Consider the following 114,741-nt stretch of genomic DNA (forward strand, 5'->3'; position numbering starts at 1 on the left):
CCGGGATGGGTAGGCGCCGAATCGCCGTCCGTGTAATGCGATCCGCCAGGCGCGGCCCGGCGCTACCATCGTGGCCCGGTAGCGCCGGGCCATGCCCGGCGGCCACTCGCGATCCCCACAGGACGGTTCAATGAGTTACGACATGATGGTGTTCGAGGCCAGCGCGGCCCCGCGCGAGGCGGCGGCCTTCATCGCCTGGTTCGAGAAGCAGTCGCAGTGGAACGAGCGCCACGAGTACGACGACCCGGCGGTCAGCAGCCCGGCGCTGCAGGCGTGGTTCACGGAGATGGCGCAGGACTTCCCGCCGTTGAACGGCCCATTGAGCAACGACGACGACGATCGTGCCGAAGTGACCGAGTACAGCATCGGCCGCGAAGTGATCTATGGCGCATTCACCTATTCGGTGGCCGAGCGCGCGCATGGTCGCGTGCAGGACCTGGCCGAGAAGCACGGCGTGGGGTTCTTCGACGTGAGTGCCGATGAAGCGGCGATCGTGTTCCCGGATGGGTTGGTGTTGATCGCGGAATGACGGGGGCGGCAGGGCTGCGCCCTGCACCTGCCGAGGCAACGTCAACGTCAAAAGCGGGTATTCCTTGGGATGGCGGGGTGGGTCCGGTTGAGGGGGACGCTGCAAGTACGTCCCTGTAAGCTCGGTCGCCGCATCATGCGGCTCACGCCCCCGCAACCGGACCCACCCCGCCTTCGACAGTTTCCCGCGATCTGTCGGAATGGCATGGCTTGCTTCTGGTGGGTGTCGACCTTAGTCGACACGGTAGATCCACGCCATGCGTGGATGAAGGTGCGCGTTGTGATTGGAGGAATTGGAAGGACTGAGGTCAGAACAGCTGGCCCTGCACCGTCGGTTCTTCGATCAGTGTCGATGGTGCTTCGATCACGTCTTCCGCACCCAAGCGCCAGGCCAGGCCACCCAATCGACTGGCGTGGCGTTTCAATGCGGCCTGCAGCACCTCTGCGCTGCCTGCTACGTGCAGGCGCTGGCGGGCACGGGTCAGGCCGGTGTAGACCAGTTCGCGCGACAGCACGCGGCTATCCTGGCGTGGCAGCTGCAACCACACTTCGTCGAACTCCGAGCCCTGTGCCTTGTGTACGGTCATCGCGAACGCGCTTTCGTGCGCGGGCAGTGCGGCCGGGTGGAAGGCGCGTGGCTGCTCGACGGTATCGCCCGGGAACCAGGCCACCATCGCGCCGCTGTCGTCGCGCAGGCAGATACCGATGTCGCCGTTGAACAGGCGATGCCGGTAGCTGTTCTCGGTAACCAGCAGCAGGCGGCCCTGGAAGTAGCCCGGGGTGTTGCCAGCCAGCAGCTGTTCGATGCGGCTGTTGAGCCCGCGCGCACCCTGCGGGCCTTCGCGCAACGCGGTCAGCACGCGCAGGCGCCCGGCCTGCTGCAGGGCAAGCGCTGGATCGGCCGCGTCTGCCAGTGCACGCCAGTGGCCCAGCAGGTGCTCGCGCTGGCCGCGCAATGGATCGGCCTCGCCTTCGTGGAAATGCACGCCTGCCAGCGACCCACCGCGCAGCAGCTGCAATGCGGTGCTGCTGTCGCCTTCGCGCACGGCATGCGCCAGCGGTGCCAGATCCAGCGCATCGCTTTGCCGGTAACCGCGTTGCAGCTGCACGCGGCGGCCGGCGAAGGCGCGCGGCGCGGCCTGCGGCTGCAACGTGGCCGGTGCCAACAGACCCTGCAGTGCCTGCGCATCATCGGCGCGGGTGCCGATGCCATCACCGCTGGCGCGCAGGATCGCGCTGAGCACGTCGCCCGCTTCCACCGACGGCAGCTGGTCGGGATCGCCGAGCAGGATCAGCCGGGTGCCGCTGGCGATCGCATCGACCAGCTTGGCCATCATCGGTAGGTCGATCATCGAGGCTTCGTCGACCACCACGACGTCCACCGGCAGCGGGTTGTCGGCGTGGTGGCGGAAGCGCGGAGAATCGGGAATCACGCCGAGCAGTCGATGCAGGGTGGTGCCGGTACCGGGCAGCGCCGCGCACAGTGCCGGGTCCAGCCCCTGTTCCTGCACGCGTTGCATGGCCAGGCGCAGGCTCTCGGCCATGCGCTCGGCGGCGCGCCCGGTGGGGGCAGCCAACGCCACTTCGGGGAGTGGCTGGCCGGCCTGCTGGGCCTGCGCCGCCAGCAGCAGCAGCAGGCGCGCGATGGTGGTGGTCTTGCCGGTGCCGGGGCCACCGGTGATCAACGCCAGCGGGTGGCGCAGGGCCACACCGGCCGCGCGTGCCTGGTGGTCCTCGCTGTCCAGCGCCTGCGGGAACAGGCGCGCGAACAACGGTGCCAGCGCCGCCACGTCGGGCGCTGGCACGGGATGCCGGCCGATACGCTGCAGGCCGGCCGCCAGCTGCCGCTCGTATTCGCGATAACGGCGCAGGTAGAGCAGTCCGTTTTCCAGCACCAGTGGCGCGTCATCGGCGACGGCGTCGGCCCGCTCCGGTGTCGCCACCCACGGCGATGCGCGCAGTTGTGCCAGCCAGTCCTGTGCGGCAGGCCACTGGGGTATGCCTTCCAGCAGCCGCTGCGGTTGCGCCGGGTCGAACGCGGCGTGACCGTGAGACACCGCCAGCGAGGCCAGCGCAGCGGCCACCGCCACGGTGTCCGGGGTGTCGTCGCGCAGCCGCTGCAGGCTGGTCGCCAGTGCATGGTCGAGGGTGCGCAGCTGGCCATTGCGGTAGAGCTCCTGCAACAGGCTCATGCGCTGGCTCCGCGGGCACGCGTGGCCAGTTCGGCCTGGGCCTGTTCGCCACCGGCGAACAGCGCGTCCAAGGCATCCACCAGCGCGAACGGGAAGCGGTCCGCATGCACGCCGTTGCCGGTGCCGTCCAGCCCACGGCAGAACAGGTAGCGGATGCCGCCCATGTCGCGCTCGTAGTCGTACGCCGCGCCCAGGCGGAAGCGCAACCAGCGATGCAGGGCCACGGTGTAGATCAGCGCCTGCAGGTCGTACTCGCTGTGCCGCATGGCAATGGCCAGCAGGTCCGGGCTGTAGCCGGGCAGGCGGTTGGACTTGTAGTCGAGCACGTACCAGCGCCCGTCGCGCACGTAGGTCAGGTCGATCATGCCGGTCATCAGCCCTTCCAGGCGGCGACGCTGGCCGAAGCCTCGACGACCACTGGAAACGCCGTGCGCATGAAGGACCTGCAGCAGCGCCGGCACCGTGGTCGGTTCGATGGCGAAATGGAAGTCGATTTCTGCGCGGCGCTCGCCTTCACCCAGGCTGTGCAGCGCACCGCCTTCGGGTAGCGGCACGGTCAGCGTGTGGCCAACCAGCGGCACCAGCACGGCCACGCCGTCGTCCAGATCGACATCGGCATAGCCTTCGTCGTGCAGCGCCTTGCGCAGCACCTCGGCCTGCCCCTCAGGGGCTTCCAGGCCCGGCTGCCAATCCGCCCATGCAGCAAAGTCGACGTTCTCCATCGCCTCATGCAGCACGTTGCCGAAGCGACTGCCCATGAAGCGCGGATCGAGCGGGGCGTTGTCCTCGGCGGCCGCGGTGGGTTCAGGCAGCGCCGGTTCCAATGGCAGTTCCGGGCCGGCCGGTTCGTCGGCGGCCGGTGCCGGCAGCTCGGTGGCGGCTGCTTCGATATCGCTGCCAACGCCTGCATCTGCGTGGGCCAGCTGGGTAAAGCTGTACACCCACCAGTCGTGCGGCACGCGCCGGGTCAGTGCACGCACGGCTGGAAGCTCACCTTCCACTTCGGCCGCCAGCTGCGGCAGCGTGGCCGGCGCCTCGCTGTCATCGATGTGCACATCGGCGAGCGCGCGCAGCGCCTGCAGGTCACCCAGCAGCGGCGCCAGCCGCGTCTTGCCCAGCCCGGCCAGATCACCCACGGCGATCCACAGCGCATGCTCGGCGCGGGTCAGTCCCACATACAGCAGGCGCGCATCCTCGGCGCGCTGCTCGCGTTCGCGCTGCGCGGTGGCCGCTTCCCAGGCCTCGTCCTTGTCCAGCTTCCAGTGCAGCTGGCGCTGGCCGCCGACGTGCACGGTGCAGTGCGAGGCCGTGTTCGGTGCGCCGCCGTCGATGCCGACGAAGGGCAGGAACACCAGCGGATACTCCAGGCCCTTGCTCTTGTGCAGGGTGATGATCTGCACGCGGCGCGCATCCGATTCCAGGCGCAGCTGCTGCTGCTCGTCATCCTGGTCGGCGCTGGCCATCTGCCCCTGCAACCAGTCCAGCAGCCCGTGCATGCCCAGCGCCTGCGCGGAGGCTTCCTGCAGCAGTTCACCCAGCTGCAGGTAATTGGTGAGGCGGCGCTCGCCATCGATCAGCGCCAGCAGACGCTCGCCCTGCGCGGCACAGACATCGGCGATCACCGCGAACGGCCCGCCGCGCTGCCAGCGCTCTCGCCAGTGCAGCAGCTGCGCCTGGAACCCACGTTGCAGGTCGCCCTCGCGTTCCATCGCCGCAATCGCACTTGCGCGCTGGCCGAGCAGTACCGTGGCCAGCGCTGCGCGCAGGCGGCCCTCGTCGGCCGGTTGCAGCAGTGCCAGCAGCAGCGCACGCAGATCACGCGCTTCAGGCGTGGAAAACAGGCTCTGTTTGCCGGCTGCCACTGCCGGAATGCCGACCGCGGCCAGTGCGCGCTGCACCAGGGTGGCCTCGCGATGCGAGCGCACCAGCACCGCGATGTCACCGGGCTGCACCGGGCGCCCACGCAACACGGCATTGCCCGCACGCGCCTCGACCAGGATCTGGTGAATCGCGGCCACGCAGGCCTGGGTCGCCGCATCGCGCGAGGCATCGGCGCTCATCGCCTTGTCACCGCCACTGCGCAGCACGCGCAGGGTGAGCGCCGCGGCGGCATGGCCGTCGCGCTGGTAGTCCGCATCGCTGCGCACGCCACCGGGCCGCACCGGCTCGAACTGGATGTCGCGTTCGAGGAAGGCGTCTTCGCCAGCGTTGTCGTACAGCGCCTGCAGCGCGCGCAGCACAGCGGGTCGCGAGCGGAAGTTCTGGTCCAGTACCGGCGCCTGCTGCGCCACCTGCTTGGCCTTCAGGTAAGTGTGGATATCACCGCCGCGGAAACCGTAGATCGCCTGCTTGGGGTCGCCGATCAGGAACAACGCCGGTGCCAGGCCCAGCTCGCGCACCTCCGGCGAATCGCCGAACACGGTGTGGAAGATGCCCCACTGGCGATCGTCGGTATCCTGGAACTCATCAACCAGCGCGATGCGGTACTGCGCGCGCAGCTGCTTGACCAGCGTCAGTCGCTGCGGGCCTTCCAGGGCGAGCGCTACGCCATCGATCAGATCGTCGTAGGTCTGCACCCGGCGGACGCGCTTCAGTGCCTGCAGCCGCTGCGTGGCATCGGCGCGAAGCGCGTGCAGGAAATTCAATGCGGTGGCACGCAACCAGGCATCGCGTTCGGCCAGCAGCACGACATAGCGCGCCAACGGTGCCTGCAATGGCGACGACGGCGTGCGCTCGGCGAATTTCTTGTTGGTCTTGGCGGCCAACACCTCCGGCAGCAGTGCCGGCAGGCGATCGCCGGCCAGCAGCTCGCGCGGGTCGGCGCGGCCAGCCCAGGCCAGCAGCTGCCGGCCCAGCGGGTGCAGCCAACCCAGCTTGTAAGACACGCCGTTGATCCACTTGTTGTCGACGGCATCGCACAGGTCGATGAAGAACTGCTCGCCATGCTCGCGCAGCGCCTGCTGCAGTTCGGCGGCGGTGGCCTGCAATGCTGGGTGTGGATCGGCCAGCGCCACCGGCCGTGGCAACGGGTGCAGAGGCGGCGTAGCCAGCAACGCGCGCAGATCGGCCGCCAGCGCATCCGGGTTGGACCACAGCCAGGTCAGCGGCTCCAGCGTGGCCGGGTCGTTGGCATGCACGCGCCACAGATCGGCCGCGAGCTCCTCCAGCAGCTCACGGTCGCTGGCCAGCAGTTCCGGCGGATCAAAGGTGTGGCCGCTTTCCAGCGCATGCTCGCGCAGCACGCGGGTGCAGAAGCCGTGGATGGTGAAGATGGACGCCAGGTCGATCTCGTCTGCGGCCACCTGCAGGCGGCGTTTCAGTGCGGCGGCGCTCTCGGTGCCGCCCTGCAGATGGCGCTGCAGCACGTCGCGGGTCAATCGCACCTCCGGTGCTTCACCGTCGGCCGCTTCCAGGTCGACCAGGCGCGCGGCCAGCGCCAGGCGCTCGCGGATGCGCTTGCGCAGTTCCTGGGTGGCGGCATCGGTGAAGGTCACCGCCAGGATCTGGCCGATGCGCAGGCCCTGCTCCACCACCAGGCGGGTGAACAACGTGGCCAGGGTGAAGGTCTTGCCGGTGCCGGCGCTGGCTTCGATCAGCCGGATGCCCTCCAGCGGCAGCGCCAGATAGGGATCGCGGCTGAGGGATTCGATGCCGTCTTCGGCGATGGCGGTGTTCATGCGTTGCCCTCCTGGCGTGCTTCGGCGCCGAGAGCGCGGCCTTCGCGCACCGCGCTGAAGACCAGCTGGCTGTTGCGCAGCAGGTCAGCGTAGCCGGCATCGGTGGCGAACGGGTCGGCACCGCGCAGCAGCAGCTGCCACGCGTCACTTCTGGATTCCCCCCAGGTGCGGTCGCTGCCGTGCCACTGCTTCCAGCCTTCGCTGCGCTGCTTTTCTGCCGGCGCGTTGTACAGCGCCCAGCCGGTGTACGGGGCAAAGCGCAGCGGCTCGCGCAGGCCACGCTGGCGCAGCTGCAGCAGCGCACGCAGCGCCGCACGTGCAGCGGGAACGCTCAATGCCGGCAGCACGTGCGGACCGGGACCGGCATCGCCGCCGTCATGGAACTGCACAAGCGGCAGCGCATCGCCCGCCGCGTTCGCCAGCAGCCAGTCCAGGCCGTGGCGGATCACTGCATTGCCATTGAGTGTACCGGCACGCAGGCGCACCAGCCCTTCGGGATGCCGATCGGCCACGCGGCCATGCAGGCGCACGCCATCGATGTCCACTTCGTAGCGACGGCTTTCCAGTGGTTCGCCCTGCATCCAGCCCAGCAGCGCACTGGCATACGGGCGTGTCTTCAACTGCTCCACCTCGAACTGGCGCTCGCCCAATGGACCCGACGGCAGCAAGCCACGCGCGCGCAACCGCGGGTACAACGGCTCGGCATCGCCGCTGAGCGTGGCGCGTACCACCGCCGCCTGCACACTGCGCTTTTCCGGTCCGCGCGCGGACAGCACCAGCGGTTCCAGGTCATCCACCTCCTCCACCTCGTCGGCCAGGCGAAGCCCCAGCGACTGTGCGAGGAACTGCCCGGCCGGGTCGCACAGGAAACGACGCAGGGTATCGAGTGCGACCTCGTCTTCCACCGCATCGTCGAGCGGCGGCGGCAACGGTGCATCGAACCACGGCTGCAGGCCACCGCGCTGGCCGGTCAGGCGACCGGCGGCCGGATGCCACTGGCGGCGATAGCTGAAGCGGCGTGGATCGCCATCACCGAACGCGGCTGGCGAGAACGGCTGCAAGGCGTGACGCACGGTGAAGTCGCGGACCGCAGCAGTCGGATCGAGGTGATATGCGGCGGCGGCATCGATCAGTTCGCTGACCAGTACCGACGGCTCACGCACGCTGCCATCGCGCGGATCGGCGCCGAGATAGCTGAGATAGAACACCTCCTGCGCGGCCGCGAACAGCTGCAGGAACAGGAAGCGGTCATCCTCGCGGGTGGAGCGGTCGCCCGGACGGCGGCGCGGCGTATCCAGCTCGGCGGTGAGCTGGTTGAGCCCCGCGGCCGGGTCCCGGCGCGGGAAATCGCCATCGTTGAGGCCGAGCACGCAGATCACCCGGAACGGCAGCAGCCGCATCGGCACCATGCGGCCGAAGCTGATGCCACCGGTCAGCAGCGGTGCGCGCGTGTCGGCCTCGCCCAATGCGCCGGCGAAATGTGCGCGGACCACTTCAGGCGGCACGCCGTCCTCGAAGCCGGCCTTGGCGGCATCGTCGGCAAACTGGTTGAGCAGCTTGCGCAGGCGCTCCAGCGCGCGCTGGCTGTTGGGCGAGCTGGGCGCGGTGGGCAGCAGTGCGTCCAGCAGCGACAGCAGGCGCTGCCGCCACTGCGCCGGGGTCAGCAGCTCGCGGAGGCGACGCTGATAGACCGCCAGCACGCGCAGCAGGCGCAGCAACCGGTCCAGCGCGTCCAGCGCGCCGCCTTCCAGTTCGATCCACGGCGCCACGCCGGCCACGTCGGCCTCGCTGCCGGTGGCATGGCCGAGTACCAGGCGATCCAGCGCGAACTGCCAGGTGTAGGCGTCGTCGGCCGGTGCCTGGTGCTGGTTGCGGTGTCTTGCGTCCAGGCCCCAGCGTGCGCCGGCCTGCTGCAGCCAGCCATGCAGGCGGTCGAAGTCCACCGCTTCCAGCCCGGCCGCTTCGGCCAGCGGGGCGCTGGCCAACAGGTCCAGCACTTCGTTCAGGCCAAAGCGCGAGACCGGCAGGCCCAGCAGATGCACGAACACATCGGCCAGCGGCTCGCCCGCCAGCGGACTGCTGTCGGCCAGCGCATACGGAATGTGCTCCTCCTCGCCGCCGCGACCGCCGAACACTGCTTCCAGGTACGGCACATAGGGATCGATGTCCGGCGCCAGCACCGCGATCTCGCGCGCCTGCAGCGGCGGGTCAAAGCGCGGGTCCTGCAGCAGGCTGCGCAGCTGGTCGTGCAGTACCTGCAACTCACGCAGGCGGGTGTGGCAGGCGTGTACCTGCAGGCTGGGGTCGTCGCTGCGCAGGCCGTCGCGCAGTTCACCCGAGGGCAGCGCGCGACGGTGGAACAGGTCACGCTGCAGGCGATGCAGCAGGCTGTCGGACAGGCCACCTTCGTCCAGGCTTGGCCCGGTGTCCTCCTCCGGATCGGAATAGGCGGCGATTTCGCCGGCCGGATGCACCACCTCGTAACTGCCCAGCACCGCCATGAAGTCGCGCCCGGCCGCACCCCACGCTTCCAGCAGCCGGTTCTCGCCGGCCGCTTCACCGAAGGGATCCGGTGCGCCACTGCGCAGGCGCTCGGCCAGCGTCTGCAGGTCGCCCCAGTACGACTGCACCGGGGTGGGCATGTAGAAGTGCAGCTCGCCCACCCGGGCCTGGGTGGCCATCACCCGCAGCACGTCAGGCGAGATGTTGAGCGTTGCGAACGCAGACATGCGCGGCGGCAGGCCTTGCGGCAGCGGCTGGCCGGCGCCTTCGAAGCGGTCCAGGTACTCCTGGATGCGGCGGGCGCGGTAGTCGCGGCCGCGGGTGATGGTGCGCCACAGGATCGCCTGCGGGTCGGCCGGATCGGCACCGGCTGCCCAGCGCAGCAGCCAGTCGCGGCGCCAGGCCTGGTACTTCTCGAACACCGAGGCCAGCTCGCCGGCCAGCGCCCAGGGTTTCAATGCGTCATCGCCGGCAAGATAGGACTGCAGCGCGCGCATCGGCGGCTGCGCCAGCAGCGCCGGGTCGCGCAGTGCCTGATACAGCTTCCAGTGCAGGCCGGCCGCGTCCAGATCGTCCTGCTCGCCGCTGACGTTGGCCTTCAGCGCCCGCGCCACGAACTCGCCGGGGGTCAGGAACTCGAGGTTGGCGGCGACGCCGAATTCCGCGGCCAGTGTCGCCTGCAGCCAGCGCCGCATCGCCACCTGCGGGATCAGCACCACTTCCGGCGCCAGCAGCGGCTGGCCCTGCACCGGCACACGCACGTTGCGCGCCAGCAGCGCGGCCAGCACGTCCAGGGAATTGGAATGGTAGAGGCGGAAATCGCTGCCCGGGTCACTCATCATGCACAGTGTGCAGCACGGCAGGCAGTATTCAATGGTCAGCCCATCGCCGGTACGGATTGTTCCGGGCTGCCGGGCGATTGTCCCGGCCTGCGCGAGGCCTTGCCGTGCAACAATACTGGACCGTCCAGTCTGCTTATGTTCAGCCGACGGGCCCGATCCTTCGATGTCTAAAAAACGTTAATGGTGCCCATGTCGGCTTCCACCTCCAGTCTGGTGCAGTTATCCAACGTCCGCATCGACCGGAGCGGGCGCACGATCCTGCGCGACGTGTCGCTGCAGGTGCCCAAGGGCAGCATCACTGCCGTGCTCGGTCCGTCCGGCAGCGGCAAGTCGACCCTGCTGGCGGCACTGACCGGCGAACTGCGCCCGGTGGCTGGCGAGGTCACCCTGTTCGGCAAGCCGATCCCGCATGACAGCGGCGCACTGCTGGAAATGCGCAAGAGCGTGGGCGTGCTGCTGCAGGGCAATGGCCTGCTGACCGACCTCACTGTGGCCGAAAACGTCGCCCTGCCGCTGCGTACGCACACCCGCCTGCCGACCGCCGTGCTGCGCCGCCTGGTGGAAATGAAGCTGCATGCGGTGGGCCTGCTGGCCGCCGCCGATGCCTGGCCGCGCGAGCTGTCCGGCGGCATGGCGCGCCGTGTGGCGCTGGCCCGTGCGCTGGCGCTGGACCCGCCGCTGATGATCTACGACGAGCCGCTGACCGGGCTGGATCCGATCGCCTCCGGGGTGATCATGAGCCTGATCCAGCGTCTCAACCACAGCCTGGGCCTGACCAGCATCATCGTCAGCCACCACGTGCACGAGACCCTGCCGATCTGCGACCAGGTGATCGCGATTGCCAATGGCGGCATCGTGTTCCAGGGCACGCCCGAGGCGCTGCAGTCCAGCCAGGACCCGCTGCTGCGGCAGTTCCTGCATGGCCAGCCCGATGGCCCCATCCCGTTCGATGCCGCGCCGCGCGCGAGGGTCGCCTGATGCCGTTCGTCCAAGCCACCCGCTCGCTGGGCCGCGCCGGCCTGTTCTCGCTGACCGTTTTGCGCGGTTCGCTGCCCACGCGTGATTTCCTTGCCGAGCTGACCCGCGAGATCTACAAGATCGGCGCGCGCTCGCTGCCGATCATCGCCGTCGGTGGTGCCTTCGTCGGCCTGGTGCTGACCCTGCAGGGCTACCGCACGCTGACCACCTTCGGTGCGGCCGACGCGCTGTCGACCCTGCTCGGCCTGTCGCTGTACCGGGAACTGGCGCCGGTGCTGACCGCGCTGTTGTTCATCGGCCGCGCCGGCAGCTCGATCGCCGCCGAACTGGGCCTGATGCGCGCCACCGACCAGATCAAGGCACTGGAGCTGATGGCGATCGACCCGGTGGCCAAGGCCGTCGCGCCGCGCTTCTGGGCGGCGGTGCTGACCGTGCCGCTGCTGACCGGCATCTTCTGCTCGCTGGCGATCAGCGCCAGCTACTTCGAAGCGGTGCATGTGCTGGGCCTGGACAATGGCGTGTTCTGGTCGGCACTGCGCAACAGCGTCGATTTCTGGGACGACTTCGGCGTGGCGATGCTGAAGTCGGCGATCTTCGGCGGCACTGCCGCGCTGGTGGCCGCCTATGTTGGTTTCCACGCCGAGCCGACCATTGAAGGCACTTCGGTGGCGACCACCCGTGCGGTGGTCAACGCCTCGCTGCTGGTGCTGATGTTCAACTTCGTGCTGTCGGCAATGTTGTTCACCTAACCCCTCCACCGGCGGTGCGCAGGCGCGCGCGGCCACCACGACTCGATCAGGTAATCCACATGGCCATCCGCGGTCCCAGACTTGAATTCTCTGTCGGCGCCTTCCTGCTGCTGGCTCTGGCCTCGTTGCTGGTGCTGGCCGTGGCCTCGACCAACCAGCGCTGGAGCTGGGGCAGTGAGGGCTATGACCTGAAGGCGCGCTTCTCCCAGGTCGGCCAGCTGCGCAAGCAGGCGCCGGTGAAGATCGGCGGCGTGACCGTCGGCCAGGTCGCTTCGATCGACCTGGACCCGGTGAAGTTCGAATCCATCGTAACGCTGCGCATGGACAGCAAGGTCAAGGACCTGCCGGCGGACACCTCGGCCGGCATCTTCACCAGTGGTTTGCTCGGCGAGAGCTATATCGGTCTGCAGCCGGGCGGTGACCCGGACGTGCTGAAGGCCGGCGACGAGATCGTCTTCACCCAGCCGGCCGTGGACCTGATCCAGCTGGTCGGCAAGTACATGTTCAGTGGCGGCGCCGGTGGCGGCACTGCTCAGAAGCCCAACGATGGCGCGCAGGCGCCTGCAACGGAACCGCAACCATGAAAATGAAACTGATCCCGGCCCTGCTCGCCTCGGCGCTGCTGGCAGCCACCCCGTTCCTGGCCCAGGCCCAGGCCGCCGCACCTGCCGCTGCCGCAACGCAGAGCCAGGCCGGCAAGGTGGTGATCGATGCCAGCAGCCGCATCCTGTCCACGCTGCAGCAGCGCAAGAGCGAGTTCACCAGCAACCCGGCCAGCCTGCGCAGCTACATCGACAGCGAACTGACCCGCACCTTCGACCGCGACTACGCCGCGCGTCTGGTGCTGGGCCCGCACGCCCGCGGCGCTTCCGACGCCGACATCAAGCTGTTCGCCGATGCGATGGCCGACAGCCTGATGCAGCGCTACGGCTCGACCCTGCTCAACATCCAGGGCAAGCCAAGCTTCCGCCTGAAGGGTGAAAGCCCGCTGCCGGGCAATCGTGGCGTGCGTGTCAGCACCGAACTGGTGCGCGCCGGCAACGAGCCGACTCCGGTCGAGTACTGGATGCGCAACGTGAACGGCCAGTGGAAGATCTTCGACGTCAACATTGAAGGCATTTCCTACGTGCAGACCTTCCGCAACCAATTCGATACCCCGCTGCGCCAGAAGGGCATCAAGCAGGTGGCCAGCGAACTGCACAGCGGCAGCATGCAGGCCGGGCCCGCGGGCAATGGCAAGTAACGCACTGGCACTGCTGGAAGGCGACACCCTGCGCCTGCGCGGGGTGCTCGACCGTGCCGCGGTGATCTCGCTGTGGCCGCAGCTGCAGGCCCTGCCGGCAAAGCTGTCACGGCTGGAGCTGGGCGAGGTGGACCGCGTGGACAGCGCCGGCCTGGCGCTGCTGGCCGAGCTGGCGGCACGCGCGCGCAGGAGCGGTCACCCACTGGTCGTCTCCGGCGCGCCGGCCGGCTACAACGAGCTGAGCGCAGCCTACCGGCTGTCGCCCGATCTGGATTTCAACGCTACTTCTGCTGCGAGCTGACATGAACGTCGTACGCACTCTCCCCTTGATCGTCCTGGCCGCCGCGCTGACCGCCTGCGCCGGCAAGCCCGCACGCAGCGATGCACCGGCAGCCAGTACCGTGGTCCCGGCCAGCACCGTCGCCGAGGCCTCCGCCCCCACCGCCGATACCGCTACGATTGATGCCGCGCCGGCCGCAGCCGTGGTTGCCGCCCCTGCACCGGCCACGCCACCCTCCGTACCGGCCCGCGGCGCCGACACCGATGCGGCCAGGGCCGCAGCGGCGACCGCCCCCGGTGGTGATGACGACTTCGATGCCCTCTATGGCGGCAGCGGCAACACCGGCAGTGCGGCAGCCTACGACCCATGGGAACCGTTCAACCGCAAGGTGCACAAGTTCAACAACGCGGTCGACCGCGGCATTGCCCGTCCGCTGGCCACGGCCTACACCCACGTAGTGCCGCGCTTCGCCCGCACCGGCGTCAGCAACTTCTTCAGCAACCTGCGGGCACCGGTGACCATCACCAACCAGCTGCTGCAGGGCCGCGGTGCCGATGCCTGGGACAGCCTCGGCCGCTTTCTGATGAACAGCACGCTGGGCATCGGTGGCCTGTTCGATCCGGCCAGCAAGGCGATGGTGCCGCGCCGCAATGAAGACTTCGGCCAGACCCTGGGTGCGTGGGGCTGGCGGCGTTCGCGCTACGTGGAACTGCCGTTCTTCGGCCCGCGCACCGTACGCGATGTATTCGGCCTGGCCGGTGACATTCCGCTGTCGCCGATCCGCCGCATCGAGGAGGACAAGGTCCGCATCGGCCTGCAGGGCCTGCAGCTGGTGGATACCCGCGCGCAGCTGCTGGCGGTCGACGACCTGCGTGACACCGCCGTGGACGAGTACTCGCTGGTCCGCGATGCGTGGATGCAGCGCCGCAACTACCAGATCGAGAACGATCTGCGCAGCAAGCGCGACCGTGGCCACGACGATGCCAATTCGCCGATCCCGGTCGATGCGATGCCGATGCCGAACTGGAGCAACTGATCGCTGCAGCCCGTGCATGAAAAAACCCCGCCTCGGCGGGGTTTTTCTTTTCCGGTAGGTGCCAACCCTGGTTGGCACGCTTTCCTCAGGCCGCCAGCGCGGCCTCGATGGCTTCGCGCAGGCGCGCGTCATCGGCAGCCACGTCCGGGGCGAAGCGGGCGATGACCTCGCCGTCGCGGCCAACCAGGAACTTCTCGAAGTTCCACAGCACTGCCGGCGCTGCGTGGATCGGAATCTCCTTGCTCGCCAGGCGCTCACGCAGCGGGCCTTCGCCGATCGACTGCGGCTGGGCGGCGGTCAGCTGCTGGTACAGCGGGTGGGTGTCATCACCGGCCACGCTGATCTTGGAGAACATCGGGAAACTGACGTCGTAAGTGAGCTGGCAGAACTGCTGGATCTCCGCCTCGCTGCCCGGCTCCTGGCCGAGGAAGTTGTTGGCGGGGAAGCCCAGCACTTCCAGGCCCTGCGCGTGCTTTTCCGCATACAGCGCCTGCAGGCCTTCGTACTGCGGGGTCAGGCCGCACTTGGAGGCGACGTTGACCAGCAGCAGCACCTTGCCCTGGTAGTCGGCAAGCGAGGACGGCTGGCCGTCGATGGTGGTGAGGGAAATGTCCTGGATCGGGGTGCTCACGTGGGGCTCCGGCAACAGCGGGAAATGGCCCACCAGCATAGCGCTGTGCGCGCGGTTGTAGAGCCGAGCCTACGCTCGGCTGCTGTGGCATCAGCCGAGCGTGGGCTCGGCTCTACAGGCAGGATTCAATCCACGCAGATCGTGCCCTGCGCCTTGCCGTCATCAATGCGCTGGCGGCAACCGAAGTTCTGGCGCACGTCGCGCTGGCAGGTACCGGTGACGGCACTGCCGGCGGCCACGTCGCCCGTGGCCAGGCACTGGCCGCTGCAGTCGCTCTTGCGGCTGCAGGCCTTGCCGGCGTCGGCATAGGGAATCACGCACTGCTCGCGCTGCAGCCGGCCGAGCCGCTGCAGGGTGCCACCGGCGGCCTGGCAGTCCACGTCGCGCGCTTCGCGGTACGCCTCGTCCGCTTCGGGGGTGCTGGAGGCGGCCTGCGTGGTCGTGTCCACGGTCGTTGGCGTGCTGCTGCAGGCGGCGAGCAGCGCGGTCAGGACAAGGCTGGTGAAGCGGGGCAGGCGCATGGCGGTACCTGGTCGAAGCGGACAGGCCGCCAGCATACCCATCGGCGATGCAGGCGGCGTGTCAGTGTGGCTCAGGCCTCGTCGCCCTCGCCGTCACTGCCTTCCTCCTCGGCCACCGCATCACCCTCGGCCAGGTCGCCGAGCAGCGACTGCGCCTGTTCGGACGCCAGCGACTCCACGCCACGCAGGCGGCGTTCGATGGTACGGGTCTTGCGGCTGGCCTCCCCGATGCTGCGGCCAACGGTAGTGATCTGCTTCTCGGCCTTTTCCAGGATGCCGGCGAACTTCCCGAACTCGCTCTTGACCGCACCCAGCAGGCCCCACACTTCGCTGGATCGCTTTTCAATGGCCAGGGTGCGGAAGCCCATCTGCAGGCTGTTGAGCAACGCGGTGACCGTGGTCGGTCCGGCCACCACCACACGGTGCTCGCGCTGCAGCAGGTCGACCAGGCCCGGGCGCCGGATCACCTCGGCATACAGGCCTTCGGTGGGCAGGAACATCACCGCGAAGTCCGTGGTGTGCGGTGGCACGATGTACTTGTCGCAGATCGACTTGGCCTGCACGCGCACCGCGCGCTCCAGCTGGATGCCCTGCAGGCGCACGCCCTCGGCATCGCCCTGTTCCTGTGCGTCCAGCAGGCGCTCGTAATCCTCGCGCGGGAACTTGGAGTCGATCGGCAGCCACACCGGCGTGTCGTCGCTGCTGCGGCCCGGCAGGCGCACGGCGATATCGACCATCTCGCCACTATCCGGGCGCACCCTCACCGCACGCGCGTACTGCTCCTGGGTGAGTGTCTGCTCGAGGATGTTCTCCAGCTGCACTTCGCCCCAGCTGCCGCGGTTCTTGACGTTGGTCAGCACGCGCTTGAGGTCGCCCACGCCGGTGGCCAGCTGCTGCATCTCGCCGAGGCCACGCTGCACCTGTTCCAGGCGCTCGGAGACCAGCTTGAAGGAGTTGCCCAGCCGCGTTTCCAGCGTCGACTGCAGCTTCTCGTCCACGGTGTGGCGCATCTGCTCCAGCTTCTGGGCGTTGTCGTTCTGCAGCGCGCGCAGCTGTTCCTCCAGCGTGGCACGCATCTCGGCGATGCGCTGCTCGTTGCGCTGGGTCAGTTCCTGCAGGCGCAGGCCCAGACTGTCGGTCAGGCGCTGCTGCGACTGCGCGCCCTCCTCGCGGCCCTTGCGTGCATCGTCCACCAGGGTCTGGCGCAGCGCCCCGAGCTGGGTATCGGTACGCGCAGTGAGCTCCTGCAGCTGCTGGCCAAACGCATGGATGCGTGCCTCCTGCTGCTGGCCGAAGGTCTCCAGCTGGCCGCGCAGTTCCTGCAGCCGCTGCCCCATCAACGCTGCGCCGCGCTGCTGGCTGTCGGCCACTTCAGCGCGGGCTTTGCGGGCATCTTCGCCCAGCGCTTCGCGCAGCAGGTCCAGGCGCTGGTCGGTGCGGGTGGACAGATCGGTCAGCGCGCGGGCGAAGCCATCGAGCTGTTCGCGCAGTTCGCTGCGCCCGGCGCGGGCCTCCTCGCGCACGGCCTGTTCCAGGCGGTCATGCGGCGGACGGCGCAGCAGGGCGACCAGTTGCAGGATGAGCACGGCCAATAGAAGGCCGGCAATGAGCAGGTATTCGGTTTGCATGGGGCAAGTGTAGGCTGGCCGAGTCTCAGCTGCTGCGTCAGGACCATGCTCGCTCTGTACGGAAAGCCCACCTCCATCAATGTGCGCAAGGTGCTATGGCTGTGCGCCGGTCTGGACTTGCCCCTGCACCACGAACCGGCCCCCCCGCCGGACCTGCTGGCCACGCTGAACCCCAACCGGCAGGTGCCGGTGCTGCGCGATGGCGACTTCGTACTGTGGGAATCCAACAGCATCTGCCGCTACCTTGCCGCGCGCGCCGGACGCGAGGATCTGCTGCCACGTGCGGCGCAGGCCCGTGCGCGGGTAGAGCAGTGGATGGACTGGCAGGCCAGCGATCTCAACAGTGCCTGGCGCCACGTGTTCATGGCGCGCGTGCGCCAGCATCCGGACTATCCGGACGATGCCCGCGCCGAGGCCAGCCTGGCGCAGTGGAACCGGCTGATGGGTGTGCTTGAAGCCCAGCTGGCCGCCACCGATGCCTATGTGGCGGGCAGCACCTTCACCCTTGCAGATATCGTGCTGGGGCTGTCGACCCAACGCTGGCGCAGCACGCCGGGCAGCAAGCCCGCGCTGCCCCACCTCGTCGCATGGTTCGAGCGCCTGCGAGAGCAGCCCGGTTTCGCCGAACACGTCGACAACGGCGTGGCGTGAGCGGTGGCTCCCGCAGCTGTTGGTAGGTGTCGACCCTGGTCGACACGGCTGATCCACGCCATGTGTGGATGAAGCTCCGTAGAGCCGAGCCTATGCTCGGCTGACGCCCACGCGCGAACGGCAGCCGGGCGTGGGCTCGGCTCTACAGGAGCCTTACCAGCCTTCCAGCACGATCTTGCCCTTGGCGCGATGGCTCTCCAGCAGCGCATGGGCACGGCGCAGGTTGGTCGCGTCGATGCGCCCGAAGTGCTCGCCCAGCGTGGTCTGCAGCACGCCGGCATCGATCAGCTCGGCCACCCGGTTCAACAGGTCGTGCTGGCGCTGCATGTCCGCCGTCCGGTACAGCGGGCGGGTGAACATCGATTCCCAGTGCAGTGACAACGCCTTGCGCTTGAGCGCCATCACATCCACCTGGCCCGGGTCATCGATCAGGCCGAACTGCCCTTGCGGCGCCAGCAGCTCCACGATCTGCGCGTAGTGCTGGTCGGAATGGGTCAGGCTGGCCACGTGCTGCACCTCGCTGATGCCCAGCCGCGCCAGGCCCTCGGCCAGTGGCAGGCGGTGGTCGATCACATGGTGGGCGCCCATCGCATACACCCAGTCCTGGGTCTCCGGGCGCGAGGCGGTGCCGATCACGGTCAGCCTGGTGAGCTTCCGCGCCAACTGCACCAGGATCGAGCCGACACCACCGGCAGCGCCGATCACCAGCAGGGTCTGGCCTTCGCCCCCGTCCTCGGGAATGCGCAGGCGGTCGAACAGCAGCTCCCAGGCGGTGATCGCGGTCAGCGGCAGTGCGGCGGCAGCGGCGTCATCGAGGCTGGCCGGCTTGCGGCCGACGCTGCGTTCGTCCACCAACTGGTACTGGGCATTGCTGCCCGGGCGATCGATGACACCAGCGTAGTAGACCGCATCGCCGGGCTGGAACAGGGTCACCTCGCTGCCCACCGCATCGACGATGCCGACCGCATCCCAACCCAGCACGCGCGGGCCGTCGGTGGCCACGCCGCGGCGGACCTTGGTGTCGACCGGGTTCACCGCCACTGCGCGCACCGCCACGCGCAGGTCGCGCGGGCCGGGCTGCGGCAACTCCAGTTCGAGGTCGATCAGGGCCTGGGGATCATCGATCGGCAGGCCGGCTTGGGTGTAGGCAATGGCGCGCATGGCAGCGGTCCAGTGGGGGAGGAGGCGACAGGTTGCGCCGCACGCGGTCTCGCAGAAAGGCGCAGAATCGGGCAGCACTTTCACTCTGGCGATGAAGATGATCCGCTTCGACGATCTGCAGCTGTTCGTCCGCACTGCTGCGCTGGGCAGCTTTTCGCAAGCGGCCCGCGAGGCCGACCTGCTGCCGGGGCAGGTCGCCGCGGCAGTGGCGCGGCTGGAACGCGAGCTGGACCTGCGCCTGTTCGTGCGCACCACCCGCAGCCTGCGCCTGACCGGCGAGGGCGCGCTGTACCTGCCCTACGCACAGGACGTGCTGGCCACCCTGCGCGAGGGCCAGGCGCGCGTGCAGGCCGAGGACGCCGAACTGCACGGCACCCTGCAGCTGTCGGCGCCGTCGGACCTGGGCCGCAACCTGCTGCTGCCCTGGCTGAGCGCGTTCCGCGCGGCCCATCCCCGGCTGCGCCTGCACCTGCGCCTGTCCGATGAAGTGGCCGATGTGTTCCGCGACCCGGTCGACGTGGCCATCCGCATCGGCCACTTCGACGACGCCAACTACGTCGCCCTGCCCCTGCTGGAAGGCAATCGGCGCGTACTGGCGGCCTCGCCCGATTACCTGCAGCGACGGGGCACGCCGGTGCGCCTGGACGAACTGCGTGAGCACGATTGCCTGGTCTACCAGCTCAGCGGTCGTGCCTACGATCGCTGGTCTTTCGACGTCGATGGGCGTCGTACCGTGGTTGCCGTGCGCGGCCCCCTGGTCTGCGACGACGCCGATGTTGTAAGGCGCTGGGCCGTGGCCGGCGAAGGCATCACCTACAAGTCCTGGCTGGACCTGCGCGAGGACGTGCTGGCCGGGCGCCTGCAGCTGCTGCTGGGCGGTGTCGGCAGCGACATCCCGTTGCAGCTGGTGTGCCCGCACCGCAAGCAGTTCTCACCCGCGGTGCGGCAGCTGCACGCGCAGCTGCGCCAGCACCTGCAACCGCTGCTGTCTGGCATGCCGGTTGGCCCCACCGGCCCCCTGTCCTCCGCCGTGGTGCTGGCCGACAATGGCGGCCCCGCGTAAGAGAGAACACCGCCATGCCGTGGATGGGCATCCAGGACCTGTGGACGTTTCTGGTCGCCGTGCTGGTGTTTCTCGCCCTGCCCGGCCCCGGCACCTTCACCCTGCTGACCGCCACCGGCCGTGGCGGCGTGCGTGGCGGCTACACCGCATTGGCCGGCCTGCTGGTCGGCGACCAGATCCTGATGTGGCTGGCGCTGGCCGGCGTGGCCGCACTGCTCAAGGCCAACCCGCTGGTGTTCCACGCCGTGCAGTACCTGGGTGCGGCCTACCTGGTGTGGGTGGGCATCAGCCTGCTGCGCACGCCCAAGCACGAGGGCGGTGATGCTGGTCCGATCCGCATGCAGCCGGGCCGCTACTTCCAGCAGGCGATCCTGGTCAGCCTGCTCAACCCGAAGGCGATCCTGTTCTACATGGCCTTCCTGCCGCTGTTCATCGATCCGAAGGCGCACCAGGGCATCGCGACCTTCGCGGCCCTGGCCGGCATCATCCTGGTGGTCAGCATCGCCTACTGCTCGATGCTGATCGGCGTGGGCAACCTGGCCCGCCGCCGGTTGATCCAGCACCCGCGGATCAGCGATGCGCTGCGCCGCGTGGCCGGCCTGTTCCTGGTGGGGTTCGGCATCCGGCTGGGGTTGAACGGATGAACGGGCGGCTGCCGCTGCTCGGCCTGGCCCTGCTGTTCGCCGGCACCGCCTCTGGCGCCCCGGCCTGCTTTATGCCGATTCCGGCAGTCTGGTCGCGGTGCAGCGCGCGCGCCGGCAATCATGACCCCCGTCAGTGGTAATGCTGCGCTGCGTTCGGTCACACTCGGGAACTTGTCGTTCTAAGTCACCCCTTCCGAGGCCTGCATGTCCCTGTTCCGGCGCAAGTCCCTAGATTCCGTCACCGTCCACGAAGCCGGCAGGCGCCTGATCCCGACGCTCAGCTGGCCGCACCTGATCGCGCTGGGCATCGGCGCCATCGTCGGTACCGGCATCTACACGCTGATCGGCGTCGGTGCCAACCTGGCTGGCCCGGCCGTGCTGATCTCCTTCGCCATCGCCGGTGCGGTCTGTGCCTGCGCGGCGCTGTCCTACGCCGAGCTGTCGACGATGATGCCCGCCGCCGGCAGTGCCTACACCTACAGCTACGGTGCGCTGGGCGAGGTGTTCGCCTGGGTGGTGGGCTGGAGCCTGATCCTGGAGTACTCGCTGGTGGTGAGTACGGTGGCGGTGGGCTGGTCCGGCTACTTCGTCGGCTTCCTCGAATGGGTCCACACCCAGTTCGGCTGGAACGTGCACCTGCCGGCCTGGCTGGCGGCCGGCCCGCACGTGGAAGGCGGCATGATCAACCTGCCGGCGATCATCATCACCTGGCTGGTGGCCGGCATGCTGATGGCCGGCACCAAGGAAAGCGCCACACTCAACGCCATCCTGGTGGTGTTCAAGCTGATCGCGCTGGCCATCTTCGTGGCCGTGGCCCTGCCCGCGTTCGACAGCGCCAACCTGCAGCCGTTCATGCCGTACGGCTTCGCCAAGTCGATGGGCCCCGACGGCGTCGAGCACGGCGTGATGGCGGCAGCGGCGATCATCTTCTTCGCCTTCTACGGCTTCGATGCGATCTCCACCGCCGCCGAGGAAACCAAGAACCCGGGCCGCGACCTGTCGATCGGCATCATCGGTTCGATGATCGGCTGCACCATCGTCTACGTGCTGGTGGCGCTGGCCGCCGTGGGTGCGATGAGCTACGCGGTGTTCGGCCACAGCGCCGAGCCGCTGGCGCTGATCATGCGCCAGCTGGGCCATCCGACCGCGGCGATGGTGATCGGCGTGATCGCGATCATCGCCCTGCCGACCGTGCTGCTGGCCTTCCTGTACGGCCAGAGCCGCATCTTCTTCGTGATGAGCCGCGACGGCCTGCTGCCGCGTCGCCTGTCCAAGGTGAACGCACGTACCGGCACGCCGGTGGCAACCACGCTGTTCACTGCGGTCGTGGTTTCCGCGCTGGCCGGCGTGGCGCGCCTGGACGAGATTGCCGCACTGGCCAACGCCGGTACCCTGGCCGCGTTCACTGCGGTAGGCATCTGCCTGGTGGTGCTGCGGCTGCGCGAGCCGGACCGCGCGCGCACGTTCCGCACGCCGCTGGCCTTCGTGGTTGGCCCGCTGGCCGCGCTGGGTTGCATCTACCTGTTCATCAGCCTGCCGCACACCACCCAGCTGTACTTCCTGTTGTGGAACGTGGCCGGCCTGGTGCTGTACCTGCTGTACAGCCGACGCCATGCGCTGATCGCGAAATAGACCGATCACCGGTAGTGCCGGCCGCTGGCCGGCACCACCGCAGGGCGTTTCAACCGCCCTGCTTTGCGGCGTAGTCCTGCGCCTGGCGCATCACCCGCAGCAGGTTGCCGCCCCAGATGCCGGCGATCTGCTTCTCGGTATAGCCCTTGCGCAGCAGCCACGCGGTGATCTTCGGCAGCTGGCTGACATCGGGCAGGTCACTCAGTCCGCCACCACCATCCCAGTCCAGGCCGATGCCCGCGTGCTCAGGGCCGACCACCGTGAGGATGTGGTCGAAGTGGGCGAAGAAGTCGTCCAGGCTGGCGTGCCGCACCGGGTGCTCGTGGTCCAGTGCCTGTTCGGCCTTCAGCAGGGCAACGCCTTGTTCGATGCCCATGCCTTCCCAGCCGCCCAGCTGCTTGCTCAGCGCTTCCTCGGCCTGTTTGCGCTCGGGCGTCTTCGCGGTGTCGATCAGGTAGCCGCCATAGGCGTTCACCTGGATCACGCCGCCGGCTTTGGCCAGCTTGCGCAGGCGCGCGTCGTCGAGATTGCGCGGGTGGTCGTAGACCGCCTTGGCCGAGCTGTGCGACAGCACGAATGGTACCGGCATCATTGCCAGCAGATCGTCGAACACCGCGTCCGATGCATGTGACTGGTCGATCACGATGCCCAGCTTCACCGCCTGCCGCACCAGCTCCTTGCCGGCCGGGCTAAGTCCTTTCCATTCCGCACCCTTGGGATCGGTGGCCGAATCGGCGAACTCGTTGTTGGCAAAGTGCACGGTGCTGAGCAGGCGCAGGCCGGCGCGGTGGTAGAACGAGAGCAGGCTGGGATCGGCCACCAACGGGCTGGCGTTTTCCATGCTGATGTAGACCACGCGCTTGCCGGCGGCCTTGATCCGCGCCGCGTCATCGGCGGTCAGCGCCAGCGCGAACCGCTCGGGGTTGGCGGCCAGCATCTCGCGTATTTCCAGCAACCGCTGCAACCCGTGGTCACGTTCGGCCAGGTGAGCGGCGGGGCTGCGGTCGCCCTGGTCGGTGTAGATCGCCCAGAACCCGCCGTCCAGCGCGCCTTCGACCATGCGCGGGTAGTCCACCTGCGAGAGTGCGTTGCGGTCGTGGCGCTGTTCGATGTCGAAGCCGGTGCGGCCGAAATTGGCCGGCGTATCCAGATGGCTGTCGAGCGTGACCAGGCGCTGCTGCAGGGCCTTGGCGCGGGCCAGCTCCTGCGTGCTGAACTCGATGGCGTGGGCGGACAGTGGCGCGCACAGCGCCACGGCAAGCACGAAGGACAGGTGGCGCAACGATGGCATGGGCTCTCACCGGTGTTGGGAAGAGCCCGACCATAGCGCTGTGGCCCGCCGTTTTGTAGCGCCGGGCCCATGCTCGGCTGCCAGACAGATCAGCCGAGCGTGGGCTCGGCTCTACAGAGATCGGCAGTCACGCGGTCAATCCACCACGCGGCAGAACACGGCCTTGAGGTAACGCGATTCCTGCACGTGGGCCATGAACGGATGGTCCGGGCCGGCGCCGGCGACCTTCAGGATCTGGATCGTGCGGCCGGAGAAATAGGCCGCGCGGCGCAGCATGTCGAGGAACTGGTCCTCGGCCACCAGGCCGGTGCAGGAAAACGTGGCGAACAGGCCGCCCGGCTTCACCACGCCAAGCGCCAGCTTGTTCATGTCCAGGTACTTCTTCAGTGCGGTGATGACCTGGTCGCGGTCGCGGGTCATCTTCGCCGGGTCCAGGATCACCACGTCGTACTGCTCACCGCGGTTGGCGGCGTCGCGCAGCCACGGGAAGATATCGGACTGGATGAACTTCGGGCGCACGTTGTTCAGGCGCGAATTGCCCTTGGCGATCTGGATGACGTCCTCATCAATGTCGATGCCGACCACTTCCGAGGCGCCACGCGCTGCTGCGTACACGGCGAAGCCACCGGTGTTGCAGCACAGGTCCAGAACGCTCTTGCCTTCCACCTGCTGGCTCAGCCACTCGCGGTTCTCGCGCTGGTCGGCGAAGAAGCCGGTCTTGTGTGCACCGGCCGGGTCGGCGCGGAACTTGATGCCGTACTCGGTGATCACCGCCGCTTCGGTGGTGGTGTTGCCGTGGAAGTCGAAGCTCTCCTGCTTCTGCACGTGTTCGTCGGCGAAGCTGTGGAAACGGCAGCCCGGGAACTGCTCGCGCAGGGCGTCGTAGATCCATTCGCGGTGGCGGAACATGCCGGCGGCGAAGAACTCGACCACCACCAGGTCGCCGTAGCGATCCACCACCAGGCCGGACAGGCCGTCGCCTTCGCTGTGCACCACGCGCCAGGCGTCGGAGACCGCGTCGAGCTTCAGCACCTCACGGCGCAGCGACACCGCCTGGGCGATCTTGCGCGAGAACCAGCCGGCATCGACCGGCACGTTCTGGTCGGTCTCAAGGATGCGCACGGCAATGCGCGAGTGCCCGTTGTAGAACCCGCGGCCAATGAACTCGCCATCGATGCCGACCACGTCGACGATGGAACCGGGCTTGGGCCGGACGGTCGGCTTCTCGACCAGTTTCTGGAAGATCCACGGGTGGCTGGAACGCCACGCATTCTTGAGGCGGACAATCGGAAGGGGGGTATTCATCCGGTCATTGTAGCCGGGGGGCACCGGGGGCCGGAAATCCAGGGCCCGGCGCGGCATTTGACGGCGGCCCGGCCAGGCCGCAGAATCGGCAGCAGAAGGGGAGTAGCTCCCAGACGTTGTCGCCGTCATTTCGAGCCCGCAGGCTCCGGTGCAACGGCAGTTCCAGCCGACTGGAACTGCGAGCGAGACCTTCGCCGTACTGGCGAAGCTCTGTCCCTGGATCCCCCTCCCGATCCTCCGTTGCAGATCCTCGCCGTCCGGCCTGGCATTCATCTTTCCAACGGACATTCCCAATGCAGACGATCGGTAACGTGTGGTTGTGGGGCGGCTTCGCAGCGGTGGTGGTCATCGCCCTGCTGGTCGACCTCGTGTTGATGCGCCATGGTGGACCGCACAAGGTCACCTTCAAGGAGGCCCTGTGGTGGTCCATCGGCTGGGTCGCGCTGGCCCTGCTGTTCAATGCCGGCCTCTGGTACTACCTGAATGAGACCGCCGGCCAGGTGGTAGCGAACAAAGTCGGCCTCGAATTCCTGACCGGCTACCTGGTCGAGAAGGCGCTGGCGGTCGACAACATCTTCGTGTTCCTGATGATCATGAGCTACTTCGCGGTGCCGGATGAGCAGCGCCAGAAGGTGCTGATCATCGGCATCCTGGGTGCGATCGTGCTGCGTACGATCATGATCTTCGCCGGCAGCGTGCTGATCAGCCAGTTCCATTGGCTGCTCTACGTATTCGGTGCTTTCCTGCTCTTCACCGGTTGGAAGATGTGGTTTGCCGCCGGCCAGGAGCCGGACCTGGAGACCAACCCGGCCCTGCGCTGGATGCGCAAGCACCTGCGCCTGCTGCCCGACTACGCCGGCAACGCGCTGAGCGTGAAGCGCGACGGCGTGCGCTGGTTCACCCCGCTGTTCGCGGTGCTGATCCTGATCGCGGTCACCGACGTGATCTTCGCGGTGGACAGCATCCCGGCGATCTTCGCGATCACCACCGACCCGTTCATCGTGCTCACCTCCAACGTGTTCGCGGTGCTGGGCCTGCGCGCGATGTTCTTCCTGCTGGCCGGCATGGCCGACCGCTTCCACCTGCTGCCGTATGGCCTGGCGCTGGTGCTGGGCTTCATCGGCATCAAGATGATGATCATCGACCTGTTCAAGATCCCGACCCCGGTGTCGCTGGGCGTGGTCGCGGTCATCATCGCCGCCACCGTGGTACTGAGCCTGAAGTACCCGCCGAAGGAAGGCTCCGGCCACGCCTGATCATGGCCGGCCGGCGGGATTGTCCCGCCGGCCGCACCCACTCTCCCGCAGCGGTGGCCTTGGTTTCGCGCCAGTCACCGCCATTGCTGAGGTATGGACAACAACGCGCCCCTGCCCGCCGGCGACGTGCCGGCCCCTCGCGATGACCGCTCGCGCATCCTGCGGGCGTTCAATCTCAGCCTTGCCGCTGTGCTGGTGCTGGTGGCCGTGTTCGCCCTGCAGGGCACCTTCGACTGGCGGCCGTGGGCGGTCGCACCGCTGGAAGCCAAGGGCCTGCTTGGCCTGATCGGTGGGCCGATGCTGCATGCCTCGGTCGAGCATATCGCCGCCAACAGCATCGCGATCCTGATCCTGGGCACGCTGGCTGGAAGTGTCTACCCGAAAGCAACCGTACGCGCCCTGCCCCTGCTGTGGCTGGGCTCGGGCATCGGCGCGTGGATGCTGGGCAATCCGGGCAGCGTGCACCTGGGCGCCAGCGGCGTGACCCACGGCCTGATGTTCCTGCTGGCCAGCCTGGGCCTGCTGCGCCGCGACCGCACCGCCATCGCCACCGGCCTGATCGGCATGCTGTTCTACGGCGGCATGCTGATGACCATCCTGCCACACGCCGATGGCGTGTCCTGGCAGTCGCACATGGGCGGCGCCTTCGCCGGCATCATCGCCGCGCTGCTGTTCCGCAACGCCGACCCGCTGCCGCCGCGCCCGCGCTACAGCTGGGAAGACGAAGAAGACGAGGCAGAACCGCTGGCCGACGACGAGCTGGAACCGCCGTCGCCACAGCGCGTGCCGGTGCTGTGGCAGCCGCGCGAGGGCCAGGACTACGTGGTGATTCCGTTCCGCCGGCCGGACGAACCGCGCAGCTAGGTGACGGTAGTGCCGGCCGCTGGCCGGCAACCTCATGACCCAGTAGTGTGGCCGACCTTGGTCGGCACTCCTGCCGTGTGCCAACCAAGGTTGGCATCTACCAGAGCCCGTCAGTTCGCCGCATTCCCGGCCGCACCCATCCCATCCACCGCCTGCCGGCCCAGTGCCGGGTCATCGGTGAAGAAGGCATCGATGCCGGTGGCCAGGTAGGCACGCATTTCGGCGATCGATCCCTCTGCATTGCGCGCGGTGTCGGCGCCCTTGCGCAGGTTGCTGGCCTGGAAGTGGTTCTCCGGACGGAAGGTGTACGGAATCACCATCAGCCCCACTGCATGTGCGTCCTGTACCAGCGTGGTCGGCGTGCTCAGCGCGCCCTCGGCATCCAGCGGAATGATCGAGCGCAGTTCCGGGCCGATGCCGTCGGCGTAGCTGGCGATGTCCTTCAGTCCGGCCGGGGTCATCATCTGCGCGTAGGTCAGCGTGCCACCGGCCTTGGCGATGTCGGCCGGCTGGGTGCCGCCCTTCCACAGCAGTTGCAGCAGGCGGATGTTGCTGCCGCGCGGGATCTTGCCGCGCAGGTAGCGCAGGTTGGCGGTCTCGAACGACTGGATGGTGACCGGGCCGACGTTGGTATAGGCATTGCCACGCAGCGCGGTCAGGAGCTTGTCTTCCATCGGCAGGCCGATCGACTGGAAGTAGGTCGGGTGCTTGATCTCCGGCACCAGGCCGATGCCGCGGTTGGCGCGCCCGGCCTGCTGGACCAGGAAGGCCAGGATCTCGTCCAGGCTGGCGATGCGGAACTGGCCGTCGTAGGCGGTGCTGCGCAGCTCCGGCAGGCGCTCGCGCGCGTACAGGGTCTTCAGCTCGGCCAGGGTGAAGTCTTCGGTGAACCAGCCGTCGACCTTCTGCCCGTCGATGACCTTGCTGGTGCGGCGGCTGGCGAACTCCGGATGCGAGGCCACATCAGTGGTGCCACCGATCTCGTTCTCGTGGCGGGCCACCATCACCCCGTCCTTGGTCATCACCAGGTCCGGTTCGATGTAGTCGGCGCCATCGGCGATCGCCTGGGCGTAGGCCGCCAGGGTGTGCTCCGGCAACAGCGCGCTTGCGCCGCGATGGCCGTAGACCGACACCTTGTGCGCGGCCGGGGTGGAGGATTCAGCACTCATGGCCACCGATGGTGCCACGGCCAGCGACAACAGCAACGCACAACCCCACGACTTCACTGCGACTTCCCCAAGCGGTATGTGATGGGCGTCAGTATGCGGCGGCAATGTGACAGGTGGGGGAAGCCCGCACCTGTAGAGCCGAGCCCATGCTCGGCTGACGGGTAGAGCAGCCGAGCATGGGCTCGGCTCTACAGTTACTTGCCGATGCAGAAACTGGAGAAGATCCTTCCCAGCAGATCATCCGCACTCATCTGCCCGGTGATCTCGCCCAGCGCGTCATGCGCCAGCCGCAGCTCTTCGGCGGCCAGTTCCAGGTGCTCCTGCGCCAGCTCGCCATCGGCGCGCTGCGCGTGTTCCTGCGCACGCTCGATTGCATCCACATGCCGCGTGCGCGCGGAGAACTCGCCATCCGCCTGCTCCCCTGCCCCGGCCGAAGCGATCAAACGCAGGCGCGCGTGCAGATCCTCCAGGCCGGCACCGGTCGCAGCCGAGACGAACACATGGTCCGGGTCGTCCAGCATCGGCAGCGCATCCAGCAGGTCCGACTTGTTGTGGATGTAGACCTTGTGTGGCACCGCTGCCACGGCCTCGCCCAGCGCCGCTTCGCCCGCCGCCGGATCGCGCGCGTCCAAGACGATCAGGGCCAGGTCGGTTCGCTCGATCTCCACATGGGCGCGGCGCATGCCTTCGCGTTCGATGGCGTCGCCGCCGTCGCGCAGGCCAGCGGTATCGACCAGGGTCAGTTCCAGCCCGTCCAGGCGGATGGTCTCGCGAAGCGTGTCGCGGGTGGTGCCGGCGATGTCGGTGACGATGGCGCGTTCACTGCCGGCCAGCGCATTGAGCAATGAGCTCTTTCCGGCATTGGGCGGACCGATCAGCACCGCGTGCAGGCCATCGCGCAGGCGGCGACCGCGTTCGGCATCGCGGCGCAGCAGGGCCAGGTCGCTGCGCGCCTGTTCCAGGCCACGCCGCACCTGTGCGCCACCGAGCGTATCCAGCGGTTCGTCGGCGAAGTCGATGGCCGCTTCCACGTGGATGCGCAGCATGACCAGCTGCTCGACCACGGCCTCGATGCGGCGCGAGAACACGCCATCCAGTGAACGACGCGCCGCGCGTGCGGCACGGTTGTCGCCGGCGGCGATCAGGTCAGCGATGGCCTCGGCCTGGGCCAGGTCGAGCTTGCCGTTGAGGAACGCGCGTTCGCTGAACTCGCCCGGTCGCGCCTGGCGCGCGCCGAGCGCGATGCAGCGCGCGACCAGTTGCTGCAGCAGCACCGGACTGCCGTGGCCCTGCAGTTCCACCACCTCTTCGCCGGTGAAGCTATTCGGTGCCGGGAACCACAGCACGATGCCATCGTCGATGACCTCGCCATCGGCGTCGCGCAGGCGCGCATAGTGCGCATGGCGCGGGCGCAGTGCAGGCGCACCCAACGCGTTGGCGATGGCCGCTGCGCGCGGACCGGACAGGCGCACCAGGCCGACACCGCCCGCGCCGGGGGCACTGGCGATGGCCACAATGGTGTCGGTGCGGATCGCGTCGTTCATGGCTCAGAGCTTCTCCAGCTGCGTGCGTGCCTGCGCGGCACCGCTGCCCTGCGGCTGCAGCGCCAGGTAGGTGGTGTAGGCCTGCTTCGCCTTGGCCTTGTCGCCGGCGTTGAAGTAGGCATCACCCAGGTTGAGATAGGCCACGGCGCGCGATGGGTCGATCTTCAGCGTGTTCTCCAGCCAGCGCGCCGCTTCGGCATAGCGCTGCTGGCGGTAGTAGACGAAACCGAGGTTGTTGGCGGCCTGGGCAAAGTCCGGACGCAGCTTCAGTGCTTCGGTGAACTGCGCGACTGCCTCGTCGTACTGCTTCTCGCGGTACAGCTGCAGGCCACGGTCGTTGGCCTGCTGCGCGCGCTGGCGGTCGGACGCCGGGCCGGCGGAGGGCACTACCAGCTTGGCCTTGCCGCCCTGCAGGTCAGCCACCGTCACCGGCGCCTGGCTGCCCTTGGCCTCGCTGGCGGCATCCACCTTGTTGTTCAGTGCGATTGCATCGGCGGTCAGCTGGCGCGTATCGGCATTGAGGAATTCCTGGCTGTCCGGCACCTGGAACACGAACTCGCCGCCCTGCGAACCGGGCAGGCTGCCGAACGCCGGCGTCTGGTGCGAAACGGCCGAGACGGCCGGCGCCACGTAGGCGGCCAGCTCGGTACCGGTGATCAGGCCGTCGCCGTTGAGGTCACCCTTGCCGGCCAGCGCCTGCAGCAGCACCCAGGTAAACACCGAGTGACCGTTCGGGCCGGCGTCGGCCACCTGCTGGTCGGCGCCGCCGGCGGTCAGCATCTGCCGCGCGCTGCGGCGGGCATTCTCGCGCAGGAACGACGACGACGACGGGCCACCACGGGTCAGGCCCAGGCCGCTGTAGCAGGCATCCATCACGAACATCACGTGCTTGGCCTGCATGCTCTCGGCGATGTTCTGGATATCGGTCATCGCGATGGCATCGGTAGCGAATTCCTTCGGGTCCGAATCAACCGGGATGATGTAGCCGAGGTCGCGCCCTGAGGCGAGCTGGCGGGTCGCGCCGTGGCCGGCGAAGAACACGAACACGCGGTCGTTCCTGCCAGTGCGGTCATCGGCCAGGCGGTCGTGGAAGGCGGCCAGGATGTTGTTGCGGGTGGCCTGCTCGTTCTTCAGCACGATCACCTGCGAGGACGGGAAGCCGAACTGCCCGGTCAGGGTATCGGCCACCGCCTGCGCGTCGTGGCTGGCGTATTCCAGCTTCGGCCACTTGGCGTAGTTGTCGATACCGACCACGATCGCCCACGACTTCTCGTAGCCGGTGGTGACGGTCGCGGCACCGGTATCGCCCTTGCGCGCACGGGCGACGGTGAAGTCGCGGCCGTTCCAGCCGGCGAACTGGTAGCCATCGGCGATCAGCCGGTCGAGGATCTGCGGCAGTGCCTTCACTGCACGATCGTGGATGTCGTGGAACAGGATGATGCCGCGCTGTTCCTTGTTCACCTGGTCCAGCACGCGCTGCACGATCGATTCCGGCACCGGGTCGGCCCAGTCCATCGAATCGATGTTCCACATGATCGACTTCAGTCCGGCCTCGTTGAGCAGCTGCAGGCCTTCGGCGTTGCGCGCGCCATAGGGGAAGCGGAACAGCGGCGCGCGCTTGCTGTCGACATCCTTCAGCAGCGTGTCGGTGTCGAGCACCTGCTGGCGCAGCGCGTCACCGGTGGTGCGCGACAGTTGGGCGTGGGTCAGGCTGTGGTTGCCGACCGCATAGCCTTCTTCCATCAGGTTGCGGCTGATCTTCGCCATCGGGCCGAGGCTGACCTTGCCGTCGGCCTCGACCTTGCCCAGGTTGCGGCCCACTTCGAAGAAGACACCCGGCACGTCATAGCGCTTGAGGATGGCCACCACTTCATCGGTATAGGCCTTGTGCGGACCGTCGTCGAAAGTCAGCACCACGGTCTTGGCCGGCAGGTCGCGGCCGAAGATCTCGCGGTCGCTGTCCTTCATCGACATCGGGTACGGCTCGATCACGCCGTAGTCGCGCAGGATCGCTTCGCGGCTGTAGTCCTTGTGCAGGTGGGCGATGTAGTCCTCCCACTTCTCGCGCTTCAGCGCGATGGCGCGGGTGCGCTCGAAGCGGCTGAAGATGCGGGTCAGTTCCTGGTTGTAGTTGCGCTCGATCTCATCGAGCGCCTCCAGGTCCTCGCCGATGCGCTGGTGCAGCTTCACCGCCGGCAGCGAGGAATCGGTGCTGACCCGCTCATGCAGATCACGCAGTACTTCGCGAAAGGCCAGGCGGTCGGCGTCGAACAGTTCCGGCGCCGACTCGATGTAGTCCAGCACGGTGCCGAGGGTGGCGAAGCGCTGCGGGCTGGAGCCGCGCAGCAGGGTGTCGAACTGCGCGGCGATCGCCGTGCGCTGTTCCAGGCCATCGTGGAACAGCTGCTGGCCCACACGCGTGGAGGTGCCGCGGTCGGCGGCCGACTGCTGTTGCTCGTCTGCCAGCAGCACGATGATCCGGCGGTAACCGTCGAGCTGTTTCTGCAGGGCCACCAGCATCGGTGCGGCCGCGGGATCGGCGGCGGCCGCGGCCTGCGCGCTCGCCTGGGTGACGGTGGTCGCCGGCGCCTTCGCATCCTTGTCGCCACAACCGGCAACGACCAGGGTCAACAACAGCGAGGGCAGGAACAGGCGGAACGACGACGCACGCGACATGGCGGACTCGAGGGCGGGAGGGACGATGTGCCGGCGATTCTACCGCCGCATGCGAAAAGCCCGCCTTGCGGCGGGCTTTTGCTGGGTCAGCCGGCCAGCGGCCGGCTCTACCGATTACTTCTTCTTGACCGGGGCCGGAGCGGTGGTGGCCGGGACCGGCTCGCCGCCATGGCGCTTGGTCATCCACCACTGCTGCAGCAGGCCCAGGCCGCCGTTGACCACCCAGTACAGGACCAGGCCGGACGGCATGAAGGCCATCATGACGCCGAACACCAGCGGCATGAACTGCATCATCTTCTGCTGCATCGGGTCCATGCCCGGTGCCGGGGTCAGCTTCTGGGTGAACCACATCACTGCCACGTTGATGACCGGCAGGATGAAGTACGGGTCGCGTGCGGTCAGGTCCTGGATCCAGCCGAACCAGGGCGCCTGGCGCAGTTCGACCGATTCCACCAGCACCCAGTACAGGGCGAAGAAGATCGGCATCTGGATGAGGATCGGCAGGCAGCCGCCCATCGGATTGATCTTTTCCTTCTTGTACAGCTCCATCATCGCGGTCTGGAACTTCTGGCGGTCATCGCCATAGCGTTCCTTCAGCTGCGCGATGCGCGGCTGGAAACGACGCATCTTGGCGCCGCTCTTGTACTGGGTTGCCGACAGCGGGTACAGCACCAGCTTCAGCAGCACCACCAGCCCGACGATCGCCCAGCCCCAGTTGCCGACCAGCTTGTGCACCTGGTTGAGCACCCAGAACAGGCCCTGGCCGATCACCGCCATCATCGAGAAGCGGCTGTAGTCGACCACGCGGTCCAGGCCCGGCACATCTTCCTTGGCGATCAGGTTGACCAGCTTCGGGCCGACCCACAGGCGGGCTTCGGTGCTGGTCGACTGGCCCGGCGCCACGGTGAAGGCCGGGCCACGCGCTTCGATCAGGTCACGACCGGCCACCTGCGAGAGCACGTAGTGTGCGGTCTGGTCCTTCTGCGGGATCCAGGCGGTGAAGAAGTGGTGCTGCAGCATCGCCAGCCAGCCGCCGGTGATGTTCTGGTTCAGCGTGCCGTCTTCCAGGTAGTCCTTGAACGCACGACGCTGGTACTTCTTGTCATTGTCGTACCAGGTGGCACCGTTGAAGCTGAAGGAATCCGGGTTGGTCATGCTCCGCGACAGGATGGTCGGGGTGCGGTCCAGGGTGCGGTAGACGTAGCCGTTCCACGGCGCGGTGCCGGCGTTGCTGACTTCGTCCTTGAAGCGCACGGCGTACTCGTTGCGCGAGACGGTCAGGGTGCGCTTGATGGTCACGCCGTTGTCGGCGGTCCACACGAACGGGATCTGCAGTTCGTTCTGGCCCTTGGCCAGCACGAAGTCGGTGGTGTCACCCACCAGCTTGAAGCCGTCGGCGCCGGGAACCGGGGTGTTCTTGTCTTCGCTGGCCCAGCCACTGATCGCGCTGTACGGGTGGGCGGGGTCTTCGGTCAGCAGGCGGACCGGCGGACTGCCTTCGTCCTTGGTCTGCGGGAACTGCAGCAGCTCGGCGTCGAGCACGCGGCCGCCGTCGAGCACCAGGCGCAGCACGTCGGTGGTGACCGTCACTCGCTGGCTGGCCGGGGTAGCGCTGGCCTGGGCCTGTGCGGCGGCCTGGCCGGGGGCGCCCGGCACCTGGGCGCTGGGGATGGCGCCGGGGTTCGCGCCCGGAACACTCTGTGCGGCGGCCGGGGCCGACGTGGTGGTTGGTGCCGGGGTCGGAGCAGCCTTTTCACGGCTCCACTCCATCCACAGCAGCACGGCCACCATCAGCCAGGCAAAAATGAGGAATACGCGGGTCTGGTTCATCAGCGGACAGGCTCGGCGGGGCCGGGACGCGATGCCGGCTCGGTCAAAGAAGGAGTTGCGATGCCATCAGGCGGCGGCATTGTGCCGTCCACGCCCGGCGTGGGCAATGCACGCAGGCGACGCAGCAGGCGCAGGAAGGCCTGGCGGATCTCGTCGTTGCTGGCGGAACGCGCAGCACTACGAGCCACGACGACAAAGTCGCCTGGCTGGATGTCGGTACGTGTCTGACGCAGGATGTCGCGCAGGACGCGCTTGATCCGGTTACGCCCGACGGCGTTCGGATCGACCTTGCGGGAAACCGCCAGACCCAGCCTGGCCGGCCGGTCAGCCGGCAGCCAGTGCAGGGTCATCAGCGGATCGGACACACGGCGGGCGCCGTTGAAGACCGTTGAGTATTCGGCACGCGTGCGAACCCGCGCAGAGCGAGGGAATCGCTTGCGCGGGTCTGCAGTATTCACTGTCGAAGGGATTGCGTCTGCCGCGATGTGCGGCATGGCAATCAGGCGCTCAGGACTTTGCGGCCCTTGGCGCGGCGACGCGACAGGATCTTGCGGCCGTCAGCGGTCTTCATACGGGCACGGAAGCCGTGGTCGCGCTTACGCTTGAGGTTGCTGGGCTGGTAGGTGCGCTTCGTGGCCATTGGGGGCCTCTCGTATGAATGGGACGGAAAGAACCGGAAATTCTAGAGAGGTCTCCCCCCTCACGTCAACCCCTGGGGACTACGCGAATTCACCGGGCTGTGCAATAGCTGTGGATGTTTTTGTGAATAAGTAGGGGACAAGCATTCCGAAGGCGGGCGCTCGGTGGTAGTCTGAGCCATCCATTTCCCCCCTTTCCGGCCTGTGTCTGGGCGCCTTGTCGCGTCCATGCACCGGCCACCGGACGATTATTGCTGATGGATGCCTGGTCCCGTAGTCTCGAGCGCCTCGAAGCGGAGTTCCCGCCGGAAGACGTTCATACCTGGTTGAAGCCGCTGCAGGCCGATCTGCGCGTGGACAGCCTGGTGCTGTATGCACCCAATGCCTTCATCGTCGACCAGGTCCGCGAGCTGTACCTGGCCCGGATCCGCGAACTGCTGGCTCACTTCGCCGGTTTCAGCGACGTTTTTCTTGAAATCGGCTCGCGCCCGCGCCCTGTGGAGACGCAGAACGCGCCGGTTTCCACGTCGTCGGCGCCTGTGTCCAGCGAACCGCAGGTGCCGTTTGCCGGCAATCTGGACAATCACTACACCTTCGCCAACTTCGTCGAAGGCCGCAGCAACCAGCTGGGCCTGGCCGCCGCCTTCCAGGCAGCGCAGAAGCCGGGCGACCGCGCGCACAACCCGCTGCTGCTGTACGGAGGCACCGGCCTGGGCAAGACCCACCTGATGTTCGCCGCCGGCAACGCCATGCGCCAGGCCAATCCGGGCGCGAAGGTGCTGTACCTGCGTTCGGAACAGTTCTTCAGCGCGATGATCCGGGCCCTGCAGGAAAAGACCATGGATCAGTTCAAGCGCCAGTTCCAGCAGGTCGACGCGCTGCTGATCGATGACATCCAGTTCTTCGCCGGCAAGGACCGCACCCAGGAAGAGTTCTTCCACACCTTCAACGCGTTGTTCGATGGCAAGCAGCAGATCATCCTGACCTGCGACCGCTATCCGCGCGAGGTCGAAGGCCTGGAAGCGCGCCTGAAGTCGCGGCTTGCCTGGGGCCTGTCGGTCGCGATCGAACCGCCGGACTTCGAGACCCGCGCCGCGATCGTGCTGGCCAAGGCGCGCGAACGTGGCGCCGAGATTCCCGATGATGTTGCGTTCCTGATCGCCAAGAAGATGCGCTCCAACGTGCGCGACCTCGAAGGTGCGCTCAATACCCTGACCGCCCGCGCCAACTTCACCGGCCGCGCGATCACCACCGAATTCGCCCAGGAAACCCTGCGCGACCTGCTGCGCGCCCAGCAGCAGGCGATCAGCATTCCCAACATCCAGAAAACCGTTGCCGACTACTACGGCCTGCAGATCAAGGATCTGCTGTCGAAGCGTCGGACCCGCTCGCTGGCCCGCCCGCGCCAGGTCGCCATGGCCCTGACCAAGGAACTGACCGAGCACAGCCTGCCCGAGATCGGCGACGCCTTTGCCGGTCGCGATCACACCACGGTGCTGCATGCCTGCCGCCAGATCCGGACCCTGATGGAAACCGACGGCAAGCTTCGCGAGGACTGGGACAAGCTGATCCGGAAGCTGAGCGAATGATGCACGGATGCCGATGAGGCGTCATCGCACAAAACGGTGCAGAATCCGGTAGCAAGCGCGGGACACGTTGTGGATAAAAATGGCGTTTGAAATCGCGCTGGAGTTATCCACAGCTTTCCCCACCCTCTGGGGGTCGGTAATACAGAGGGTTTCGAGGCCAGAAACTCTTTTATTTACAAAGACTTAGCGTTGTTTTCCAGCGATTCTGTCTCTACCAGCACCACCAAGCTTTTGATTTATTCCACATTTTTTAAAGCATAGGGGCACGGAACCACATGCGTTTCACACTGCAGCGCGAAGCCTTTCTCAAGCCGTTGGCACAGGTCGTCAACGTGGTCGAACGCCGCCAGACCCTTCCGGTTCTGGCCAATTTCCTGGTCCAGGTGCAGAACGGCCAGCTGTCGCTGACCGGTACCGACCTGGAAGTGGAGATGGTGTCGCGGATCGCGGTTGAAGATGCCCAGGACGGCGAAACCACCATTCCCGCCCGCAAACTGTTCGAGATCATCCGCGCCCTGCCCGACGGCAGCCGGATCACCGTCTCGCAGACCGGTGACAAGATCACCGTGCAGGCCGGTCGCAGCCGCTTCACCCTGGCCACCCTGCCGTCCAATGACTTCCCGTCGGTGGACGAGGTGGAAGCCACCGAGCGCGTGGCCATCGGCGAAGCAACCCTGAAGGAGCTGATCGAGCGCACCGCGTTCGCGATGGCCCAGCAGGACGTGCGCTACTACCTCAACGGCCTGCTGTTCGACCTGCGCGGCGATGCGCTGCGCACCGTCGCCACCGACGGTCATCGCCTGGCCCTTTGCGAAACCGACCTGGCCAAGCCCAGCGGTTCCAAGCGCCAGATCATCGTGCCGCGCAAGGGCGTGACCGAGCTGCAGCGCCTGCTGGAAAGCGGCGATCGCGAGATCGAGCTGGAAGTTGGCCGTAGCCACGTCCGCGTCAAGCGCGACGATGTCACCTTCACTTCGAAGCTGATCGATGGCCGTTTCCCGGACTACGAAGCGGTGATCCCGATCGGCGCCGACCGCGAAGTGAAGGTTGATCGTGAAGCACTGCGTGCCTCGCTGCAGCGCGCTGCGATCCTGTCCAACGAGAAGTACCGCGGCATTCGCGTGGAAGTCTCGCCGGGCAACCTGAAGATCAGCGCGCACAATCCGGAACAGGAAGAAGCCCAGGAAGAGATCGAGGCCGACACCACGGTCAGCGATCTGGCCATCGGCTTCAACGTGAACTACCTGTTGGATGCCCTCTCCGCCCTGCGCGACGAGGAAGTGATCATCCAGCTGCGCGACTCCAACTCCTCGGCGCTGGTGCGTGAGTCCAGCAGCGAGAAGTCGCGCCACGTGGTGATGCCGCTGCGTCTCTGACGGAAACGCTGTTTCACGTGGAACCCAGAAGCGCCCGGGACCTCCCGGGCGTTTTTTTATGTTCCACGTGGAGCATTGTCGAAACAGATCGGAGAAAGTCCGGACGCGCCCTGCTCGGCTCCAGACCAACTCGATCTCGCTTGCTCGAAGCAACTCAGGATCCAGGACCCTGGGGAGGCGCCTTGCAGTGCTCGTCGGGCTCCATGTTTTTGGGGTTCTGGCAGCGAGTTCTTCGCATATCCCACTTCGCTGTCCTGATCTTCACTGCTGGAAGCAGCAGATCCTCTTCCTGGAGGAGGTCCTCCGCTTCTGCAAACGGCACTGTCCACAGACCGGCTCGGGGGCAATTTGGGGAAATCCTAGCTTCTAAATCTGGGTATAAATCTAAAGCCTGGTGGTGATGGTAGAGCCAGATTTCGTGGAAAAATGTATTATCTATTTGTTTTTAAAGGGATTTATGAGTCTGAAACCCCCTGTATAGAGGGTCCTCGGGCTGGGGGGGAACCTGTGGATAGTTTTGAGCGCTTAACAAAAGGGCTTTTTTATCCACAGATTGCCCATACCTTGTGTATAAGCCATACATCCCTGCTGTGGACAGCGTGGAACGAGCGTCCTGAATTTCTTGAAATCTGTGGAACCCTCCAAGGCATCGGATCGCAGATTTGAAGGAATCGGCGGGGTCATCCGTCGGAACCACCCGCGAGGTGTCCCGCGATGGCCCTGCAGTGCTCATGAAATCGGCGAAATCTGAGGGCCTGGGCTCTGAAACCCCGCACAGATTTGAAGAAATTTCGGGCCGTTCCTGCCCGGAACGAACGGGCGCGTCACCCGCATTCCACGTGGAACGCGTCCATCGATGGGTGCAGAAGCTGCACCTTCGGCTCGACCGGCCTGCCAGCGCGCCCGGCTTGACCGATGCAGTAAGCTGATGGATTCCCTGCCCCTCTACCGCCTCGTGCGGATGGTCTTTCGCGCCCCATGCAGATCCGCCGCCTCGCCTTGCATCAACTGCGTCGCTTCAGTGCGGTGGACCTGTCGCCCCAGCCGGGATTGAACCTGCTGACCGGTGACAACGGTGCCGGCAAGACCAGCGTGCTCGAAGCCCTGCATCTGATGGCGTATGGGCGGAGCTTCCGAGGCCGGGTACGCGATGGTCTGGTGCGCCAGGGCCAGGAAGCCCTGGAAATCTTCGTCGAATGGGACGAACAACGCGCGAACCACCCGCCGCACCGCCGGAAGGCCGGCCTGCGCCACAGTGGCCAGGACTGGAAGGGACGATTGGACGGTGAGGACGTGGCCCAGTTGGGCAATCTATGCGCAGCGCTGGCCGTCGTGACGTTCGAGCCCGGCAGCCACGCGCTGGTCAGTGGAGGCGGTGAACCCCGTCGCCGTTTCCTCGATTGGGGCTTGTTCCACGTGGAACCTGATTTCCTGTCCCTGTGGCGCCGCTATTCGCGTGCGCTGAAGCAGCGCAACGCCCTGCTCAAGCAAGGCGGGCCGCCACGGATGCTCGATACCTGGGATCATGAGCTCGCGGAGGCCGGAGAACCGCTGACCAGTCGTCGCCAGCACTACCTGGAGCGCTTGCAGCAGCGCACCGTGGCGCTGGCTGCCAGCCTGGCGCCGCAGCTCGGCATCCAGGGCCTGGAACTCAGTGCGGGGTGGCGTCGGCATGAGCTTCCTCTGGCCGATGCCCTGCTTCTGGCACGGGAACGTGACCGCCAGGCCGGTTACACCTCGGTCGGGCCGCACCGGGCCGATTGGAGCGTGGATTTCCACAGCATTCCCGGTCGTGACGCGCTCTCTCGCGGCCAGGCCAAGCTGACGGCATTGGCGTGCCTGCTGGCACAGGCCGAGGACTACGCAGAGCAGCGCGGCGAGTGGCCGGTGATTGCCCTCGACGATCTGGCTTCGGAGCTGGATCGGACCCACCAGGCGCGGGTACTGGAGCGCCTGCTCAGCGGACCGGCACAGATCTTTGTCACTGCCACCGAAACCCCGGCAGCGCTGCAGGAGCTGACCCATATTGCCCGGTTCCACGTGGAACATGCACAGATCGTGGCTGTGCCATAGTGGGCACACCAGGGCCGCTCGACCCCGGCTGGTATAATTCGGGTTGGAATCCTTTCATTCTCGGCACACCGCTCCACGCGGTGGCCGACCTGCGGAGCCTACGGCAAGCGCAATGAGCGACGAACAGAACACCCCGGCAAACAACGGCAACTACGACGCCAACAGCATTACGGCCCTGGAAGGCCTGGAGGCTGTCCGCAAGCGTCCAGGCATGTACATCGGTGACGTGCATGACGGTACCGGTCTGCACCACATGGTGTTCGAGGTGGTCGACAACTCGATCGACGAGGCGCTGGCCGGCCACGCCGACCACGTTGCAGTGACCATCCACGCCGATGGCTCGGTCTCCGTGTCCGACAACGGCCGCGGCATTCCGACCGGCAAGCACGAGCAGATGAGCGCCAAGCTTGGTCGCGAAGTGTCCGCTGCCGAAGTGGTGATGACGGTCCTGCACGCAGGCGGCAAGTTCGACGACAACAGCTACAAGGTTTCCGGCGGCCTGCACGGCGTCGGCGTCAGCGTGGTCAACGCGCTGTCGCAGAAGCTGGTGGTGGATGTCTTCCAGAACGGGTTCCACTACCAGCAGGAGTTCAGCAACGGCGCCGCCGTGACCGCGCTGGCCAAGCTGGAAACCACCACCAAGCGCGGCACCACGGTGCGCTTCTGGCCGTCGACCGTCGCTTTCCACGACAACGTGGAATTCCACTACGACATCCTGGCCCGTCGCCTGCGCGAGCTGTCGTTCCTGAACTCCGGCGTCAAGATCGTCCTTGCCGACGAGCGTGGTGATGGCCGTCGCGATGATTTCCACTACGAAGGCGGCATCCGCAGCTTCGTGGAGCATCTGGCCCAGCTGAAGACCCCGCTGCATCCGAACGTCATCTCGGTCACTGGCGAGCACAACGGCATCGTCGTGGAGGTGGCGCTGCAGTGGACCGACTCCTACCAGGAGACGATGTACTGCTTCACCAACAACATTCCGCAGAAGGACGGCGGTACCCACCTGGCCGGTTTCCGCGGTGCGTTGACCCGCGTGCTCAACAACTACATCGAGCAGAACGGCATCGCCAAGCAGGCCAAGATCAACCTGACCGGCGACGACATGCGCGAAGGCATGATCGCGGTGCTGTCGGTGAAGGTGCCGGACCCGAGCTTCTCCAGCCAGACCAAGGAAAAACTGGTCAGTTCCGATGTGCGTCCGGCGGTGGAAAACGCCTTTGGTGCGCGCCTGGAAGAGTTCCTGCAGGAAAACCCCAACGAAGCCAAGGCGATCGCCGGCAAGATCGTCGACGCCGCGCGCGCGCGTGAAGCCGCGCGCAAGGCCCGCGACCTGACCCGCCGCAAGGGCGCGCTGGATATCGCCGGCCTGCCGGGCAAGCTGGCCGACTGCCAGGAAAAGGATCCGGCGCTGTCCGAACTGTTCATCGTCGAGGGTGACTCGGCAGGTGGTTCGGCCAAGCAGGGCCGCAACCGCAAGAACCAGGCAGTGCTGCCGCTGCGCGGCAAGATCCTCAACGTGGAACGCGCGCGTTTCGACCGCATGCTGTCCTCCGACCAGGTCGGTACGCTGATCACCGCGCTGGGCACCGGCATCGGCCGCGACGAGTACAACCCGGACAAGCTGCGTTACCACAAGATCATCATCATGACCGACGCCGACGTCGACGGCGCTCACATCCGCACCCTGCTGCTGACGTTCTTCTACCGTCAGATGCCGGAACTGATCGAGCGCGGTTACGTCTACATCGGCCTGCCGCCGCTGTACAAGATCAAGCAGGGCAAGCAGGAGCTGTACCTGAAGGACGACCCGGCGCTGGACAGCTACCTGGCCAGCAGCGCGGTGGAAAACGCCACGCTGGTGCCGGCCACCGGCGAACCGGGCATCGAAGGCCTTGCGCTGGAGAAGCTGCTTCTGGCCTACGCGGCCGCGCTGGATTCGATCGAGCGCAACGCACATCGTTACGACCGCAACCTGCTTGAAGCGCTGGTCGATTTCGTGCCGATGGACCTGGAGAGCCTGCGCAGTGCGGGTGAAGGCGAAGGGCTGGATGCACTTGCCAAGCGGCTCAACCAGGGCAGCCTGGGCAGCCCGCGTTTTACGCTGGAACTGCAGGAAGCCAACGACGAGCGCCCGGCCGCTGTGCTGGTGACCCGTCGCCACATGGGCGAACAGCACGTCCAGGTGCTGCCGATGTCGGCGTTTGAAAGCGGCGAACTGCGCGCGATCCATCAGGCCTCGAAGCTGCTGCACGGCCTGATCCGCGAAGGCGCCACCATTTCCCGCGGCGCCAAGTCGATCGAAGTGGACAGCTTTGCGAAGGCACAGAACTGGCTGCTCGAGGAGGCCAAGCGCGGCCGCCAGATCCAGCGATTCAAGGGCCTGGGTGAAATGAATCCGGAGCAGCTGTGGGACACCACGGTGAATCCGGAGACCCGCCGACTGCTGCAGGTGCGCATCGAAGACGCTGTCGCTGCCGACCAGATCTTCAGCACGCTGATGGGCGATGTCGTCGAACCGCGTCGCGACTTCATCGAAGACAATGCGCTGAAGGTCGCAAACCTGGATATCTGACACAATCCGGACACGGCCGGCGCGCGGGGAGGCGCGCCGGCTTTCGACTCTTGAACGCAGGTACCTGATGTCCGCATCCGCCCCGGTTTCCGCTCCGCCCCCGGTCCCGCCGTCTTCTGTCGCGCCGTCTTCTGTCGCGCCGCGTGCGGTTTCGCCGTTGGCGGGGTTCTTCATCGACCTGGGCATCGCCGCTGTCACGTTGTTCGGCCTGAGCCTGATCAGCGGCGTGCTGTGGGGCCTGTACCGTGGCGTGGTGGTCGGTTACGCGACCGCGCAGGCCGGCGCTGGCGCACCCGACGCCAGTTCGGTGGCGGCGTCATTGGGCCAGCCCGGCGCACTTGCGCAGATTCTCATGGCGCTGTTTGCCACCGGCGGCGCCGCGCTGCTGCTGTACTTCTGGCGACGGCCGGCCAACGCCGCCGAACGTCATGCGTCGCGCCAGGCACTGCGCCGCCCCTCCACCTGGGGCTGGACCCTGCTGGTGGCGACCCTGATCGTGCTGGGCAGCAACGGTATCGCCTTCCTGGCCAAGCAGTTCGGCATCGAACCGGTCCCCACCAACCTGGCGCTGATGCAGAGCGCGATCGCGCGCTTCCCGTTGTTCCTGATGCTGTTCGCGGTGGTACTGGCACCGGCCTACGAGGAACTGCTGTTCCGCCGCGTGCTGTTTGGACGCCTGTGGAAGGCGGGGCGCCCGTGGCTGGGTATTGTACTGAGCAGCCTTGCTTTCGCCCTGATCCATGAAATCCCTGGCACCAGTGCAAACGGCCCGGCCGAAATCGCACAGCTGTGGCTGGTCTATGGCGGCATGGGCGCCGCGTTCTGCTGGTTGTACCAGCGCACCGGCACGCTCTGGGCCGCGATCACCGCGCACGCCCTGAACAACGGCGTGGCGCTTGCCGCGCTTGTGTTTTTCGGGGCAACGTAACGCCGTGTCCGCTTGACGAAAGATTAAGCCGCTACGCTACACACTGCGCATATGAACACGGGGGTGGACCCATGAAACAACTGCTGCTGGCCCTTGTCATAACCACCCTGGTCAGCGCCTGCGCGACCACGACCTCCCCTACCGGCCGCCGGCAGATGGTGGGCGGTGTGTCGCAGGCACAGCTGGACCAGCTCGGCGCACAGGCGTTCGCCGAAACCAAGCAGAAGGAAAAGATCAGCACCGACGGCCGCCAGAACGGTTATGTGCAGTGCGTGGTCAACGCTCTGGTCGCGCAGCTGCCGCCTCAATACCGTGGCGTACGGTGGGAGACGGCCGTGTTCGTCGACAAGGAGCCCAACGCCTTTGCCCTGCCCGGTGGCAAGGTTGGCGTGAACACCGGCATCTTCACCGTCGCCAAGAACCAGGATCAGCTGGCTGCCGTAATCGGCCATGAAATCGGGCATGTCATTGCCCGTCACCACGAAGAGCGCATCACCCGCCAGATGGGCGCACAGACCGGACTGGCCGTGCTCGGTGCGTTGGCCGGTGCGGCGTACGGTGAAGGTGCCGCCAGCACGGTCAACCAGCTTGGCGGAATGGGCGCGCAGGCGGCCTTCCTGCTGCCCGGCTCGCGCACCCAGGAGAGTGAGGCCGACGTAATCGGCCAGCGACTGATGGCCCAGGCCGGCTTCAACCCGGCGCAGGCGGTCGATTTGTGGCAGAACATGATGGCTGCCAGTGGTGGCCGCAGCCCGCAGTGGCTGTCCACCCACCCTGATCCCGCCAACCGCATCCAGGAACTGCGGCGCGATGCGCCGGGGCTGACGCCGGTCTACCAGCAGGCGCAGGCCGCCGGGCTGCGGCCAAAGTGCGGATGAGTGCGCAGTTCTATGCTGTATTGCAGCACATAAAACGATTTCTCACGCCATCTGTTTCTGATACGTTTGGCGGCTCAGATTTTTCTGACAGTCCGACTTTGCCGCTATCCGGCGGTTCGATCGAGGTGAACGATGATTTTCCGTAACCACAAAGCTGTGCTTTCCGTCCTCGTCGCGACCGCCCTGACCGGCGCCGTGGTCACTGATGCCTTCGCGCAATCCTCGCGTTCCTCCGAGCGTGGCAACCGCGGCGGCAAGCAGGCCAAGGCCGAAGCGCTGTACCCCAACGCGACCCGCCAGGAGCCGACCGTCAAGGCATCGGCCAAGCTGGGCAGCAAGCTTCAGAAAATGATTGACAGCTACAACAAGGAAAAGTTCCCGGAGACGCGCACGCAGGCCGACGCGATCCTGGCTGACAGCGCCGCGAACGAGTATGACAAGTCGCTGGCCGCGCAGCTGGCGTCGCAGGCTGCCTACCAGACCGACGATACCCCGGCTGCCATTGCCTACCTGAAGCAGGTCCTGCAGTTCAACGGCCTGGACAACAACGGCCACTTCCAGTCCATGCTGATGCTGGGCCAGTTGCAGCTGCAGGAAGACCAGACCGCCGAAGGCCTGGCGACCCTGGACAAGTACTTCGCCGAGAGCAAGTCGACCAAGCCGGAAGAGCTGATCGCCAAGGGCCAGGCGCTGTACCAGCTGGAGCGCTACCAGGAAGCGATCCCGGTGCTGAAGCAGGCCATCGCCGGTGCCACCGAACCGAAGGACAACTGGAACCAGCTGCTGATGGCGGCCCTCGCCGAAGCCGGCCAGTCCGGCGAAGCGGTGAAGGAAGCCGAGGCTCTGGCCGCCAAGAACCCGAACGACAAGAAGGCCCAGCTGAATCTGGCCAGCATGTACATGCAGGCCGACCAGATGGAAAAGGCCGCCGCGGTGATGGACAAGCTGCGCAGCAGCGGCCAGCTCACCGAAGAGCGCGAGTACAAGCAGCTGTACTCGATCTATGCCAACACCGAACACAAGGAAAAGGACGTCATCGCGGTCATCAACGAAGGGTTGCAGAAGGGCATCCTGAAGCCGGATTACCAGGTCTACCTGGCGCTGGCCCAGTCCTACTACTACTCCGACCAGGTGCCGCAGGCGATCGATGCGTGGCAGAAGGCTGCCCCGCTGTCCAAGGACGGTGAGACCTACCTGAACCTGGCACGCGTCCTGCATGCCGAAGGTCGTATCCCGGAGGCCAAGCAGGCCGCCCAGCAGGCGCTGGCGAAGGGTGTGAAGAACCAGGCTGATGCCAAGAAAATCATCAACCTGAAGTAAGTAGGAATAACGCCTGAATGCCTGCACAGTTGATGCGCAGGCGCTCAGGATTGGTATAAGCTTGGAGGTTCCTGCGGTGTCATGCACCGCTGATCAGGGATTCCGCCCCCGGCATCCCGGCCCCACTATTGAGCTCTTGGCGCATGACGGAACAACTAGTCGTTCACCGGTACGAACAACCCGATGACAAGGGGCTGAGCTGGCCTCGCATCGTCGGCATCGCGTTTGTAATTGCCCTGCATCTGGCCGCCTTCATGATGCTCCTCATTCCCGCCGTGGCTCCCAAGGCCGTTGCGGAGAAGGAGCGCAACGTCATGGTGACCATCGTCGACGCACCGCCGCCGCCGCCCCCGCCGCCGCCGCCGCCGCCGCCGACGGATACTCCACCGCCGCCGGTGAAGAATCTGTCGCCGCCGAAGCCGTCGCCGGTCCCGCCGCCGCCGCAGGCGCCGGTCGTGGACGTGCCGGAGCCGCGCCCGAACGACATCGTCACCCCGCCGTCGCCGCCGGCACCGCCGGCACCGCCGACCTCGATCGAGGCCAGCGTGGACATCTCGTCGAAGGCCATGAATCCGCCGCGCTACCCGCCGGCAGCCTTCCGCGCGGGTATCCAGGGCGAAGTGATCCTGATCATTGATGTCGATGCCAGCGGCAACGTCACCAATGTCACGGTGGAAAAGTCCAGCCGTAACCGCGACCTGGACCGTGCTGCGATGGAAGCGGCTCGCAAGTGGCGCTTCAACGCCGCTGAAGCAGGCGGTAAGAAGACGGCAGGTCGCGTTCGCGTTCCGGTCAACTTTGCGCTGAACTGATGCGCCCGGGTGGCCGCCGGCCACCCCCGCTCCCGGTTCGATTGTTTAGCTTAGCTACACCCTTTATCACCACACACAACAAAGGTAAGCGTCATGCTGCAGGAAATTTTCATCGCCGCTGCTGCCGGGGGCAATCCGTCCAACGCCCTGTCGCAGATGGGCTTCGAGCACCTGATCCACGAAATGACCACCAAGCCGGGTGATTTCGCGGTTTCCTGGGTCGTGCTGCTGACCCTGGTCGTCATGTCGGCCATGTCCTGGTACTGGACCGTCATCAACATCTTCCGTGCTACCCGCCTGAAGAGCGCCGCCGATCGCGTCGTCAGCCTGTTCTGGGACACCCCGAACGCGCAGGACGCCATCCGTGCGATGGAAGAACAGCCGGCTTCCGAGCCGTTCTCGAAGATCGCCCTGGACGCTGCCCAGGCGGCTGCCCACCACCAGCGCGCTGAAGGCGGCGCCACCGGCGGCGTGGGTGAGAACCTGAGCCGTTCGGAGTTCGTCGACCGCGCCCTGCGTCAGGCCGTGACCCGCGAAAGCAACAAGCTGCAGTCGGGCATGACCCTGCTGGCCACCGTCGGTGCAACCGCTCCGTTCGTCGGTCTGCTGGGTACCGTGTGGGGCATCTACGGCGCGCTGATCAAGATCGGTGCCACCGGCTCCGCTTCGATCGACGCCGTTGCCGGCCCGGTGGGTGAAGCGCTGATCATGACCGCGATCGGTCTGTTCGTCGCGATCCCGGCCGTGTTCGCCTTCAACTTCTTCAGCAAGATCAACAGCGCGACCATCAGCAAGTTCGATACCTTCGCGCACGACCTGCACGACTTCTTCGCCACCGGCTCGCGCGTCCGCTGATTGCGGCGCGCGTCACCCAGCGACGAACGTAAGTAGTCACCAAGATCTAGACGGAGCCCGTTATGGCTTTCAGTAGTGGTAACAGCGGCGGCCCCATGGCCGACATCAACGTTACGCCCCTCGTGGACGTGATGCTGGTGCTGCTGATCATCTTCATCATCACGGCGCCCCTGATGTCCCACAAGGTCAAGGTGGATCTGCCGGAAGCCAACCTGATCCAGAAGCCGGAAGACGCTGAAAAGCGTTCCGGACCGATCACCCTGGCAGTCAAGGAAGACGGCTCGATCTACTGGAACGACGAAGAAATCAACAAGCAGACTCTCGAGTCGCGCTTGGCGACCGCCGCCCAGCAGACCCCGCAGCCGCCGCTGAACCTGCGTGGTGACCGCACCACCAAGATGCGTGTCATCAACGACCTGACCAAGGTCGCGCAGGAGCAGGGCATGCTTGACGTCGGCTTCGTCGCGACCAAAGAAAAGGGGCAATAAGCCATGGCATTCAGTAGTGGTGGTGGCAAGGGCCCCATGGCAGACATCAACGTCACGCCCCTCGTGGACGTGATGCTGGTTCTGCTGATCATCTTCATCGTGACCGCGCCGATCATGACGTACCCGATCGCCGTGGACCTGCCGCAGCGCGTGCTCAACCCACCGCCGCAGCTGGTCGAACCGCCGCCGCCGATCGAACTGAAGATCGACGCCAGCAACCAGGTCTCGTGGAACAACAGCCCGATCAATACCAGTGAGCTGCAGCAGCGGATGGAGCAGGAGGTCCAGCGTGACCCGACCAACCAGCCGGAACTGCGCATCGACGCCAGCCCGGATTCCGAGTACGACGTGATGGCCAAGGTTCTGGCCGCTGCGAAGAACGCTCAGATGAAGAAGATCGGTTTTGTGCAGCAGTAATCGCTACACCGCAACACAACAGTCATGACGCGACTGCAGACGCCCCTGGAGACAGGGGCGTTTTTTTTATGCCTGCCGGCCTGGACCGCTATGATCGGCGGATGCTCGCCCTCTTCGACTCCCTGCGTCATTGGCTCGACGGCATCGCCCACCTTGGCTCGATCCTGGCGGTGGCCTACCTGCTGTACCTGCTCGCGCTGACCGGCTGGATCATGCTGCAGAAGCGTGAGCCGGTCGCCACGCTGAGCTGGATCCTGTCGTTGGCGCTGCTGCCCTACCTCGGCTTGTTCATCTACTACCTGCTGGGCCCGCAGAAGGTGAAGCGGCAGCGTCTGCGCCGTGGCCGCGCGCGGTCGGGCATGGAGCACTACAGCGACGTCTGCCCACCCGACGCCGACTGCACCGAGCTGGCCAAGATCGCCCAGGCCACGACCGGGCTTGCGCCGAGCAGCGCCACCGAAGTGACATGGCTGGTGGACGGCGCGGCGACCTACGCGGCGCTGCTTGAGGCCGTCGCACAGGCACGCGACCACGTGCATCTGGAGTACTACATCTTCAACCCGGACCATGCCGGCACCGCCCTGCGTGACGCGCTGGTGGAACGCGCACAGGCCGGCGTGCAGGTTCGCCTGCTGCTCGACGCCGTGGGCTCTTCCGCCCTGCCCCGCCGCTTCCTGCAGCCGCTGCTCGACGCCGGTGGTGAAGCGATCTGGTTCCACCCACGGCAGCTGCTGAAGCCGTTCAAGCGCCCCTGGTTGAACCTGCGTACCCATCGCAAGCTGGTGATCGTCGACGGCCGGCTGGCGTTCACCGGTGGCATCAACATCACCGACGACGAGGATGAAAGCCGCAGGGCGGATGCCTACCGCGACCTGCACATGCGCATCCGCGGCCATGTAGTGCGCAGCCTGCAGCTGGTATTTGCCGAGGACTGGCTCTACGCCAGCGGGCAGGATCCCTCGCGCATGGACATCGCCCGCCTGTGGCCAGCCGACATGCCGCTGCGCGGTGACGGTGCGATCAACGCCCAGGTGCTGGTCTCCGGCCCGGACTCGGGCTGGGAAACGATCCATCGCCTGCATGTGGCGGCGATCCAGGAAGCGCACGAGCGCGTGTGGCTGGTCACACCGTATTTCGTGCCGGGTGAAGCGGCGCGGATGGCGCTGACCTCGGCTGCACTCGGCGGCTTGGATGTGCGCTTGCTGGTACCGAAGATGAGCGATTCCTGGTTCGTGACCCAGGCCGCCCGCTCCTACTTCGATGAACTGTTGCACGCAGGGGTGAAGATCTACGAGTACGGCCCACGCATGCTGCATACCAAGGCCTTCATCGCCGATGATGATGTCTGCATCGTCGGCAGCGCCAACTTCGATCACCGCAGCTTCCGGCTCAACTTCGAGCTGTCGATGATGATCAGCGACCGTGACCGGGTGGCTGCCCTGGCCGAACTGCTGCAGGGCGAATTCGACCGTTCCACGCGGGTGCACGACCAGGCCGGCCGTTCGCTGTGGCTGCACCGCCTGCCCGAGGCCTTCGCCCGGCTGGCCTCGCCGCTGCTCTGACGCAGCGCTACACTGCGGCGATCATCCGGGGAGCCCGACTATGTACTGGTTGTACCTGCTGCTGGCGCTGGGCTGTTTCGCCTTCGCCCTGAAGACCCCCAGCGCCGCATTGATGACCCTGTGCCTGCTGGCCGCCCTCGCCTTCCTGCTGGCCTGGGTACGCGGACGCTATGTGGCCCGCTTCGGCGACCTTCAGCGGGACCCTGCCACCCTTGTCGATGCCGAGGAGCTGCGCCGCCTGCGCGAGCAGGCCCAGGCCCGCCGCAATGTCGACGCCAACGACCACGATCCGTCCCCTCTTTCCAAGTAGTTCCGTTCCATGACCCAGCTCAGCGTCAACGTCAACAAGATCGCCGTCCTGCGCAATTCGCGCGGCGGCGCCGAACCGGACGTGGTGCGCGCCGCCCAGGCCTGCCTGGATGCCGGTGCACATGGCATCACCGTGCACCCGCGGCCGGACCGCCGCCATATCACCGCCAAGGACGTGTTGGCGCTGTCCACGTTGACCCGTGCGCGTGGCGTGGAATTCAACATCGAAGGCAATCCATTCGCGCCGCCGCGCGAGGGCTACCCAGGCCTCCTGCCGCTGTGCGCGCAGACCCGCCCGGCGCAGGCGACGCTGGTGCCGGATGGCGATGGACAGATCACCTCCGACCATGGCTTCGACTTCGAGCGGGATGCCGAGCGGCTGCGACCACTGGTGGCCGAACTGAAGGCGATGGGCTGCCGGGTCAGCCTGTTCGTCGATGCTGGCAACCCACTGCTGGAGCAGGCGGCCGAAGTCGGTGCAGATCGTGTCGAGCTGTATACCGGCCCCTACGCCGAAGCGCACGCGGCTGGCGACGCTGCGGCGATGCTGGAACTGTTCGCCACTGCGGCGCGGCGGGCGCAGGCGGTGGGCTTGGGCGTCAACGCCGGCCACGACCTGTCGCAGGACAACCTGCGCGATTTCCTGGCCCACGTGCCGGACGTGCTGGAGGTGTCGATCGGCCATGCGCTGATCGGCGAGGCGCTGTATGACGGGCTGGATGCAACCGTGCGCGGGTACTTGGCGCTGCTTTGATGTATTGCAGCCGAGCGTAGGCTCGGCTCTACAAAAGGTATCCGTATCCACTGTAGAGCCGAGCCCACGCTCGGCTCAGACTTGCCCTGAACCCTTCAGGCAGCCGTCGCAGCCATTGAGACGGCTGCGGCGTAATCTGCCGCAATGGGTATCGCGATCAAGGGCCGAGGTTCCACGTCCCACCTTGCCGGGCGCTTTGAAAGCACCGTCAGCGAGGCGGTGGACGACGGCTGGGCGGTGGACGAGAGCGAGGAATTCCTCGCCCCGCGCCTGCGCACGGAAGTACGCGCCGAGACTGCACGCAGCATCATCAGCCGCAATACTTCGCCGGACGTCGGCTTCAGCCAATCGGTGAATCCGTACCGCGGTTGTGAGTGTTGTATCAATACCCCCTGATTGTTCATTGGGAAAATGGATATAGAACAATGGCTTAGGTTGGAATTAGTGAACACGTTGGCTTGACGGGAGAGCACGCGCGGCAACGGCCAGCTCGCCCCTCTTGGACGAGCTGGTCAACGCTCATTAGCTATGAAGAGAGTTAGAGCCCTGCGGCGCGTAGCAAGGCTGACATCGACGTGCCCAGACCGTCAGCCACGCGCTCCAAGGTAGCGAGAGTGACGTTCTTTTCGCCACGTTCGATTTTGCTGTAGTAGGCGCGGTGCATTTCGATGTGGTCAGCAAAGGCTTCCTGGCTGACACCCAGAGCAATACGATGCGAGCGGATCACATCTGCAAGTTTCGCTTGATTCGTATGCTCGACCATACGAAGCAGCTTGTGGTCCAAGTACTTTAAAGACTACGCCTCTAAAGGTAGTCTACTTATAAGTACCAATCGCCCGTCTCATGAACTTTTACCTCGTATGTCCGGACCTGGAGTTCACGCTTGAGCTTCCCTTCTCGCCCATGGGCAGTGAGCAAGTCGCAATGCAGGTGCGACGAATGCAGGAAGAGGAAGGTCAAGCCAGGGGTTTCGAACACCGCTTGGCAGAAGAGCTGTCGAAACTCATCCCGCAACTCACCGATTGGGACATCAAGCCGCCCACGGGTGCGCAGATGGCGTACGCGACTTCGCTCTGCGCTCAGCTGGGCATTCCCCTGCCTGCAGCAACACGTCGGTCGCGCGCATTGATGCAAACCTTCTTGGCCGAAGCCAAAGCGCTCCATGGCGAACGTAGCTGACAAGGGTCCTACAAAAGCAGGCTGTGGATAAGCTTGGGTAGAACCCTCTCACCAAACGCCCGAATGGCCTACAGCTAACTGAATTCCACGGTGTTGCGGTTGTTGTGGTTAGCAATAATACTAACAGCCCGACCTTCCCAAGTTGCTGCCATGGAACAGGATGCTCGAAAGGCCCAAGTTCCCCTCAAAGGTAGGGGGGCCGCATCGCGTGTCCCAAGCCGTTTCGATACCACTGAGACAGTAGGAGTCGACGATGGCTGGGAATCTGTCTACCACGAGATGGAGGACGCGCCGCGGTTGAGAACTCAGGTACAGGAAGAGCGAGCGCGCACAGTCATCAGCCGTAACTCATCCCCCGACGTAGGGTTTAGCGCGTCGGTCAACCCGTACCGCGGCTGCGAGCATGGGTGCGTCTACTGCTTTGCCCGCCCCTCCCATTCCTACTTGAGCCTCTCACCAGGCTTGGACTTCGAGACGCGCCTGTTTGCGAAGACAAATGCTCCGGAGCGGCTCAGAGCAGAAATTAGCAAGTCGAACTACAAGTGCGCACCGATTGCTCTCGGGATCAACACAGACGGCTATCAGCCGATTGAAAGGAACTACCAAATTACACGCCAATGCCTTGAGGTGCTTGCCGACGCAAAGCATCCGGTGAGCTTCGTCACCAAGAGTGCCTTGATCACCAAGGACATCGACCTGCTGGCGTCGATGGCCAAGGATCGGTTGGTTACGGTCTACTTTTCTGTCACCACGCTCGATAGGAAGCTATCGGCGAAGCTCGAACCACGAGCTGCTGCTCCCCACGCCCGGCTGCGAGCAATGAACCAACTGCACGAGGCGGGAGTGCCGGTAGGGGTTCTGATCGCGCCTGTCATCCCCATGATCACGGACCATGACCTAGAAGCTATCCTTCAGGCCGCTCACGAACACGGTGCCCGGGCCGCTGGCTACGTGCTTCTCCGGCTACCTAACGAGATCAAAGATATCTGGAGAGAATGGCTCGAGCTGCACTACCCTGATCGGGCCGCGCACGTGCTTAGCTTGATGCGACAGATGCATGGCGGGAAGGAGTACGACGCCAGCTTCGGCACCAGACTATCCGGAACCGGACCGGTGGCGGACTTGATCCGCAAGCGATTTGAAAAAAAGCATCGTGAGCTCGGTTTCACGAGGCTGCCTGCGCTCGCCACTCATCTGTTTCAACCTCCCCAGGAGAAGTCGCCACAAGGTCAACTTTTCTAACCAGACGGAAAGCGTGGTAGCAGCAGTTACGAGCGAAGGATCCAGTCGGAGCGGTGCTTACAGGGACAAGGAGTAACAGGCTCCCGAGTGCTGATACCATCTCCCCGAAACTGAACTAGCCCCTCCTGCGTAGTAAGCTCAGACGGCTCTCAAAACGTATTTGGTTATCCCGCTTCCTCATGACAAGGACTAGCGTATGCCCAAGCAAGTGAGAGGTTTATCAGTCTACCGAAGTACGATTGAGCGATTGCCACAATTTCGTCTCCTTAGCAGCCCACTCACAGAGGACCAGGCGGCGATGCTGGGATTTGACGGCGTTCCGCTAGCGGGTGCTTCCATTGTGCCAAGCGCAGAAGGACCCGCGACGTTCTTCAATGCCCGGGGCAAAGAGATCGTCAGAAAGGACCTTCCGATGATCACCAAGTCTCGATCGATCAACACGTCGTGGAAGGACTGGCACGGGCAAACCCACCACGGCACTCAGACGAGATCTTACGAAACCTATCCCCGGGAACACATTGCGCCACCTGGCGAATTCCTCACCGCCGTGGAGACAGACGGTGGTATCGCAATGGCTACGAGGATCATTGATCGGACGGAGCCAGAAGAGAGCATTGCAAATCTCCTCAACCTCTACCTGGAATGCTTCCCACACTTTGAAATCGTTGACCCGAGCCTTGCGGTGCCAGTCAGGGTCGAGAAGGTCAACTGGCGCATTCTTCCTCCTGGGAAGTTCCCGTTTGATCGAGCGATGCAGGTGCTGGATAACTATCTGGAGCAGCTTACCGAAAGCGATCGCGCAGCCGCTAAACAGCGCATCCGGACCATCACTCGTCACGAGCCAGACTTTATGGCAGTAGGACTAGGCGGTTTCAGTGAGTACATCGTCTTCGGGTTCACGCGAAAGAGTCGGTACGTGTTCGAGAGCCCGGAGACAGGCAACGCCACCTACATCTTCAGGAACGAATGGGAGGAGGTGTCTCAGCTCACCAAGCGCCAGATCCTCCAAGAGCAGCTACAGGAGGCCCGGATTATCCACACCTCTCGTTGGGCTATAGAAGTCTCAGAAGCAATCCAGCGAAAGTGAGTGGTCGCGGAATGCTCCAGGATGCGTAAACCGAACCAGCATAATTCGCTCTACGCAGTAGGCAGTCACCTAACGACACGATTACTCTGGGTCGAAAGATCCCAACAGGAACTCCTTATGAAGCCAAGCATCCTGGCGTTGGACCTCGAAGGTACGCTCATCTCGAACGCAGTCAGTCAGATCCCTCGCCCAGGCCTATATAGGTTCCTTGAGGATGTCCGATCTCAGTTCGAGGAACTTGTGCTGTTCACCACGGTTCCCGAAGCACTCGCCCGAAGCATTGCGGGACTGCTGGCTACGGAAGGCAGTGTACCGGTATGGTTTTCCGGACTTCGCTACATCCATTGGTGTGGAAAGACAAAGGATCTCTCCTATGTCTCCCCCCACTTGGGCGACGCCCTTCTGCTGGATGACCACGGCCCATACGTGCATGACGGCCAAGAGAGCCTATGGGTCGAGATACCGTTGTTTGGCTCTCCGTACTCGGCGGACGACGACGGGTTGCAGATCGCAACTGCACGCCTGACTGATCGCATCATGCAACTGGAGAGTGCATCCAACCCGGCCCGCAGGACCGAAGGCTAGCTTCAATGACAGCGTCGTCTCGATGGCGCTTCGCAAGAGCACACATGTACGGATGGTTCTCTTCCAAAAATGGAACAGATACGGACCACCATGCGAACAAGCCTCAAGTAGGTCTTCCATAGGGTTCGTCTTGGAGACGCCGGAGACGGCAATCGAGAGGCCGCTCTCAGTGGAGGTGCTGCAGGCCTTCTACGGCACCCCTATCTGCGCCGTCAGAAACTAATGTGGAAGCGCCGCACGCACACGTCGTTCCAGCCGATACGATTCGCCGAAGGATGCGCAGTAGCAGGCGCGTCGTCTCCGATCTGCTCATGCCAACTCACTGCCAGCGCGCTTCGGTAGCCATAGACCGCGTCCTATCGACTGCAGGGTCAAGCGGACCCCCAAGTTGGTAGCGAAAGCGAAAATCTCGAGTACGCGATGACCGAATCCGCTGGGCTTTTGCGCACTTCGCCCCCGCTAGAGTTTGGGCTGTCCTTCACATGAAGCGTACCAGAAGGCTCACGATCAGGCGTAAACCACTGAATCAATGACAGTAAAAAACAGATCTGATTCTCATTCCATTTGTTAATGTACCGTAAGGCTCACGCGCCAGAAAAATTTTCGCGTCCCTGATAGCTTTCGGCGCCATGGCCTACGACGTCGAAATCTGCACCGCGCATGCGATCACTTCACCAGCGACGGTGACAACGGGTGAGCAAGGCGTGCCCTTGCCCGAGGGCTTCTGCTTTCTAATCAGCAGGTCGGACGGATCACTCGTTCAGCCTGCTTTTGAGTTCTTTGCAGATTCTCATCTCACCATTGACCGGCATCCAAAGCTTGCATGCAGCAAGAATACGACGGCAGCAATAGCGGCTGACCTCACCGACTTCCATCACTTTTTGGACGCAAGGAAAAAGCGCGTCTCGGATGTAGACGAGCAGCTCCTCAAAGCCTACGCGGACACATTGACGGACCTGGACTCCGCGGTGACCCTCGAGAAATTTGCCGCCGCGACCATCCAGCGAAGATGGTCGACCGTGACTAAGCTAGTCGCCTTCTGTGTGAAACGGGGCTATCTAAGGAAGCCGCCAGCGCTGCTGAGCAAGCAGACAAAGCGAGGAACTGTTCAAGTTCTCGATGTTGACGTGAATCTGCCCGGGCTGAACGACGCTGACGAGCTCATTACTGCGCTGCATCCCGAGACGGTCGTAGGCGTTCTCGACGAACTAGGCCCTAAACCCGTGGTCGAAAGAAACGGTCTCGTTGAACTGGCGCTCGCGACCACGGCGCAGCGATTGATGGCTGAGCTGTGCTACCACGCCGGGTTGAGGCGGTCTGAAGTGTGCGATCTGCATGCGATCACCGTCCTTAAGACGCGCACCGAAGGGCGCGATCCGCTTTCCGCAGTTGCCATCCCAGTGGTCGGAAAGGGCAACAAGAAGCGCAATGTTCCCGTACCAGTTTGGCTACTAGAGGCGCTGAAATGCTATGCCAAGGGTACTCGGCAGGCCCTCATTGACCTCCGACTGCGGTACCGCAAGCTGGAGGATCACGGCGCACTATTCGTTCTCGACGTAAACGACCGCAGGCATGCGGGTAGTCCGATAACTCCCCAGACGTTCGATCGCCATTTTGCTCTCGCCAAAGACAGGTTGCTTAAGCGCCTTTCCAAAGAGCCCGACCTGGCGCGCTATGAATCAACGCAGCGAGAGCGGATAACCATCCACGCGCTTCGGCACACATTCGCCCTGTACACGTACATGGAGAAGCGCGCAAACGGCGACATGGATGCGATCAAGTATGTTCAGTCAGTATTAGGACACAGCCTCAGGGAGACGACCGAGTCCATCTACCTGAGAAGCGCGAATGCCTTCGAGAGCGAAACCAGGGAGTCCATCAGGCTGCACATTGAAGGTCAATCGTTTATGCAACTAGGCGTAGCGGGCGGATCGGCTTGAGCGCAGAGTTCCCCCCTTAATGGACGAGCATGACCTCACACGTAAACGACCAACCCACGCAGAAAGAATCGAACACGGAGGAGAGCAAAACGTGGCAGGAAGAAGGACCGCTCAACTCCGGCACGCCTTGGGAGATGAGGACAAGGTCAGCGCAACGAAGAAATGGGATGTACGCGAGACCGCTGATCGCCTGGAAGCGGCGTTCAGACGCGCCGGCGACCAACGCGACAACATCGTGAACCTCAGCCGGTGGAAGAGCATAGGTGCAGCGGCACCGATCTTCGCCGAAGCGTTCTGCAGAGCCCACAAAAATAGCAGAGAGACAAGTAGATCCTCTTCAGCTAACAACATGGTGAGTGGCCTGGGGCAGTACCTAGCCGCAACAAGAGTGGAGATAAACGGTCCAGATGACGTTCCGATGGACCTGGGCGAATCGTTTCTAACCTATCTGAAAGGAAAGGATGCCACGCACCCGATCACGCTCGCGGTGCAGACACAGCGTCACTACTACGGGACCTTCAAGAAGGTCGTCCTTGCGCTGCACGAGATGGACCCACGCTGGCAGGTGATCCGTATTCCCACAAAGCCGTTCGCAGGCCTGCCACGTAAGAGCAATCCTAAAGAGCTTGACCGTGCGGCTTGGGCCAACGTCATGAAGGCCGCTGTTGAAGAATGCATCTCGACAATGGATGAAGTATGGCCGCTTCTGGACAGGGTACACAGTGCTATTGCTAAGAAGAGTAAGGGCGACGCTGTATCGCTAAGCGACCCGGCGGAGGCGATTGCGCAGATCCTGGCAAACTTTGACGGTCACTTTCCTCGCCAAGCGGAGGTTCGCCAGCTCCCTGGGGTAGGAAAGATCAGTGAAAGTGAGTACTTCCGTCTGAGGAGACTTGCGCACCCCATCGGTGGTGATCTGATCCCATTCTTCCTGGTACTGGCCATGCACTCGGGGTTCAACGAGCAGCCACTTAGAACACTCACTCTGGATGGCATATCGGAGCACTACCCGCTTGGACGGAAACGAACGGTGATCAAGTCATCCAAGCACAGGGCTGGGGAGAGCGATCAGGGGGCACCACAGCGAGCGGCCTTCCCCGCCAGCGATCATCCGCTAGCCCCGGAAAGATTGATACGCTTCGTCATAGCTTGGACCAGACGAATCAGAGACTACGCTGATGGCGAGCTTGCCAATGACTTCTTCCTGCACGCAGTATCCGAAGGTGGGCGCCACAAGCGCCGAGGAATGCTCATCGATTCCTACTCATGCAGAACCGACGATGTAAACACGCGCGTGACCGGTTACATCACGCTGTTCTGCAAACGAAGGGGGCTCAAGTACTCCGGCTCACGCGCAAATAGGCTTGCGTTCTCTGAAGTGGTTGATGGACTGACCGACGGCGACGCCTTCGAGCTCCGAGCAATGCTGGGCCATCGGCTGCTGTCAACTGGTCAAGACAGCTATCAGACAACCACGATGCAGCGTCGGCAAAAGGAACAGATGGCAGGAGCCATGGCGGCCCAGGAGCGCTGGGTGACTTCAAATGGAAATATTGATACGCGCTCAACCCGGAGTGACCGTGAGCACACGGCAGCCACGCAGGGCTTCTGCTGCGCAGATCCATTCCAAAGTCCGCAACCGGGTCAGCGCCCGGGCAAACTCTGCACCAGCTATGGAGCTTGCCCTGCGTGCCCGCTCGCAGTAGCTGACTCAAACGAAGCCTACGCGCTCGCCCGCTTCCTCCAACTGCAGGAGCTATACGAAGAAGCTAGGGCAGAGCTTGGCAGCGAGATATGGCGGCGAAAGTTCGAGAACGCTTACCTAGCGATCCGCGACTCATGGATTCCCGCTGTGAGCACAAATGCGAATCGACAAGCAGCGGCGATGATCATGCTGACGTCGCTCCCCACACTTGAATAGTTCGGACCGCAGCGTTAGCAGAGCGTCCACTCTAGAGGTAAGGCTATGCCTGCAGTAAGAAAGATCAAATCAGCGCAGGCGGCAACCCTGCATCCTTCATTCCAGGTGGACTATGACAGTAATGTCTGGACGTTCGCTCAAACCACTGTCGGCCAACAGAGGGAGTTCGTCACCGTTGATTGGGCAATCCCGGTTGCGCGCGGGGAATTACTCACAGACTACAAACACAGGGGACTGCTGGATGAACTGAAGTGCTACCTTAAGACCTCCATCGTCGATGACACGGTACGCATGACGGTTGGATCTATCCCTTCTACCTACATGGGCGTGAGGGAGCTGGTGAAGTTCATGGGGGAGCGGGAAATCCGCACGCTTTTCGACATATCCACAGCTGTGAGTTGGGAGTATGTCGAAGGTCTCGAAGAGCAATACATCATGGCTGGAGGTGATGTCGGTCGAGATAGAGCGTGGACGCATTCCACTGCCTACAAGCTTATTCACCCACTTACACAGATCTACGAGCTCGCGGACAGCTTGCGCGCCAGAGGTGGACAAGCACCCTGCGAAGCACCGTTTGATGGAAGAAAGACCTATGACGTTGTGACCGGGCCGCTTGGGCTCGCTCGAACGGGTGGATTGCTGCCTATCCCGGACGAGATCTCGTTGCCAATCCTCACCTACGCATATGAATGGATCGAGCACGGCTCGGAAGATGTGATCAGACTTCAGGCTGAGATCATCCCGATGCTCATCGACGCAAGGAGCGCGAAGGGATCAAGACGAATCATATGTCTTCGTGAGATCAAACGGCACATCGAGGAGTTCCAGATGAGTCCGATCCCTGGGACACTAACGCCTTGGCATGAGCCGCTGCTCGCAACGGATCGGATTGATGACGCTGGGGACGAGCGCGAAATTAGCGGAACTCAGGCCCTCAGACGCCTAATCCTGATGACTCAAAGCGCATGTAGTACGTTGCTGCAGGCATGCACTGGGATTCGAGCTCATGAGCTGATAGGCCTATCCTTGGACCACGATCCGACGCTGCAGCACGGTGTGATCAAGTCAGTGACTTCTCTAGACGGACTGATGGAGGTCTTCTCCATCTGCGGCATTTCAGCCAAAAGGGAAGCGACTCGCCATGAGTGGACAGCCGGACTGCGTCCGTTGGGTACAAAGCACATGCCGATCGTTCTGAAGTCCATCGAAGTGTTGGTTCGGCTAATGGAGCCTTGGAGAGCTCTTTCTGGCAGCAGCACGCTGATGCTCAGCTTCTCCCACGCCAAGTCCCTTCCATCCGGTGCTGATGGAATTGGCCGAATGACAGCCAACCGAAACTCTCTCCTGCAGCGCGAGTTCGCCGTTGAGGCCCTCACTAAAAAGCGTGGAATCGAGATGACGCAAGCTATCTACGAGGTGAGATCCCTCCGCCCACAGCGATGGAGGATCACCTTTGCGCACTACGTCTTCCGATCCAAGCCGGAGCTTATGCCTGCACTTCGGACCCACTTCCGTCACATGAGCGAGCAGATCACGGATCAAGGGTACATCGGCAACGACGCAGCGCTGCTCGAGAATCTGGAAGGAGAGAGAGTCATGGAGACCTCCAGGTTCCTCGTTCAAATCACTCTTGGCAAGCCGATCGGGGGAGGACCGGCACAGCGGCTTCTCATGCAGCATGCCGAATCAATGGCCAAGGCACTGTCAATGATGGACGGGGAAACACTGATTGATAAGGCCGTAGCATACGTGAAGCTCACCGACCTGCGGATATGGACAGGGACGTACGCGAGTTGTCTGATCGATATGGTGCCTGATCGCTCCAGCTGCAATCCACACGCAAGCCTGCTCACCGTCCGCGCCTCGCCAGACTTCGGCGTACGATCGCCCGGCCTGTGTGCGGGGTGCAAGTGCTGCATCATCCTCCCAGAGCATCGGGACTTCTGGGAGGATCGACTTCTGAAGAATCAGGCCATTGTCCAAGCAGATCGGATCAACTCTAAAGACCAGCGATCAAAGATTGCCATGAGTCGTATCGTTCAGAGTCGAGCAGTTCTGAAGATGATATCCAAGGCTACCGGGGACGCCTCCGATCGTTCCGGCGGAAGTTGACAACATTGGCCGCTTCATCCCTGTTGGCACTTCTCTTCTGAAGCCGGGACACTGCGAGCTGAAGGGAAGCGTTGTGGATATTTGTCTTGTACAAAAGAGCCTTCAACCTTGCGTTCTCGGCTCTAAGCTTGGTGAGCTCTCCAGTCACTGAGCCGCGCTTCTCCTCCTCAGCTAGTTCTTGAATTTTGAGCCAGACATGCCCGAGTCGAGCGTGCCTTGATCCAAAGCTTCCTCTATTTACGCCCGCCTCCGCCGCGACCGAAGTTGGCGTGATGATCCGATGACCTGCGGCCATCTTTGCTTTCAGCAATTCATTCGTTGGGCGTCGCTTCACCAGACGGTCAAGAGCGGCCAACGCTTTGTCCTCTACTGAGTTGGGTCTGCTCATGCTGCTTTCCGATGATTCGTCGTAGCCAGTACATAGCCTACGCCAAATGCGCCGCCGAATCAGCTGGATGAATCCGTCATCTCAGGTTTTTCTGCAAACAGCGATTACCAAACTACAGAAGCTGATTAGGGCAGCGTTCGCTACTCTATCCTCTACGTTCTGTTTCGACTTGCAGAACACATCCTCTTGGATCCTACGTGAATCGCCCAGGGTTCCGTAGAAACCTCGCAGCCATAAACTATGGCTTAGGCGGAGGTGGTTATGAGCACGAAGGAGGCCTGGTGTCCAGGCCGCGCACAGTTGGTAGAACTAGTAGGAATGGACAAGGCTGGCTTTGACATTCTCTGGAACCTATGGTCACAGCATTCCCACATCCACCCCATTTCGTTCCTGCGCATGCAGCCAAATGGCCGAGGCACGGGCTTGGAATGCGATCCCGATCGCCTGTACTTGGCCGTTGCCATGTTGACCAGTGCCGGTATTCTAGAAGCAGCCACAGACAAGATCGTCGAGGTCTTCCCGGATGTGGCCGGCGAGCGGAAGGGGTTGGACTCGAAGTTCAGCCCTGGACGTAAACGCAATCGGCGAAGGTAGTCGGCAAAAGGAAACATAGCTCAAGGATAGGATACAGGAATGACCACTTCCGACATGGAGACGCGATTTCATACTTTCGCCTTAATGGTCGAAGGCGGGGAGGCGATCGATGATCTGCAGCTGGACACCCGCGGTGGCCAACGTGCGGACTACCTGTGGCGATCTCGATCCGTCATTGTTGAACTGAAAGTTCTGCAAGGGGACCCCCAGCACAAGATCAACAGCACATTCGAGACGTTGAGAAAGCGGGAAGACTTCCCAGTAATTCTTGGTCAGGCAGCTGCACACAAGGTGCTTACGCATCTTCCCGACGGGGATGAGCAACTGCGACGTCTCCGTCAAAAGTTCATGCGATCCGTGGAGGCCGCATTTCGAGACGCCAAGGGGCAGATCGCAAACACTAAGCGGCTTCTGGAGTTGGATGATGCTCTAGGCATCTTGGTCCTGCTGAATCACGATGTCGAGTCGTTGGATCCAATCGATGTGGGAAAGGAGATCAGTCGCCTCATGCAACAACGGCAAGGCGAGACCTGGGCGGTGGATGCCATTTGGCTGTTGTCCGAGGCTCATCTGATAGGCGGAGCGCAGCCATGCATCATCATTGAAAGCGATAGAGTTGACCGCTTCCCTTGGGCTGAGGCGTTCTTGTCCTCTCTCAACGCCCAGTGGGGAATCTTTAACAACAGCCCCATACTCACCTCGGACGCCAAGCACTTGACGGATCTGCCGATGAGGCGAAAGTCCGAGCAACGCACAGGAGCAATGACCAACGAGCAGCGCTGGCGGTCCAACTACCGTACTAATCCTTACCTAAGCGGGTTGGACGACGATGCTCTTCGGCTCTTTGGCGAGAAGGCCATTGCAGATCTTATGCCGTACTTCCTAGTGGGTGGCCCTAGGAAGCCGATGGCCGAATTAGAGCCGCTTTTGGCGCGGTGGACGCACTTCCTTGAAGAAGCCTCCGATCGTGGTTTTAACGCTCGCGGGATGGGCCTTCCTCGGGAACGGCCTTAACACTGGGCACTATGGACTATCAAAGGGATGATCGGAGTGGGGCATGAAGTCGGAGACTTGGATGATCTAACAGGTGTTTCAGGATCGGATGCAGTACAAGGGCTCGAAGGGTTGAGGTGTGTGTAGAAATACCATGGCCAACTTCTGGTAGAGGGATTGGCCAGCGTTCGCCTAGCTCGAGAAGCTAGGCGTGATGCGACCCAAAGCCGCCGTTGCAAGGCTTGGCGTCTCTGTCCGGCTCTGCGCGCAGTTGTTAGCCGGACATGGCATAGATAAGGTGCCGAAAGAACAATGAGTTGCGCGGGAATCTCGTTGCGCCGCCGGGAACGTACAACCGGATGGGCGTGTCCGTATACTGAATAGCTACACTCAGGAGAAATCTGGCAATGACTGTCGGCCCCGTAATCGTCCTTCTTAACCTTGGTGCTGCTCTATTCGCGCTGATAGCTGCTTGCTTGTGGTACAGGTCGGCAACAGTGCAGGTTCCGCACAAAGACGAACCTGATTCTAGTGGACTTTATCCAGCGGCGATCATTGTTGGTGAGAACACCGATTTCATTGGTACTGCCTTTGCCCAATCAACGTGGAGCAAGCGCGCTGCGTTCGCAGCAGCGATAGCCGCTGCTCTTCAAAGCCTAGCGCTGTTGGTGCAAAGTGTCTGGGCCTAACATCTCTTTCGGGGCGGACGGCTACGCCGCAGCTCAACCGCGGCGTTATCCTCCACAATCCAATTGCATGTTGCAGAGGATCGTAGATTGACAAATCTCACCCAAGTCTTCGGCGTCAGCGCCGACCCCGTGTTGTCGTACATCGTCCGCGACAACATTGACGGGCTCTTCACCGCCGTGCTCAAGGAGGACAAGCATGTGGTCGTGTACGGTGCCTCGAAGCAGGGCAAAACAGCATTGGTTTCCCGGTATCTGCCTTACGACCAGAACGTTGTTGTTCGCCTATCACCGAACACGAACGTCGAAGACATTTATTCGAGCATCCTCCGCCAAAGTGGCGTGGAGATTGAGACAGGGACGGTGGAGGAGAAGACCTCAGAGACTTCGGCAACTTTGGGGATCAAGGCGAAGGCGACGATTTGGTTCTTTGGTGAGGGAGAGGCAAACGCATCAGGTGGGCTTAAGGCTGGCGATAGGAGCCAGAAGGCCTCCAAGACAATTCCTTTCAATCTAGCCGTGGCGCAAGACATCGCAGAGCTATTGAAGGCGGTGAACTTCAAGAAGAAGATCGTTTTGGAGAACTTCCATTACCTTGCAGAAGATAAGCAGCGTCAACTATCTTTTGATCTGCGCTCGTTTCAGGAGATGGGCATCATCTTTGTGGTTCTTGGGGTATGGCGGCAGAAGGACAAGCTCCGAATCTATTGCCCTGATCTCACCGACCGGGTCGTTGATCTCGCAGTGGAGCCTTGGACCGAGGGCGAGTTTCGCAAGGTTGCTGCAGAAGGCGCAAAGTGCCTGAACATCGACTTCGCTCCTGAAGTGATTCAGCGTTGCATTGAGAATTCTTTTGGAAGCGTTGGAGTCTTCCAGGAACTGCTGAAGCACACGTGTATGGCGGCCGGTGTATCGGAGCGGAAGTTCTTGGCTCAAGAGGTCGCTGATGTTGCGTTTGCTCAAAAGGCAGTACAAGAAAAGGCGGATCAGTACGGCGCTACACACCAACAAGCTCTCGAACTTATTTCGTCGGGCAACGTCACGCATTCAAAGGAGAAGGAGAAAACGCCCCTTCACCTGCCGTACTACCTCGTCTGCGCCATCCTAGAGATGGGGTACGCTGGTCTGGAGCATGGCATCAGCCGCTCCGACATCACGGACAAAATGAAGCAGCATCATCACCGTAAAGATGATGTGCGCGCATCAGACATGAGCAACCTGCTCCACAACCTCTCGACTCTGCAGCACAAAAAAGGCATCAATCCGCCCTTGATCGACTACGACATCGGCAAACGTCAGTTGTACGCTATCGATTCCACCTTCTTTTTCTTCCTGCGGAACTGCGATCTCGGGTTGGTGAAGGACGAGCTTCCATCTCCGATTGACGCCAGTGAGGGATAACAGATCGATCGACGCAGACGGCCAGTAGGTGGGCTTCAGCCCGCCTACTGGCTAACGGTCGTCTTCACGCTCACTGTCCGCTTCTGGCCGATAGCGGACGTAGGGACCGCGGCGCATGTCTACTTCATCCTTGGCGATTCGGTCTCAGCTCGATGCAAGTGACCATCTGCCTGCCAGCTTGTCGAGCTTGCCTGAAAATGGGATCTGCAAGCTACCGTTGACACTGTGCCGGGACAGCGATGACTCCGCATTTCCCCTTAGGCCATCTATGGGTATACAATTGGGTGTCAAATACCTAACGGATCGGCCAGCGATGACTCCACCCTGACGCTTGATTCAAGAAGCGATCCAGACACTTAGGTCTGGAAGGGTGCCTGTTTCTTTCGTTTGGCGCGCACGACCGTGCGCGGAGATCATTCATATGTCTGCAATTTATCCCCTGCGCCAGCAATGGCTCGGCAATATCCGTGGTGACCTGCTGTCGGGCATCGTCGTTGCGCTGGCCCTGATTCCTGAGGCAATCGCGTTTTCTATCATCGCCGGCGTCGACCCAAAGGTGGGTTTGTATGCCTCGTTCTGCATCGCCGTCATCACCGCCATCGCCGGTGGCCGTCCTGGCATGATCTCGGCTGCGACCGGCGCCATGGCGCTGGTGATGGTCACGCTGGTGCGCGAGCACGGCATTCAATACTTGTTTGCCGCCACCATCCTGGCCGGCGTGCTGCAGATGCTGGCCGGCGCGCTGCGGTTGGGCTCTCTGATGCGCTTTGTGTCGCGCTCGGTGGTGACCGGCTTCGTGAACGCGCTGGCGATTCTGATTTTCATGGCGCAGCTTCCTGAGCTCATCGATATGCCATGGACGGTGTATGCGATCTGTGCTGCAGGTCTGGCAATCATCTACCTGCTGCCGCTGCTGACCAAAGCCGTTCCTTCGGCATTGGTGGCGATCGTGGTTCTAACGGCCGCCTCCATGTACTTTGGCTTCCAAGTACGCACCGTCGGCGACATGGGCGCGCTGCCCGACAGCCTGCCGTCGTTCCTGATTCCGGACGTGCCATTTACCTGGGAAACACTCCAGATCCTGCTGCCGGTTTCGGCGACTCTGGCGGTCGTTGGCTTGTTGGAATCGCTGATGACCGCGCAGATCGTCGAGGACATGACCGATACCCCCAGTCAGAAGAATCGCGAATGTGCGGGCCAAGGCTTGGCTAACACCGTAACGGGCTTCTTTGGGGGCATGGCAGGCTGTGCAATGATCGGCCAGTCGGTGATCAACATCACTTCTGGTGGCCGGGGCCGGCTCTCGTGCCTGGTGGCCGGCGTGGTTTTGCTCCTTCTGGTTGTTTATGGGTCAAACCTGGTGAGTCAGATTCCCATGGCCGCACTGGTCGCGGTGATGATCATGGTCAGCATCGGGACCTTCAGCTGGCGCTCGCTGCGCGAGCTGGCCATTCATCCCAAGAGCTCTTCGGTCGTGATGATTGGCACGGTCATCGTGACCGTGGCTACCCACGACCTCGCCAAAGGCGTGTTGACAGGCGTCATCCTGTCGGCGGTATTCTTCACCCGCAAGGTCGGCAAGATGCTGATCATCGACGACACCCAGGCCGACACCGACTCGCGCGTCTACGTTGTAAAGGGGCAGGTGTTCTTTGCGTCTGCCGGACAGTTCGTGAGCAGCTTCAACTATCTGGATGTCCCCAAGAACGTCATCATCGATCTGAAGGACGCCCACTTCTGGGACCTGACCGCCGTTGATGCGCTCGACAGAGTAGTGATGAAGCTGCGCGAGCACGGCGCGACCGTTGAAGTGGTCGGTCTCAACGATGCAAGTGAGACCTTGGTTGACCGCCTGGGGAAGCACCGTACTTCAGGCGCCGCGCTGTCGTCGCGTCATTGAATGAGCGAAGCGGGCACCGAACGGTGCCCGCGTCCTTTCCGGCAGTCATCGAACTGACATATGGGAAGGTAATACTTCGATTATTCTAGATAAATGGTTGCGATGATATGCGTACCCTGAATGTTCTGTTCCTCTGCACAGGCAACTCGGCGCGCAGCATTCTTGCCGAGGCACTAGCCAACCATTTAGGACGCGGACGTATCCGCGCTTACAGTGCCGGCAGTCATCCCAAGGGCGTAGTTCATCCAGTGGCCCTGCAGGTGCTCTCGGAGATTGGCTTCGACGTTGCCGGGCTGTTGAGCAAGCCGTGGGAGGCATTCGCAGGTCCGGAAGCACCGCAGATGGATCTCATCGTGACCGTGTGCGATCGCGCCGCGGGTGAAGCGTGTCCAGTGTGGCCAGGTCACCCGGTTACGGCTCACTGGAGCATCCCCGACCCGGCTGCAGTACAGGGCAGCGCGGAGCAGGTCCACAAGGCGTTCCTGAGCACCCTTCACCAGCTGCAGCACCGTCTCGGGTTGTTGTTGGCGCTCAAGCCTGAAGCGCTGGACCGCATGGCTCTGCAATCGCATGTACGGGCGCTAGGCAATGGCGCCGAGGCTCACGCGCCAGATGACAGCGGAGAAACAGCCCGGACGTAGCCGCTGATTTGCCTTACTGCCTCGCGCGCGTATCGGGTCACGCCGATCAGCGTGGCCGACGCTGCGCCATTCCAGTCGCCATAGCCAAGCAACCAGACCGATGGCGCTGCGACCGAACGGACCTGGGTGTCATCCACGTCGATCCGACCCAGGGCGTTGACCATGCCCAGTCCTTCCAGGTGCGACAGCGCCGGCCGGAAGCCGGTGCACCAGATCACGGCGTCCAAGTTGCGTTCGCTGCCATCTGCCCACTGCATGCCGGTGGCGGTGAAACGGACGGGTCGCGGCATGGAGACCAGTACACCGCGGCGCCGTGCATCCGCCACCGGGGGCACCATGACGATGTCGCCAAAACCACCCTGCGGAATATCCGGCTCGCGTCCTTCCTGCTGAGCCCTCCACTTCTCGGTTGCGCGTGCGAACAGAACGCGCCCGTCCACATCGTCGGCCAGGAAGGCTGGCTTGCCCTGGGTGATCCAGGTGGTGTCGGCCACCTTTGATACCTCGGCCAGAATCTGTGCCCCTGAGTTGCCGCTGCCGATGATCGCCACGCGCATTCCGGCAAAGGGTCCAGGATGGCTGTAGTGGGCCGAGTGCAGCTGCACGCCGCCGAATGCGTCCATACCTTCATAGTCAGGCGTGTAGGGATGCCGCCAGGTACCTGTGGCGCTTATCACTGCACGCGTATGCCACTGTCGGCCGTCATCTGCTTCCACCAGCAGCCGGGTTCCCGAACGACTGACGCGTTCCACCTGCACGGGACGGATGACGGGCAGCGCATATTTATGCTCGTAGCGCGCGAGGTAGTCGAGCACTTCCGCCTTCGACGGGTACAGTTCCCGGGTGGCAGGCATCGGCCAACCGGGAATCGAGCTCCAGCCCGCTGGCGAGAACAGATGCAAGGATTTCCACGCATGCTGCCACGCCCCACCAGGAGACGTCTCGGCATCAAGAATCACATGGGACAGCCCGCTGCGACGCAGGAAGTAGCCGGCCGAAAGACCCGCCTGGCCACCTCCGATCACCACCACATCGACGTTGTCCATCTGGACTTCCTCCCACCGCTGCACTCAGGCGGCGTTCTTGTGCTGCTGTTGATCGGAGATCTTGAGTGCATCCAGATAGCGCTCCGCATCCAGCGCGGCCATACAGCCGAAACCGGCCGAGGTGATCGCTTGGCGGTAGTGCTGGTCGGCCACGTCGCCGGCGGCGAACACGCCTTCCACCGAGGTCTGGGTGGCGTTGCCGCCCAGGCCCGAACGGATTTCCAGGTAGCCGTTGTTCATCGCCAGCTTGCCGTCGAACAGCTGGGTGTTCGGGTGGTGGCCGATGGCCACGAAGAAGCCGTGGGCATCGATGTCGCGGGTACTGCCGTCCAGGGTCGACTTCACGCGCACGCCGGTGACGCCGGCGTCGTTGCCCAGCACTTCCTCCACTTGGTGGTGCCACACGGTCTCGATCTTGCCCGAGGCGACCTTGGCGAACAGCTTGTCCTGCATGATCTTCTCCGCCTTGAGGGTGTCGCGGCGGTGGACCAGGTAAACCTTGCGGGCGATGTTGGACAGGTACAGCGCTTCTTCCACGGCAGTGTTGCCGCCGCCGACCACGACCACGTCCTGGTCACGGTAGAAGAAGCCGTCGCAGGTGGCGCAGGCGGAGACGCCGCGGCCCTTGAATTCGTCTTCGGTGGGAATGCCCAGGTACTTGGCGGTGGCGCCGGTGGCGATGATCAGCGCGTCGCAGGTGTATTCGGCGCTGTCGCCGATCAGCTTGAACGGACGCTGCTGCAGGTCGGCGGCATGGATGTGGTCGAAGATGACTTCCGTCTCGAAGCGCTCGGCGTGGGCCTGCATGCGCGCCATCAGGTCCGGGCCCATCAAGCCATGGGCGTCGCCCGGCCAGTTGTCCACTTCGGTGGTGGTCATCAGCTGGCCACCCTGCTGCAGGCCGGTGATGACGACCGGCTTCAGGTTGGCGCGGGCTGCGTAGACGGCAGCGGTCCAACCGGCCGGGCCGGAACCGAGGATCAGCAATGGAATGTGTCGGGTGGTGCTCATGGCTCAGCGGCTCCGTGCATCGGCAGGAAAGTAGCGCTTGCCCAGCCGCAGGGCGACATGGACCAGCAGGATCAGTACCGGCACTTCCACCAGCGGGCCGATGACGGCGGCGAAGGCGACCGGCGAGGCCAGGCCGAAGGCCGCGATGGCTACCGCAATGGCCAGTTCGAAGTTGTTGCCGGCCGCGGTGAACGCGATCGCAGTAGTGCGTGGATAGTCCTTGGCGATCAGCTTACCCATGAAGAAGCTGATGACGAACTGGATGATGAAGTACAGCGTCAGCGGGATCGCGATGCGTACCGCGTCCATCGGAATGCGCAGCACGTCACCGCCTTTCAGGCTGAACATCGCCACGATGGTGAACAGCAGTGCGGCGAGCGTTATCGGGCTGATGGCAGGCAGAAACTTCTCTTCATACCACTGCACGCCCTTGCGCGTCTTCAGCCATCGACTGGTGAGGAAGCCGGCCAAGAATGGGATGCCCAGGTAGATCAGAACCGCCTCGGCGATGGTCCAGACGCTGACATCGATGACGCTGCCCTGTAGCCCGAACACCGGCGGCAACCAGGAAAGGAAGAACCACGCGTAGACGCTGAACAGCGCGATCTGGAAGATCGAGTTGAATGCCACCAGGCCGGCCACGTACTGGCCGTCGCCGCGGGCGAGCTGGTTCCACACCAGCACCATGGCGATGCAGCGCGCCAGGCCGATCAGGATCAGGCCGGTCATGTACTCGGGGTAGTCGCGCAGGAACAGCACCGCCAGGCCGAACATCAGGAACGGGCCCACGATCCAGTTCTGCAGCAGCGAGAGCATCAGCACGCGCTTGTCGGCAAAGACGGTGGGCAGTTCCTCGTACTTCACCTTGGCCAGCGGCGGGTACATCATCAGGATCAGGCCAATGGCGATCGGGATGTTGGTCGACCCTACGGAAAGGCTGTTCAACGCGCTGGGCACGCCTTCGAACATCGCGCCCAGGCCGACGCCGAGTGCCATGGCGGCGAAGATCCACAGCGTCAGGTACCGGTCCAGAAACGACAGGCGGGAGGTGTCAGTGGTCATGGGGTTTTCCGGGAAGACGGTCAGTGGATCTGCGCAATCGGATCAAGCTGGGCCTTGAGAGACTCACGGTCATCCCATGCCCCGTCAGGAATCTCCAGGAAGGCCTTCAGGCGGGCCTTGATGATCTGATGCGCCCGGTCGAACGCTTCAGCCTTCTGTGCATCCGAGCCTTCCACACCGGCCGGGTCGAAAAGGCCCCAGTGCACGCGCACGAAATCGCCAAACACAACCGGGCACGCCTCGGCGGCCGCGCTGTCGCACACGGTGACGATCAGATCCATGGCAGCCGCATCCGCTTCGGCAAACTCGTCCCAGGACTTGCTGCGCAGGCCCTCCACCGGGAAGCCCTCGCGCTGCAATTGGGCAATGGCGAACGGATTGACCCGACCGGCTGGCTGGCTGCCTGCACTGAAGGACTGATAGCGGCCTTCGCCCCACTTTTTCAGGGTCGATTCGGCCAACACGCTGCGCGCGGAATTGCCGGTACAAAGGAACAGAACACGACGGGTCATTTTGGCGATCTCTGGGTAAGGGGTCAGCAGCCTGCGGGGCGTTCACAGGCCTGTTCGTCGGCACAGCAGTTTTCGGTGAGGTAGGCCACCAGCGCGTTCATCGCCACGAACTCGGCCCGGTAGCAGATGGTCCGGCCACGTTGCTCGGCGCTGATCAGTCCCGCAGCCAGCAGTTCCTTCAGGTGGAAGGAGAGCGTGGCGCCAGGCAAAGAGAGGGCCTGGGCAATGTCGCCGGCCAGCTTGCCGGCGCCGCCCGCCTGGACCAGAAGGCGGAAGATCGACAGGCGGGTGGCATGGCCCAGGGCTGCCAAGGCGTGGGTTGCGTTCTTATGTTCCATGATTCTAGAATAATCGAAGTAAATTGGCAGGACAACCCCCGTGCAGCAGATCCCCAACGTGGTCCCGGGTGCCATGGACATTCCCACGGCCGCCAAGCTCAACGATCCGGCAGCGCAGCCACACCGGCCACGCATCCTGATCCTGTACGGGTCGCTGCGGCCGCAGTCGTTCAGTCGCAAGCTGGCGCTGGAGGCGCAGCGGCTTCTGGAGCAGCTTGGGGCGGAAACCCGCCTGTTCGATCCACATGAGCTGCCGATGCTTGACTCGGCGCCGGCCACCCACCCCAAGGTGCAGGAGCTGCGCCAGGCCTCGCTGTGGTCGGAAGGACACGTTTGGGTCAGCCCGGAACGCCACGGCACCCTTACGGCGGTATTCAAGAACCAGATCGACTGGCTGCCGCTCGAAGAGGGCAGCGTGCGACCTACCCAGGGCCGTACGCTGGCAGTGATGCAGGTCTGCGGCGGTTCCCAGTCGTTCAACGTGGTCAACGCGCTGCGCGTGCTCGGCCGGTGGATGCGGATGGTCACAATTCCGAACCAATCCTCGGTGGCCAAGGCCTGGCAGGAGTTCGATGACGACGGTCGAATGAAGCCTTCGGCGTACTACGATCGCGTGGTGGACGTGATGGAGGAACTGGTCAAGTTCACCCTGCTGGTGCGCGGGCGTAGTGACTACCTGGTGGACCGCTACAGCGAGCGCAAGGGGGCCGTCGAGGCGGCAGCGCTGGCCGCTGCCGCAGGCGTGGTGGAGACCGTTTTGAACCAAGAGGAAAGTGCGTGAACGCTGTCATCTATCACAACCCAAAGTGCGGCACCTCCCGCAATACCTTGGCGCTGATCCGCTTTGCCGGGATCGAGCCGGAAGTGATCGACTACCTGGCCGACCCACCCGGCCGCGCTCGTCTTGTCGAACTCATTACGGTGGCGGGGTTGAGCGTGCGCGATGCCATCCGGCAGAAGGGAACGCCGTATGACGAACTCGGGCTAGGCGACGCAGCGCTGAGCGACGACGCGCTGCTTGATGCGATGCTGGCGCACCCGATACTCATCAATCGTCCTCTCGTACAAACCGATAGGGGTACTCGTCTGTGCCGGCCTTCGGAAGTGGTGCTGGAGATCCTGCCGCCGCTGCCCGGACCGTTCCGAAAGGAAGATGGAGAGTGGGTGACCGGGCACGCCGGAAGCTCGACGCCGTGATCCCATTGCCAGGCTGGGCTTGCCGCAGCTGAGAACCACAGGAGGTCATGCCCCATGTCGGCGCTCGATCCCACGACAAGCGACAGCGCATGGCGCGTCCTCCTGGTGTTCCTGCGACTGGGGCTGACGTCGTTCGGCGGCCCGATCGCCCACCTGAGCTACTTCCGCCTTGAGTTTGTCGAACGCCGCCGTTGGCTGACGGACCGCAGCTACTCCGATCTGGTGGCCCTGTGCCAATTACTGCCAGGCCCGGCCAGCAGCCAGGTAGGCATGGCGCTGGGCTTGCGTCGCGCCGGCTGGCCTGGCCTGTTGGCCGCTTGGGCTGGCTTTACCCTGCCATCGGCCGTGCTGATGATTCTGTTCGCGTTGGGCGTTGCCGAATACCAGGGCATCGTTGAATCCGGCTGGCTGCATGGCCTGAAGATCGTGGCAGTTGCCGTGGTGGCCCAGGCGGTATGGGGAATGGCCCGGTCCCTTTGCCCGGACCGTCTGCGGGCAGCGATGGCGTTTTTTGCCGCTGTGTTGACTTTGTCCATACCCACGGTCGTCGGCCAGATCGTGGTGATCATCCTCAGCGGATTGATCGGTCGCTGGATGCTGAAGATCGAACCGGCCTCCGGCCAATCAGACGGCGGCTATTCCGTCTCGCGAAGAACCGGCACGGTGGCACTGGTGCTACTGGTACTGCCGCTTGTTCTGCTGCCCTTGTGGGCGGTGGCTAGCGGCTCCCCCTTGGCCGTGCTGTTGGAGGGTGTGTACCGCGCCGGCGCCCTGGTCTTCGGCGGCGGCCATGTCGTGCTGCCGTTGCTGCAGACCGCAGTCGTCCAGAGCGGCACCGTGAGCACGGTGGATCTGCTCGCCGGGTACGGTGCGGCGCAGGCGGTGCCGGGCCCTCTTTTCTCCTTTGCAGCATACCTGGGGGCTGTGGCCGAGGGGCCGCTGGGTGGCTGGGCAGGAGGCCTTGCGCTGTTGGTGGTCATTTTCCTGCCAGCCGTTCTCGTGCTCGTAGGGGTGCTGCCGTTCTGGGAGTCCCTGCGCCCCCGCAAGGATCTCCAAGCTTCGATTGCAGGCGTCAACGCAGGGGTGGTCGGCATCCTTTTGGCGGCGTTGTATGACCCGGTGTGGACGAGCGCGATCCATGACCGATGGGATGTCGCGATGGCGTTGGTTGCGTTTGGGCTACTGGTCGTTGCGCGTGCTCCGCCGGTCCTGGTCGTGTTGCTGGCTGCCGTGGCGGGTTGGGCGATGACGGGATAGCGCCGCCAGGACGGTCAGGAGCGTTTCGGCAGCGCAACCTGATGTCCGCTTCTGGCCGAAAGCGGACAACGACGACGCCGATAGCTGACGTGAGCGCCGAGCCGGCAGTCATATCCGGGCGCGAATGTCCGCCCATTGCCGAGAGTGGAGATTGTCAGGGTGACGGCGCTGCACAGGCATTCCGCAGCGTGAGAACAAATCCATCCGATAAGGGGGCTGCAACTTTGTACGCCAGCAAAAGAAGTAGCGGGTCCCGGTCGAAGTCGTCGCTGTTGATACTCGGCCTTCGGTCCGCTTAGCGGTGGCACGCATATCACCAGTAATAGAGGATCCCGAGGCGCACTGACGCCTTACATGGCCTCAATGCCCCTTGGAAGACTGGCGTGCGCGAGCCTTCCAACGGCCGAAGACGGATTCGGCTTCACTCACCGGAATTGGACGATAGTGTTCTTGTTCTGGCGTTCCACTAGACCTCGGTCGCACCACTAGGCTCACAGATGGACATTGAGATCAAAAGGGCGCAGCGTTTGCTTCTCGCCCCCAAGGGCTATTGATTTCGGAGAGCGCAAATGAGCAGAACAAGTATCTCCCATCCACTGAAGATTGCCACCTTGCCTGTCGGCACGAACGGCGGCGGGATCGGCGTCACCTTTGCACCAGGAAAACATCAGGACGTCGCAATGACTGGCTCTTGGGCTCGGGACCTGGACGTCGACCTTGCGTCGATCACGGAGTGGGGAGCACAGCATCTGATCACGTTAATTGAGCCGTGGGAGTTCGAGGAGCTGCGAATCACCTCTTTGGCGGAACGTGCCAGAGCGCACGGTTTGACGTGGCACGGCCTGCCAATTACAGATGGTGCGGCTCCCGACGCGCGACTGCTTGAGCCATGGCGATCCCTAGGACCACAGTTCGCAGCCAAGCTCTTGTCTGGAACCAGGATCGTGGTGCATTGCAAAGGCGGGCTGGGTCGGGCCGGTACCGTGGCGTCGATGCTCCTCATTCAAACCGGCTGCGCTTCAGACGGCATCGATGCAATTGCGAAAGTGCGCTCGGTGCGGCCTGGTGCGGTGGAGACTGCGGAGCAGGAGGAATTCATCCTGAACTGGTCTGATCAGGGAGCCACGAGTCTGAGGTAGTCGCAAAGCCCCGCTAACCTACCCGTCATTGCCTTGGGCTGGAGCACAAGACGCCTGTATTACGCAGCTAGTCTGAAGAGGACTCCTCTCCAAGGTGCGAAACGCTGAACACTTTTCTCCAAACACATATAGTGTTGCTGCTCCTACTGCTTCGCGCGCCCCTCGCATGCCTATCTGAACCTGTCGCCAGGCCTGGACTTCGAAACCAAGCTGTTCGCCAAGACCAATGCGCCGCAGTTGCTGCGCAAGGAACTGTCGAAGCCGGGCTACGTACCGCAGCCGATCGCACTGGGCATCAACACGGATGCGTACCAGCCGATCGAGCGCAAGTTCAAACTGACTCGCCAGCTGATCGAAGTGATGCTGGAAACCAAGCATCCGTTCTCGCTGATCACCAAGAACGCGCTGGTCGAGCGTGACATTGATCTGCTCGCACCGCTGGCGGCGGAGAACCTGGTCAGCGTGCATTTCTCGGTGACCTCGTTGGACCCGCATCTCTCCGCGAAGCTGGAACCGCGCGCATCGGCACCGCACGCACGGCTGCGTGCGATGAAGCGGCTGCATGAAGCCGGCATTCCGGTCGGGGTGATGGTGGCGCCGGTGATTCCGTGGATCAACGACAGCGAGCTGGAAGCCGTGCTGGAAGCCGCACGCGACGCAGGTGCGAGCACCGCAGGCTACGTGCTGCTGCGCCTGCCACTGGAAGTGGCCCCGCTGTTCCGCGATTGGTTGGACACCCATCATCCCGATCGCGCCGCGCACGTGATGAGCACCATCCAGCAGCTGCGCGGCGGCAAGGACTACGACAGCCAGTTCGGGACGCGCATGCGTGGCCAGGGGGTCTATGCCGATCTGTTGAACAACCGCTTCAAGCTGGCGCGCAAGCGGTTGGGCTTCAACGCGCAGAACAGCCATTGGCCGACGCTGGATTGCAGCCGGTTCCAGAAACCGCTGCCGCCGAAGAAGGATTCGCCGCAGGGGTCGTTGTTCTAGGAAGTTCCGCTGCGTATGGAGACGCCGCCGCGCTGCGGCCAGGTTGCAACGTGTGAAAGAACCGTTAAACCCGGCGAAAATGAACCCATTGTTAACGATTCACGCGTTGTCTGGCCTGCAACGATTACCAGGGAAATGGAAGAGCATGACGCTCCTGAAGACACGTACGTCGCTGTCCCTTGCTTTGCTTCTCACCCCCTTGTCCTTGTTCGGTGCCGGCGCCAAGGCGCCGCCGACGGATTTGGAGCGGATCACGGTCAAGCCGCCCGTCGAGGACTTTGAATACCCCCTGTGGTGGTCGATTGATGGAGGCATGCAAGGCGGCTTTGATGGCGGCATGGGCGGGGGCGGCGGTTCATTTCCGACCGAAACCGCGAAGGAGCAGCCGACCGATGACAAGGAGAAGGACTGCAATGGCCGTAAGGGCAATCCCGTCGTGCTCTACAGCGGCAACAAGGTTGAACCAGAACTTGATTTCGCCAGTCAGGGTGAAATGGGCCTGTTTCTGCAGCGCAACTACAATCACTACTGGAGCGCAACCGGACTGTTCGGCAATCACTGGCTGAGCAACTTCGACTATTCGCTCGCATTCACCGATGCAGATCAGTTGGCGTGGGTGCAACGGCCCGACGGCCGCCGCATCAAGTACCTCAAGGATCCGACCAGCGGTCGCTGGTATGAGGACAAGGCGCAGCCCATCGCGTACCTTTCCGCGAACGGCGATGGCACGTTTACGCTTCGAAACGAAAAAAACGGTACGGAGACCTACAACGCTGAGGGCTATATCACCCGACTCAGCAATGAGCAGGGCGTGAGCTGGACGTTCTCCTATGCTGACCGCTATCTGCAGAAGGTGACCCACTCCTCGGGACGCAGCGTCAGCTTTGGCTGGGCCAATGGACAGGTCAGCCAGGTGACCGATCCGGCCGGCAACATCTATCGCTACACCTATACCCCCAATGTGTTCGGGAACGGACGTGGGCGGCTCGCCAGCACGACGCTGCCTGGCACACCTGCAACGACGATCAGTTACCACTACGAAGATGCCCGCTTCCCGGGTGCCCTGACTGGCAAGTCTTTTAATGGCGTGCGCTATTCCACGTTTGCGTACGACGCGGAGCGCCGCGCCATCAGCACAGAGCACAATGGTGGCATTGAACGGTTCCGCTTCAGTTACGCCGTACGCAGCACCGAACCGGTGCTGCCGCCCCCCGCTCCGACTCGACCCGGGGGTCTCCGCGCCGATGAGGAGCGTGGATGGTGCGAACAGCGCCCCGGAGGCTCACGCATCTGCTACCAGCCGCGCTCGCTGCCTGTCGATTCGCTGCCGATGGAGAGCGCTCTCGGCATGACCGCCGCCGCTGCGCCGAGCCTTACGCGGCCCGTCGATATCGATGTCACCGTGATCAACCCTCTTGGCCGCAGCACCACCTACACGTTCAAGGACGGAAAGATGGTGTCGACCAACGGTGATCCGTCGCCGAACTGCCCTGCCAGCTACAAGGAGCAGAGCTACGACGCCAATGGGTACCCTGATCTGGTCCATGATTTCCAGGACAATCTGACCAACTTCGACTACAGCGCACAGGGCTACTTGCTGAAGCGGGTGGAAGCGGTCGGCAGCTCGGCCGAACGTACGACGTTGCAGGAGTGGGATACCGCGCGTAACCGACTGCTCAAGACGACAGTGGTGGGGGATCTCGAAGTCGCCTACACCTATGACGATCGCGGAAACGTGGCCAGCGTAACCGAGCGCAATCTGACGGCACGTGGGGTGCTAAGCCAGACGCGGGTCACCCGCACAACCTATACCTATCATGCCAATGGTCTGAAGGCCTCGGTCAAGGTCGACGGCCCTCTTGCGCAGGATGACGTCACCTCCGTCTTTAATAGTCAGGGCGATCTGACCAGTGTCACCAACGCGCTTGGTCATACGATCAGCTATTCCAACTACAACGGACTGGGGCTGCCGGGGCGCATCGTCAACGCGAACGGTGGTGTGCGAGAGTTGACGTATGACGGCCGTGGCCGCGTTGTGTCCGACAGAACCAGTTCGGGAACTGGCTGGGCGACGACCGCCATTGGCTACACCGCTGCAGGTGACATCGCCTCGCTTACCCAGCCTGATGGCGTGACAGTCCGCTACGGCTACGATGCAGGGCGCCGCCTGACGCAGGAAGTCCGTTCAATGGGGGACGGCAAGTGGGCGTGGACCCGTCATAGCTACAACAACGCTTCCAATCGCACGCGCACTGAGGTTTCACAAACCGACTATCCGATGGATTCGATGGTGAGCGGCGTGATTGACGAAATCACTCATGATGCGCAGTGGAACTGGTTCGTGCGTGGCTGGGCCTGTTCCACTGGCTCGGCTGGATCAATCCAGGTGGACGGTTACGCCGACGGCAACGTCTACCTGGGTAGCACACAAGCAAACCTTGCCAGCGAGCCAGGAGTTGCAGCGGCTTGCCAAGCATCAGGGAGTGCCTATAGGTATCAGTTGCCGATATCGCTAGCCCAGAGGCAGCAGTTCGGCGGCCGCAAGTTCTCCGTCTACGGCCAATCTCCGCAGGGCCGCGGCCAGGACCGACCGCTCGCGAACTCAGGCGTGTTTGCGATTCCAACGGCAAACATCGTTGGTGACATCGGCGGCGTGACCCAGGACGGCAACTGGAACTTCTTCATTGAAGGCTGGGCCTGCTCAGTTGGCGTGGATGCCTCGATCGACGTACACGTCTATGCCGGCGGGGCAGCTGGCGGCGGCACATTCATAGCTTCGGGACGCGCCAACATGGCGACCGACGGAAACGTCGCCAACGCGTGCCAGGCACGTGGAAATGCCTATTGGTTCAAGATTCCTCTTGACGGCAACGTACGATCGAATCACGGGGGAAAAGCACTATACGTGCACGGAATCTCGCCTGTTGGCGGTCCGAACCTGACCATCAATCGCTCGGGTACGTTCACGGTCCCCGCAGTGGTGCGCAATGCAGAACTCGTCAGCGCTTCGGCATCACCCCGCCAGATATTCAATGGTGGCTCATCGGAGCTGACGTTCCAGTTCCGTAATACCGGGAACGTCGTGTGGAATCCTGGCGACACCTATCTCGCATTCGGAATTCTTCAGCTCAATGAAAGCATGGGCCTAGCTGGACCGGTGCCGCCCGGGGCGGTTGCAACCTTTACCAAGAGCGTTGGTCCGAAGAACACCGGGAATGGCAACGTCAGCTTCATCTACAAGGCGCAGATGGCCTCTGGCGGTGCTGCGTGGGGCATGGAGGGGAGGACGACATTGTCTGTTGAGAACAACATGGGAAGCTGTGGTCGCGTCACCTGCGAACAGCCTCGGTAACAAAGGACTGTCCATATGCCAGCACTGACGCTTGCCCTGATCGGGCTGAACGCTGTTGTCTCCGTCAACACATATGAGTACGACGAACTGGGCCGTGTGATCGTCGAGCGCGGCAACGGCGTACAGAATGTGCGCTATGCCTATGACGCGGAGGGACGCGTCACCCAGGTCACCGATTCGCAGAATCGGGTTACCCGGATGAGCTACGACGCTCGCGGTCGCTTGATCCAATCAATCGATGCTGCTGGAGGGACGACCCAGATTGCCTACGACCTGGCAGATCGCCCGATCCGTGTGAGCGATCCCCGCAATCTCGTTACCACCTACGAATTCGATGGTTTCGGCCAGATGTGGAAACAGGTGAGTCCGGATACGGGAACGACACAGCACCAGTACGATGCTGCAGGTCTGCGGACATCGACGGCGCGGGCCGATGGCAGCGTCGTCTCCTTCGGCTACGACGGTCTGGGACGAATGACTTCTGCGAGCGCAGAAGGCCGAACGATGGGTTATAGCTACGATTGGTGCGGCAACGGTAAAGGTCAGCTGTGCGGCACTTCAGGGCCCGGAACCGCCACCCATTTTGCCTATACACCGAACGGACAGCTGCAGATACGGCGCGACTTCACCGATCTGTCTGGTCAGAAGACGGACTACAGCACCACCTATGGATACGACGGCATCAATCGCCTGAGCCAGATCACCTATCCCAACGGTGACAAGGCGACCTACACATATGGCTCCCAAGGAAAACCAAGTGCGTTGATGGCGACGGTCGACGGGACTCAACGCTCAATCATCTCCCAGGCCAACTGGAAGGTCACGGGAGCGCATGAGTGGCTGGCCTATGGCAACGGGCTTGCCCGGGGCTACAACCATGATCAGGAGGGGCGGCTGACCGCAATGTCGGTCTGGGGACCCAATGGCAGCAAGGTCAGCTATTGGGACTATCAGTACAGCGGCGATGGCGAAATCACCGCCATTGTCGACGCTGTCGACCCGAACATGACCCAGTTGATCGGCTACGACGCGTTGAGTCGTATGACCAAGCTGACCCGCTTCGGTGTCATCAACAATCTTTCCTACGATGCCGGCGGCAATCACGACCGCTATCAGGCAGGCAATCAGCTGACCCAATACAGCATCGACCCGGGGAGCAACCGGGTGCTGAACTACACCAACCAGGACGGCAGCCGTCAGTACCAGTACGACGCATTGGGAAATCGTATCAGCGAGACCGCAGGCAGCCGGATCAGCACCTATGAGTACAATGCATTCAATCGCATGAGCCGCAGCAACATCGGTGGCACTGCGACTGATTACGTGCTCAATGCGCAGGGGCAGCGCGTTGCAAAGATCAACCAGAACACCAACAGTCGCTACTTCTACGTTGGCCAAAACCAGCTTATGACCGAGCTGAACAATGGCGTGTGGACCAACTATTTCTGGTTCGAAGGTGAACTGGTGGGTTTGGCTCGCAGCGGGCAGCACAATTATGTGCATACCGATCATCTTGGACGCCCGGAGTTCGTCACCAGCCCGAGCCAGCAGACCGTCTGGAAGGCGTACAACTACGCCTATGGGCGCAGTGTCCAGAAGGATGAGATTGGCGGGTTGAACATTGGCTTCCCGGGCCAGTACTACGATGTGGAAAGCGGCCTCTGGTACAACGGCTTCCGCGACTATGACGCGAGCATTGGCCGGTATGTGCAGAGTGATCCGATTGGATTGGCAGGGGGAACCAATACCTATGCATATGTAGGCGGAAACCCCATTTCCTTCACGGATCCTTATGGACTCTGTGGAATCAACTACCTTGACCTTGCTATTGGAATTGCTGACTTCCATATCGGAAGAGTTGAACTCGCCGGTGGTGCCGCCACTGCAATCATAGGTGCCGGATTTGGGTCAGAAGAAGCAATGGCTGCAGGCGCGTTGGCCGGAGGTCTTGGGTGGGCAACCATGTATGATGGCGCAGCTGGTGTCTGGGGTGCCTTTGACGGAAAGAAGCGTGACCCTGCGTTACAAGAGGTTGGTGGAGCTCTTCTGGGATACCACGGAGCTAAGGCGGGGAGAATCATCTCTGACTGGACGACCATTCGCGGTGGATTCAAAGGTCTGAGGAGCGTCATGCGAGGTAAAGCGACTCTGCAAGGAGCCTATGACGCCGCAAAAGCCGGGAAAGAGATGGTAGATAGCCAGTCGTCCGGCACCGATCCGTGCGATTGCAAGTGAGAGAATGATGAAGATTCTACTTTGGGCACCTGTAGTTATATTTTCTTTGCTGTCATTGAGAGCAGTAGCTTTCGTCGTGTACCAAGGGATAAATGGATCCCCCTTCGAGGAGGAGGAGATCATAGTTGCTGGGATCGGATTGATCTGTGGTTGGATCGCCTGGGTTATGTACAAGACCTTGATCAGACCATGGAGGAAGCCGAAGTCCTAGTATTGAGCTGGAGATCGTGAGTCACCCAGTCGCCGGATGGACCTTTCGCGCAGCCCGTTGCGCTGGGCTACCGTTCAGCGCAACGGACGAAAGGCGACCGATAGCGCGCATCGTAAACAAGAGATCACTGGTCAATTGTCTCTGTACCTTGCCATGGCTATCTTGATCGGACTGAAGGCCACTCTTCTATCTTCAGTTCAACTTTCAACTCGAAATCTGCGTCGAGAAGGTCAGTGCCTGGCAACATAGCAACGACGATTTCTGACTGTTCTTTGGACCCACGAAATACTTGGGTTAGCCCCCCCTATCCCCCAGACAACTTCTGCGCACTCTGGAACAGGATCCAGCTGGTGGCGATGAACTTGTCGTCGCCCTGCGGCCGGTTGCCACGATGGGCGTGGGTGAACGCGATCGGGGCGATCAACAAACTGCCGATGCGAAGTACGATCTTCCGCCCCTGGAACAGGAACTCGGTCTCGCCTTCGTCAATGTCGTCGTTGAGGTACAGCGTCCACAAGAGGAGCGTTCAGCATCATGGATGCGAACCATATCCGCCTACTGGTTCAAGTCGATGCTTCCGGATCCATGAGCGCATGAAATGAAGATCATCTACTGGCTGGGCATCGCGTTCCTGTGGATGCTCCCATTGAACTTTCTTCTACTGACAGCGGCCAAATTGCTGTCAGCGGATCCGCTAGGCAGCGAAGAGCTGGTCGGCCTCGGCATGGCCGTATTTGGTGGGGCAGCGGGAGGGATCCTGTATCGCCGTCGTCCTCGCAAGCCCCTCGCTCCGTCGAGCATCCATGATCCGGTGCACGGGGCAAAGACGACTGAAGCCTTGCGGGATTCAAGTTGCGACGAACAACGACAGTCGGGGAATGGGCCTTGAAAAAGGTACCGTTGCGCCATCTGCTCCTGTGCACTGTCATTGCGGCCCTGACAAGCGGTACTTATCTTTCAATGTTTGGATCCATCGGACGTGGCGATTGGACCGGAAAGCCTACAGAAGCAGAACTGCGCGCTGCCACCGATACCTTTGAACTCCCTTCAGGGGTCCATCCCACGAACGTTACGTTCTTACCGAAGGTCACGTTCCTGGGGGCCGTCTTCGACGCTGAACTCGAATCTGATCCAGAGCAGATCGCCGCTTTCTTCATCAAACAAGCCGCAGAGAAGCGGTGGCGACTGCAGAAAGACAAACGGCAGCGCCATTACCGATTGATGGTCTTCTGCGAGGATCGCCTGGCGCGCTCGGTAGAGCTGACGACAAGAGGCAGTACGGTGAAGCTCTATGGAGGAACCTACTGGGACTCGGACAGGGGCGGCGGCGACTACTGCTCTCCTGAGGCCCGGTAAACCACCGACGGCATAACGAACTTGCCTGGATATCGGCTCCAATCGGGAGAAGTACGATGACCTCACCCTCCCCCAAACAACTTCTGCGCACTCTGGAACAGGATCCAGCTGGTCGCGATGAACTTGTCCCCACCCTGCGGGCGATTGCCACGATGGGTGTGAGTAAACGCCGTCGGCGCAATCAGCAGGCTGCCGGTGCGCGGCGCGATCTTGCGCCCCTGGAACAGGAACTCGGTCTCGCCTTCGTCAAAGTCGTCGTTGAGGTACAGCGTCCACAACACGTGCCGATGCAGGGTCTCGGCCTGCGCATCCTTCGGGTACAGCTCGCAGTGCCAGTAGGGGTAACCACCCTCGCCCGCCGCATACCACTGCAGGTTGATGGCGCCGGGGCGCAGGCAGGTCCGCGCAAGATCCGCCAGTTGCTGTGGCGGCATGTCGGGGAAGTCCTCGGCAGACAGGCGTCGCGGTTGGCCGTTGCTGTCCTGGATCTGCAACATCAGCGGGGCGATCAACGCCTGTGGATAACGGCGTAGATAAGTCAGCAGGCCGTTGAACGCCGCGATCTGCAGCTGCTGGTCGACATCCTGCCAGCCGTCCAGGCCACTGATGCGCAGATCCTTGCTGTGCTTGAGTTCCGGGAACACACCACTGCCCACGGCACCGGGCTGCAGGCCACGCGTGGCGCGCAGGCGTTCAACGATCGCCGCGCAGACCTCGCTGGGGACGGCGTTGTGGATGACTTCGATGAAATCGACCGGGCCCTGCTCGTGCATGCGTGCATTCCTTAGGCGGCAACGGCTTGATGGTGCCGTTTGCCGCCCTCGGTGTCACCCCACGGTCATGTCATCGTTCTGCCATGACCGCTGTCAGGCGATAGGCCTCAGCCCTGTGCGTCGTCGTGCGCGTGGTGGTAGCGCACGGCTTCGGCCACTTCCTCGCGCGAACCCAGGAACACCGGCACGCGCTGGTGCAGCTGGTCGGGCTGGATGTCGAGGATGCGCTCACGGCCCGTCGAGGCGGCACCGCCGGCCTGTTCGACCAGCAGGCCCATCGGGTTGGCCTCGTACATCAGGCGCAGCTTGCCGGCCTTGGACGGATCCTTCTTGTCCCACGGGTAGATGAAGATGCCGCCGCGGGTCAGGATGCGATGCACGTCGGCCACCATGCTGGCGATCCAGCGCATGTTGAAGTTCTTGCCGCGCGCGCCTTCCTTGCCCGCCAGCAGGTCGCTGACGTAGGCCTGCATCGGCGCTTCCCAGTGACGCTGGTTGGACATGTTGATGGCGAATTCCTGGGTGGCCGCCGGAATCTGCATGTTCTCGGTGGTCAGCACGAACTCGCCCTTCTCGCGGTCCAGGGTGAAGGCGTGGGTACCGTGGCCGACGGTCAGCACCAGCTGGGTGCTGGGCCCGTAGATGCAGTAGCCGGCGGCGATCTGCTTGCTGCCCGGCTGCAGGAACGCGTCATCGCCCGGCAGTTCGACATTGGTCGGGCAGCGCAGCACGGAGAAGATGGTGCCGACGGAGACGTTGACGTCGATGTTGGAGCTGCCGTCGAGGGGATCGAACAGCAGCAGGAAATCACCGCGCGGGTAGATGTCCGGCACCGGCTGGCTGTGGTCCATTTCCTCCGAGGCGCAGGCGGCGAGGTGGCCACCCCAGGCGTTGGCTTCAAGCAGGATCTCGTTGCTGATCACATCCAGCTTCTTCTGCGCTTCACCCTGCACGTTGCCGGTACCGGCATCGCCGAGCACGCCACCGAGGGCGCCCTTGCTGACGGCGATGGAGATGCTGGTGCAGGCGCGGGCCACCACGGCGATCAGCTGGCGCAGGTCGGCATTGATGCGGCCGGCGTGCTGTTCCTGGATCAGGAAGCGGGTCAACGAAGTACGGGACATGGGCGGGCAGGTCTCGGCAGCGGGAAAACGCCTATTGTCGCCCGTATGGCGGGGGCGTGCGTGAGCGCGGGAAGGCGTAATCGTTTCCAGATGCGTTGCGCTCGTGGCGCCTTCCTTTTGTCGAGGCTCGCGGGAGGGGAAGGCGATGCAGGACACGCTGCAAGTACGTCCCTGTAAGCTCGATGGCGCCATCCATGGCGCCAACGGTCCTGCATCGCCTCCCCCTCCCGCGAGCGTCAGGGTTCGCCGCGAGCGCGGTGGGGATGGCAAAGGCAAGAGCAGGAGCAAAAAACAAAGGCGCCTTTCGGCGCCTTTGTCCTCAAGCCACTGGAGCGTTGCTTCAGCCCTTGGCGACGGTGGCCACGGCCTTGGCGACGTATTCCAGGTTGTTCTGGTTCAGCGCGGCCACGCAGATGCGACCGGTGCCGACGGCGTAGATGCCGAACTCGTCGCGCAGGCGCTCGACCTGCTCACGGCTCAAGCCGGAGTAGGAGAACATGCCGGCCTGCTCGTTGATGAAGCCGAACTGCGGGGCACCTGCAGCGGCCAGCTTCTCGACCAGGCCCTGGCGCAGGGCATGGATGCGCTCGCGCATCTCGGTCAGCTCCTGCTCCCACATCGCGCGCAGTTCCGGGTGGGTCAGCACGCCGGCCACCAGCGCAGCACCGTGGGTGGATGGGCTGGAGTAGATGGTGCGGATCACGCGCTTGACCTGCGACTGCACCGCCTTGGCGTCAGCGGCGGTCGGCGCCACCATCGACAGCGCACCCACGCGCTCGCCATACAGCGAGAACGACTTGGAGTACGAGTTGGCGACGATGAAGCTGTCGATGCCGGCTTCGGCGATGATGCGCACCGCGGCGCCGTCCTGCTCGATGCCCTTGTCGAAGCCCTGGTAGGCCATGTCGATGAAGGGGAACAGCTGCTTGTCCTTCAGCAGCTGTGCGACCTGCTTCCACTGGGTGACCGTGAGGTCGGCACCGGTGGGGTTGTGGCAGCAGGCGTGCAGCAGCACCACGGTGCCGGCTTCCAGCTTGCCCAGGTCCGCCAGCAGGCCGTCGAAGTTGACGCCGTGGGTGGTCGGATCGAAGTAGGTGTAATCCAGCACCTCGAAGCCGGCCGCGCTGAACACGGCGCGGTGGTTTTCCCAGCTCGGGTTGCTCAGCGCAACGGTGGCGTGCGGCAGCAGCTTCTTCAGCACGTCGGCGCCGACGCGCAGCGCACCGCTGCCACCAACGGTCTGCGCGGTGGTCACGCGGCCAGCGGCCAGCAGCGGCGAATCCTTGCCGAACACCAGCTCACGCGTGGCCTGCGTGTACGCCGGCAGGCCGTCGATCGGCAGGTAGCCGCGCGGTTTGGCTTCAGCGGCGAGCTGCTGCTCGATCTGCTTGACGGCGCGCAGCAGCGGAATGCGGCCGCTCTCGTCGTAGTAGATGCCCACACCCAGGTTGACCTTGGTTGGGCGGCTGTCGGCGTTGTACGCCTCGGTCAGGCCCAGGATCGGGTCACCTGGGACCAGTTCCACGTTTGCAAAGAAGGACACGGCGGTACTCGTTCGGTAGACGGAAAGGGGGAGGAAGTGCGCTACGCGGTCTGCGGCGTTTCGGCCGGAAACAGCCCATCGTAACAAAGCCTGCCGGGGGCTGGCCGCCGCCATCGTCATCCACGGCCCCGTACCATGGCGTGCGTTGCCGCCCGACCCATCAACCTGAATCATGAAAACTGCCGCACGCCGCCGTAGCCTGCCGCTTTCCGCCCTGCTGCTGTCGCCCTGGGCGGTGATGGCCGCGCCTGCGCCCACCGCCCTGCCGGCGGTGCAGGTACAGGCTGCACGGGTGCCGGGCATCGACCCGTTCGCGCTGCCGGCCAGCCAGGACACGGTCTGGATCGATGCCGGCCGCGCTGGCACCGGCGCGCAGCTGTCCGAAGCGCTGGCTGGGGTACCCGGTCTGCTGGCGCGCGACCGGCAGAACTTCGCCCAGGACACCCAGCTGTCGATCCGTGGCTTCGGCGCGCGTTCGACCTTCGGGGTGCGCGGGGTACGGGTGTTGATCGACGGGGTCCCTGCAACCATGCCCGATGGCCAAGGCCAGCTGTCACATGCCAGCCTGCTTGGTGCCGAACGCATCGAGGTGCTGCGTGGGCCGTTTTCCGCGCTCTACGGCAATTCCTCCGGTGGCGTGCTGCAGGTCTGGAGCGAACAGGGCCAGGCCGGCGACCCGTGGCGGTTGCGGCTCAGCGCCGGTGCCGACAACACGCTGAGCGTCGGTGCACAGCTGAAGGGTGCCGGCCAAGTACTGGACTACAACATCGCCGCCAATCACTTCCGCACCGATGGCTGGCGCGATCACAGCCAGGCACGCCGTGAATCGCTCAACGCGCGCATCGGGGGCGAGCTGGGCGGCGGGCGGCTGGAGCTGTTGCTCAATGCGCTTGATGCACCGGATGCGCAGGACCCGCTGGGCCTGACCCGTGCCCAGGTGGCGGCTGATCCGCGCCAGGCCACGGCAGTCGCGCACCAGTACAACACCCGCAAATCGGTGCGCCAGCAGCAGGCCGGCCTGCGCTGGACACGTGAAACCGGGCCGCAGCGCTGGCAGCTGATGGGCTATGCCGGCCAGCGCGCGGTACGCCAATACCTGCCGATCCCACCGACCGCCCAGGCCAACCCCCTGCATGCCGGTGGGGTGATCGATCTGGAGGGCGGCTACGGCGGGTTGGACGCGCGCTGGGGCTGGCAGGGTGACCTTGCCGGCCGGCCGCTGGACCTGGTGGCCGGGCTCAGCGCCGACCGCCAGCGCCAGCATCGCACCGGCCATGAGAACTTCCTCGGCAGCGCCCTGGGCGTGCGTGGACGGCTGCGTCGTGACCAGATCGACGTCGTGCAGAACGTGGACCAGTTCGCCCAGGCCTGGTGGCAATGGAGCCCGCGCTGGTCGTTGCTGGCCGGCCTGCGCCACAGCACCGTGCGTTTCAACTCGGACGATCGCTACATCACCGCCCGCAACCCGGATGACAGTGGTCACCGGCGCTACCAGGCGACCACGCCGGCGGCCGGGATCAGCTTCGAAGCGAGCCCGCAGTGGCGGCTGCACGCGGCGGTGGGACGTGGCTTTGAAACGCCTACCTTCAACGAACTGGGCTATCGCGCCGACGGCCAGGCGGGATTGGCGCTGGATCTGGCGGCCGCCCGCAGCCGCAATCTGGAGATTGGAAGCAAGTGGCACGCGCAAGGCGGAGCCCAGCTCGATGTCAGCGTATTCCGCGCAGATACCAACAATGAGCTGGCAGTTGCCAGCAATATCGGCGGGCGCAGCACCTATCGCAACATCGGCCGCACCCGCCGCCAGGGCATGGAACTGCAGTACCGGCAGCCGCTGGGCGAACAGCTGGAACTGCAGCTGGCATGGACCTGGCTGCAGGCTCAGGTGCGCTCGCCCTACCTGACCTCGAACACCTTGGTCGCCGCAGGCAGCCGCCTGCCCGGCGTGCCCCGCCAACAGGCCTTCGCACGCCTGCAGTGGAGCCCGGCTGAGTGGCAGTGGGCGCTGGAGGCCTCGGCCAGCAGCGATACTGTGGTCAATGACGTGGCCACCGAGCGCGCGCCGGGCTACGCCCTGCTGCACTTGGAAGCCGACCGTCGATGGACGCTGCCGGGCGGTGAGCTGCGCGCCTTCGCCCGGCTGGAGAACGTGCTGGACCAAGCCTACATCGGCTCGGTGATCGTCAATGACGGCAACGGGCGCTTCTATGAGCCGGGACCGGGACGGCGAGCCAACGTCGGCCTGCAGTGGTCGTGGCGCTGAGTTGGTAGTGCCGGCCGCTGGCCGGCATCGCTTTGTGCAGGGCAGCCCAGACGTTGCCGGCCAGCGGCCGGCACTACCGGTCAGTCGGGGGCCTTGGCCGGCACGAACGGCGAGGTCGGGTCGCTGGCCGGGAACGTCTCCTCCAGCGCCTCGTCCTGGTTGTCGCTGGCGCGCTGCTTGCGCTCGCGGCGCTTGAGCGGGCTCTCCTGGCCACCACGGTGGCGGTCACCGCCATCCTTGCGGTCCTGGGCCGCCTGTTCAGCCTCGTGCTTCACCGGCAGGTGGTCGTGCTCGGCATCGAAGAACGGCGCGCCGGTGCCGCGGTAGTCGGCGTTGTCGGCATCGCGCTTGCCGCGCTGCTCGCCGGGAATGGGCGGGTGGTTCTCCCGCAGCGGGTCTCGCGAGGTCTCTCGGCTCATGGTCTGGTACCTGCCCTTGGGGGGATTCCACTACACCGCCCCGCAGGTAAAGCCGTTGCGAACCTGGCGTCATGAACATCTCGCTCACCCCCCGGTAACGGCACCGCGCGTATTCCTGCCCACCCGCCCCCGCTGCAGGAGCCGGCCATGCCCCGTCTTGAACGACCCGCACCGTCCGTGTTCAACGCCCTGCTCGATCCACTCGGCCAGCGCACTGCCCAGCGCCGCACGCGCCGCCAGGAAGATCCGCAGGCGGTGGCGCAGGACTACCTGCAGTACATGATCAGCGACTACGAGGAGAGGCGTGGCCAAAGCCACCGCAACTGGCGCGATCTGTGCCCGGTATATGCCTTCGCGCTGACGACCCATGCCGCGGATTGGCCACGCGGTGATGCTGCCGATACCTGCGAGGAACTGGCCGAGCATTGGGAACAGATGCGCGGGCAGTCGCGGCTGGGCTGGTCGCAGGCACGCCCGGTCGTGGAGGACGCCTGGCGCGCGCTGGACCATATCCCGGCGGCGGCGGTGAGGCCGTTGCTGCAATAATGCCGGCCGCTGGCCGGCAACCCCGGGAAACTTCAGGCCGCGAGTTCCGCCGGCCAGTGCCCGGCACTACCGTTTTCCGTAGAACCCGCGTGCACGGTATCGACACGGGTGGTTTACACCGCCCATCCCAAGCTGGATGCCCTGCTCCGCCAAAGGTACGCCCATGGCCCGCCCGATCTGGACTGGCACGCTCTCGTTCGGCCTGCTCAATGTGCCGGTGTCACTGATGTCCGGAGAGCGCAAGGTCGATCTGCAGTTCCGCATGCTCGACTCCCGCGATCGCAAGCCGATCCGCTTTGAGCGGGTCAACGCCGATACGGGCGAGGAAGTTCCCTGGAAGGACATCGTCAAGGCCTACGAGTACGACAAGGGCAGCTATGTCGTGCTGGAGGAAGGCGATATCCGTTCGGCGGCACCAGAAAGCCACGAGGCCGTAGAAGTGGAATCGTTCGTGGAAGCATCGCAGATCGATCCGCGCTACTACGAGAAACCGTATCTGCTGGTGCCCGGCAAGAAGGCCGAGAAAGGCTATGTGCTGCTGCGCGAGACCCTGCGCAGCACCGGCAAGGTCGGTATCGCGCGGGTGGTCGTGCGCACACGCGAGTACCTGTGCGCGGTGATGCCGCATGAGGACGCACTGGTGCTGATGATCCTGCGCTATCCACAGGAACTGGTGGATCCGGAGGAGTACAAGCTGCCCACCGGCAAGCTGTCCGACTACCGCATCACCAGCAAGGAAACGGCGATGGCCGAACAGCTGATCGAGTCGATGGCCGGCGACTGGGATCCGTCGCAGTATCACGATGAATTCCGCGAGCGCCTGCAGCAGGTGTTGAACAAGCGCATCAAGTCCAAGGGGGGTACCACGCGGGTCGACGATGAGCCTGCACCGCGCGAGGACGCCAGCACCAATGTGGTCGATTTCATGGCGCTGCTGCAGAAGAGCCTGGATGCCAACAAGCGCACGCCAGCGAAAAAGACGGCAACGCGGAAAGCAGCCACCAAATCCACGGTAAAGAAGGCAGCCAAGAAGGCTGCGAAGAAAGCTGCAAAGAAGACCGCTGCACGCCGCAAGGCAGGTTGAGCATGTCGTTGGAGCAGTACCGGCGAAAGCGCCGACCTGGCGGCGGCGCAGGGCAGACGCCGGCGCCTGACGACACGCCCGCGCAGGGTGATCCGACGCGGCGGCCTACCTGCGCCAGGCTGGTTTCAAGCGGCTGCGCAGCGACACGCCGAAGGAGGACCTTGGAATGAACATCGCAGATGCCGAAGCTGGAGGCGAGGTCCAGATTACTCATCCGGAGCGGGTGGTTTTTCCAAAGCAGAAGCTGACCAAGGGCGCCGTGGCCGACTACTACCAGCGCATGGCGCGCTGGATCCTGCCGGAAATCAGCGCGCGTCCGCTGTCACTACTGCGCTGCCCGGACGGCGTCGGCAAGGCCTGCTTCTTCCAGAAGCACCATGGTGCCGGCCTGGGCGATGCTGTACATGCGGTGCCGCTGCAGCAGAAGAGCGGGCGCGAGGATTACGTTTACATCGACGACGCACGGGGCCTGCTGCAGCTGGTGCAGATGAACACCCTGGAGTTGCATCCCTGGGGTGCAACCGTCGCCGACCCCGAGCATCCGGATCGGCTGGTGTTCGATCTTGACCCTGGAGAAGGCGTCAGCTGGGCACAGGTGAAGGCCGCTGCGCGTGACGTCCGTGACCGCCTGCAGGAGGCCGGCCTGAAGAGCTTCGTGCGGTTGTCCGGTGGCAAGGGGGTGCACGTTGTGGTGCCGCTGAAGCCCAGGGCCGACTGGGAACAGGCCAGGGTGTTCTGCGAGGCATTTGCCCGGGCGATGGCGGAGCGCGCGCCGGACCACTACGTGGCGACCATGAGCAAGGCCAAGCGTGGCGGCGTCATCTTCATCGACTGGCTGCGCAATACGCGGGGCGCCACCAGCGTGTGCTCGTGGTCGCTGCGTGCGCGTGAAAGTGCCGGTGTGGCGGTACCGCTGCGCTGGGAGGAACTGGCACGCGTCGGTGCGGCGGATGCGTTTTCGATGGCCAAGGCGCTGGCGCGCGCGAAGCGGCTGAAAGCGGATCCGTGGCAGGGCATCGATGCGTTGAAGCAGACGCTGCCGCGGATGGACCTGTAGAGCCGAGCCTATGCTCGGCTGCCTGTGTAAATGTGCATGAAAGCCGAGCACAGGCTCGGCTCTACAGGGGCGGCATCACCTTGCATCGCGCGAGGGACGACGGCCAAACCACCAGCCGGCCAGCAATTGCAGCGGCAGCGACGCCAGCAGCGAAATGACGAACCAGAGCGGGAAATCCGCACCCGCCGTCCACATGGCGTAGCCACAGCCCAGCGCGACCAGCGACCAGATCGAGAAGCCGTGCGAACGCGGCCAGCAGGGCGCGTAGTAGGTGGCAAAGGCGATACCCGCGATGCCACCGAGCACGCTGAAGGCCAGGTCCCAGCCCAGCTGCGCGCTGTTGTTGTCCGGCGGCATGCCCAGCAGCGGCGGCAACCAGCTGGCGACGCTGCTCACCAGCGCAAGTGAAAGTACACCGCCGAGCAGGGCAACGATGGACAGGAACAGGATCTTGAGCACGCCGGGCATGCACGCATTGTACGGCCGCGCGAGTGCCCGCTGGCGATGAATCGGCATGGCCGCCGCGTCCGTGGGAGAGGGGGACGGAGCGGCGGCGGCCATGCACGGAGGGTCAGGCGGCGAAGTCCAGTACGACGCGGCCTTCGATGGTGCCCGCGTGCATGCGTGCGAACACGTCGTTGATGTTTTCCAGGCGATCGGTGCTGACGGTGGCGGCGACCTTGCCCTCGGCAGCGAACTGCAGCGATTCCTGCAGGTCCAGGCGGGTGCCGACGATCGAGCCGCGCACGGTGATGCCGTTGAGCACCATGCCGAAGATATCCAGCGGGAAGTTGCCGGGCGGCAGGCCATTGAGCGAGACAGTGCCGCCGCGGCGGACCATGCCCAGTGCCTGCTCGAACGCCTTCGGCGACACCGCGGTGACCAGTGCACCGTGTGCGCCACCGATCTCCCTCTTCAGGAAGGCGGCCGGGTCGGTGGTACGCGCGTTGACGGTGACCTGCGCGCCGAGCTTCCGCGCCAGCGCCAGCTTGTTGTCATCCACGTCCACCGCCGCCACGTTCAGGCCCATTGCGCGGGCGTACTGCACGGCCATGTGGCCCAGGCCACCGATGCCGGAGATCGCCACCCAGTCACCGGGCCTGGTGTCGGTGACCTTCAGGCCCTTGTAGACGGTCACGCCGGCGCACAGCACCGGCGCGATCTCCACGAAGCCCACGTCCTTTGGAAGCAGGCCGACATAGTTGGCATCGGCCAGTGCGTACTCGGCGAAGCCGCCGTTGACCGAGTAACCGGTGTTGCGCTGCGTTTCGCACAGCGTTTCCCAGCCCCCCAGGCAGTGTTCGCAATGGCCACACGCCGAGTACAACCAGGGGATGCCGACCCTGTCGCCTTCCCTGACGTGCCCGACCCCGCCACCCACGGCCACGACGTGCCCCACGCCCTCGTGACCGGGGATGAACGGCGGGTTCGGTTTGACCGGCCAGTCGCCCTCGGCGGCGTGCAGGTCGGTGTGGCAGACACCACAGGCCTCGATCCTGACCAGTACCTCGCCCGCCCCCGGGCGTGGTACCGAGACTTCCTCGATGACCAGTGGCTTGCCGAACTCACGCACGACAGCGGCCTTCATGGTGGAATTCATGTTCGGATCTCCGTAGTGCGCTTGCCCACAGAATGACGCCGGCACGAGGCCGGCGCTTTGATCACGATCAAACCTTTGAAGATCCGTGCGCCGGGTTCAGCTGGCCAGCACCGAGGCCTCGCGGGCGAGGCGCTCGATGGCCTCCCAGTCGCGGGTCTGCAGCAGTGCCGGCGTGGTCAACCACGAGCCACCCACGCACAGCACGTTGGGCAGGTGCAGGAACTGCGGCGCGGTCTGCGCGCTGATGCCACCGGTCGGGCAGAAGCGCACGTCGGCGAATGGACCGTGCCAGGCCGCCAGCAGCGCGGCACCGCCGGCCTGCACGGCGGGAAAGAACTTGAACGTGTCTTGGCCGTGCTCCAGGCCCAGGATCAGGTCCGAGGCCGTGGCCGCACCGGGCAGGTACGGCAGGTCGGCATCGTGCGCGGCCGCGTACAGTGCCGGCGTGGCGCCGGGGGACACCGCGAAACGCGCTCCGGCCTGCTTCGCCGCCTGCATCTGCGCCGGGGTAAGCACGGTGCCGGCACCGATCACCGCGTCCGGTACGGCCTCGACCATGGCCGTGATCGCGTCCAGCGCCTGCGGCGTGCGCAGGGTCACTTCGATCACCGGCAGGCCGCCGCGGAACAGGGCCTGGGCCACTTCGACCGCGTCATTCACGTCTTCGGGGGTGTACACCGGAATCACCGGTGCCAGTTTCAGGACCGCGCGTACGCGCGGATCAGCGGCGGACATCGAATCGCTCCTCGCCCATCAGGGCCAGCACGTCAGCTTCGCTGACAGGATTGAAATCGCCGGGGATGGAGTGCTTCAGCGCCCCGGCGGCCAGGCCGAACCGCACGGTGGCGTCGGCATCAAGGCCGGACAGGATGCCATGCAGGATGCCGGCCGCGAAGGCATCACCGCCACCGATGCGGTCGACGATGCCCTGCAGATGACGCAGTGGGGCCTGTGCGCGGGTTCCGTCGCAACCCAGCAGCGCAGCGCCCAGCACATGGTGGTCCACGCTCAGCACCTGCCGCTGCGTGCAGGCCATCCACTGCAGTTGCGGAAAGGCACCGAACGCGGCGGCAGCGGCCGCGTCGATCCGCTCCATCAGGTCCGGCTGGGTGAAGCGGGTGCCCAGTACGACCTCCATGTCGCGGTAGTCGGCGAACACGATGTCGGCCTGCGCGAACAGTTCGCGCAATACCGCCTGCGCATCGCCTCCCCAGCGCTGCCAGAGGCGGGGCCGGAAATTGCCGTCGAAGGAGACGCGGACACCGGCCTGTCTTGCCGCGCGCGCCGCCGCCAGCGTGGCCGCCGCCACGTGCGGGCCCAACGCCGGGCTGACCCCGGAGACGTGCAGCCACTGCGCGTCCTGCAGCAGCGCTGGCCAGTCGTAGTCGGCTGCAGTGCTGCGCGCGAACGCCGAATCCGCGCGGTCGTAGACCACTTCGCTCGCGCGCTGTACCGCGCCGGTGGTGAGGAAGTACAGGCCCATGCGGCCCTCGGCGTCCTCGCGCACACCGCGCGTATCCACGCCGTGCCGCCGCAGTTCACCCAGTACATGCGCCCCCAGCGCATTGCCGGCCACGGTGCTGACCATGGCCACCTGATGTCCAAGCCGGGACAGCGAGACACCCACGTTGGCTTCGGCCCCTCCCACATGGACCTGGAGTTGCGGCGACTGCAGCAGCAGTTCGTTGCCGGGGGCACCCAGGCGCAGCAACAACTCTCCAAAACACACGATACGACCCATCTCAGCTCCTTCACGCGTGCCACCAGCATGGGACACTGCATGGCGTGTAAGTGGACCACGCGAGGGGCGTGGCGATTGGCTAGCGGTGTCATTCTAGACCGAAGACGCCTTGAGAGCGCTTGGGCGATATGTCGAAACCTTTGTCCTGCAAGCGTCTTGGAGACATTGCAAATCTGTTGCGGTGCAAGATGCCCGATCCCGGTGGTGCTGCTAACGTCGGTTTTGACTAGCGGTGTCATTTCGCCGCGCAGCTGCGATACCAGACCTTTGGGAGAGGGGAAAGGCATGCAATCTCGGATCCATGGAAAAAAGACACCGGTTACCTTGCTGGCCCTGGGGGTGGGACTCGCCCTGTCCACCAGCGCGGCCGCCCAGCAGCAGACCGCTACCGACCTGGACACGGTGAACGTCACAGGCTATCGCGCCAGTGTCGAAAAGGCGCTGGACATCAAGCGCGGCGAGGCCGGCGTGGTCGATGCCATCGTCGCCGAAGACATCGGCAAGTTTCCCGACCTCAATCTGGCTGAATCGCTGCAGCGCATTCCGGGCGTGGTGATCACACGCGAAGCCGGCGAAGGCCGCAACATCTCGGTGCGCGGCCTGGGCCCGGATTTCACCCGCGTGCGCATCAATGGGATGGAAGCGCTGACCACCGTCGGCGCCGGTGACCAGAGCGGTGGTACCAACCGCGGCCGCGGTTTCGACTTCAACGTGTTTGCCTCGGACCTGTTCTCGCAGCTGGTGGTGCGCAAGACCGCCTCGGCCGACGTCGAGGAAGGCTCGCTGGGTGCCACTGTCGACCTGCGCACCGCGCGCCCGTTCGACTACGACGGCTTCACCTTCGCCGCAAGCGGCCAGGCCGGCTACAACCAGATGGCCGAAAAGGCCGACCCGCGGCTGGCCGCGCTGGTCTCCAACACCTTCGCCGAAGGTACCTTCGGCGCCCTCCTGTCGGTGGCCTACTCCGAGCGCCAGGCACTGGAGGAAGGCTCCAACACCGGCCGCTGGGCCAACGGCCCGAGCAATGGCAACTTCGCTGCGTCATCGCCGTTCGCCGCCGCACGCGCCGCTGATGTATTCCACCCGCGCTTCCCGCGCTACGTGCAGATGGAACACGAGCAGAAGCGCCTGGGCGTGACCGGCTCGCTGCAGTGGAAGCCCAGCGATGCCAGTGAAGTATCGCTGGACATGCTGTACTCGAAGATCGATGCCACCCGCGACGAGCAGTACATCGAAGCGATTTCCTTCAGCCGTGGCAGCAGCAGCACCCCGCGCCTGGTCGGCAAGCCGAGCACCATCGTCAGGAACGGCGAGATCCGCAACGGCGCGCTGCTGTACGGTGAATTCGACAACGTCGACATCCGTACCGAGAACCGCCACGACGAGTGGAGCACCGAGTTCAAGCAGATCAGCCTGAACGGCCAGCACCGTTTCGGCGACGACTTCACCGTGTCCGGCAAGCTGGGCATCTCGCGCTCCAGGCACGAGAATCCAGTGCAGACCACCGTCATCATGGACAAGTACGACGTCAAGGGCTACAGCTACGACTACCGTGGCAACAGCCGCTTCCCGATCCTCAACTACGGCATCGACCCGACCGACCCCAACGGTTGGGAACTGGCGGAAATCCGCCTGCGCCCGCAGTACGTGGACAACGACTTCGATACCGGCCAGATCGACTTCAACTGGAACATCAGCCCCGGCTTCCGCCTGAAGGGCGGCGTGCTTGCCAAGGACTACACGTTCAAGACCACCGAACTGCGCCGTGCCAGCGAACTGGCCGTGCCGACCTTCGCCAGCGGCAGCAGGATCGTGCCCGTGGACATGATCAACCAGGCCGGCCTGAAGGGCATCAATGGCAATCCGTCCAACTGGGTGGTGCCGAACCTGGATGCAATCGCCGACCAGTTCGACATCTACAGCAACAGCGGCATCTATGCCGTCGCGCCGCGCGCCAACAACGTGCGCAGCGTGGAAGAGAAGGACCGTGGTGCCTACCTGATGGGCGAGTTCAGCACCGAAATCGGCTCGCTGCCGCTGTCGGGCAACTTCGGCGTGCGCTACGTGCGCACCAGGCAGACCTCCACCGGGCTGTCGACGCTGGCCAGTGGTACCACCTCCACCACCGCCACCCGCACCTACGATGACACCCTGCCCTCGTTCAACCTGGTGGCCGAGGTCACGCCCGATTTCCTGATCCGCCTGGGTGCGGCCAAGGTCATGACCCGCCCGGGCCTGGGCAGCCTGACGCCAGGTGCAACCGTGGCCGTGGCCGGTGGTGCGCGCACCATCTCCAGCGGCAATCCCAACCTGGACCCGACGCGCGCCACCAATGTCGACCTGGGCTTCGAGTGGTACTTCGCCGAAGGCGCGATGGCGGGCCTGGGCCTGTTCTACAAGGACATCGAGACCTCGGTGCAGACCCTGCGCGAGAACCGCCCGTACACCGACAGCGGCCTGCCTGCCGAACTGCTGACCGGTACCGGCGCCTCGCCCACCGACGACTTCACCTTCACCCGGCCAGTCAATACCCCCGGCGGTGAGCTGTACGGCGCCGAGGCGAACTACACCCAGCCCTTCACTTTCCTGCCGGGCAAGTGGTCGAACCTGGGCGTGCAGCTGAACTACACCTGGGTCGAATCGAAGATCCAGTACATCAACTCGGCTGGCCAGCCGGTGATGAAGAACGATCTGCTGGGCCTGTCCAAATCGTCATGGAACGCAACGCTGTTCTACGAAGGCGAGACCTTCGCTGGCCGCGTCTCCGCCACCAACCGCGATGACTACCTCACCCAGGTGCCCGGTCAGGAAACCGGCTTCAACCTGGACGGCTACCACGGCATGACCGGCACCACGGTCATTGATGCGTCCATCCGCTACAAGATCAGCGACCAGCTGGAACTGAGCCTGGAAGGCATCAACCTGACCAACGAAGCCTCGGATGAATGGGTGTACTCGCCCGCCACCGGCCGCCTGCCACTCCAGTACACCGAAACCGGCCGCCAGTTCCTGCTGGGCGTGCGCTACAAGTTCTGAGCAACGCCGGCGGCGCGTACCGATACGCGCCGCGGTTCGCCATGACCGCTGCTGCGCCGCAAGGTGCCGCTGCGGCGTGGCCTTGCTACGGTCCGGCGGCCCGCCGCCGGCCGTCGCCCGTTGAAAGGAAATGTCTCCATGCCGCACCGCACGACCGTGTCCCGCTGCCTGCTGCTGGCAGTGGCCCTGGCTGCAGGCCCCGCGACGGCCGCCGCCGATGCCCCCACCCTGCTCTTCCATGTGGATGCCAATCACGGCCTGCAGGCCGTGACCGCTCACGGTGAGGCCGTAGCGAACTTTCGCGACAAGGTCGCGGTGGTCGACGACGGCGAGCATGGCAAGGCCATCCAATGGGAAGACGACGGCGTGCTTGCCTGGGACGCGCCGGGCAACATCCTGGCCCAGCGCGGCACGCTGGCCTTCGACTGGCGTTCACGCTACGCGGTGGGTGAAGCGCCGTTCGTGATCTTCCGCGTCGGCTACGCCGACCACAGCAGCTGGGACATGGCCTGGCTGCGCATCGACTGGAACGGGCACGGCTTCGATGCCTTCGTCACCGATGCCAACCTGGCACGCACACGCGTGTCGTTCCGCATGGATGCACTGCCGCGTCCCGACCAGTGGTTGCACCTGGCCTTCGCCTGGGATGAGGACCACGGCGTGCGCCTGTTCATCGATGGCCGCGAAGTGGCGCGCGCGCAGGCCACCGGCAATTACGATGCCGCGCTGGACCAGCTCGGCCTTGCCGGGCGGGTAATGGCACCGTACCAGGTGCAGAGCCGCTACAACTTCCTGCGTGGCAGCGACTTCCAGCACATCCGGGTCTACGACCGCATGCTGGATGCGCCGGCGGTGGCAACGCTGGCGCGCGGCCGCGAGCCAGCCAGCGCCGTGGCGATCGGCGATGGCACGCGCGCCTGGCGCCACCGCTTCGGCTGGGAAGGGGCTGCACCCCCAGCGTTGGCGGCCGGCGGCACCCGCATCCGCAAGATCGAATTCGCCGATACGCGCGACCACAAGGCGTGGATGTGGAAGGCCACCGACGGCATCGCGGAAACCACCTGGCCGGGCGTCTACAACCGCTCGCGCCTGCCCGGCCGCAATGACTACTTCCAGCTTCCGGACTGGAACACCTATGTGGAAGCCGGCCAGCACCTGGACCTGACCCTGCCGGCCACCGAAACGGTGAACCGGGTGGAGATCCGTGGTGCGGCCTTCGGCACCCTTTCCCACGGGCCCGACGCCGGACATGCCACCGACGTGCTGGTCACGCGCCCGCGCGGCGTGGTGCGCAGCGTGCAGGACATTCCCGCGCAGCAGGGCGGCGTGCTCCGTTTCAGCAACGTCGAACAGGAAACCCCGATCCAGGAAGTCTGGGCCTACAACGTGAGCGAGGGCGCCGAGCCGGAAGGCACGGTCAAGCAGACCTACGTGATCGACAGCCAGGCCCTGCCCGACTACACCAACCTCGATGCACTGCGGCACTACATCGATGGCCGCTTCCCGGCCGCCGAACGCAGCACGGTGATGGCCCTGCCCAAGGGCGCAGGCTCACGCCGCCGGGGTGCCGACAGCCTGCCGGCGCAGCCGCGGCCGATCGTGCACGTGCTGATTCCTTCCGGGGTGGGTGACGCGCCGGCCAACCAGCCGCTGATCCGCAGCTGGGCCTACAGCTGGGAGAACATGCACGACGGCCTGGACGGCGTGGCCATCGACCTTCCCGCGCTGGACCTGCCGCCCACCCACGATGGACTGATCCCGCTGAACATCCGCATCAAGGATCCGATCTGGCCGGCGCGCGACATGATCGATGTATCGGTGTCGGTGCCGCCACGGCAGGCGCGCACGCTGTGGCTGGACCTGCGCGATCGCATCCTCACCCCGGACAGCCTGTGGCTGAGCATCGCCTCGGCCGCACCAGGCTTCGATGCCGATGCCCTCGACGGTGCGCAGGTCCGGCTGGTGTTCAAGCCGCGTGCCGACGCGCTGAAGGAGCACGTGGCCGACCGCTTCAACCAGGTCCGCGACAACTGGGGCTTCCTGGTGGAAGAGCACACCACGTCCAAGCGCCAGCGCCTGTACGCGCGCGTGTACGCGGACCTGAGCGACCTGCTGCGGGTGGATCCGGACCATGAACTCGGCCGCCTGTACTGGAACTACATCAGCTACAACAGCCAGGGCCGGCCGCCCTACACCGCACCGGCCGTGCCCAGGGGCGTGCCGGCGTGGGCATTCAACCAGGTGCAGGACCTGGCGCAGGTGCGGCAGTTCGTCGACTGGTGGATCGACGAACGGCAGGTGGCCTACGGCGATTTCGGTGGTGGCATTTCGGACGATTCCGACCTGACCCAGCAGTGGCCGGGGCTGGCCCTGATGGGCGTGCAGCCGGATCGATTGAACGCCTCGCTGACCGCGCTGTCCGACGCGGTGTACCGCAACGGCATGTTCAGCAACGGCTTGAGTACCATCGAGACCGACGAGCTGCATTCCTATGAGGAAGGCATCAACACCAACAGCGCCATGCTCTACCTCAACTGGGGCGATCCGCTGACGCTGGAACGCCTGATGGAAACGGTGAAGGCCTTCGACGAGCGCATCATCCTGCGCAACCCGCAGGGCCACCTGCTGTTCTCCAGCAACTGGTTCGGTGGCAACAAGGTCTACCGCGAACCGAACTGGCAGTGGCAGAAGCCGTATTCGTTCCCGGTGCTGCACCCGGCGTTCCTGCTGGGCCAGTACAACGCCGATCCCACCGGCCGCGGGCTGGTGATCGGCCTGGCCGATGGCTATCTGGCCCACGCAGGCAAGGACGACAAGGGACGCTTCACCCTGCCCAACGAGATCAACTGGGCCAGCGGTGCCACCCGCGGCGGCGAGTTGAACAACGGCTCCGGCAGTGGCGACACGATGCACACCTTCTGGGCGGCGTGGCGCTGGAGCGGCGATGCGAAGTACCTGCAGGCACTGGACTACCGCGTGGCCCGTGGCGGCCCGGGCGCACTGGCCAACCTGGGCGAGAACGTCGTGGACGTACTGGGCCGGCAACAGGACTGGTATCCGCTGCTGCGCGCCGAGGCCGACGCGGGAAAAACCGGCTTCGCCAGCCTGATGGCCTGGCAGGCCAGCGGCGACAGGTCATACATCGCCGCCCTGCATGCCGACGGCCTGCAGGCGAAAGTGCAGCGCGCGTACATGAACACCGAGGGCCACTGGTGGTCCGACCGCGTGGAAGCGCCCAGTGAATTCCTCCAGCGCGCACGCCTGGGTGGGATCGCGCTGAAGCGCAACCAGAGTTGGCCCGGCCACACCGTCAGCTGGCGCTTCGACCGCGATGGAGCGGCCGAACAGGTCGCCCTGCTGGTGCATGCGCCGTCGCGTGAACGTTTCACCGTTACCAGCTACAACCTGGGCACGCGCACCATCGGCGCCGACATGACCGGCTGGAACGTGGCCAGCGGGACCTGGCGGATACGCAGCGGCGTGGATGCCGATGGCGATGGCCACATCGACGGCACGCCCGCCGAACGCCGCGTACAGCTGGAAACCAGCGCTTCGGTGGCGCTGCAGTTCCGTCCCGGGCGTACCGAGGTGTTCGAGTTCGAACGCGTGTCCGAGGGAACACCGGTGGAAACACGGCCGGACCTGGGCGTGGGTCGCGGCGACGTACGCATCGACGGCAGCCAGCTGCAGGTGACCGTGCACAGCCTGGGCCATGTCGGCACCGGCGTGGCCGTAGCAATGCTGGAAGACGCGCGCGGTCGCGAGATCGCCCGCACGGACGTGCCGGCGCTGGGGGCACCCAGTGACCTGCAGCCGAAGACCGTGCAGGTCTGGCTGCCGTTGCCGGCCGGTGACCGCAGCGGCCTGCGCGTGCGCGTGGCGCTGGCCGACGGTGGCGAGGAAGTGACCCGGCTCAACAACGTGGTCGGCGTGCCGCGATGATGCCTGCATTACGCCGGGCATGATCCGGCGTGGGTCAGGACGCCTCGGTCTCCAGCCGTTTCATCCGGCGCTGGTACCAGCCATCATCCAACGGCTCGAACACCGCGCTGCGTTCCATCACGCCCTCGTAGACATGCAGCGACACGGCCACGTCCGCGTCGCTGGCGTTGCACAGCGTGTGGTACTCGTGCGGCGGAATCAGGCTGCCGGCACTACCGCGGTGGCCGTACAGCGTGGGCTGGGCGGCAAAGCGATGACGTTCGCCATCCTGTTCAATCAGCGCATAGGGAGTGACGATCAGTTCGCCCTGCCAGACGCCTTCCACGCACCACATCGCATCGTGGTCGTGCAGCGGCGTGCCCTGGCCCGGGCCCCAGCACATGGCGATGACGCTGTAGCCCAAGGTCGGGCTGCGGTGCAGTTCACGGCGTGCGTAATGCCCTTCGACCGGGCGCCGCACGCAGGGGGGCAGCTGGATGGACGGATCGACGATGGCCTCGCGCAGCACCTGCTGCAGCGCACCGGTGATGGCCTCCGGCGTGCCCAGCATCACCGCGGCATCGATCGCAGCGAACAGCCGCTCCCGGCCGGTGAATGACGGTGGCAAGGACATCGTTCCCATGCCCCGACTCTAGCCGAGAGGGGTTAACAGAATGTTTGCACCGCGGTGTCATCACTGCGTGCCGCGCTGCACGAACGGTACTTTTGCATACAGCGCACGTTCGCCGGCACGAGGATCGTCCACCACGCCGCTCTGGCGATCAAACAGCATGGTCTGCCGCCGGGGCAGCGCGTAGGGGGGCCATTGCGGCATTCCGCGATGATTGGGGTCGCCGTTGCGCGCGAAGGCGATCAGTGCGTCGCTCATTGTCGCCGCCAGCGTATGCGCGTCCGCGCCGCCACCGGTGCGTGCGCCGGGCAGGCCGGCGTTGTCGAACACCAGCGGGATGTCCAGCGTGTGGAAGGCGCGCAGCCGGCCTTGCTCCACCGGTGAGCCCCAGTCCAGCTGGTAGGCCCAGGTGGGCGCGGCCCCGCTGGGCTGGCGCGCACGCGCTTCCAGCTCCTCCACTGCGCCGCGCCAGGAACGTCCTGCGGTAGTGGCCGCGAAGAACACCTCCGAAGGCGTGTAATGCGGGTACAGGCGCCGGTACTCGGCGATCACCGTCTGCGGCAGCAGATCCACGAACTGCTGGCGTTGCAGCTGTGCCGGCAGCGTCTCCCAGGTCAAGGTGAAGTTGGCCGGATCGTTGCCGAGGAAGGCACGGGTCTCGTCGCGCGTATTGCCGATGACCATCGGAATGCTGGCCGACTGCCGCGGCGCCTGCGGCCAGAACGGATGCACCGGAAGGGAGACTTCGTCCAGTACCGGCCCGAAGTACAGCGACGTGCTTTCCACCCGCGATGGATCGCGGGCACGGGTGGCTGCAAGCAGATCCGTGGCCGGGAGCCGCAGCAGGGCAGACAGGTCCTTTGCACCCACTGCCTCCATTGCGATGGCAGCGCGCTGCGCGGCGGCACGCGGGCCGGCCGCGGTGACCTGCTGCCCGCTCATCGTCCACGCGCGCTGGAACAGGCCGCGTGCCGCCGGCATCGCCATCAGCGTGGCGATCTTGGCGCCGCCCCCGGACTGGCCGAACACGGTGATGTTTCCAGCGTCACCGCCGAAGATCGCCGCGTGCTCGCGCACCCACTGCAGCGCCTGTACCAGGTCGAGCTGGCCGACATTCCCCGACGCGGCGTAGCGTGCGTCGCCAAGTGCGCCCAGGTACAGGTAACCGAAGGTGTTCAGCCGATGATTGAGGGTCACCACCACCACATCGCCGCGGCGGCACAGCGCACTGCCGTCGTACAGCGGATCGCTGCCGGAGCCGTTGTTGAACCCACCCCCGTGTATGTAGACCAGCACCGGGCGGCGGCCGCCATCCCCCAGTGCGGGGGTCCAGACGTTGAGGAACAGGCAGTCTTCGCTGCCGGGGCCTTCCGCGCCGCCCTGCGGTGCGGCCGCGCCATAGTCCAGTGCATCGGCGATCCCGTTCCATGCCGCTTCCCGGCGTGGTGGCTGGAAGCGATGGGTGCCGGTATCGGCGCCGTAGCGCACGCCGCGGAATACCAGCACGCCTTGTTCATGCTGGCCGCGCAGGCGCCCCCCGCGCACGCGGACGATCGGCAGGCGTTCGTCGCGTGCACCGGGCATCGCCGCTGCCGGCAGTGCCACCAGCGTGGCCGTGGCCAGCGCCCAGCGCGCGCTGTCGCGCAGGAAACGGCGGCGCTGCAGATCGTCGGGTGCTCCCGTCATCGGCTGCGCTCCGCATCCTTTCCTGCTGTCAGCCATGCCTGCGCCAGCGCTGGCCACTGCGCCAGGGTGGAGCCGGGCTGCAGGCGCATGCCGAAGCCGTGGCCACCATGGGCGAACACATGCAGTTCGTGCTCGACGCCCGCCCTGGCCAGCGCCTCCGCCATCACCTCGCTGTTGTGCACGCTGACCACGCGATCGTCGTTGGCATGGATCAGCATCGTCGGCGGCATGTCCGCACGCACGTGCTCCTGCACCGAGTACTGCGTCGCCAATGCGGGGTCAGGGCGCTCGCCCAGCAATCGCCCGCGCGAACCACTGTGCGCATGCGCGCCCATGTCGATGACCGGGTAGACCAGCACCGCCCGTGCCGGGCGCGCGCTCAGCTGATCGATCGCATCGCGTGCGGGATAGACCGGCGCATCGAAGCCGGTGGCCAGCCGCGCAGCCACGTGGCCGCCGGCGGAAAAGCCCATGACCGCCACATTGTCCGCCTCCAGGCCGCGGCGCGCGGCCTGGTCGCGCACGACCCGCAGCGCACGCTGGGCATCGGCCAGCGCCGCCTGGCGGTCCCTGCCCGGCTGCGGCAGGCGGTAGCGAAGCACGAACAGGGTGAAGCCTGCCCGCTGCACCCAGTCCGGCACCAGCGCGCTGCCCTCCTTGTCGATTACCACCCGCTGGTAGCCGCCGCCCGGAATGACCAGCACCGCCTGCCCGTTCGGACGTGGCGGCGCGTGCACGATCATGTATGGCGCATCGATCCCGTCCACGAACCGGTCCGGATGGGCCGGATCGGGGCTGCGCTCAACCACCCGCGCCTTCCGTGCCGGAGCGCTCTGGCCAGGTACCTGGCCGTCCGGCCACAGCGGCAGGCGTTCGCCCGCCACCTCCCCGGCAAGCCGCTGGCCGTCGCGCAGCGGGACGTCGCTGGCACGTGCCGGGGCAAGCGTCAACAGAACGCACAGGAACAGCACAAGAGGGGGCAGACGCATGGCGGACCGGGCTCCAGCGAGGGGTGGGCAGCGTGCCGCAGGCGCCCCGGAAGCGGGTGTGATGCGCTGCGGCTTGCGTGATGACACCGGTTTACCATATACACCTCCTGCAGACGCTGTCGATGGGCAGTGCAACAACGCAGAGGGAGACCGTTCTTGAGCAACGAACACGGCACACAGGGGCAGAGACCGGCGCCGGACGGTGCAGCCGCCATCGCCCGCGCCTTCACCGATGCACGCCGCGCAGGCAAGGCCCTGCCCGCGTTCCCCGGAGAGATCCCCGTCGATCTAGTGGCTGCGTACCACGTGCAGGACCAGGCCATTGGCCTGTGGAGCGATACGGTGGTCGGCTGGAAGGTGGGTTACATCGCTGCCGAGCGCCGCGACGGCTCCGGCGATGAGCGCCTGCTGGGGCCGATCTTCAAACGTCAGCTCTGGAATGATACCGGTGGAACAACCGACATCCCGGTCTTCGTCGGGGGCTTCGGCGCAGTCGAAGCAGAGTACGTGCTGGAGCTGTTGGAGGACGCGCCGGCCGGACAGCTGGACTGGTCCCCGGAACAGGCCGAAGCGCTGCCTGCGCGCCTCTATATCGGCGTGGAAGTGGCCAGCAGCCCGCTGGCCACCATCAACGAACTTGGTCCGCGCGTGGTGGTGTCCGACTTTGGCAACAACAACGGCCTGGTGCTGGGCCCGGAGATCGTCGACTGGACCGCACGCGACGAAAACTCGCTGCGTGCCGAGACACTGATCGAAGGTGAGGTGGTCGGCACCGGTGGCGCCACCCGCCTGCCCGGTGGCCTGCGCGCGGCCTATGCGTTTGCGCTGTCCCGTTCGGCCCTGCGTGGCCGGCCGCTGCGCAAGGGCGACCTGATCGCCACCGGCAATGCCACCGGCATCCACGATATCGAGGCAGGACAAACGGCGCTGGTGCGCTTTGCCGGCTTCGGTGACATTGCCTGCCGGGCCGTGCCCGCGGGATGACCGCGGGGCTGCCCTGGTGAACACGCGCGGGAGGGCGCAGATGATCACACGACGTAACTTCCTGGCCGGTGGCGCTGCTGCCCTGGCCACCCCGATGCTCGCCGCCTGTGGCCGCGGGCCGGGCGGCGATATGGCCGGTGGCGCGCTGTTGACCGCCACCGACGTGCATGTGGCCGACTACCCTACCGTCACCGCGGTGAAGTGGATCGGCGAAACGCTGCAGCGCGAAACCAACGGTCGCCTGCGCCTGCGCCAGTACCACTCCGGCCAGCTGGGCCGCGAATCCGAGGCGATCGACATGGCGCGCTTCGGCGCCATCGATATCACCCGCGTGTATGCCGGTGCGCTGAACAATGCCTTTCCGCTGACCCAGGCGCTGTGCCTGCCCTACGTGTTCACGTCGGTGGCGCACCAGCGTGCCGCGCTGGATGACGGCGTGGCCGAAGCCGTGCTGCGTGGCTTCCAGGGCCGCGGCCTGGTCGGCCTGGCGATCTACGATTCCGGTGCACGCTGCTTCTACAACACCAAGCACCCCATCGTTTCGCCCAAGGACCTGCACGGCCTGAAGCTGCGCGTCGCCTCATCGGACATCTTCATCCAGCTGATGCGCCTGCTCGGCGCCAACCCGACGCCGATGTCGCTGGGCGACACGTTCTCCGGGATGGAAACCCACATGATCGACGGCGCCGAGAACAACATGCGCAGCTTCCATTCCAGCCGCCACTTCGAAGCGGCGCACTACTGGTCGCAGAGCGACCATTCGTACGCGCCGGATGTGTTGCTGATGTCGCGCGCCAGTTTCGAACGCCTGTCGCCTGACGACCGCCAGCTGCTGCTGCAGACCGCGCGCGCGTCGGTGAAGGTGATGCGCGAGCAGTGGGATGCGTCGGAGGACGCCGCACGCCGCGCCGTGCTGGCCTATGGGGTGAAAGCCAACGAGGTGGACATGCCCGCCTTCCGCACCGCCGCCCAGCCGCTGCTGCAGCAGTACCTGCAGCAGCCGGAGATCGCCGCGCTGGTCGACCGCATCCGCGCCGCCTGAGGACACTGCCATGATCGAGACGACGACGCCCGCCACCGGGCCTGGCCAGCGCCTGCTGGACCGCATCGCCGACATCGCCATCTACGGCGCCGTTGCTGCCCTGCTGGGGCTGGTGGTGGTGCAGGGCTGGCAGGTGTTCGCGCGCTACGTGATCAACGATTCGCCCAGCTGGACCGAGCCGGTCACGCTGCTGCTGCTGGCCACGGCGATGAGCCTGGGTGCCGCCTGCGGTGTGCACACCAACCGCCACTTCGGCTTCTTCCTGCTGCATGCCTACCTGGGCCCCGGCCTGCGCCGTGCGGTGGACGTGCTGGTGCAGCTGGTGGTGGCGGTGCTGGGAGGCTTCATCGCCTTCTGGTCGGGTGATCTGCTGCTCGACGGCCTGGACATCAAGACCGCCGGCGCCGATCTGCCGCAGAGCATCAACTACTTGCCACTGGCGGTGGGCGGCGGGCTGATGCTGCTGTTCGCGCTGAACCGTGCGTGGAACGCGCTGCAGGCCCGCGCCACCGGCGCCGAAGACGCTGAAGGAGATCGTTGATCCATGGGTATCACCATCCTGTTCTCCGTGTTTGCCGTGCTGCTGCTGCTCGGCGTGCCGGTGGCCTACGCGCTGGCCGCTGCCGCGCTGGCCACCCTGCTCTACCTGGATATCCCCAGCATCGTGCTGGTGCAGCAGATCTCGGCCGGTACCGGCTCGGCCTCGCTGATCGCCATTCCGTTGTTCATCTTCGCGGGCGAGATCATGATGCGCGGCGGCATCTCCGAGCGCCTGATCGCCCTGGCCTCGTCGCTGGTGGGGCGCTTGCGCGGTGGCCTCGGCCAGGTCTCGATCCTGTCCTCGCTGTTCTTCGGCGGCGTGTCCGGCTCGGCCATCGCCGACGTCTCGGCGGTCGGCGGCACGATGATCCCGCAGATGGTCAAGCGCGGCTACGACCGCGATTTCGCCGTCAACGTCAGCATCACCGCCGCGCTGGTGGCGCTGCTGGTGCCGCCGTCGCACAACCTGATCCTGTTCTCGGCCGCTGCCGGTGGGGGCCTGTCCATCGCCGATCTGTTCGCCGCCGGCATTGTCCCCGCGCTGCTGATGACGTTGGCGCTGATGGTCACCGGCTATGCGGTGGCGCGCCGCCGCGGTTATGGCGTGGAGGTCTTTCCCGGCTGGCGCGCCGTGGCCCTGCGCATCGTCTCCGCCCTGCCCGGCCTGGGCCTGGTCGCGCTGATCTTCATCGGTATCCGTGCCGGCATCTTCACCGCAGTGGAAAGCGCAGCCATCGCCGTGGTCTACGCCTTGCTGGTGACCACCGTGCTGTACCGGCAACTGCGCTGGCGCGAGTTCTTCGACACCGTCATCCACGCTGCGCGCAGCACGGGCGTGATCCTGTTCGTGATCGCCACCGCTGCCGTGTTTGGCTGGCTGCTGGCCTACCTGCAGGTGCCCGCGGCCGCCGTCGAGTTCCTGCAGTCGTTCGCGCACAGCCAGTTCATGGTGCTGCTGATGATCGTGGTGATGCTGCTGCTGCTGGGCACCTTCATGGACCTGGCGCCGATGATCCTGATCTGCACGCCGATCTTCCTGCCGGTGGCGCGCGCCTACGGCATCGATCCGATCCACTTCGGCCTGGTGCTGGTGCTCACCGGCGGCCTGGGTCTGGTCACGCCCCCGGTGGGCTCGGTGCTGTTCATCGGCACGGCCATCGGCAAGATCAGCGTGGGCCAGAGCATGCGCACGATCTGGCCGTTCTGGTTCGCCGCGCTCGCCGTGCTGCTGGTCGTGGCCTTCTTCCCCTCACTGTCGTTGTGGCTGCCCGCCGCGCTGCGCGGCTGAGCCACAAGGAGACTGCCATGCGTGCACTGTGTATCGCCGCCACCATCACTCTGCTCGTGCTGTTGCTGCCGGCACGGCCTGCACCCGCGGCGGAGCCCGCGCGCGCCCCGGCGCAGTGGGCGCGGGGGCTGGAACACCAGCGCCAGGCGGACCGGGGCGATGGCACGTTCCTCAATCCGGTGCTGGCCGGTGACCATCCGGATCCCTCGGTGCTCAAGGACGGGGACGATTACTACCTCACGCTGTCGTCGTTCGACGCCTACCCCGGCCTCCCGATCTGGCACTCGCGCGACCTGGTGAACTGGCAGCCGCTGGGACATGCGGTCACCCGCAACGTGGGGGCGATCTGGGCGCCGGACATCGTCAAGCATCGGGGGCGCTACTTCATCTACTTCCCGGCCCGCACCGGCGAGCGCCGCAGCAACTTCGTGGTCTGGGCCGATGACATCAAGGGCCCGTGGAGCGCGCCGATCGACATCGGCCTGGGTGGCTACATCGATCCCGGCCATGCAGTGGGTGAAGACGGCAAGCGCTACCTGTTCCTCAGTGGCGGTGATTACGTGCAGCTGGCCGACGACGGGTTGAGCGTGGTCGGCACGCCGAAACACGTCTATGACGGCTGGCGCTACCCGCAGGACTGGGACGTTGAGGCCTACGCGCAGGAAGGCCCGAAGATCCACGTCCGCGACGGCTGGTACTACATGACCACGGCAGTGGGCGGCACCGCCGGTCCGCCGACCGGGCACATGGTGATCACCGCGCGCTCGCGTTCGATCCACGGACCATGGGAGAACGCGCCCAACAACCCGATCACGCGCACGCAGTCGGCGGCCGAGCCCTGGTGGTCACGCGGCCACGCGACGGTGATCGAAGGGACCGATGGACGCTGGTGGATGATGTACCACGGGTACGAGAACGGCTTCTGGACGCTGGGTCGGCAGGCCCTGCTCGAACCGATCGAATGGACCGCTGACGGCTGGTTCCGGGCCACGGGTGGAGACCTTGGTCAGCCACTGCGCAAGCCGGCCGGACAGGCGCTGTCGCCGCATGGCATGGCGCTGTCGGATGATTTCCGCGGCAGCACGCTTGGCCCGCAGTGGGCGTTCTTCAACCCGGCGCAGGATGAGTACCGCCGGCTGGGTTTCAGTGGCAACGGCCTTGTCCTGCAGGGCAAGGGCAGTACGCCGCGCGACGCCTCGCCGCTGACCACCATCGCCGGCGACCGGGCCTATCAGTTCGAGGTGGAGATGGAGATCGCCCCCGGTGCAGTGGGCGGCGCGCTGCTGTTCTACAGCGACCGGCTGTACGCGGGCGTGGGCAGCAACGGCGAGTCGTTCATCATGCATCGCTACGGCGAGGAGCGCCCTGCCGGACCGGCCCCGGGCCGCGGCGGCCGGCTGTGGTTGCGGGTGACCAACAACCGCCACATCGTCACCTTCCACTCCAGCACCGACGGGCACACTTGGCAGAAGTATCCGGTTCAGATGGAAGTGTCCGGTTACCATCACAATGTCGCGGGCAGGTTCCTGGCGTTGAAGCCGGCGCTGTATGCGGCCGGCGACGGTGCGGTAACCTTCCGCAACTTCCGCTACCGCGCGCTGGACTGAGCGCGGAGCCGGAATCCCCAGACTTACCGGGTTCAAAACATGTCAGTGCGCAACAAGAACGATGCCGCTACGCCGGCATTGGCGAAGGGCAAGGCAGCCACCATCAACGACATCGCGCGACTGTCGGGTGTATCCAAGAAAACGGTTTCAAGAATCATCAACAACTCGCCACTGGTGCGCAAGGACACGCGCGACAAGGTGGAAGCGTTGATGCGTGAAGTGGGCTACACGCCCGATCCACTGGCCCGCGGGCTGGCGTTCCGCCGCTCCTTCCTGATCGGCATGGTCTACGACAACCCCACCGCGCAGTACATCGTGGACATGCAGTACGGCGCGCTGGATGCATTGCGTGGATCCAGTTTCGAGCTGGTGGTGCATCCCTGTGACAGCCGCAGCCCCGGCTACATCGAAGGCGTGCGTCGCTTCGTGCAGCAGCAGAAGCTGCACGGCGTGATCCTGGTGCCGCGTGCCTCGGAAGACCAGGCGCTGGCGGACATGCTCGATGAGATCGGCTGCCGGTTTACCCGCGTGGCAGCGCTGCCGCTGGACGAAAGCTCGCAGATGGTGGTTACCCATGACCGCGATGGTGCGGCCGAAGCCGCCGACTACCTGCTCTCGCTCGGCCACCGTGACATTGCCCTGGTGACCGGTCCCAGCGCCTACCGTTCGGCCCATGAACGTACCGCCGGCTTCATCGACGCACTGTCGCAACGCGGTATCGAGCTGCCGAAGGACCGCATCATCGAGGCCGGCTACACCTTCGAATCCGGTGTCGCCGCTGCCGAGAAACTGCTGCTGGGCAAGCGCCGCCCGACCGCCATCTTCACCGGCAACGATGAAATGGCCGCCGGTATCTACAAGGTGGCGCTGCGCGCGGGCATCAACATTCCGCGCCAGCTGTCCATTGTCGGCTATGACGACAGCCCGCTTGCCTCGCGCCTGTGGCCCTCGCTGACCTCGGTGCGCCGGCACACGCGCGATACCGGACGCACCGCCGCGGCGATGCTGATCCAGCCCGAAGGCCAGGCCGCGCTGCCCATTGCCAGCGTGCGGCCGCACCTGATCGTCCGCGATTCCTGCCAGCCGCCGGAGGATTGATCCCCAAGGATCAATCCTGCAGGTCACGACCTCTGGTCGTGACACGCCCCTGCCCCATCCACCCGATCCACCGCGCCCTGCCCGGGCCATCCCGGCATCGTGCGACGCAAAATGACACCGGTTTCCTGTCTGGCTAGAATCGACCGTGAACCGCGCCGGGGCCGACCCGTCGGCCCGCCCCCCGCTCTGGAGACGCCATGTACAGCAAGACCCATTACGCCACCCATCCCGATGCCATCCACGGTGCCAGCAACGACCAGCTGCGTGACCTGTACCTGCTCGATGGCCTGTTCAACGCCGGTGCGGTGACCCTCAAGTACACCCACTACGAGCGCTTCGTGATTGGTGGCGCCGCCCCGGTGGACGCACCGCTTGCGCTGCCGACCCAGACCGAACCCGCTTCGGCCGCAGGCCACCCGTTCCTGGAGCGCCGGGAACTGGGCGTGATCAACGTCGGCAGCGGCACCGGTACGGTCACCGTGGATGGCACCGGCTACACGCTGGGTCCGAAGGACGGTCTGTACGTGGCCATGGGCAGCAAGGAGGTCGTGTTCGCCTCGCAGGACGCCGCCAACCCCGCCCAGTTCTATCTGGCCTCGACCCCGGCCCATGCCCGCTTCGAAACCAGGCAGCTGTCCATCAAGGACGCCGTTGCACTGGACCGCGGCGCGCTGGAAACCAGCAACGAGCGCACCATCTACCAGTACATCGTGCCGGCCACCTGCCAGTCCTCGCAGCTGCTGCTGGGCCTGACCGTGCTCAAGCCGGGCAGCGTGTGGAACACCATGCCGCCGCACCTGCACGACCGTCGCAGCGAGGTCTACTTCTACTTCGACCTGGGTGACAGCGACCGCGTCTACCACTTCATGGGCGAGCCGGCCGCGCAGCGTCACATCGTGATCCAGAACAACGAAGCGGTAGTGTCGCCGCCGTGGTCGATCCACATGGGCGCCGGCACCAGCAACTACGCCTTCATCTGGGCGATGGGTGGCGAGAACCTGGACTACACCGACATGCACGTGCTGGACATCTGCCAGCTCAAGTAAGCCCGCCTGGCCGCCGCGCACCGTGTGCCGGCCGTCGACACCGCTCGTCTCTATCAAGGAACGCATACGCAATGGCTAATCCCTTCAGCCTGGAAGGCAAGGTCGCTCTGGTAACCGGTGGCAATACCGGTCTGGGCCAGGGCATCGCCGTGGCACTGGCCGCCGCTGGCGCCGACGTGGCCGTGGCCGGCATCGCCCCGCCCACCGATACCATCGAAAAGATCACCGCGCTGGGCCGCCGCTGCCTGGCCATCGAAGCCAACCTGATCAGCATCGAGCCGGTGGCGCGCGTGGTCCGCGAGACCATCGAAGGCCTCGGCGGATTGGACATCCTGGTCAACAACGCCGGCCTGATCCGCCGCGCCGATGCGGTGGACTTCAGCGAGCAGGACTGGGACGACGTGATGAACGTCAATCTCAAGTCCGCGTTCTTCATTTCGCAGGCCGCCGGCCGCCACTTCATCGAACAGGGCCACGGCAAGATCATCAACATCGCTTCGATGCTGTCCTTCCAGGGCGGTATCCGCGTGCCGTCGTACACCGCCAGCAAGAGCGGCATCGCCGGCATCACCCGGCTGCTGGCCAACGAGTGGGCGGGCAAGGGCATCAACATCAATGCCATCGCCCCGGGCTACATGGCCACCGACAACACCGCCCAGCTGCGCGCCGACGAAGCGCGCAACAAGGCGATCCTAGAGCGCATCCCGGCCGGTCGCTGGGGCACGCCGGATGACCTGGCCGGTGCGGCGGTGTTCCTGGCCTCGTCGGCGTCGGATTACATCAACGGCGCCGTGCTGCCGGTCGATGGTGGCTGGCTGGCGCGCTGACGCGTGATCCGCGGTAGTGCCGGCCGCTGGCCGGCGTCCTGGCAATGCTTCCGCCGTTCATGAGGTTGCCGGGCAGCGGCCGGCACTACCGGAGACCGGACATGCGCACCCTGTTGCCTTTGTTGTTGCTGCTGTCGTGCACCACCGCGCAGGCGGCGCCCGTGCGGGTCTTCATTGCCGGTGACTCCACTGCGGCCGCATACGGCCCCGAGCGCGCGCCGCAGGCCGGCTGGGGCCAGGCGCTGCAGAGCTACCTGGACCCGGCGCGCTTGGAGGTGCACAACCACGCCAAGGGCGGGCGCAGCACGCGCAGTTTCATCGAGGAAGGGCGCCTGGAGGCCATAGCCGCCGAGCTGCGCCAAGGCGACGTGCTGCTGATCCAGTTCGGCCACAACGATGCGAAGTTCGAAGACCGCACGCGCTACACCGATCCGGACAGCGACTACCCACGCCTGCTGATGCGTTACGTACAGGTGGCCCGCGCAAAGGGCGCCACGCCGGTGCTGGTCACGCCGGTGGCGCGGCTGCTGTACGACTTCGGTTCACTGCTGGATACGCATGGCCGCTACACGCAGTCGATGAAGGCGTTGGCCGCGCGCGAGCAGATTGCGCTGATTGATCTGAATGACCGCAGCATGCGCTGGATTCGCGCGCTGGGTGAGGAGGGCGCGCGACCCTACTTCCTGTTCGTGCCCGAACAGAACAAGGCCGACGGCACCCATTTCAGCGTGGCCGGCGCACATGCGGTGGCCTGCCTGGTATTGCGCGAGGCGGTGCCGCTGCTACCCGCGCTGCAGCCGGCGCTGGTGCGGGATATCGACTGCGACGTGGTGGCGGAAGGGCAGGGTAGCGACCCAGCCCTGCCCTCGCAGGTGGTGCACGAAGACAGCGTTGTGCGCACGCAAGCAGGCCCGCACGGCGGTGCCGGCCCGACCACGGCGTATCCGTTCTTCGCCGATGCCGAAGGGCTGCCGTTCGTGCTGCGCAAGCGTGTGCTGCACAAAGGCGCGGGCATCGGCCTGCATCCGCAGCACAAGGACGAGATCTATTACAT

Annotated in this window: 93 protein-coding genes and 4 pseudogenes (1 of these 97 only partly in view); 63 read left to right on the forward strand and 34 right to left on the reverse strand. The window is 64.6% G+C overall.

Going from position 1 to position 114,741, the window contains the following annotated elements:
- Positions 1–130: 130 nt before the first annotated feature.
- Complete coding sequence (locus AC5P6A_RS16050) at positions 131–529, forward strand: hypothetical protein (RefSeq protein WP_495222354.1); 399 nt, start codon at positions 131–133, stop codon at positions 527–529.
- Positions 530–836: 307 nt separating this feature from the next.
- On the opposite strand, the gene recD is transcribed toward AC5P6A_RS16050, so the two are convergent.
- From recD to recC, 3 genes are read right to left on the reverse strand one after another with little or no spacing between them, the layout of a single operon-like run.
- Positions 837–2,720, reverse strand: a complete 1,884-nt coding sequence (gene recD, locus AC5P6A_RS16055) for an exodeoxyribonuclease V subunit alpha (protein ID WP_346715216.1) — start codon at positions 2,718–2,720, stop codon at positions 837–839.
- Positions 2,717–6,397 (reverse strand): exodeoxyribonuclease V subunit beta, encoded by a 3,681-nt coding sequence (recB, locus tag AC5P6A_RS16060; protein WP_346715215.1) that lies wholly within the window; start codon positions 6,395–6,397, stop codon positions 2,717–2,719. Before recB ends, recD begins: the two co-directional genes overlap by 4 nt.
- Positions 6,394–9,741 (reverse strand): exodeoxyribonuclease V subunit gamma, encoded by a 3,348-nt coding sequence (gene recC, locus AC5P6A_RS16065; protein ID WP_346715214.1) that lies wholly within the window; start codon positions 9,739–9,741, stop codon positions 6,394–6,396. The genes recB and recC overlap by 4 nt, the downstream gene beginning before the upstream one ends.
- A 189-nt stretch (positions 9,742–9,930) precedes the next feature.
- Between recC and AC5P6A_RS16070 the strand changes: the two genes are divergently transcribed.
- From AC5P6A_RS16070 to AC5P6A_RS16095, 6 genes are read left to right on the forward strand one after another with little or no spacing between them, the layout of a single operon-like run.
- Positions 9,931–10,719, forward strand: coding sequence for an ABC transporter ATP-binding protein (locus AC5P6A_RS16070; RefSeq protein WP_014039019.1), 789 nt, complete (start codon positions 9,931–9,933; stop codon positions 10,717–10,719).
- Positions 10,719–11,468 carry an MlaE family lipid ABC transporter permease subunit gene (locus AC5P6A_RS16075; protein WP_005414955.1) on the forward strand — a complete coding sequence of 250 codons (750 nt, stop codon included), beginning with the start codon at positions 10,719–10,721 and terminating at the stop codon, positions 11,466–11,468. The genes AC5P6A_RS16070 and AC5P6A_RS16075 overlap by 1 nt, the downstream gene beginning before the upstream one ends.
- A gap of 59 nt (positions 11,469–11,527) precedes the next feature.
- The gene (gene mlaD, locus AC5P6A_RS16080) at positions 11,528–12,052 is read left to right on the forward strand and encodes an outer membrane lipid asymmetry maintenance protein MlaD (RefSeq protein ID WP_021203289.1); all 525 of its coding nucleotides are present in this window, start codon (positions 11,528–11,530) and stop codon (positions 12,050–12,052) included.
- Positions 12,049–12,711 (forward strand): MlaC/ttg2D family ABC transporter substrate-binding protein, encoded by a 663-nt coding sequence (locus tag AC5P6A_RS16085; RefSeq protein ID WP_021203288.1) that lies wholly within the window; start codon positions 12,049–12,051, stop codon positions 12,709–12,711. The genes mlaD and AC5P6A_RS16085 overlap by 4 nt, the downstream gene beginning before the upstream one ends.
- Entirely contained in the window at positions 12,701–13,012 is a 312-nt protein-coding gene (locus AC5P6A_RS16090; RefSeq protein ID WP_021203287.1) for an STAS domain-containing protein, read from the forward strand. Before AC5P6A_RS16085 ends, AC5P6A_RS16090 begins: the two co-directional genes overlap by 11 nt.
- A gap of 1 nt (position 13,013) precedes the next feature.
- Entirely contained in the window at positions 13,014–14,027 is a 1,014-nt protein-coding gene (locus AC5P6A_RS16095; RefSeq protein WP_180833046.1) for an MlaA family lipoprotein, read from the forward strand.
- 85 nt (positions 14,028–14,112) lie between these two features.
- Here AC5P6A_RS16095 and AC5P6A_RS16100 read toward each other — a convergent pair whose 3' ends face one another.
- The 3 genes from AC5P6A_RS16100 to AC5P6A_RS16110 all read right to left on the reverse strand — a co-directional run bounded on the left by AC5P6A_RS16100 (position 14,113) and on the right by AC5P6A_RS16110 (position 16,807).
- Positions 14,113–14,658 carry a glutathione peroxidase gene (locus AC5P6A_RS16100; protein ID WP_227845080.1) on the reverse strand — a complete coding sequence of 182 codons (546 nt, stop codon included), beginning with the start codon at positions 14,656–14,658 and terminating at the stop codon, positions 14,113–14,115.
- Positions 14,659–14,783: 125 nt separating this feature from the next.
- Positions 14,784–15,179: a hypothetical protein gene (locus AC5P6A_RS16105; protein ID WP_019658780.1), complete on the reverse strand. Its 396-nt coding sequence runs from the start codon at positions 15,177–15,179 to the stop codon at positions 14,784–14,786.
- Positions 15,180–15,250: 71 nt separating this feature from the next.
- Positions 15,251–16,807: a DNA recombination protein RmuC gene (locus AC5P6A_RS16110; protein ID WP_019658781.1), complete on the reverse strand. Its 1,557-nt coding sequence runs from the start codon at positions 16,805–16,807 to the stop codon at positions 15,251–15,253.
- Positions 16,808–16,852: 45 nt separating this feature from the next.
- Here AC5P6A_RS16110 and AC5P6A_RS16115 point away from each other — a divergent pair, with 45 nt between their 5' ends.
- Positions 16,853–17,458, forward strand: a complete 606-nt coding sequence (locus tag AC5P6A_RS16115; protein WP_111099194.1) for a glutathione S-transferase family protein — start codon at positions 16,853–16,855, stop codon at positions 17,456–17,458.
- A 153-nt stretch (positions 17,459–17,611) separates the two neighbouring features.
- Here the strand turns inward: AC5P6A_RS16115 and AC5P6A_RS16120 are convergent, their stop codons facing one another.
- On the reverse strand, positions 17,612–18,619 hold the full coding sequence (locus tag AC5P6A_RS16120; protein ID WP_346715213.1) for a zinc-binding alcohol dehydrogenase family protein: 1,008 nt from the start codon (positions 18,617–18,619) through the stop codon (positions 17,612–17,614).
- Between the two features lie 91 nt (positions 18,620–18,710).
- Here AC5P6A_RS16120 and AC5P6A_RS16125 point away from each other — a divergent pair, with 91 nt between their 5' ends.
- From AC5P6A_RS16125 to AC5P6A_RS16135, 3 genes are all read left to right on the forward strand, one after another.
- Positions 18,711–19,682: a LysR family transcriptional regulator gene (locus AC5P6A_RS16125; protein WP_188250468.1), complete on the forward strand. Its 972-nt coding sequence runs from the start codon at positions 18,711–18,713 to the stop codon at positions 19,680–19,682.
- A 14-nt stretch (positions 19,683–19,696) separates the two neighbouring features.
- Positions 19,697–20,326 (forward strand): leucine efflux protein LeuE, encoded by a 630-nt coding sequence (gene leuE, locus AC5P6A_RS16130; protein ID WP_005411716.1) that lies wholly within the window; start codon positions 19,697–19,699, stop codon positions 20,324–20,326.
- Between the two features lie 204 nt (positions 20,327–20,530).
- The gene (locus tag AC5P6A_RS16135) at positions 20,531–21,958 is read left to right on the forward strand and encodes an amino acid permease (protein WP_346474855.1); all 1,428 of its coding nucleotides are present in this window, start codon (positions 20,531–20,533) and stop codon (positions 21,956–21,958) included.
- 49 nt (positions 21,959–22,007) lie between these two features.
- Here the strand turns inward: AC5P6A_RS16135 and AC5P6A_RS16140 are convergent, their stop codons facing one another.
- On the reverse strand, positions 22,008–23,249 hold the full coding sequence (locus AC5P6A_RS16140; RefSeq protein ID WP_019658788.1) for a dipeptidase: 1,242 nt from the start codon (positions 23,247–23,249) through the stop codon (positions 22,008–22,010).
- 135 nt (positions 23,250–23,384) lie between these two features.
- The gene (locus tag AC5P6A_RS16145; RefSeq protein WP_019658789.1) at positions 23,385–24,554 is read right to left on the reverse strand and encodes a class I SAM-dependent rRNA methyltransferase; all 1,170 of its coding nucleotides are present in this window, start codon (positions 24,552–24,554) and stop codon (positions 23,385–23,387) included.
- A 293-nt stretch (positions 24,555–24,847) separates the two neighbouring features.
- Between AC5P6A_RS16145 and AC5P6A_RS16150 the strand changes: the two genes are divergently transcribed.
- The gene (locus AC5P6A_RS16150) at positions 24,848–25,810 is read left to right on the forward strand and encodes a TerC family protein (protein WP_019658790.1); all 963 of its coding nucleotides are present in this window, start codon (positions 24,848–24,850) and stop codon (positions 25,808–25,810) included.
- Positions 25,811–25,903: 93 nt separating this feature from the next.
- Entirely contained in the window at positions 25,904–26,674 is a 771-nt protein-coding gene (locus AC5P6A_RS16155) for a rhomboid family intramembrane serine protease (protein ID WP_171953172.1), read from the forward strand.
- A 110-nt stretch (positions 26,675–26,784) separates the two neighbouring features.
- On the opposite strand, the gene AC5P6A_RS16160 is transcribed toward AC5P6A_RS16155, so the two are convergent.
- From AC5P6A_RS16160 to rpmH, 6 genes are all read right to left on the reverse strand, one after another.
- Entirely contained in the window at positions 26,785–27,900 is a 1,116-nt protein-coding gene (locus tag AC5P6A_RS16160; protein ID WP_346473880.1) for a glycerophosphodiester phosphodiesterase, read from the reverse strand.
- A gap of 137 nt (positions 27,901–28,037) precedes the next feature.
- The gene (gene mnmE / locus AC5P6A_RS16165) at positions 28,038–29,387 is read right to left on the reverse strand and encodes a tRNA uridine-5-carboxymethylaminomethyl(34) synthesis GTPase MnmE (RefSeq protein ID WP_346473834.1); all 1,350 of its coding nucleotides are present in this window, start codon (positions 29,385–29,387) and stop codon (positions 28,038–28,040) included.
- 3 nt (positions 29,388–29,390) lie between these two features.
- Positions 29,391–32,063, reverse strand: a complete 2,673-nt coding sequence (locus tag AC5P6A_RS16170; RefSeq protein WP_346473835.1) for a polysaccharide deacetylase family protein — start codon at positions 32,061–32,063, stop codon at positions 29,391–29,393.
- A gap of 114 nt (positions 32,064–32,177) precedes the next feature.
- Complete coding sequence (yidC, locus tag AC5P6A_RS16175) at positions 32,178–33,893, reverse strand: membrane protein insertase YidC (RefSeq protein ID WP_021203276.1); 1,716 nt, start codon at positions 33,891–33,893, stop codon at positions 32,178–32,180.
- Positions 33,893–34,387, reverse strand: a complete 495-nt coding sequence (rnpA, locus tag AC5P6A_RS16180) for a ribonuclease P protein component (RefSeq protein WP_021203275.1) — start codon at positions 34,385–34,387, stop codon at positions 33,893–33,895. The genes yidC and rnpA overlap by 1 nt, the downstream gene beginning before the upstream one ends.
- Before the next feature lie 5 nt (positions 34,388–34,392).
- Entirely contained in the window at positions 34,393–34,533 is a 141-nt protein-coding gene (gene rpmH, locus AC5P6A_RS16185) for a 50S ribosomal protein L34 (protein WP_005411729.1), read from the reverse strand.
- Positions 34,534–34,788: 255 nt separating this feature from the next.
- On the opposite strand from rpmH, the gene dnaA reads away from it, so the two are divergent.
- From dnaA to AC5P6A_RS16260, 15 genes and pseudogenes are all read left to right on the forward strand, one after another.
- Positions 34,789–36,120, forward strand: coding sequence for a chromosomal replication initiator protein DnaA (gene dnaA, locus AC5P6A_RS16190; RefSeq protein WP_019658797.1), 1,332 nt, complete (start codon positions 34,789–34,791; stop codon positions 36,118–36,120).
- Between the two features lie 275 nt (positions 36,121–36,395).
- Positions 36,396–37,496, forward strand: coding sequence for a DNA polymerase III subunit beta (gene dnaN, locus AC5P6A_RS16195; protein WP_005411731.1), 1,101 nt, complete (start codon positions 36,396–36,398; stop codon positions 37,494–37,496).
- 978 nt (positions 37,497–38,474) lie between these two features.
- Entirely contained in the window at positions 38,475–39,569 is a 1,095-nt protein-coding gene (gene recF / locus AC5P6A_RS16200; protein WP_134732187.1) for a DNA replication/repair protein RecF, read from the forward strand.
- A 112-nt stretch (positions 39,570–39,681) separates the two neighbouring features.
- A complete protein-coding gene (gene gyrB / locus AC5P6A_RS16205; RefSeq protein ID WP_019658799.1) occupies positions 39,682–42,141 on the forward strand; it encodes a DNA topoisomerase (ATP-hydrolyzing) subunit B in 2,460 nt (819 codons plus the stop codon).
- Between the two features lie 67 nt (positions 42,142–42,208).
- Positions 42,209–43,069 (forward strand): CPBP family intramembrane glutamic endopeptidase, encoded by an 861-nt coding sequence (locus AC5P6A_RS16210; RefSeq protein ID WP_346715212.1) that lies wholly within the window; start codon positions 42,209–42,211, stop codon positions 43,067–43,069.
- A 71-nt stretch (positions 43,070–43,140) separates the two neighbouring features.
- Complete coding sequence (locus AC5P6A_RS16215) at positions 43,141–43,947, forward strand: M48 family metallopeptidase (RefSeq protein WP_019658801.1); 807 nt, start codon at positions 43,141–43,143, stop codon at positions 43,945–43,947.
- A gap of 132 nt (positions 43,948–44,079) precedes the next feature.
- Positions 44,080–45,267, forward strand: a complete 1,188-nt coding sequence (locus AC5P6A_RS16220; RefSeq protein ID WP_021204595.1) for a tetratricopeptide repeat protein — start codon at positions 44,080–44,082, stop codon at positions 45,265–45,267.
- 143 nt (positions 45,268–45,410) lie between these two features.
- Complete coding sequence (locus AC5P6A_RS16225; protein WP_010487418.1) at positions 45,411–46,079, forward strand: energy transducer TonB; 669 nt, start codon at positions 45,411–45,413, stop codon at positions 46,077–46,079.
- A 93-nt stretch (positions 46,080–46,172) separates the two neighbouring features.
- A complete protein-coding gene (gene exbB / locus AC5P6A_RS16230) occupies positions 46,173–46,934 on the forward strand; it encodes a TonB-system energizer ExbB (RefSeq protein ID WP_004132614.1) in 762 nt (253 codons plus the stop codon).
- A 62-nt stretch (positions 46,935–46,996) separates the two neighbouring features.
- Positions 46,997–47,422, forward strand: a complete 426-nt coding sequence (locus AC5P6A_RS16235) for an ExbD/TolR family protein (RefSeq protein ID WP_005411739.1) — start codon at positions 46,997–46,999, stop codon at positions 47,420–47,422.
- 3 nt (positions 47,423–47,425) lie between these two features.
- Complete coding sequence (locus AC5P6A_RS16240) at positions 47,426–47,839, forward strand: ExbD/TolR family protein (RefSeq protein WP_005411740.1); 414 nt, start codon at positions 47,426–47,428, stop codon at positions 47,837–47,839.
- Positions 47,840–47,940: 101 nt separating this feature from the next.
- Complete coding sequence (gene cls / locus AC5P6A_RS16245; RefSeq protein ID WP_026346894.1) at positions 47,941–49,401, forward strand: cardiolipin synthase; 1,461 nt, start codon at positions 47,941–47,943, stop codon at positions 49,399–49,401.
- A gap of 40 nt (positions 49,402–49,441) precedes the next feature.
- Positions 49,442–49,711 (forward strand): hypothetical protein, encoded by a 270-nt coding sequence (locus AC5P6A_RS16250; protein WP_005411742.1) that lies wholly within the window; start codon positions 49,442–49,444, stop codon positions 49,709–49,711.
- A 9-nt stretch (positions 49,712–49,720) separates the two neighbouring features.
- The gene (locus AC5P6A_RS16255) at positions 49,721–50,464 is read left to right on the forward strand and encodes a pyridoxine 5'-phosphate synthase (RefSeq protein WP_134732014.1); all 744 of its coding nucleotides are present in this window, start codon (positions 49,721–49,723) and stop codon (positions 50,462–50,464) included.
- A gap of 144 nt (positions 50,465–50,608) precedes the next feature.
- Positions 50,609–50,839 (forward strand): annotated as a pseudogene (locus AC5P6A_RS16260) (radical SAM protein); the annotation flags it as partial.
- Between the two features lie 163 nt (positions 50,840–51,002).
- Here the strand turns inward: AC5P6A_RS16260 and AC5P6A_RS16265 are convergent.
- Positions 51,003–51,227 carry a helix-turn-helix domain-containing protein gene (locus AC5P6A_RS16265; RefSeq protein WP_049402920.1) on the reverse strand — a complete coding sequence of 75 codons (225 nt, stop codon included), beginning with the start codon at positions 51,225–51,227 and terminating at the stop codon, positions 51,003–51,005.
- Positions 51,228–51,307: 80 nt separating this feature from the next.
- Here AC5P6A_RS16265 and AC5P6A_RS16270 point away from each other — a divergent pair, with 80 nt between their 5' ends.
- From AC5P6A_RS16270 to AC5P6A_RS16300, 7 genes are all read left to right on the forward strand, one after another.
- The gene (locus AC5P6A_RS16270) at positions 51,308–51,643 is read left to right on the forward strand and encodes a hypothetical protein (protein WP_049402921.1); all 336 of its coding nucleotides are present in this window, start codon (positions 51,308–51,310) and stop codon (positions 51,641–51,643) included.
- Between the two features lie 150 nt (positions 51,644–51,793).
- On the forward strand, positions 51,794–52,885 hold the full coding sequence (locus tag AC5P6A_RS16275) for a PA0069 family radical SAM protein (RefSeq protein ID WP_049402922.1): 1,092 nt from the start codon (positions 51,794–51,796) through the stop codon (positions 52,883–52,885).
- A gap of 412 nt (positions 52,886–53,297) precedes the next feature.
- Positions 53,298–53,972 carry a hypothetical protein gene (locus AC5P6A_RS16280; protein WP_235648164.1) on the forward strand — a complete coding sequence of 225 codons (675 nt, stop codon included), beginning with the start codon at positions 53,298–53,300 and terminating at the stop codon, positions 53,970–53,972.
- 117 nt (positions 53,973–54,089) lie between these two features.
- Positions 54,090–54,557 carry an NIF family HAD-type phosphatase gene (locus tag AC5P6A_RS16285; protein ID WP_049402927.1) on the forward strand — a complete coding sequence of 156 codons (468 nt, stop codon included), beginning with the start codon at positions 54,090–54,092 and terminating at the stop codon, positions 54,555–54,557.
- Positions 54,558–55,186: 629 nt separating this feature from the next.
- Entirely contained in the window at positions 55,187–56,497 is a 1,311-nt protein-coding gene (locus AC5P6A_RS16290; protein WP_049402928.1) for a tyrosine-type recombinase/integrase, read from the forward strand.
- Positions 56,498–56,516: 19 nt separating this feature from the next.
- Positions 56,517–58,418, forward strand: a complete 1,902-nt coding sequence (locus tag AC5P6A_RS16295) for a hypothetical protein (RefSeq protein ID WP_235648163.1) — start codon at positions 56,517–56,519, stop codon at positions 58,416–58,418.
- A 45-nt stretch (positions 58,419–58,463) separates the two neighbouring features.
- On the forward strand, positions 58,464–60,530 hold the full coding sequence (locus AC5P6A_RS16300; RefSeq protein ID WP_049402929.1) for a hypothetical protein: 2,067 nt from the start codon (positions 58,464–58,466) through the stop codon (positions 60,528–60,530).
- Here AC5P6A_RS16300 and AC5P6A_RS16305 read toward each other — a convergent pair.
- Positions 60,493–60,918, reverse strand: a complete 426-nt coding sequence (locus AC5P6A_RS16305; RefSeq protein ID WP_143568370.1) for a hypothetical protein — start codon at positions 60,916–60,918, stop codon at positions 60,493–60,495. The two genes, AC5P6A_RS16300 and AC5P6A_RS16305, sit on opposite strands and share 38 nt — an antisense overlap.
- Positions 60,919–61,551: 633 nt before the next feature.
- On the opposite strand from AC5P6A_RS16305, the gene AC5P6A_RS16310 reads away from it, so the two are divergent.
- The 4 genes from AC5P6A_RS16310 (at position 61,552) to AC5P6A_RS16325 (ending at position 67,133) form a co-directional block, all read left to right on the forward strand.
- Positions 61,552–62,526: a hypothetical protein gene (locus AC5P6A_RS16310; RefSeq protein WP_049402932.1), complete on the forward strand. Its 975-nt coding sequence runs from the start codon at positions 61,552–61,554 to the stop codon at positions 62,524–62,526.
- Between the two features lie 755 nt (positions 62,527–63,281).
- The gene (locus tag AC5P6A_RS16315; protein ID WP_049402934.1) at positions 63,282–64,592 is read left to right on the forward strand and encodes a hypothetical protein; all 1,311 of its coding nucleotides are present in this window, start codon (positions 63,282–63,284) and stop codon (positions 64,590–64,592) included.
- Positions 64,593–65,013: 421 nt separating this feature from the next.
- On the forward strand, positions 65,014–66,492 hold the full coding sequence (locus AC5P6A_RS16320) for a SulP family inorganic anion transporter (RefSeq protein ID WP_049402935.1): 1,479 nt from the start codon (positions 65,014–65,016) through the stop codon (positions 66,490–66,492).
- A 107-nt stretch (positions 66,493–66,599) separates the two neighbouring features.
- Positions 66,600–67,133, forward strand: a complete 534-nt coding sequence (locus AC5P6A_RS16325) for an arsenate reductase ArsC (RefSeq protein WP_080356435.1) — start codon at positions 66,600–66,602, stop codon at positions 67,131–67,133.
- Here AC5P6A_RS16325 and AC5P6A_RS16330 read toward each other — a convergent pair.
- From AC5P6A_RS16330 to AC5P6A_RS16350, 5 genes are read right to left on the reverse strand one after another with little or no spacing between them, the layout of a single operon-like run.
- Positions 67,094–68,179 carry an ArsO family NAD(P)H-dependent flavin-containing monooxygenase gene (locus AC5P6A_RS16330; RefSeq protein WP_049402938.1) on the reverse strand — a complete coding sequence of 362 codons (1,086 nt, stop codon included), beginning with the start codon at positions 68,177–68,179 and terminating at the stop codon, positions 67,094–67,096. The two genes, AC5P6A_RS16325 and AC5P6A_RS16330, sit on opposite strands and share 40 nt — an antisense overlap.
- A 24-nt stretch (positions 68,180–68,203) precedes the next feature.
- On the reverse strand, positions 68,204–69,190 hold the full coding sequence (trxB, locus tag AC5P6A_RS16335) for a thioredoxin-disulfide reductase (RefSeq protein ID WP_049402939.1): 987 nt from the start codon (positions 69,188–69,190) through the stop codon (positions 68,204–68,206).
- Positions 69,191–69,193: 3 nt separating this feature from the next.
- The gene (gene arsB / locus AC5P6A_RS16340; protein WP_049402941.1) at positions 69,194–70,252 is read right to left on the reverse strand and encodes an ACR3 family arsenite efflux transporter; all 1,059 of its coding nucleotides are present in this window, start codon (positions 70,250–70,252) and stop codon (positions 69,194–69,196) included.
- Between the two features lie 20 nt (positions 70,253–70,272).
- Positions 70,273–70,764, reverse strand: a complete 492-nt coding sequence (locus AC5P6A_RS16345) for an arsenate reductase ArsC (RefSeq protein ID WP_049402942.1) — start codon at positions 70,762–70,764, stop codon at positions 70,273–70,275.
- Positions 70,765–70,787: 23 nt separating this feature from the next.
- Complete coding sequence (locus AC5P6A_RS16350; RefSeq protein ID WP_049402943.1) at positions 70,788–71,102, reverse strand: ArsR/SmtB family transcription factor; 315 nt, start codon at positions 71,100–71,102, stop codon at positions 70,788–70,790.
- 40 nt (positions 71,103–71,142) lie between these two features.
- On the opposite strand from AC5P6A_RS16350, the gene arsH reads away from it, so the two are divergent.
- The 7 genes and pseudogenes from arsH (at position 71,143) to AC5P6A_RS16385 (ending at position 81,275) form a co-directional block, all read left to right on the forward strand.
- Positions 71,143–71,883, forward strand: coding sequence for an arsenical resistance protein ArsH (gene arsH / locus AC5P6A_RS16355; RefSeq protein ID WP_049402944.1), 741 nt, complete (start codon positions 71,143–71,145; stop codon positions 71,881–71,883).
- Positions 71,880–72,299 carry an arsenate reductase (glutaredoxin) gene (gene arsC, locus AC5P6A_RS16360; RefSeq protein ID WP_049402946.1) on the forward strand — a complete coding sequence of 140 codons (420 nt, stop codon included), beginning with the start codon at positions 71,880–71,882 and terminating at the stop codon, positions 72,297–72,299. Before arsH ends, arsC begins: the two co-directional genes overlap by 4 nt.
- Before the next feature lie 54 nt (positions 72,300–72,353).
- Positions 72,354–73,556, forward strand: coding sequence for a chromate efflux transporter (gene chrA / locus AC5P6A_RS16365; protein ID WP_049402947.1), 1,203 nt, complete (start codon positions 72,354–72,356; stop codon positions 73,554–73,556).
- A 569-nt stretch (positions 73,557–74,125) separates the two neighbouring features.
- Positions 74,126–74,695 carry a cyclin-dependent kinase inhibitor 3 family protein gene (locus tag AC5P6A_RS16370; protein ID WP_049402948.1) on the forward strand — a complete coding sequence of 190 codons (570 nt, stop codon included), beginning with the start codon at positions 74,126–74,128 and terminating at the stop codon, positions 74,693–74,695.
- Between the two features lie 138 nt (positions 74,696–74,833).
- A pseudogene (locus tag AC5P6A_RS16375) lies at positions 74,834–75,688 on the forward strand (PA0069 family radical SAM protein); the annotation flags it as partial.
- 145 nt (positions 75,689–75,833) lie between these two features.
- Complete coding sequence (locus AC5P6A_RS16380; protein WP_346715210.1) at positions 75,834–79,040, forward strand: DUF6531 domain-containing protein; 3,207 nt, start codon at positions 75,834–75,836, stop codon at positions 79,038–79,040.
- 15 nt (positions 79,041–79,055) lie between these two features.
- Positions 79,056–81,275 carry an RHS repeat-associated core domain-containing protein gene (locus AC5P6A_RS16385; RefSeq protein ID WP_134732010.1) on the forward strand — a complete coding sequence of 740 codons (2,220 nt, stop codon included), beginning with the start codon at positions 79,056–79,058 and terminating at the stop codon, positions 81,273–81,275.
- 515 nt (positions 81,276–81,790) lie between these two features.
- Here the strand turns inward: AC5P6A_RS16385 and AC5P6A_RS16390 are convergent.
- Positions 81,791–82,006 (reverse strand): annotated as a pseudogene (locus AC5P6A_RS16390) (2OG-Fe(II) oxygenase); the annotation flags it as partial.
- A gap of 78 nt (positions 82,007–82,084) precedes the next feature.
- Here AC5P6A_RS16390 and AC5P6A_RS16395 point away from each other — a divergent pair.
- Both AC5P6A_RS16395 and AC5P6A_RS16400 read left to right on the forward strand, forming a co-directional pair.
- Complete coding sequence (locus AC5P6A_RS16395) at positions 82,085–82,375, forward strand: hypothetical protein (protein WP_134732008.1); 291 nt, start codon at positions 82,085–82,087, stop codon at positions 82,373–82,375.
- A complete protein-coding gene (locus tag AC5P6A_RS16400) occupies positions 82,372–82,842 on the forward strand; it encodes a hypothetical protein (protein ID WP_242015547.1) in 471 nt (156 codons plus the stop codon). The genes AC5P6A_RS16395 and AC5P6A_RS16400 overlap by 4 nt, the downstream gene beginning before the upstream one ends.
- Before the next feature lie 62 nt (positions 82,843–82,904).
- Here AC5P6A_RS16400 and AC5P6A_RS16405 read toward each other — a convergent pair whose 3' ends face one another.
- The 3 genes from AC5P6A_RS16405 to AC5P6A_RS16415 all read right to left on the reverse strand — a co-directional run bounded on the left by AC5P6A_RS16405 (position 82,905) and on the right by AC5P6A_RS16415 (position 86,282).
- Positions 82,905–83,615, reverse strand: coding sequence for a 2OG-Fe(II) oxygenase (locus AC5P6A_RS16405; protein ID WP_346715209.1), 711 nt, complete (start codon positions 83,613–83,615; stop codon positions 82,905–82,907).
- Between the two features lie 107 nt (positions 83,616–83,722).
- Positions 83,723–84,739 (reverse strand): class 1 fructose-bisphosphatase, encoded by a 1,017-nt coding sequence (locus tag AC5P6A_RS16410; protein WP_171953192.1) that lies wholly within the window; start codon positions 84,737–84,739, stop codon positions 83,723–83,725.
- Positions 84,740–85,079: 340 nt separating this feature from the next.
- On the reverse strand, positions 85,080–86,282 hold the full coding sequence (locus AC5P6A_RS16415; protein ID WP_111099267.1) for an amino acid aminotransferase: 1,203 nt from the start codon (positions 86,280–86,282) through the stop codon (positions 85,080–85,082).
- Between the two features lie 172 nt (positions 86,283–86,454).
- Between AC5P6A_RS16415 and AC5P6A_RS16420 the strand changes: the two genes are divergently transcribed.
- Positions 86,455–88,545: a TonB-dependent receptor family protein gene (locus AC5P6A_RS16420; RefSeq protein ID WP_346715208.1), complete on the forward strand. Its 2,091-nt coding sequence runs from the start codon at positions 86,455–86,457 to the stop codon at positions 88,543–88,545.
- An 80-nt stretch (positions 88,546–88,625) separates the two neighbouring features.
- Here the strand turns inward: AC5P6A_RS16420 and AC5P6A_RS16425 are convergent, their stop codons facing one another.
- A complete protein-coding gene (locus AC5P6A_RS16425) occupies positions 88,626–88,964 on the reverse strand; it encodes a hypothetical protein (RefSeq protein WP_005411772.1) in 339 nt (112 codons plus the stop codon).
- A gap of 147 nt (positions 88,965–89,111) precedes the next feature.
- Here AC5P6A_RS16425 and AC5P6A_RS16430 point away from each other — a divergent pair, with 147 nt between their 5' ends.
- From AC5P6A_RS16430 to ligD, 3 genes and pseudogenes are all read left to right on the forward strand, one after another.
- Positions 89,112–89,510: a hypothetical protein gene (locus tag AC5P6A_RS16430; protein WP_021204615.1), complete on the forward strand. Its 399-nt coding sequence runs from the start codon at positions 89,112–89,114 to the stop codon at positions 89,508–89,510.
- 163 nt (positions 89,511–89,673) lie between these two features.
- Entirely contained in the window at positions 89,674–90,594 is a 921-nt protein-coding gene (gene ku, locus AC5P6A_RS16435) for a non-homologous end joining protein Ku (protein WP_171953194.1), read from the forward strand.
- A gap of 109 nt (positions 90,595–90,703) precedes the next feature.
- A pseudogene (gene ligD, locus AC5P6A_RS16440) lies at positions 90,704–91,651 on the forward strand (non-homologous end-joining DNA ligase); the annotation flags it as partial.
- 75 nt (positions 91,652–91,726) lie between these two features.
- On the opposite strand, the gene AC5P6A_RS16445 reads toward ligD, so the two are convergent.
- The 4 genes from AC5P6A_RS16445 to AC5P6A_RS16460 form a co-directional block, all read right to left on the reverse strand.
- Positions 91,727–92,119 (reverse strand): hypothetical protein, encoded by a 393-nt coding sequence (locus AC5P6A_RS16445; protein WP_180877408.1) that lies wholly within the window; start codon positions 92,117–92,119, stop codon positions 91,727–91,729.
- 103 nt (positions 92,120–92,222) lie between these two features.
- Positions 92,223–93,251, reverse strand: coding sequence for an alcohol dehydrogenase AdhP (adhP, locus tag AC5P6A_RS16450; RefSeq protein WP_164145001.1), 1,029 nt, complete (start codon positions 93,249–93,251; stop codon positions 92,223–92,225).
- A gap of 96 nt (positions 93,252–93,347) precedes the next feature.
- On the reverse strand, positions 93,348–93,986 hold the full coding sequence (eda, locus tag AC5P6A_RS16455) for a bifunctional 4-hydroxy-2-oxoglutarate aldolase/2-dehydro-3-deoxy-phosphogluconate aldolase (RefSeq protein ID WP_155028731.1): 639 nt from the start codon (positions 93,984–93,986) through the stop codon (positions 93,348–93,350).
- Complete coding sequence (locus tag AC5P6A_RS16460) at positions 93,973–94,992, reverse strand: PfkB family carbohydrate kinase (protein WP_171953197.1); 1,020 nt, start codon at positions 94,990–94,992, stop codon at positions 93,973–93,975. Before AC5P6A_RS16460 ends, eda begins: the two co-directional genes overlap by 14 nt.
- Positions 94,993–95,277: 285 nt before the next feature.
- On the opposite strand from AC5P6A_RS16460, the gene AC5P6A_RS16465 reads away from it, so the two are divergent.
- Positions 95,278–98,028 carry a TonB-dependent receptor gene (locus tag AC5P6A_RS16465; RefSeq protein WP_171953198.1) on the forward strand — a complete coding sequence of 917 codons (2,751 nt, stop codon included), beginning with the start codon at positions 95,278–95,280 and terminating at the stop codon, positions 98,026–98,028.
- Between the two features lie 138 nt (positions 98,029–98,166).
- Positions 98,167–101,970, forward strand: a complete 3,804-nt coding sequence (locus AC5P6A_RS16470; RefSeq protein ID WP_180877396.1) for a LamG-like jellyroll fold domain-containing protein — start codon at positions 98,167–98,169, stop codon at positions 101,968–101,970.
- Positions 101,971–102,004: 34 nt separating this feature from the next.
- On the opposite strand, the gene AC5P6A_RS16475 is transcribed toward AC5P6A_RS16470, so the two are convergent.
- The 3 genes from AC5P6A_RS16475 to AC5P6A_RS16485 are packed head-to-tail and all read right to left on the reverse strand — an operon-like array spanning position 102,005 to position 105,237.
- The gene (locus AC5P6A_RS16475; RefSeq protein ID WP_019658826.1) at positions 102,005–102,592 is read right to left on the reverse strand and encodes a cysteine dioxygenase family protein; all 588 of its coding nucleotides are present in this window, start codon (positions 102,590–102,592) and stop codon (positions 102,005–102,007) included.
- Between the two features lie 51 nt (positions 102,593–102,643).
- A complete protein-coding gene (locus AC5P6A_RS16480) occupies positions 102,644–104,266 on the reverse strand; it encodes a carboxylesterase/lipase family protein (RefSeq protein ID WP_058983183.1) in 1,623 nt (540 codons plus the stop codon).
- Positions 104,263–105,237: an alpha/beta hydrolase gene (locus AC5P6A_RS16485; protein WP_346470060.1), complete on the reverse strand. Its 975-nt coding sequence runs from the start codon at positions 105,235–105,237 to the stop codon at positions 104,263–104,265. The genes AC5P6A_RS16480 and AC5P6A_RS16485 overlap by 4 nt, the downstream gene beginning before the upstream one ends.
- 174 nt (positions 105,238–105,411) lie before the next feature.
- Here AC5P6A_RS16485 and AC5P6A_RS16490 point away from each other — a divergent pair, with 174 nt between their 5' ends.
- The 9 genes from AC5P6A_RS16490 to AC5P6A_RS16530 all read left to right on the forward strand — a co-directional run.
- Positions 105,412–106,239, forward strand: a complete 828-nt coding sequence (locus tag AC5P6A_RS16490; protein ID WP_019337392.1) for a 2-keto-4-pentenoate hydratase — start codon at positions 105,412–105,414, stop codon at positions 106,237–106,239.
- A 40-nt stretch (positions 106,240–106,279) separates the two neighbouring features.
- Complete coding sequence (locus AC5P6A_RS16495; RefSeq protein ID WP_021204623.1) at positions 106,280–107,281, forward strand: TRAP transporter substrate-binding protein; 1,002 nt, start codon at positions 106,280–106,282, stop codon at positions 107,279–107,281.
- A 10-nt stretch (positions 107,282–107,291) separates the two neighbouring features.
- Entirely contained in the window at positions 107,292–107,822 is a 531-nt protein-coding gene (locus AC5P6A_RS16500; RefSeq protein ID WP_019658831.1) for a TRAP transporter small permease, read from the forward strand.
- Between the two features lie 3 nt (positions 107,823–107,825).
- Positions 107,826–109,109 carry a TRAP transporter large permease gene (locus AC5P6A_RS16505; RefSeq protein ID WP_005421133.1) on the forward strand — a complete coding sequence of 428 codons (1,284 nt, stop codon included), beginning with the start codon at positions 107,826–107,828 and terminating at the stop codon, positions 109,107–109,109.
- Between the two features lie 17 nt (positions 109,110–109,126).
- Positions 109,127–110,716: a family 43 glycosylhydrolase gene (locus tag AC5P6A_RS16510; RefSeq protein WP_164145005.1), complete on the forward strand. Its 1,590-nt coding sequence runs from the start codon at positions 109,127–109,129 to the stop codon at positions 110,714–110,716.
- A gap of 39 nt (positions 110,717–110,755) precedes the next feature.
- Positions 110,756–111,814 carry a LacI family DNA-binding transcriptional regulator gene (locus tag AC5P6A_RS16515; protein ID WP_019337388.1) on the forward strand — a complete coding sequence of 353 codons (1,059 nt, stop codon included), beginning with the start codon at positions 110,756–110,758 and terminating at the stop codon, positions 111,812–111,814.
- 197 nt (positions 111,815–112,011) lie between these two features.
- Positions 112,012–112,860, forward strand: coding sequence for a 5-dehydro-4-deoxy-D-glucuronate isomerase (gene kduI / locus AC5P6A_RS16520; RefSeq protein WP_019337387.1), 849 nt, complete (start codon positions 112,012–112,014; stop codon positions 112,858–112,860).
- Between the two features lie 71 nt (positions 112,861–112,931).
- Positions 112,932–113,687 carry a 2-dehydro-3-deoxy-D-gluconate 5-dehydrogenase KduD gene (gene kduD, locus AC5P6A_RS16525; RefSeq protein ID WP_005421125.1) on the forward strand — a complete coding sequence of 252 codons (756 nt, stop codon included), beginning with the start codon at positions 112,932–112,934 and terminating at the stop codon, positions 113,685–113,687.
- A gap of 101 nt (positions 113,688–113,788) precedes the next feature.
- Positions 113,789–114,741: the 5' portion of a GDSL-type esterase/lipase family protein gene (locus tag AC5P6A_RS16530; protein WP_134731990.1), read on the forward strand. It continues 148 nt past the right edge of the window; 953 of the gene's 1,101 nt are visible here — the first part of the coding sequence; its start codon is at positions 113,789–113,791; its stop codon lies beyond the right edge, outside the window.

The organism is Stenotrophomonas sp. YJH_SMC_20 (genome assembly GCF_059367845.1).

What these genes read in the sequence shown, in the direction of transcription:
- AC5P6A_RS16050 (WP_495222354.1), top strand. Translation starts at nt 131, where the DNA reads ATGAGTTACGACATGATGGTGTTCGAGGCCAGCGCGGCCCCGCGCGAG.
- recD (WP_346715216.1), bottom strand. Translation starts at nt 2,720, where the DNA reads ATGAGCCTGTTGCAGGAGCTCTACCGCAATGGCCAGCTGCGCACCCTC.
- recB (WP_346715215.1), bottom strand. Translation starts at nt 6,397, where the DNA reads ATGAACACCGCCATCGCCGAAGACGGCATCGAATCCCTCAGCCGCGAT.
- recC (WP_346715214.1), bottom strand. Translation starts at nt 9,741, where the DNA reads ATGATGAGTGACCCGGGCAGCGATTTCCGCCTCTACCATTCCAATTCC.
- AC5P6A_RS16070 (WP_014039019.1), top strand. Translation starts at nt 9,931, where the DNA reads ATGTCGGCTTCCACCTCCAGTCTGGTGCAGTTATCCAACGTCCGCATC.
- AC5P6A_RS16075 (WP_005414955.1), top strand. Translation starts at nt 10,719, where the DNA reads ATGCCGTTCGTCCAAGCCACCCGCTCGCTGGGCCGCGCCGGCCTGTTC.
- mlaD (WP_021203289.1), top strand. Translation starts at nt 11,528, where the DNA reads ATGGCCATCCGCGGTCCCAGACTTGAATTCTCTGTCGGCGCCTTCCTG.
- AC5P6A_RS16085 (WP_021203288.1), top strand. Translation starts at nt 12,049, where the DNA reads ATGAAAATGAAACTGATCCCGGCCCTGCTCGCCTCGGCGCTGCTGGCA.
- AC5P6A_RS16090 (WP_021203287.1), top strand. Translation starts at nt 12,701, where the DNA reads ATGGCAAGTAACGCACTGGCACTGCTGGAAGGCGACACCCTGCGCCTG.
- AC5P6A_RS16095 (WP_180833046.1), top strand. Translation starts at nt 13,014, where the DNA reads ATGAACGTCGTACGCACTCTCCCCTTGATCGTCCTGGCCGCCGCGCTG.
- AC5P6A_RS16105 (WP_019658780.1), bottom strand. Translation starts at nt 15,179, where the DNA reads ATGCGCCTGCCCCGCTTCACCAGCCTTGTCCTGACCGCGCTGCTCGCC.
- AC5P6A_RS16110 (WP_019658781.1), bottom strand. Translation starts at nt 16,807, where the DNA reads ATGCAAACCGAATACCTGCTCATTGCCGGCCTTCTATTGGCCGTGCTC.
- AC5P6A_RS16115 (WP_111099194.1), top strand. Translation starts at nt 16,853, where the DNA reads ATGCTCGCTCTGTACGGAAAGCCCACCTCCATCAATGTGCGCAAGGTG.
- AC5P6A_RS16120 (WP_346715213.1), bottom strand. Translation starts at nt 18,619, where the DNA reads ATGCGCGCCATTGCCTACACCCAAGCCGGCCTGCCGATCGATGATCCC.
- AC5P6A_RS16125 (WP_188250468.1), top strand. Translation starts at nt 18,711, where the DNA reads ATGAAGATGATCCGCTTCGACGATCTGCAGCTGTTCGTCCGCACTGCT.
- leuE (WP_005411716.1), top strand. Translation starts at nt 19,697, where the DNA reads ATGCCGTGGATGGGCATCCAGGACCTGTGGACGTTTCTGGTCGCCGTG.
- AC5P6A_RS16135 (WP_346474855.1), top strand. Translation starts at nt 20,531, where the DNA reads ATGTCCCTGTTCCGGCGCAAGTCCCTAGATTCCGTCACCGTCCACGAA.
- AC5P6A_RS16140 (WP_019658788.1), bottom strand. Translation starts at nt 23,249, where the DNA reads ATGCCATCGTTGCGCCACCTGTCCTTCGTGCTTGCCGTGGCGCTGTGC.
- AC5P6A_RS16145 (WP_019658789.1), bottom strand. Translation starts at nt 24,554, where the DNA reads ATGAATACCCCCCTTCCGATTGTCCGCCTCAAGAATGCGTGGCGTTCC.
- AC5P6A_RS16150 (WP_019658790.1), top strand. Translation starts at nt 24,848, where the DNA reads ATGCAGACGATCGGTAACGTGTGGTTGTGGGGCGGCTTCGCAGCGGTG.
- AC5P6A_RS16155 (WP_171953172.1), top strand. Translation starts at nt 25,904, where the DNA reads ATGGACAACAACGCGCCCCTGCCCGCCGGCGACGTGCCGGCCCCTCGC.
- mnmE (WP_346473834.1), bottom strand. Translation starts at nt 29,387, where the DNA reads ATGAACGACGCGATCCGCACCGACACCATTGTGGCCATCGCCAGTGCC.
- AC5P6A_RS16170 (WP_346473835.1), bottom strand. Translation starts at nt 32,063, where the DNA reads ATGTCGCGTGCGTCGTCGTTCCGCCTGTTCCTGCCCTCGCTGTTGTTG.
- yidC (WP_021203276.1), bottom strand. Translation starts at nt 33,893, where the DNA reads ATGAACCAGACCCGCGTATTCCTCATTTTTGCCTGGCTGATGGTGGCC.
- rnpA (WP_021203275.1), bottom strand. Translation starts at nt 34,387, where the DNA reads ATGCCGCACATCGCGGCAGACGCAATCCCTTCGACAGTGAATACTGCA.
- rpmH (WP_005411729.1), bottom strand. Translation starts at nt 34,533, where the DNA reads ATGGCCACGAAGCGCACCTACCAGCCCAGCAACCTCAAGCGTAAGCGC.
- dnaA (WP_019658797.1), top strand. Translation starts at nt 34,789, where the DNA reads ATGGATGCCTGGTCCCGTAGTCTCGAGCGCCTCGAAGCGGAGTTCCCG.
- dnaN (WP_005411731.1), top strand. Translation starts at nt 36,396, where the DNA reads ATGCGTTTCACACTGCAGCGCGAAGCCTTTCTCAAGCCGTTGGCACAG.
- recF (WP_134732187.1), top strand. Translation starts at nt 38,475, where the DNA reads ATGCAGATCCGCCGCCTCGCCTTGCATCAACTGCGTCGCTTCAGTGCG.
- gyrB (WP_019658799.1), top strand. Translation starts at nt 39,682, where the DNA reads ATGAGCGACGAACAGAACACCCCGGCAAACAACGGCAACTACGACGCC.
- AC5P6A_RS16210 (WP_346715212.1), top strand. Translation starts at nt 42,209, where the DNA reads ATGTCCGCATCCGCCCCGGTTTCCGCTCCGCCCCCGGTCCCGCCGTCT.
- AC5P6A_RS16215 (WP_019658801.1), top strand. Translation starts at nt 43,141, where the DNA reads ATGAAACAACTGCTGCTGGCCCTTGTCATAACCACCCTGGTCAGCGCC.
- AC5P6A_RS16220 (WP_021204595.1), top strand. Translation starts at nt 44,080, where the DNA reads ATGATTTTCCGTAACCACAAAGCTGTGCTTTCCGTCCTCGTCGCGACC.
- AC5P6A_RS16225 (WP_010487418.1), top strand. Translation starts at nt 45,411, where the DNA reads ATGACGGAACAACTAGTCGTTCACCGGTACGAACAACCCGATGACAAG.
- exbB (WP_004132614.1), top strand. Translation starts at nt 46,173, where the DNA reads ATGCTGCAGGAAATTTTCATCGCCGCTGCTGCCGGGGGCAATCCGTCC.
- AC5P6A_RS16235 (WP_005411739.1), top strand. Translation starts at nt 46,997, where the DNA reads ATGGCTTTCAGTAGTGGTAACAGCGGCGGCCCCATGGCCGACATCAAC.
- AC5P6A_RS16240 (WP_005411740.1), top strand. Translation starts at nt 47,426, where the DNA reads ATGGCATTCAGTAGTGGTGGTGGCAAGGGCCCCATGGCAGACATCAAC.
- cls (WP_026346894.1), top strand. Translation starts at nt 47,941, where the DNA reads ATGCTCGCCCTCTTCGACTCCCTGCGTCATTGGCTCGACGGCATCGCC.
- AC5P6A_RS16250 (WP_005411742.1), top strand. Translation starts at nt 49,442, where the DNA reads ATGTACTGGTTGTACCTGCTGCTGGCGCTGGGCTGTTTCGCCTTCGCC.
- AC5P6A_RS16255 (WP_134732014.1), top strand. Translation starts at nt 49,721, where the DNA reads ATGACCCAGCTCAGCGTCAACGTCAACAAGATCGCCGTCCTGCGCAAT.
- AC5P6A_RS16265 (WP_049402920.1), bottom strand. Translation starts at nt 51,227, where the DNA reads ATGGTCGAGCATACGAATCAAGCGAAACTTGCAGATGTGATCCGCTCG.
- AC5P6A_RS16270 (WP_049402921.1), top strand. Translation starts at nt 51,308, where the DNA reads ATGAACTTTTACCTCGTATGTCCGGACCTGGAGTTCACGCTTGAGCTT.
- AC5P6A_RS16275 (WP_049402922.1), top strand. Translation starts at nt 51,794, where the DNA reads ATGGAACAGGATGCTCGAAAGGCCCAAGTTCCCCTCAAAGGTAGGGGG.
- AC5P6A_RS16280 (WP_235648164.1), top strand. Translation starts at nt 53,298, where the DNA reads ATGATCACCAAGTCTCGATCGATCAACACGTCGTGGAAGGACTGGCAC.
- AC5P6A_RS16285 (WP_049402927.1), top strand. Translation starts at nt 54,090, where the DNA reads ATGAAGCCAAGCATCCTGGCGTTGGACCTCGAAGGTACGCTCATCTCG.
- AC5P6A_RS16290 (WP_049402928.1), top strand. Translation starts at nt 55,187, where the DNA reads ATGGCCTACGACGTCGAAATCTGCACCGCGCATGCGATCACTTCACCA.
- AC5P6A_RS16295 (WP_235648163.1), top strand. Translation starts at nt 56,517, where the DNA reads ATGGACGAGCATGACCTCACACGTAAACGACCAACCCACGCAGAAAGA.
- AC5P6A_RS16300 (WP_049402929.1), top strand. Translation starts at nt 58,464, where the DNA reads ATGCCTGCAGTAAGAAAGATCAAATCAGCGCAGGCGGCAACCCTGCAT.
- AC5P6A_RS16305 (WP_143568370.1), bottom strand. Translation starts at nt 60,918, where the DNA reads ATGAGCAGACCCAACTCAGTAGAGGACAAAGCGTTGGCCGCTCTTGAC.
- AC5P6A_RS16310 (WP_049402932.1), top strand. Translation starts at nt 61,552, where the DNA reads ATGACCACTTCCGACATGGAGACGCGATTTCATACTTTCGCCTTAATG.
- AC5P6A_RS16320 (WP_049402935.1), top strand. Translation starts at nt 65,014, where the DNA reads ATGTCTGCAATTTATCCCCTGCGCCAGCAATGGCTCGGCAATATCCGT.
- AC5P6A_RS16325 (WP_080356435.1), top strand. Translation starts at nt 66,600, where the DNA reads ATGCGTACCCTGAATGTTCTGTTCCTCTGCACAGGCAACTCGGCGCGC.
- AC5P6A_RS16330 (WP_049402938.1), bottom strand. Translation starts at nt 68,179, where the DNA reads ATGGACAACGTCGATGTGGTGGTGATCGGAGGTGGCCAGGCGGGTCTT.
- trxB (WP_049402939.1), bottom strand. Translation starts at nt 69,190, where the DNA reads ATGAGCACCACCCGACACATTCCATTGCTGATCCTCGGTTCCGGCCCG.
- arsB (WP_049402941.1), bottom strand. Translation starts at nt 70,252, where the DNA reads ATGACCACTGACACCTCCCGCCTGTCGTTTCTGGACCGGTACCTGACG.
- AC5P6A_RS16345 (WP_049402942.1), bottom strand. Translation starts at nt 70,764, where the DNA reads ATGACCCGTCGTGTTCTGTTCCTTTGTACCGGCAATTCCGCGCGCAGC.
- AC5P6A_RS16350 (WP_049402943.1), bottom strand. Translation starts at nt 71,102, where the DNA reads ATGGAACATAAGAACGCAACCCACGCCTTGGCAGCCCTGGGCCATGCC.
- chrA (WP_049402947.1), top strand. Translation starts at nt 72,354, where the DNA reads ATGTCGGCGCTCGATCCCACGACAAGCGACAGCGCATGGCGCGTCCTC.
- AC5P6A_RS16370 (WP_049402948.1), top strand. Translation starts at nt 74,126, where the DNA reads ATGAGCAGAACAAGTATCTCCCATCCACTGAAGATTGCCACCTTGCCT.
- AC5P6A_RS16380 (WP_346715210.1), top strand. Translation starts at nt 75,834, where the DNA reads ATGACGCTCCTGAAGACACGTACGTCGCTGTCCCTTGCTTTGCTTCTC.
- AC5P6A_RS16385 (WP_134732010.1), top strand. Translation starts at nt 79,056, where the DNA reads ATGCCAGCACTGACGCTTGCCCTGATCGGGCTGAACGCTGTTGTCTCC.
- AC5P6A_RS16395 (WP_134732008.1), top strand. Translation starts at nt 82,085, where the DNA reads ATGAAGATCATCTACTGGCTGGGCATCGCGTTCCTGTGGATGCTCCCA.
- AC5P6A_RS16405 (WP_346715209.1), bottom strand. Translation starts at nt 83,615, where the DNA reads ATGCACGAGCAGGGCCCGGTCGATTTCATCGAAGTCATCCACAACGCC.
- AC5P6A_RS16410 (WP_171953192.1), bottom strand. Translation starts at nt 84,739, where the DNA reads ATGTCCCGTACTTCGTTGACCCGCTTCCTGATCCAGGAACAGCACGCC.
- AC5P6A_RS16420 (WP_346715208.1), top strand. Translation starts at nt 86,455, where the DNA reads ATGAAAACTGCCGCACGCCGCCGTAGCCTGCCGCTTTCCGCCCTGCTG.
- AC5P6A_RS16425 (WP_005411772.1), bottom strand. Translation starts at nt 88,964, where the DNA reads ATGAGCCGAGAGACCTCGCGAGACCCGCTGCGGGAGAACCACCCGCCC.
- AC5P6A_RS16430 (WP_021204615.1), top strand. Translation starts at nt 89,112, where the DNA reads ATGCCCCGTCTTGAACGACCCGCACCGTCCGTGTTCAACGCCCTGCTC.
- ku (WP_171953194.1), top strand. Translation starts at nt 89,674, where the DNA reads ATGGCCCGCCCGATCTGGACTGGCACGCTCTCGTTCGGCCTGCTCAAT.
- AC5P6A_RS16445 (WP_180877408.1), bottom strand. Translation starts at nt 92,119, where the DNA reads ATGCCCGGCGTGCTCAAGATCCTGTTCCTGTCCATCGTTGCCCTGCTC.
- adhP (WP_164145001.1), bottom strand. Translation starts at nt 93,251, where the DNA reads ATGAATTCCACCATGAAGGCCGCTGTCGTGCGTGAGTTCGGCAAGCCA.
- eda (WP_155028731.1), bottom strand. Translation starts at nt 93,986, where the DNA reads ATGTCCGCCGCTGATCCGCGCGTACGCGCGGTCCTGAAACTGGCACCG.
- AC5P6A_RS16460 (WP_171953197.1), bottom strand. Translation starts at nt 94,992, where the DNA reads ATGGGTCGTATCGTGTGTTTTGGAGAGTTGTTGCTGCGCCTGGGTGCC.
- AC5P6A_RS16465 (WP_171953198.1), top strand. Translation starts at nt 95,278, where the DNA reads ATGCAATCTCGGATCCATGGAAAAAAGACACCGGTTACCTTGCTGGCC.
- AC5P6A_RS16470 (WP_180877396.1), top strand. Translation starts at nt 98,167, where the DNA reads ATGCCGCACCGCACGACCGTGTCCCGCTGCCTGCTGCTGGCAGTGGCC.
- AC5P6A_RS16475 (WP_019658826.1), bottom strand. Translation starts at nt 102,592, where the DNA reads ATGGGAACGATGTCCTTGCCACCGTCATTCACCGGCCGGGAGCGGCTG.
- AC5P6A_RS16480 (WP_058983183.1), bottom strand. Translation starts at nt 104,266, where the DNA reads ATGACGGGAGCACCCGACGATCTGCAGCGCCGCCGTTTCCTGCGCGAC.
- AC5P6A_RS16495 (WP_021204623.1), top strand. Translation starts at nt 106,280, where the DNA reads ATGATCACACGACGTAACTTCCTGGCCGGTGGCGCTGCTGCCCTGGCC.
- AC5P6A_RS16500 (WP_019658831.1), top strand. Translation starts at nt 107,292, where the DNA reads ATGATCGAGACGACGACGCCCGCCACCGGGCCTGGCCAGCGCCTGCTG.
- AC5P6A_RS16505 (WP_005421133.1), top strand. Translation starts at nt 107,826, where the DNA reads ATGGGTATCACCATCCTGTTCTCCGTGTTTGCCGTGCTGCTGCTGCTC.
- AC5P6A_RS16510 (WP_164145005.1), top strand. Translation starts at nt 109,127, where the DNA reads ATGCGTGCACTGTGTATCGCCGCCACCATCACTCTGCTCGTGCTGTTG.
- AC5P6A_RS16515 (WP_019337388.1), top strand. Translation starts at nt 110,756, where the DNA reads ATGTCAGTGCGCAACAAGAACGATGCCGCTACGCCGGCATTGGCGAAG.
- kduI (WP_019337387.1), top strand. Translation starts at nt 112,012, where the DNA reads ATGTACAGCAAGACCCATTACGCCACCCATCCCGATGCCATCCACGGT.
- kduD (WP_005421125.1), top strand. Translation starts at nt 112,932, where the DNA reads ATGGCTAATCCCTTCAGCCTGGAAGGCAAGGTCGCTCTGGTAACCGGT.